Genomic DNA, 111,287 nt, shown 5'->3' on the forward strand with positions numbered 1-111,287 from the left:
GGCGCCGGCCGGCTCAGGCCGCGCCGCCGCCCAGCAGTCCGCCGACCGTCCGCTCCACCGTCGGTACGATGCCGACCGTCCCGGTCTCGACGAGCGGGCCGGTGTAGCCGGAGACGTCGCCGTCGTCCGCGGGGCCGGCCGCGATGCTGCCGACCGGGGTGTACTGGAGGGCCTGGAAGGGCACGGTGGCGTACTGCAGTCCGCTGGTCGCGCCCTGCACGGCGGCCTGCGGGGCGGTCGTACCGAAGGAGGCGGCGGGCCGCCAGGGCACGTCCGCGAGGCGAGCGGCGTCCGTGCCCGCGGACGCCGTCACCGCACCCGCACCCAGCGCCGCCGAGGCGGTCGCGAGGACGAACAGGGCCCGCTTCGCGGTGTGGTTGAGGGGGAACGCGTGTCGTGCCATCCAGGGGCCACCTTCGGTTGCGTGGTGTAGCAGGTTCGACACGAAGAGTAGTTGAGGTGGGAGTCACGCTCAAAAGCCGACCCGCGGGGTCGGCAGGCGGCTCCCCATGCGTCAAACTGGTGTTCCGTGAGCCTTCATCTCCCGTCCCCCGCCCGTGTCGTCCTGCTGTGCGGCCCCTCGGGCTCGGGCAAGTCCCTCGTCGCCGCCCGCTCCGGGCTTCCCGTCCTGCGCCTGGACGACTTCTACAAGGAGGGCGACGACCCGACCCTGCCCTTGGTGGAGGGGAGTTCGGACATCGACTGGGACCACCCCGAGTCGTGGGACGCGGACGTCGCCGTCGAGGCCATCACCCGGCTGTGCGCCACCGGGTCGACGCCGGTACCGGTGTACGACATCGCGCTGAGCGCCCGGACCGGCGAGGAGACCCTGCGCATCGGCCGTACCCCGCTGTTCATCGCGGAGGGCATCTTCGCCGCGGAGATCGTCGGGCGCTGCCGTGAGCTGGGGGTGCTGGCGGACGCGCTGTGTCTGACCCGCGGTCCCGTCACCACCTTCCGCCGCCGTTTCCTGCGCGACCTGAAGGAGGGGCGCAAGTCGGTGCCGTTCCTGCTGCGCCGGGGCTGGCGGCTGATGCGCGCGGAGCGGTCGATCGTCGCCCGCCAGGTGTCTCTGGGCGCGCACCCCTGCGACCGGGACGAGGCCCTCGGCCGGCTCGCGGCGGCGGCAGCGGGGCGGCAGGTGCGCCGGCAGACGGTGGCCTGACCGGCGCACGCAACGCGAAACGGGACTGGTCGGACCCCCCGGCCCACCAGTCCCGTTCCTCTTGCTCCCCCGTGCCCCCTCCCCCGGTGGTCCCCCGTGTTCCCCCCTCAGGTCACCCCCCAGTGACCCCTGACCTTCAGGCGACGAGTTCGCCGAAGGCGTCCTCCTGGTCACGGCCGAAGCTGAGGACCTCGTCCTCGCGCAGCCGGCGGAGCGACCGCCAGATGCTGGACTTCACCGTGCCCACACTGATGTCGAGGATCTCCGCGATCTCCGGGTCCGTGCGGCCCTCGTAGTAACGCAGGACCAGCATGGTGCGCTGGAGCTCGGGCAGCCGGGCCAGCGCCTGCCACAGAACCGCGCGCAGCTCGGTGCCGCGCATCGCGTCCGTGTCGGAGGCCGTCTCCGGCAGTTCCTCGGTCGGGTACTCGTTGAGCTTGCGGCGCCGCCAGGCGCTGATGTGCAGGTTGGTCATGGTGCGGCGGAGATAACCGCCGACCGCCGCCTTGTCGCTGATCCGGTCCCACGCCTTGTACGTCGAGAACAGCGCGCTCTGCAGCAGGTCCTCGGCCTCGAAGCGGTCGCCGGTCAGGTGGTAGGCGGTGGCGTACAGGGAGGCGCGGCGTTCCTGTACGTAGGCGGTGAACTCCGCCTCCGTCAGCGAGTGACGCTGCTCCCCCGAGTCCTCCCTGTACGCGGTTCCCCCGTGCGTTTCCCCCGTGTGCGCGTCAACCACCGACATGTATGCCGGGTGCTGACGCCCGGTGCCGCGAGCGCACCCCCGCCCGCTCACGGCACCGGACTTCTCAGAACCGGACCGGTGCACGTCGTGCAGTCGCGTGATTACGGCGCTGGTGCTGATGCTGTGCAGCGTGTTCATCTCGCGCTCCCCGTCGTGGACTTGCGGTGATTCGGCCTTGCCCGGGCCGGTTGGCTCCCCCGTCGGCCCGTGCCCAAAAGACTGCCGGGGTGACTTCATCGCCGTGTCCGCCGACTGTCACAGACCTGTCACAGGGGTCCGGCCCAGGTCCGTCACAGGAAGTGCACACTGCGTGGCGGTGGGAAGGGCCTGGTGCGCGCAGGTCGTACGACACCCGGTCCATGGGCCAGAATGAGCCCGTGCCTTCCCTGTTGCTGATCGAGGACGACGACGCCATCCGTACGGCCCTGGAGCTCTCCCTGACGCGCCAGGGACACCGGGTGGCCACCGCTGCCAGCGGTGAGGACGGTCTGAAGCTGCTGCGCGAGCAGCGGCCCGACCTGATCGTGCTGGACGTGATGCTGCCCGGCATCGACGGCTTCGAGGTGTGCCGGCGCATCCGGCGCACCGACCAGCTGCCGATCATCCTGCTGACCGCGCGCAGCGACGACATCGACGTCGTGGTCGGGCTGGAGTCCGGTGCCGACGACTATGTCGTCAAGCCGGTCCAGGGCCGGGTGCTGGACGCCCGGATCCGGGCCGTGCTGCGGCGCGGGGAGCGGGAGTCCAGCGATTCGGCGACCTTCGGCAGCCTGGTCATCGACCGCTCGGCGATGACCGTGACGAAGAACGGCGAGGACCTGCAGCTGACCCCGACCGAGCTCAGGCTGCTGCTGGAGCTGAGCCGGCGGCCCGGTCAGGCGCTGTCCCGGCAGCAGCTGCTGCGGCTGGTGTGGGAGCACGACTACCTCGGTGACTCGCGGCTCGTGGACGCCTGTGTGCAGCGGCTGCGCGCGAAGGTCGAGGACGTGCCGTCGTCCCCGACCCTGATCCGTACCGTCCGTGGTGTCGGCTACCGCCTGGACACGCCTCAGTGACCGATACGCAAGAGGGGCTGCGCGGCTGGTCCGCGCGGCGCAGGGGAAGTCTGTCGCGGCTCAGGTTCACCAGCCTCAGGCTGCGCCTGGTCGTGGTGTTCGCACTGGTCGCGCTCACCGCGGCGGTGTCCGCCTCCGGCATCGCCTACTGGCTGAACCGGGAGGCGGTGCTCACCCGTGCCCAGGACGCGGTGCTGCGCGACTTCCGGCAGGAGATGCAGAACCGCGCGGGCGCGCTGCCGGAGCACCCCACGCAGGACCAGCTCCAGCGCGCGGCGGGCCAGATGGCGGCGAGCAGCCAGCACTTCAGCGTGCTCCTGGTGGCCCAGGACGCCGGCGGCAAGACGGTGTACGGCAATTCGGGCGGCATCAACGGCTTCGCGCTGGAGGACGTACCGAAGTCGCTGCGCACGGCCGTGGCCAAGCGGCAGAAGGTGACCGACGCCAACAGGGAGCCGTACCACCTGTACTGGCAGCGGGTCGTGGACCACGGCACGCCCTATCTGGTGGCCGGCACCCGCGTCATAGGCGGCGGTCCGACCGGCTACATGGCGAAGTCCCTGGAGCCGGAGGCCAAGGACCTCGACTCGCTGGCCTGGTCGCTGGGCATCGCCACCGGGCTCGCGCTGATCGGTGCGGCACTGCTCGCGCAGGCCGCCGCCACGACCGTACTGAAGCCGGTGCACCGGCTCGGCGTTGCCGCCCGGCGGCTCGGCGAGGGCAAGCTGGACACGCGGCTGCGGGTGTCCGGCACGGACGAACTCGCGGACCTGTCCCGGACCTTCAACAACGCGGCCGAGGCCCTGGAGCAGCGGGTCGCGGAGATGGCCGCGCGGGACGAGGCCTCGCGGCGCTTCGTGGCCGACATGAGCCATGAGCTGCGGACGCCGCTGACCGCCATCACCGCCGTGACGGAGGTGCTGGAGGAGGAGCTGGAGTTCGAGTCCGGGAGCATCGACCCGATGATCGAGCCGGCGGTACGGCTCGTGGTCAGTGAGACCCGCCGGCTGAACGACCTGGTCGAGAACCTGATGGAGGTCACCCGCTTCGACGCGGGCACCGCCCGGCTGGTGCTGGACGACGTCGACGTCGCCGACCAGATCACCGCCTGCATCGACGCCCGGGCCTGGCTGGACGCGGTCGAGCTGGACGCCGAACGCGGCATCCACGCCCGCCTCGATCCGCGCCGGCTGGACGTCATCCTCGCCAACCTGGTCGGCAACGCGCTCAAGCACGGCGGATCGCCGGTGCGGGTGTCGGTGCGGGAGTCGGACGACTCGATGGTGATCCAGGTCCGCGACCACGGCCCCGGCATCCCCGAGGAGGTCCTGCCGCACGTCTTCGACCGCTTCTACAAGGCGAGCGCCTCCCGGCCCCGCTCCGAGGGCAGCGGTCTGGGCCTGTCCATCGCCATGGAGAACGCCCATATCCACGGCGGCGAGATCACGGCCGCCAACTCGCCCGAGGGCGGCGCGGTGTTCACCCTCACGCTGCCACGGGACGCCTCCCGGCTGACGGAGGAGGCGGACGGGGACCCGCAGAACGACAAGCAGGAAACGCACGACGGTTCAGGAAAGGAGGGGTCATGAGCGCGCGGACCGTGAGACGACGCCGGACCGTGAGACGACGCCTGCTGGCGCTGCCCCTCCTGGGCCTGCTGTTCACCGGGTGCGGCATCCGGCCCACCCAGGTGCCGACCGACTTCGGCGCGGCGCCCTCCCGGGTGCCGTGCTCGCTGGCCGGGCCGAACCCGGCCGCGCAGTCCTCGCAGGGGGTGCCCGTGCAGGTCTTCCTGCTGTGCGGGGCGTCCCTGGTGACCGTGGACCGGACGGTGCGCGTCCCCGAGGGCACTCCGGACGCGCGGCGCCGGGTGATCGTCGCGCAGGGACTGCTGGACCAGCTCGCCGCGGCGCCCACCGCCGCGGAGCGCTCCGCGGGCTATACGACGTACGTGCCGGGCGGGCTCGGCGTGAGCGGGCCCGGCCCGAGGGACCCCGAGGACACGCTCCGGCTGAGCACGGCACCGTCGCGTCTGACCTCCTACGCCCTGGCCCAGCTGGTGTGCACCCTGTCCGACTCGGCGGCGACGGAGGGCGACGGCTCGGTCATCCTGGGCGGCCCGCCCCACGACGCGCTGCGCCGCTACGAATGCACGGACGAGGTCCGCGACCGCCCGGGCAGCGTCCAGCCGCCGTCCAGTGAGATCGGGCGCAGATAGCGGAGTCCCGCGGTGGGGCTGCGGTCCGTCGCCGGGTGCGGGTCCGTCGCGGCCTCCCCGTCGGCGCGGGCAAGCGAACCGGCCCCCGGGCCGGCGGCGGCCAAGAGCGCACCCGCCCCCGCGGGCGCAGCCGAGGGCACCGGATGGTTGCGGCGCGGAACCGTTCGGCACCCGCGCTGCGTCTTGGGTGGCGTGCAGCGTCAAGGCTCCATCGGCGGCAGCGCCGCGATCCGCATCCGGGTGACAGGGGGTGTCCTCCTCGTCGCCCACCTCGCCCTCGTCGCCTGGCTGATGCTGCGGCCTCTGGACGTGCCCTGGGTGGCACCCCCCAACGTGCACCCGTTCGCCGGCATCCGGGCCGACCTGGCCCTGGGCTGGCCGCGGGCGGCGAGACCCCTCGGTGAGGGACTGGCGCTGCTCGCCCCCCTCGGCGTGCTGTTGCCGATGGCCCACGGCAGACTCGACGTCTCCCCGCTCGCCTCCCTGATCCGTACGGCCGCCGCGGCCGCGCTGATCTCCCTCGGCATCGCCCTGCTGCAGACCGGCGTCCCCGGCAGGGTGGTGGACGTCGACTCGCTGCTGCTCAACACCTCCGGTGCGATCCTGGCCCACCTGCTCGTCGTGCCCGCGGGACGCGCCCGGCTGCGCAGGCGGGAGTCGCACGAGCATCCCGGGACCGAGGCCGTCACCGTCCAGGAGGGGCTGTCTCAGGGGCGTACCCCGACGATTCCCAGGGTCGGAATAGCTCCGTAGAGTGACGCTTCGCCCGCTTCGTCTCCGTACCGTCGAAGACAGCTGAAGACATCCGACGACAGCGAACCGACGACACGGAGGAGTCGACATGAGCGCCCTTGTCCGTCCTACCCACGGCCGCATGCTCGGCGGAGTGTGCGCAGCGCTGGCCCGGCGCTTCGGCACCTCCCCGACGACGATGCGCGTGATCTTCCTGTTGTCCTGCCTGCTGCCCGGCCCGCAGTTCCTGCTCTACATAGCGCTGTGGATCCTGCTGCCGGCGGAGGACAGCACGCGTACCGCCTGGTGACCGCCGTACGGGAAGCGCCGTTGGGGCGCTCCCGGACCTGACCGGGGCGCCCCGACGGCGGCATACGGCAGTCGGCGTCAGCCGAGGGAAACCCCGTCGACCGGCAGGCCGCGCGTGGGCAGGCTGTGCGTGGGCAGGTCCTGCACCGGCAGTCCGCCGAGGCGGCTGTGCACCGGCGCGGTCGCTCCCTGCCTCAGCGCGCTCTCGACGGCCGGCTGCGCGGCGGCCACCCCGGCACCCAGGGCGTCCTGCCCCCGGGTGAGGGCGTCGGCGGTGCCCGGCTGCGCCGTGCCGACGTTCCCGGCCGGCAGCGTCCTGGTGACGCCGTCCAGCGCCGGGGCGGTGTCCGGTACCGCCGGGGCCGCGTGGGCCGCGCCCGCGCCGACGGCGGCGAAGGCGGCACCGAGGGCGGCGACACCGAGGGTCCTGACAGCGGAGTGCTTCATGGGAAATGCGTCCTTGCCATGAGGGGACGGAACAAAAACGATGAACGGTCCACGACCGTAAACACGCCCGATCGCCCGCCGCAAACACCGAAATGCGGACGGCTTGTGAACCCCCGTTCACAAGCCGCGCCCCCCGCGAGCCGTCCTTATCCCGCCGAACCGGAAGAACCCCTGGTGGAGACCGTCTGCTGAAACAGCCATTCGGATTTCAGTTCCGCATATCCCGGCTTGATGACGTCATTGATCATCGCAAGTCGTTCATCGAAAGGAATGAACGCCGATTTCATGGCATTGACCGAGAACCACTGAAGATCGTCGAGCGTGTAACCGAACACCTCGGCGAGACGCTCGAATTCCTGGCTCATGCTCGTGTGCGACATCAGCCGGTTGTCGGTGTTCACCGTGGCCCGGAAGTGGAGTCGGCGCAGCAGCCCGATCGGGTGCTCGGCGTAGGAGGACGCGGCCCCGGTCTGCAGATTGGAACTGGGGCACAGCTCCAGCGGAATCCGCTTGTCGCGGACGTACGACGCCAGCCGGCCGAGCCGCACCGAGCCGTCCTCACCGACCTCGATGTCGTCGATGATGCGTACGCCGTGCCCGAGCCGGTCGGCGCCGCACCACTGCAGCGCCTGCCAGATGGAGGGCAGCCCGAAGGCTTCGCCGGCGTGGATGGTGAAGTGGTTGTTCTCGCGCTTGAGATACTCGAACGCGTCGAGGTGCCGGGTGGGCGGATAGCCGGCCTCGGCGCCGGCGATGTCGAAGCCGACCACACCCAGGTCCCGGTAGCGGTTGGCGAGTTCGGCGATCTCCAGGGAGCGGGCCGCGTGCCGCATGGCGGTCAGCAGGGCACCGACCCGGATGCGCCGGCCGCTCTCCCGGGCGATCCGCTCGCCCTGCCGGAACCCCTCGTTGACGGCCTCGACCACCTCCTCCAGGGTCAGCCCGCCGTCCAGGTGCTGCTCGGGGGCGTACCGCACCTCGGCGTAGACGACCCCGTCCTCGGCGAGGTCCTCGGCGCACTCGCGGGCGACCCGGACGAGCGCCTCCCGGGTCTGCATCACGCCGACGGTGTGCTTGAAGGTCTCCAGATACCGTTCCAGCGAGCCGGAGTCGGCGGCCTCGCGGAACCAGATGCCCAGCTTGTCCGGGTCGGTCTCGGGAAGGTCCGAGTAGCCGGTCTGGTGGGCGAGTTCGACGACGGTTCCGGGGCGGAGTCCGCCGTCGAGATGATCGTGCAGCAGAACCTTGGGTGCCCGGCGGATCTGGTCCGGTGCCGGAACGGCCCCACTTGGTGCAGTCTGGCTCGTCATTTCCGCACTCTAACGCCTACGCGCGTAGAGGTACCGGTGAACGCGACGGCTCTTTCACAGCACTTTTCCGGCGCTTTCCCGTCGATACGCAACGGTGACCGCACGTACGGGTTTTGAACACCGCCCCTTCTGACACTGTTCTGTCATGGGACAGCAAGCGACACCGGTCCGAACGGCCGGGCTGGGGAAGGCGATCGGCCCCGTGCCGACGGGGGTGAGCGGAGCGGTGCTGCTGCTCCCCGGCGGGGAGGAGGTCTCCGCCCGCCGGCCGTCCCCCGTGCGGGCGACGATCGCGCTGCACTCGCTGGGCCGGCGTCTCGCGCGGGCGGGCCGGGCCGAGGGGCTGGCCGTGCACACCGTGCGATACCGCTACCGGGGCTGGAACGGGAGCGAGGCGCACCTGGCGGTGGACGCCGAGTGGGGCGCCGACGAGATCGTACGGCGGTACGGGGACGTGCCCGTCTGCCTGATCGGGGTGGACATGGGCGGCCGGGCGGCACTGCGGGCGGGCGGACACGAAGCCGTCAACTCCGTGGTGGCGCTGGCTCCCTGGCTGCCGGAGGAGGATGTGGCCGCCCCCGCAGAACCGGTGAAGCAGCTGGTGGGGCGGCGGGTGCTGATCGTGCACGGCACGAACGACGAACGGACCGATCCCGAGCTGTCGTTCCGGTTCGCCGCGCGGGCGAAGAAGGCGAACCGGGAGGTGTGCCGGTTCGAAGTGCACTCCGATGGACACGGGTTGCAGGGGCACCGGGACGAGGTTGCCTGTCTGGCCGTTGATTTCATGATGGGGGCGCTGTTCGGGCACGCGGTGTCCCGCCCCGTCGCGGACGCGCTCGCCGCTCCGCCGCCGATCGGGCTCCGGATGCCGTTGGCCGCGGGGTTCGGCAGGTCCTGGAAGCGGTAGAGCGCGCCTCGGTTCGTGGCCCTCACGTGGGCAGCAGGTTGCCCCTCCTGGAGAGGAGGAACTTCTTGAAGGCGGCCACCGGTGGGGTGTCGGGGCGGTCCGCCAGCCACGCCACGCCGATTTCACGGACCGCCCTGGGGGCCGTCACCGCCAGTTCGACCACCCCGGGCCTCGGCACGGTCGGCGGGGGCAGCAGGGCGACCCCGAGCCCAGCCGCCACCAGTCCCCTCAGGGTCTCCGCCTCCTCGCCCTCGAAGGCGACCTTCGGGCGGAAGCCGGCCTCGCGGCACAGGGCGTCGAAGATGCGGCGCAGGCCGTAGCCGGGCTCCAGGGTGACGAAGGTGTCCTCGGCGGCCTCGGCGAGGCGGATGCGGCGGCGGGTGGCCAGGCGGTGGTCGGCGGGTACGACCAGGCGGAGTTTCTGCTCGTCCAGGCGGCGGGCCACCAGGTCCGGGGCGTCGGGCACGGGTGAGGTGAGGCAGAGGTCCAGCTCACCGGCGCGCAACCGGTCCAGCATGGCCTCGCCGTAGTTCTGGACCAGGCTGAAGCGGACGCGCGGGTGGTCGGCGCGGAAGGCGTGCAGGAGGCCGGGGACGGTCTCGGCGCCCATGGTGTGCAGGAAGCCGAAGGCGACCTTGCCCGTGGCGGGGTCGGCGTCGGCGCGCACCTCCTCGGCGGCCCGCTCGATCTCGGCGAGGGCGCGTTCGACGGAGGTGAGGAAGGTGCGGCCGGCCGGGGTCAGGGAGACCGTACGGCCGTGGCGGGCGAACAGGTCGACGCCCAGGTCCTGTTCCAGGCGGGCCATCGCGCGCGAGAGGGTGGACTGCGGGACGTTCATGTCGAGGGCGGCCCGGGTGACGTGCTCGGTGCGGGCCACGCCGGCGAAGTACGCGAGGCGCGGCGCGAGCACCCGCGACATCTCAGACATGTCTTCTGTGTCACCGGATGGTGACAGGCGGCCCTGTGAGCTCTGCTGATGCGCCATGGGAACGATTATGGCGAATTCATGCATTGGACGGATCAGACAGGCCCTCCTACGGTCGAGGCATGTCTCCCGCCAGTACCGGGGCGCCCACCACCGTGGGCGCCGCAGCGCTCGTCCCCGCCGTCGACTCCCCTGCTTCCGACTCCCGTATGACCCCGGGCGGCCCCGGCTACCGCCGGATGAGTCTCGCCCTCTTCCTCGCCGGAGTCGCCACCTTCGCCCTCCTCTACTCCACGCAGGCCCTGCTGCCGCTGATCTCCGGCGAGTTCGGGGTCCCGGCGAGCGAGGCGAGCTGGACCGTGGCGGCCGCGACCGGCGGACTGGCCCTGTTCGTCCTGCCCATGAGCGCCCTGTCGGAGCGCTTCGGGCGCCGTACGGTGATGACGGCCTCGCTCGCGGTCGCGGTCACGGTCGGCCTGCTGGTGCCGTTCGCGCCGTCGATCGGCGCGCTGGTGGCGCTGCGGGCGGTGCAGGGCGCGGCGCTGGCCGGGCTGCCGGCCTCGGCGCAGGCCTATCTGGCCGAGGAGGTCCGGCCGAAGGCGCTGGTCACGGCGATCGGCCTGTTCGTCGCGGGCAACAGCGTCGGCGGCATGAGCGGCCGGGTGATCACCGGCTGGGTGGCCCAGGAGTGGGGCTGGCGGGTCTCGGTCGGCGTGATCGGCGCGGTCGCGGTGGTGTGCGCGGTGGCGTTCCGGCTGCTGCTGCCGGCCCCGAGGCACTTCAGGGCGGGCTCGCTGCGGCCCCGCGTGCTGCTCGGCACGGTCCGCGACCACCTCGCCAACCCGCTGCTGCGGCGCCTGTACGCGATCGGCGCGCTGTTCATGACGGTGTTCGGCGGTGTCTACACGGTGATCGGCTACCGGCTGACGGAGCAGCCGTTCGGGCTGCCGCAGGGCATCGTCGGCTCGATCTTCCTGGTCTACCTGGTCGGTACGGTGTCGGCGTCCACGGCGGGCCGTCTGGTGGGCCGGCTCGGCCGCCGGGGCGCGCTGTATCTGGCGGGCGGTACGACGGCGGCGGGCCTGCTGCTCTCGCTGGCGCCCTCGCTGCCGCTGGTCCTGCTGGGTCTGGTGCTGATCACGGCGGGCTTCTTCGCGGGCCACGCCGTGGCCTCCTCGGCGGTCAGCAAGACCGCCACCCGGGGCCGCGCGCAGGCCTCGGCCCTGTACCAGTCGATGTACTACGTCGGTTCCAGCGTCGGCAGCACGGTCGGCGCGACGGCGTTCCACGCGGAGGGCTGGGGCGGCACGGTGGGGGTCGGCCTGCTGGCGGTCGTCGGGGTCGTCGCCATCACGGTGCTGGGCACCCGGGCGGCACGGGTGGCGGCGCGGCGCTCGGTCGTGGCCAACGCCCACTGAGGCCCGCCCCGGAGGGCGCGGGGAACTGCGCGAACCACCACGACGATCCCGCGGCCGCCCGGAACCGGCACCATCCGAGCTCCTGGGCATCCCACCCCGGCCTGCGCCTTTTCTCCCCCGGGACGCCGTTGTCAGTCCCCTGCGGTAGCTTCCCAAGTGGCGCGAGAACACGCCACGGGAACGGCCACAGGGGTGGGTGGACGATGGGCAACGACACGGCGACGGCGGACCTCGACGTCGCACTGGAGAAGCACCGGACCGAGCTGACCGGGTACTGCTACCGGATGCTCGGCTCCTCCTTCGAGGCCGAGGACGCGGTGCAGGACACCCTGGTGCGGGCCTGGCGGAGCTACGACAGGTTCGAGGGCCGCTCCTCGCTCCGCTCGTGGCTGTACCGGATCGCGACGAACGTGTGCCTGGACATGCTGACGGCGGGCAACAAGCGGGCGCGCCCGATGGACCTCACCGAGTCGACCCCGCTCGCCCAGGCGGCCCTGTCCCCCCGGCCGGACCACACATGGCTGGAGCCGATGCCGGACGCGCGGGTGCTGCCGGCGGCCGGGGACCCGGCGGAGGCCGCCGTCGCCAAGGAGTCGGTCCGGCTGGCCTTCATGGCGGCCCTCCAGCAGCTGCCGCCCAAGCAGCGGGCGGTGCTGATCCTGCGCGAGGTGCTGGCCTGGAAGGCGAGCGAGGTCGCCGAGCTGCTGGACACCACGGTCGCCTCGGTCAACAGCGCGTTGCAGCGGGCGCGGGCCACGCTCGCCGAGCGCGCGGACGCGGGCCCGGAGGGCGCGGTGTCCGACCCGCTCGACGAGGAGCAGCAGAAGCTCCTGGAGCGCTATGTGAAGGCCTTCGAGGGGTACGACATGACGGCGCTGACGGCGCTGCTCCAGGAGGACGCCGTCATGACGATGCCGCCGTTCGACCTGTGGCTGCGCGGCCCGGCCGACATCACCGGCTTCATGACCACCCTCGGCGCCTCCTGCGCCGGCTCCCGTCTGCTGCCGGTCCAGGTGAACGGCCTGCCCGGGTTCGCGCACTACAAGCCGGACCCGGAGAACGGCGGGTTCAGCCCGTGGGCGGTGCAGGTGCTGGAGCTGTCAGAGGGCCGGATCGCCGGTTTCCACTGCTTCCTCGACACCAAGCGCTGGTTCCCGCTGTTCGACCTGCCCCTCCGTCTGGAAGCGGAGGCCGACGACGTCGAGCAGGGCGGGTAGCGCGGGACCGGGGTCCCGCAGCCGGATCCGCCCGCCGGCCCGGCGGGCGGCCAGCTCCAGCCGCGCCAGCAGATCGACGACGGCCAGCCCCGGCGGCCCGAGCCCGCCCACATCGCACACGACGACGCGGGCCCGGCTGCCCGCCAGCAGCTCCTGCACCCGCGCGCACAGCCCCGCCACCTCGTCACGGGTGACGGGGCCGGACAGCACGAGCACGCCGGGTTCCTTGGCCTCCACATGCGGTAGACCGGCGGGCCGGGCGTAACTCATCGGCACAGATCACATTGACCGGTCCCCGCCTCTCCCCGGAGGGTTGGCCGTGTGACGGGGGTGCTGAGCGGGTTCGCGGTGATCGCGGTCGTCATCGGGGTGGGCTATGTGCTGGGGCGTCGTGGCACGCTCGGCGCGCAGGGTGGTGAGGTGCTGACGCGGCTGGCCTTCACGGTGGCGGGCCCCGCGCTCCTCTTCACGACGCTCGCGCGCGCCGACCTCTCGGTCCTCTTCTCCGCCCGCCTGCTGGTGACGGCGCTCAGTACGGCCGCCGTGTCCGGGGTCTTCGTGGCGGCCGGCGTGCTACGACGCTGGGGTGTGGGCCGTACGACCATCGGCGCCCTGTGCTCCGGTTACGTCAACTCGGGCAATCTCGGCATCCCGATCGCGGCGTACGTCCTGGGCGACGCGTCGCTGGTGGCGCCGGTGCTGCTCTTCCAGGTCGTCCTGGTGGCCCCGGTCGCGCTCACCGTCCTGGACCTGTCCGGCATGGGCGAGAAGGGCGCGGTGTGGCGGCGCCTGCTGACACCGCTGCGGAATCCGATAGCGGTGGGCTCGTTGTCGGGGGTCGTGGTGTCGGCGGCGGGCTGGACGGTCCCCGGCCCGCTGATGAACCCCCTCACGCTGATCGGCAACATGTCCGTCCCGGCGGCGCTGCTCGCCTTCGGCATCTCGCTGCACGGCAGTTCGGCCCCGGGCCGGGGGCGGGACCGTCAACCGGTCCTGCTGTCCGTGGCGTTGAAGGCACTGGGTCAGCCGCTCGTGGCCTGGGCCCTGGCGCGCGGCGTCTTCGGCCTGCACGGCGCACCCCTGCTGGACGTGGTGGTGACCTCGGCACTCCCGGCCGCGCAGAACCTGTTCACGTACGCCTGCCGCTACCGCGTGGCCGAGGGCCTGGCCCGGGAGTCGATCCTGCTGTCGACGGTGGTGTCGGTGCCGGTTCTGGTGGGGGTGGCGGCGGTGCTGGGGTGACGTCCGGTCAGTCGACGGGGAACTCGCCGGTGTCGATCGTCAGGTCGAACGGCGCGGGGAGCTTGATAGGATCGCCGAACTTCACTGCACTGAGGACCCGGTAGACATCGCCCTTCGGCTCCCCGTAGAGAGTCGCGGTGGGGCCGCCGGGGGCCCAGCGGTCGATGAGGAGGTAGAGCGGGATGCCTGCCGTGGCGTAGGCGGCGGCCTTGCTGACGCGATCATGGCGGGCGTTGGACCTGGAGGTCACCTCGACGACCAGTTCGGCGAGGGCGGCGGGGATGTAGGAGTCCGTCTCCGGGGTCTCCTGCACCGGCGTCACCAACAGGTCCGGAATGAGCATGCCCAGCCGTGACGGTACGGCGATCGACTGAGTCTGGAAGATTTCCCAGTCCTCAGGGATCACGGAGTAGAGGCGACGCTGGATGCGGGCCGCGATCACATTGTGGCGGAACGCGGGAGAAGGTGACACGGTGATGATCCCCTCGATGATCTCCACCTTGCTGCCCTCGGGCCATTCCATCTCCTCCCAGTACCGGACGAGGTCGTCCCAGTTCTGGTCGGGGTCCTGGCTCACGGTGAGTGCGCTCATGGCGGTTCTCCTATCGGTGCGTCACCGATCCCAGCATGCCGAAGGGGACCGGCGGCGGTCCACCGGTCCCCTTCACCCGAAAGGGAAATCCCCTGGTCAGGCGATACGTTCCAGCACCACCGGCGACGGCGTGAAGTCCGTACCCGCCGCTGCGATGTCGTAGGAGCCCTCCACCGCCTGCAGGGCGTACTCGAAGCGCTCCGGGGTGTCGGTGTGCAGGGTCAGCAGCGGCTGGCCCTCGGTCACCGTGTCGCCCGGCTTGGCGTGCATCTCGACGCCCGCGCCCGCCTGCACCGGGTCCTCCTTGCGGGCGCGCCCGGCGCCCAGGCGCCAGGCGGCGACGCCGATGTCGTAGGCGTCCAGGCGGGTCAGGACGCCCGACGACGGAGCCTTGATCACGTGCTGTTCCCTCGACGTGGGCAGCTCGGCGTCCGGGTCGCCGCCCTGGGCCGCGATCATCCGGCGCCAGACGTCCATCGCCGAGCCGTCGGCCAGGGCCTTCGCCGGGTCGGCGTCCTTGATCCCGGCGGCGTCCAGCATCTCCCGGGCCAGGGCGACGGTCAGCTCGACCACGTCCGCCGGGCCGCCGCCGGCCAGGACCTCGACCGACTCGCGGACCTCCAGGGCGTTGCCCGCCGTGAGGCCGAGCGGGGTGGACATGTCGGTCAGGAGGGCCACCGTCTTCACGCCGTGGTCGGTACCGAGGCCCACCATCGTGGACGCCAGTTCCCTCGCGTCCTCGATCGTCTTCATGAAGGCGCCCGTGCCGACCTTGACGTCCAGCACCAGGGAGCCCGTGCCCTCGGCGATCTTCTTGGACATGATGGAGGACGCGATCAACGGGATCGCCTCCACCGTGCCGGTCACGTCACGCAGGGCGTAGAGCTTCTTGTCGGCGGGCGCCAGGCCGTCGCCCGCCGCGCAGATCACCGCGCCGGTGGTGTCCAGGACGTGCAGCATCTCCTCGTTGGACAGCAGGGCGCGCCAGCCGGGGATCGACTCCAGCTTGTCCAGGGTGCCGCCGGTGTGGCCGAGGCCGCGGCCGGAGAGCTGGGGGACGGCGGCGCCGCAGGCCGCCACGAGGGGCGCCAGGGGCAGGGTGATCTTGTCGCCGACACCGCCCGTGGAGTGCTTGTCGGCCGTCGGGCGGGACAGGGCCGAGAAGTCCATGCGCTCCCCGGAGGCGATCATGGCCGCTGTCCAGCGGGCGATCTCGCGGCGGTTCATGCCGTTGAGCAGGATCGCCATGGCGAGCGCGGACATCTGCTCGTCGGCGACCTCGCCGCGGGTGTACGCGTCGATGACCCAGTCGATCTGTTCGTCGGTCAGCTCGCCGCGGTCCCGCTTGGTACGGATGACGGAGATGGCGTCCATGGCCATGGCTGAGGGCTTCCTTCCGGGAGGTGCGAAGGGTACGGCCCCCTGCGCTGATGCGGGTCAGGGGGCCGTACGGCGTTACTTGGTGAGATTCTCCGGGCCGAAGGCCTGGGGCAGCATCTCGGACAGCGTCAGGACGCCCGCGGGGGTGTCCAGGAGGAGGTCCGGGCCGCCGAACTCGTACAGCAGCTGACGGCAGCGGCCGCACGGGACCAGCAGGGCGCCCTCACCGTCCACACAGGTGAAGTGGGTCAGGCGCCCGCCGCCGGTGCGCTGCAGGTCCGAGACCAGGCCGCACTCGGCGCACAGCCCGAGGCCGTAGGAGGCGTTCTCGACGTTGCAGCCGGTGACCGTGCGGCCGTCGTCGACCCGGGCCGCCACGCCGACCGGGAAGCCGGAGTAGGGGGCGTACGCGTGGGTCATCGCCTCCCGCGCCACCTCCCGCAGCGCCTCCCAGTCGAAACCGGCGGCTTGCCGCGTCACTTGCCCTGGCCCTTCCGGTAGCGCATGCCGTCCGCCTTCGGCATCCGCAGGCGCTGCGCCGACAGGGACAGCACGAGCAGGGTGACGACGTACGGGGTGGCGCCCACGAAGTCGCTCGGGACCTCGTCGGTGAGCAGGTACCAGACCAGCACCAGCGCGGCCATGACCAGGCTGAGCACGCCCTGCAGCATCGCCTTGCGGTACAGCTTCCAGCCTGCCAGAGCCACCAGCAGGACGACCAGCAGGAGCAGCAGCGCGTGCACGGTGGTACCGCCGTTGCGCAGCTGGAGCGCGTCGGAGTAGCCGAACAGGCCGGCGCCCATCGCCAGGCCGCCCGGGCGCCAGTTGCCGAAGATCATCGCCGCGAGGCCGATGTAGCCGCGGCCGCCGGTCTGGCCCTCCAGGTAGGTGTGCGAGGTGACCAGGGCGAGGAAGGCGCCGCCGAGGCCGGCGAGGCCGCCGGAGACGGCGACGGCCGCGTACTTGTAGGTGTAGACGTTGACGCCGAGCGACTCCGCGGCGGTCGGGTTCTCACCGCAGGAGCGCAGCCGCAGACCGAACGGGGTGCGCCACAGGATCCACCAGCTGGCGACGAAGAGCAGCGCGGCCAGGACCGTGATCACGGACAGGTGGGTGACCAGCCCGCCGAGGATGCCGGCGAGGTCGGAGACCAGGAACCAGTGGTGGTTCTCGATCGTGTGCAGGCCGTCGGAGAGGCCGGGCACGGTGACGTCGGGCAGCGAACCGACCGGCGGGGACTGCTTGGGGTTGCCGCCCGCGTTGGCCGCGGCACCGCCGGCGAAGAACAGCTTGGCGAGGTACTGGGTGGCACCGAGCGCGAGCAGGTTGATCGCGACACCGGAGACGATGTGGTCGACGCCGAAGGTCACGGTGGCGACGGCGTGCAGCAGGCCGCCGAGGACGCCGAAGCCGATGCCGGCCAGCAGGCCGAGCCAGGGGCTGGACTGCCAGCCGACCCAGCCCGCGCCGAAGGTGCCGAGGATCATCATGCCTTCGAGGCCGATGTTGACCACACCGGCGCGCTCGGACCACAGGCCGGCGAGACCGGCGAGGCCGATCGGCACGGCGAGCCCGAGGGCGGCGCTGACCTGCCCGGCCGAGTCGAGGTCCTGCGAGCCGGTGATCATGCGGACGGCGGCCAGGAGCAGCAGCGCCCCCGCGACGATGACGAGGATCTGGCCGAGGGAGCGGCCCGAGCGCTGCGGCGCGCCCGCCGCCCTGGGTGCCGCGGGCGGCGGCGTGTCGGTCATCGTGGCAGTCATCACGCCACCTCCTGCTTCTTCGACGTGGCGGCGGCCTGGGCGGCGAGTTCGGCGCCGACCTTCTGCTGCTGGCGCTTGAGGCCGTAGCGGCGTACGACCTCGTAGGCGATGACGACGCACAGCACGATGACGCCCTGGATGACGCCGAGGATTTCCTTGTCGTAGCCCTGGAATTCCAGGTGGTTGGTGGTGCGCTCCAGGAAGCCCCAGAGCAGGGCGCCGATCGCGATGCCGATCGGGTTGTTACGGCCGAGCAGCGCGATGGCGATGCCGGTGAAGCCGATGCCGGTCGGGAAGTCGCTGCTGAACTGGTAGCTGTCGTTGAGCAGGGTCGGCATGCCGATCAGGCCGGCCACCGCACCCGAGATGATCATGCTGGTGACGACCATCTTCTTCACCGACACACCGCTCGCGGTGGCCGCGCTCTCGGACTGGCCGACGGTGCGCAGGTCGTAGCCGAACCGGGTGCGGCCGAGCACGAACCAGTACGCGATGCCGACGAACACGGCGATGAAGATGAAGCCCCACAGCACGCCGGCCGGGCCGGTGTCGATGGTGAAGAAGTGCGAGGCCGACGGCAGCGGCTTGGTGGCGACGACGGTGCCGCCCTGCTGGAGCTGGGCCAGCTTTCCGGGCTGCAGCAGGTAGGCGATGATCGCGGTGGCGATCGAGTTCAGCATGATCGTCGAGATGACCTCGCTGACGCCGCGGGTCACCTTGAGCACGCCCGCGATGGCCGCCCACAGGGCGCCGGTCGCCATCGCGCAGATGAGGATCAGCAGGATGGAGAGCCAGCCGGGCAGGGCCAGCGCACCGCCGAGGACCGCGGCGAAGAACGCGGCGAGCCGGTACTGGCCGTCGACGCCGATGTTGAACAGGTTCATCCGGAAGCCGATGGCCACCGAGACGCCCGCGAGGTAGTACGTGGTCGCCTTGTTGAGGATGTAGACCTGGCTGTCGCTGGCGAAGCCGTAGGTCAGCATGTCGTTGAAGGCGGGACCGGGGTTCTTGCCGGTTCCGAGGATCACCAGGGCGGTGACGACGAGCGCGGCGACGACCGCCAGCACCGGCGCGGCGATGCCGAGGAACAGCCGCTCCTTGTCGATCCGTGAGGTCAGCTTGTTCATCGCTCGTCGTCCTCTGTGTGCTCCAGGTGGCCGGTGGCCGCACCCGTCATGGCGGAGCCCAGCTCTTCGGGGGTGATGGTGGCGGGGTCGGCGTCGGCGACCAGGCGGCCGCGGTACATCACCCGCAGGGTGTCGGAGAGGCCGATCAGCTCGTCCAGGTCGGCGGAGATCAGCAGTACGGCCAGGCCCTCGCGGCGGGCCTCGCGGATGTAGTCCCAGATGGCCGCCTGCGCGCCGACGTCCACACCGCGGGTGGGGTGGGCGGCGATGAGCAGCTTGGGGTTGTGGCTCATCTCGCGGCCGACGATCAGCTTCTGCTGGTTGCCGCCGGACAGCGAGGCGGCGGTCACGTCGATGCCGGGGGTGCGGACGTCGTACGCCTCGACGATCCGCTCGGTGTCGGCGCGGGCCGCCTTGATGTCGAGGAGCGCGCCGCGCGAGTTGGGCTTCTCGGTGACGTGGCCGAGGATGCGGTTCTCCCACAGCGGGGCTTCGAGGAGCAGGCCGTGGCGGTGGCGGTCCTCGGGGATGTAGCCGATGCCGGCCTCGCGGCGGTCGCGGGTGGCGGAGTGCGAGATGTCGGTGCCGTCGAGCGTGATCACGCCGGTGTCGGGGTGGCGCATGCCCATGATCGCCTCGACCAGTTCCGACTGGCCGTTGCCCTCCACGCCGGCGATGCCGAGGACCTCGCCCTTGTGGATGGTGAAGGAGATCTGGTCCAGGATGATCCGCTCGATGCCCTCCAGGTCGGTCTGCGCGAGGTGCAGGCCTTCGACCTTCAGCATCGGGACGTCCGTGACGGTGGACTCCGCGGTCTCCGGGGTGGGCAGTTCGCTGCCGACCATCATCTCGGCGAGCTGCTTGGGGGTGGTGTGGGACGGCTCGGCCGTGCCGACCGTCGTACCGCGCCGGATGACGGTGATCTCGTCGGCGACGGAGAGCACCTCGCCCAGCTTGTGGGAGATGAAGATGACGGTGAGGCCCTCGGCCTTCAGCTCGCGCAGGTTGTCGAAGAGGGCGTCGACCTCCTGCGGTACGAGCACGGCCGTCGGCTCGTCCAGGATGAGGGTCTTGGCGCCTCGGTAGAGGACCTTGAGGATCTCCACGCGCTGGCGGTCGGCGACGCCCAGCTCCTCCACGAGCACGTCCGGGCGGACGTTCAGGTGGTACGCGTCGGAGATCTCCTTGATCTTCGCGCGGGCCTTGCCGCCGATGCCGTACAGCTTCTCCGCGCCGAGGACGACGTTCTCCAGCACGGTGAGGTTGTCGGCGAGCATGAAGTGCTGGTGCACCATGCCGATGCCGCGGGCGATGGCGTCGCCGGGGTTGTGCAGGACGACCTGCTCCCCGTTGATCGTGATGGTGCCCTCGTCCGGCTGCTGCATGCCGTAGAGGATCTTCATCAGGGTGGACTTGCCGGCGCCGTTCTCACCGCACAGGGCGTGGACGGTGCCCGTGCGGACCGTGATGTCGATGTCGCGGTTGGCGACGACGCCGGGGAAACGCTTGGTGATGCCGCGCAGTTCGACGGCAGCGGGAGGGCTGGACGCGTTGATGGCGCACTCTCCTCGGGGAAAGGGGCTGCGTGGGGGAGGTGGCAGGCGTCGGCGACGCTAGCGCGGCAACTCCGCGCTACACGCGTAGAGTTGACACATTGTTATGGCTCGGCGAGGGCCGCTGGAACGGCTTTCCCTCGCCGAGCCGAGGTCCTACGAGCCGGTCGGAACCGTCGGTCGGAACCTACCGTCGGAACCGACCGGAACCGTCAGTGGCCCGGGGTGGTCTTGACCTTGATCTTGCCGTCGACGATGTCCTTCTTCGCGGCGTCCAGCTTGGGCTGGATGTCCTTGATGAAGCCGCCGCTGGTGGCCAGCGAGACACCGTCCTTGGCCAGCGAGTAGACGTTGTTGCCGGTCAGCGGCTTGCCGTCCTTGACGGACTTGATGAAGTCGTACACACCGACGTCGACGTTCTTGACCATCGAGGTCAGGATCGAGCTCTTGTACTGGGCGAGACCCGGGATGTTGTACTGGTCGGAGTCCACACCGATGGCCCAGGCACCCTTGGCGCCGTGGACGGCCTCGATCGCGCCGTTGCCCGAAGAGCCGGCGGCCGTGTAGATGACGTCGGCACCCTTGTCCAGCATGCCCTGCGCGGCCTGCTGGCCCTTGTCGGGGCTGGAGAAGCCGGAGAAGTCCTGGCCGTGGGACAGGTACTGGACGTCGACCTTCACCTTCGGGTTGGTGGCCTTCACGCCCTGCTCGTAACCCGCCTCGAACTTCAGGATCAGCGGGTTGTCGACACCGCCGATGAAGCCGACGTGGTCCTTCTTGGTCTTCAGCGCGGCGGCGACACCGGCCAGGTAGGAGCCCTGCTCCTCGGTGAAGGTGATGCTGTTGACGTTCGCACCCTTGACGACCGAGTCCACGATGCCGAAGTTGGTCTTCGGGTACTTCGCGGAGATCTTCTCCACGGCCGGGGCGTAGGAGAAACCGACGGCGACGATCGGGTTGTAGCCCGCGTCCGCCAGGTCCTGCAGGCGCTGCTCGCGGTCGGCCTCGGTGTCGGAGGTCTTCGCGGTCAGCTCCTTGATGGAACCGCTGAAGTCCTTGACGGCCTTGTCGGCACCGCGCGCGGCGGAGTCGTTGAAGGAACGGTCACCACGGCCGCCGACGTCGTAGGCGAGGCCGATCTTGACACCCTTGCCGCCGCCGGAGGACGACGGGCTGGTGTTGTCGGAGGACGTGCTGCCACACGCGGTGGCAGTCAGTGCGAGGGCTGCGGTGGCGGCACACGCAGCGGAAAGCTTGGCTACCCGGCGCACGGGAAGGCTCCTTCACCTGACCTGAGCGCCGTGTCGGCGCTTGATGTGAGCACCATGCCAGTGCTCGGGCCGGAACGCCCCATCGGCGTCGGCTTCGCGGCATCGTAACGCGCGTAGATGTCGCAAAAAACCCCCTCTCGAAGCCGTTATCGATTCGAGGCAAACAGCATCTGAACTCGGGCTCTCGGCCCTCTCATGCCGTTGTCGCACACCGTGTTCGAATGGCTTGCGAGCGTGTTGCGCCGGCCAGGGGAACGGCCCCCGCGGGGGCCGCGTGCTCAGCCCTGTACCCCGTTCGGCTCCAGGAAGGCCGCCGCCGTGAACATCTCCACGCCGACCTTGATCGCGTCCTCGTCGGCGTCGAAGTCGCCCTGGTGGAGATCGCGCACCGTGCGCTCGCCGGGCCGGCGCACCCCGAGCCGGGCCATGGCGCCGGGCACCTGCTCCAGATACCAGGAGAAGTCCTCGCCGCCGAGGCTCTGCTCGGTGCTCTCGACGGCGTCCCGGCCGCGCCGTGCGGCCATCGCCCGGCGCAGCAGCTCGGTGGACTCGCGGTCGTTGACGACCGGCGGCACGCCGCGCACATAGGTGATCTCGGACTTGGCCCGGTGCAGGGTGGCGACCTCGTCGATGGCGGCGTGCACCATGTCCGGGGCCTGCCGCCAGGCCTCCAGGTCCAGGCAGCGCACGGTCCCGGACAGCTCGGCGTGCTGCGGGATGACGTTCGGCGCGTGGCCGGACTCGATCCGTCCCCAGGTCAGCGCCAGTCCGGCCCGGGTGTCCACCCGCCGGGCGATCAGCGCGGGCACGTCGACGGCGACCCGGGCGGCCGCGGTGACCAGGTCGGTGGTCAGATGCGGCCGGGCGGTGTGCCCGCCGGGTCCGTCAAGGGCGATCTCCAGCCGGTCGCACGCACTGGTGATCGCCCCGTGCCGCAGCCCGATCTTCCCGGCGTCCACCCGGGGGTCGCAGTGCACGGCGAGGATCCGCTCGACCCCCTTCAGCACCCCGTCCTCGATGGCGTCCAGGGCACCGCCGGGCATGACCTCCTCGGCGGACTGGAAGAGCAGCCGCACCGGCCGGGGCAGCAGCCCCTTGGCGTGCAGGTCGGCGAGGACCAGGCCGGTGCCGAGCACCACGGTCGTATGCACGTCATGACCGCACGCGTGCGCCCGGTCGGGCACGGTCGACCGGTACGGGCAGTCCGTCTTGGTGTCCGGGATGGGCAGGGCGTCGATGTCCGCGCGCAGCGCGAGCAGCGGTATGGCCGACCGCTCACCCTCCGCGAGCCCGATGTCACACACGAGTCCGGTGCCCTTGGCGAGCACCCGGGGCCGTAGCCCCGCCTGCTCCAGCCGCTCCTTGATCGCGGCGGTCGTACGGAACTCCTGATTGCCCAGCTCAGGGTGCATGTGCAAGTCGCGACGGAAGGCGACGAGTTCGGCGTGCAGGGCATCGCTCAGCACACCGGGGAGCACATCCCCCGCGAGGCCGGCCTCGGACTCTAGGGACATCAATTGCTTCACCCTCTGAAGGGTAGGACGCCCGGCTGGTCAACTACCCCTCGATCAACAAAAGTTCAGCCCGTTAGGGGAAGAAAATCTGACCGGCGGACGCATGGCGGCGGACTCTGATGGGTAAAACCCTTCTTTCCTCCTTCCACGCATACCACGCCTCGGCACAGTCACGCTCGTCATGTCCACGAACCGGACCCCAGCGCGACCCGGGTACCCCTAGGCCCTGTCGTCACATTCCCGTCGTCCGCCCGCCGGGCAGGCGGGAATGTGACGACAGGGCCTAGGGTCCGCACACGTGACCGACGAGACCGAGACCTTCCTGCGGACGACCCGCATCTCCTACGACGCGATCGCCAGGGACTACGCCGCCCAGTTCCCGGCCGGTGACCGGCATCCGCTGGACCGCACCCTGATCACCGCCTTCGCCGAACTGGTCGGGCAGGCCGGCCCCGCCCCCGTGGCCGACCTGGGCAGCGGCCCCGGCCACGTCACCGCGCTCCTGGACGAGCTGGGCGTCCCGGCCTTCGGCGTCGACCTCTCCCCCGCGATGGTGGCCCTGGCCCGCGACACCTACCCCGAACTGCGCTTCCACATCGGCTCGATGACGTCCCTCGACCTGCCGGACGCCACCCTGGGCGGCATCCTCGCCCTGTACTCGACGATCCACGTGCCCGACACGCACCTGCCGGCGGCCTTCGCGGAATTCCACCGCACCCTGCTGCCCGGCGGCCACGCCCTGCTCGCCTTCCAGACGGCCTCCGAGCCCGGCCACCTCCATCTCCCGGAGCGCTTCGGCCACGAGATCGATCTCGACTACTACTGGCGCACCCCGGACCGGATCGCCGGCCTGCTGGTGGAGGCGGGGCTGGAGCTGGTGGCGACGGTCCGCCGGGAGCCGGCCGGGGAGGAGAAGCGCCCACGGGCGTTCGTGCTGGCCCGCAGGCCCGCCGGCGGATCATGAGCCCGGCCTACTCCTCCGCCGGTACGGCCTTGCCCCAGACGGTCACGTCCCGTGTCACCCGTGGAGCCGGAGGGACGCCCGCTCGCCGACGGCCGCACGTGTTCAGCGAGCCGTGCTCCCCCTGGTCGAGCAGGGCCATCCGGATGCCGTAGTCGTCCACCGAGCAGGTGCGTCCGCCGCAGGACACGCTGAGATCCTCGGTCGAGGAGCGGCGCGGCACCAGGGGCCGGTCGGCGACTGCGCGGGCCAGGCGGTCCGGGTGGGGGCCTGGTGCGCACCGGGCAGGTGGGCGTGCGGCACGGCGGCCTGTCCGGGGATAGGAGGGGCGGCCGTGGCCGTGGGCGGATACCCGAGGTGCTGAGGTACGGCCGCGACCGTCGGCGGACACGGGGGCGCGGCAGACGCGGCCGCCAGGGACGCCGGGGACTGCTGGGGCGCCGGGGCTGCTGGGGCGCCGACGGTGTGGGCGCCGGAGGCTGCGCGGCAGGGGCGGGCGCCGGGGACTGCGGGGGCGCGACAGGGGCGGGCCCCGGGGGCTGCGGGGGCGCGACAGGGCCGGGCCCCAAGGACGGCGAGGGCGCCGCCGGTGTAGGCGCCGGGGCTGCGCGGCAGGGGCGGCCCCCGAGGACGCCGGGGGCTGCTGGCGCGCCGACGGTGTGGGCGCCGGGGACTGCTGGGGCGCCGCGGGTATGGGCGCCGGGGCCTGTGTATGCGGGGTCGGTGGGGAGAGGGGAGCCTTGTAGCGCTCGGTGAGGGTCGCGGTCATCGCGCTCGGCAGCCAGTCCCCTCGTGCACGATCCGGTAGAGCACGGCGTGCGAGGGGCCGTCGCCGTGGGCGGGCCTGCCCAGCGCCGCGAAGACCGCGATCTGCCCGAGGGCGAACACGTCGGACGGCGGGCCCACGGTCCGGCCCGCCGCCTGCTCCGGCGACATGAACGCGGGCGTGCCGACCGTGACGCCGCTGCCGGTCAGCGCGGTGCTGTCGGCGGCGCGGGCGATGCCGAAGTCGATGACGCGCGGGCCGTCGGCGGCCAGCAGGACGTTGGCGGGCTTCAGGTCCCGGTGCACGATGCCCGCGCCGTGCACCGCCTGGAGCGCATCGGCCACCCCGGCGGTGAGCAGCAGGACGGCCGGGGCGGGCGGCGCTCCGTGCTCGGCGACCGCCGCGGCGAGGCTGGGACCGGAGACGTACGCCGTCGCGAGCCAGGGCTGCGGGCCTTCGGCGTCACTGTCGATCACCGGGGCCGTATACAGGTCCTGTACCCGTTCGGCCGCCGTTCGCCTGCTCCCCCCGAAGTCCGGCTCTGATCCGCGGCAAGGACCTTGGGCCCTAGAAGTGCTCGACCTCTTGGCCGTCGGGGACCTTGTAGCAGCCGGAGACAACGGTCAGGCTCAGCTTGGGCGGGTCGTTCTTCGCCATCTGGACGATGTTGACACCGACCTTCTTCGCGTCGTTGTCGGCGGTCAGGTTGATGTTCTTGTTCCTGCTGGTGTCCGGGCCGTAGTCGACGATCTTCCACCCGTGCTTCGGCAGCTCCCGCTTGAGTTGCCGCATCGCGTCGTCGAGTTCGCTCGCCGACGCGGGGTAGAAGCTCCAGGGGTGGAAGATCCGGAAGTAGGTGTCCCGGTCCTTGCCCGCACACTCCTCCACCCCCGCCCGGCTGTCGGACGCCTTGCCCTTGACGCTGATCAGGTCGTAGAGACCGCTGGAGATCTTCTCCACGGCGTCAGCGGCGTCCTTCGACGTACTCACGCCGGCGAACGGGACCTTGCCGGAGTCGTTGCCGTTGTCACTGTCAGTCATGCTGCATCCGGTGAGGGTAGTGAGCGCAAGGGGCACGGCGACCGCGAGGACGGCCATCTTGATCTTCACGTCAGGGGGTCTCTCCTACTTCACGTGCTTCCAGAAATCAGACCCGTAATCGGGCTGCGCCGGCTTCAACTGCACGTTGTCGCCCTTGCCGACCACGACCATCGCCTGATTGTTCAGGCTCGTGGAACCAACATCCCAGTAGCCGCTGTGGCCATGGGTGTCCGTCGTCATCTGATGGGCGCCGAAGTCCGGGTCACTCGGGATGACGAAGTAGTCTCCGCCGTGGCCATAGCGGCCGATGTCCGGAACCGGGTCTCCGTCGGCCTCCTCGTTCCACACGTGCCCCTTGGGCACGTCCAGTTCGTCGGCGCCGGACACCCTGACACCGGGACTGCCCGCGAAGACGATGTCATCGGCGTTGAGAGTGCCCTTCTCGGCCGCGGCACCGATCAGGGTTGTTCCGTACGAATGGCCGATGAGCGTCCGGTGCGCCGGTGCGTCGCCTGTGTGGGACACCCCAAGCCCGTCCAGGAATTTGTTGAACGCCGGGGCGCCGTCGTACGCATAGTGACTGAACGGTGCGTCCTTGACGACGTCGTCCGGAGCGTCGTAGCCAAGCCAGGTGATCGTGGAGACGGTCTTGCCGTCGGCCTGGTCGTGGGCCCTGCGCCAGACGTTGGTCATACGGTCGATGTTGCCCCCGATACCGTTCAGATCCGACGTCGTACCCGGCACATAGACCGCCTGGTGGTCGGCGGTGTCCGGGTTTCCGTTGGCGATGATCGCGCGGCCGTCGTCGTCGGCGCCGAACCCCAGTAAGTAGGCCTCGGGAAGCCCGCGTTCACCGGTCTTGTCGAAGCGCTCCTGGATGCTCTTCATGCCGTTGAGCGACTTGGTGAGGTGGTCGTACCGCTCGCCGTACTTCTTGTACCAGTCCATCCATTCATCGGTGTGCACCTTGGATGCGAAACCGCCGCCGCCGTTGATGTACGTCCACTCGTTGGCCGGTGGCTTCGGGATCGAGTCCAGGTCCAGCTGGTACCGGGCCCTGGTCTCGTCGAAGACGACGCGGTTGGCCTCGTCGCGGACGGACGAGGGCAGCCCGTCCAGCTTGCCGACGGAGTCGGGCTGGAGGGAGATCCACGCCGCCTGCTGCTCGGGGCTGAGCCCCTTCCACCAGGTCGCGTTGTCCTTCGGGCCGCCGTCCTTCGGCGGCTGCGGCAGGGAGTGGAGGTAGTCCTTGCCCGCGTCGCGGACACCGTCCGTGTCCGACTTCGCGTCCGCCCAGTCCCGGTCGGACACCACCAGGTCGTCGTCGGCCTTGAGCGCGCGCAGCTTCGGCGCCCACTTCGCGTCGGCGTCCGTGGCTTCCTTCAGGGCATCGCCGATGCGGTCGGCGAACTCCACAGCCTTCTTGAAGTGGGGGTTGGGGTGCATGTTGACGGCCTGGCGCTCCATGGCCGCCGCCCCTGGGTCCGTCGGGGTCGGGCTCGCGGAGACGGTGCCGCCCTCCGGTACCTTGCCGTCGACTTCCTTGCCGCCTGCCGGGAAGGTGACCGAGCCGTCCGCGCCGACGGTGCAGCCGGCCGCCTTGGCGTCCTCCAGGGCGGCCTCCAGCTTCCGCTTGGCCGCGGCCATGTCGAAGGCGAACCCGTTCAGTGCCGTACTGGCCAGCCCGCACTCGGTCTGGGCGTAGTGGAAGTCCTTCGATAACTCCGCCAGCTCGCGCAGGGCGGCCTTCGCCGCCTCGCCTTCGAGCTTGTTGCGGATGCCCGCCGAGATCTGGTTGTCGATCGTGTCCTTGGCCGATCCGGCCATCTCACTCGTGGCCCGGTACCCGTCGGCCGCTTCCTGGTACTCGGACGGCTTGAGGGCCTTCAGCGTCGCAAGATCCATGGCTGTCGATCACTTGCCCTTCGTCTGGCCGCCGAGCGCCTCGGTGTCCTGGTACTTGCCGTGGATCTTGTCGAGCTCGGCCTTCACGTCCGCGTCGGTCATCGCCAGGTCGAGCCCCGTACGTTGCAGCAGACCCGCCAGCTCGTCGCACCGGCCGCTCACGTCACCGACGTACTTCTTCCAGGAGGCCAGCAGCTCCTTCTGCGCCGCCGCCGACTCGCAGCCGTCCGTGCCACCCAGCCCTGACTGCCCGTCATCCAGCTTCCCCAGCGCCTTGCTGATGGCGCCCTTCAGGCCGGACAGGTCTTCACCGGCCTTCGCCCAGGCATTCTTGTTCGACTTCAGGCGGTCGTACCCCACACCCACGGGGTCCGAAGCGTGATTTAACTGCATACGAGTCGAGCCACGCGCTGCCGCGTGGGCCTTCAGTTGCTCCCACTCGTCCCAGGACATGTGTGTGACGCCCCCGTCTCCCGTTCAGCGAGAAGGTAAGGATCAGATCAATCTCTTACCTGGTCGAGGGCATCGTAACGCGGCTGTCCCACCAGCCTCCTGGGCAACAACGACAAGGGGTCCCCGCTCATACGCCGTGATCAGCGCCAACGCCCCGGTGCTGCCGAAGCGGGAGAGGGACGTACGGCTGCCGGCGCGGCGCTACTCCAGCCAGGTCCCGGCGCGCATGATGACCCTGCCGCGCAGTTCCGGCTCGCCGCGCCAGGCGCGTACGGTCTTCGGCGCCACGCGGATGTACACGAAGGGGCCCTCTTCCGCGCGCGGGTCCCACCCGAACTTGGCCGCGAACGCCTCCGCCGCGTCCGCGGGCACCTTCTGGTCCGGGAAGCACTCCGCCTCCCCGTGGACGAGCACCACGTCGGCGGTGTCCGGCAGTGCCAGGCGCACGCGCGGTTCTTCGCGGAGGTTCCGCACGGTTGCGGAGGCGGCGCTGGTGCACAGCCACACCGCTCGGCCATCCCACAGGAACCACAGCGGCACCTGGTGCGGTCCGTGATCGGGGTGAGCCGTCGACACCCATAGGTCCCGCTCGGTGGCGAGCCGTTCCAGGGTGTCGCGCCTGCGTTCCGCCGGCCGGCGATGAGTGATGCCCGTGGTCTGCATGAGCGCCGACCCTAGCCAGGAGGCTCACAGCGCGCATGAGGCGAGCGACCTACACCCGACGACCGAGGAATTTAAATGCGTTGGGCCCGCCGACTTGCCGCTGGTACCGTCTGGGCAGCCGTGAGAGAACGCGAGGAGGTGAGACCCATGAAGGCTGGATCGGTGTGGGTGCTCCCCCTTGTCGTCACGGTGGGCGGTTGACGTAGGTGTCGCCGGGAGCGCCTCGGACAAGGCACTCCTGAGAGGCAACACCTATGAACCATGAACATTCCACTTCGGGCGCGGACCACCATCCGGTGGTGGTCACGCGAGTCTCGGACACGCAGTGGCACGCCGTGGAGGACGACCGCACGGTCGGCCGCGGCGACGCTTCACGCCGACCCGACGGGCGGCTCTTCATCAGCATCGACGCGTGGCACGGCGCGGTCTTCGACCGCATCGCCGACGCGATGCTGGCGGACCTGCCCACACCGCTGTACACCGTGGTCGACGAGGCCGACCAGGACTCGGCATCCGCGTGGGAGCGGGCGGGTTTCACCGCCGCACGCCGCGAGTGGGGCTGTCTCGTGCCCACCGACCCGCAGATCACCGGACTCGGCTCGGTGCGGCCCCCCTCGGGCGTGACGATCGTGCCCGCCGGCGAGGCCGCGGCGGACCGGCTGCGCGCCCTGGACCGCATCGTCCGCGACGAGGTCGAGGCCGCCGTGGGATGGCGGACGATGCCGGCCGAGGTGCTGCCCCGCCCGGCGGGGACCACCGTGGTCGACCCGTCGAAGTACGCGGTGGCGCAGCACGTGGACGCGTACGTGGGACTGGTGCGGGTGACTCCGCCGAGCCGGCAGCCACGGATCGGGCTGATCGCCGTGCGAGCCGACTGGCACCGCCGCGGCATCGCCCGGGCGCTGCTGGCGCACACGCTGGGTTCGCTGCACCGCTCCGGGACCGCCGCGGCATGGGCCGAGGTGGACGAGTCCAACGCGGCGGCCACCGCCCTGTTCGAGAGCATCGGTGCCCGGCGCACGGCCGGCGCCCTGGAACTCATCCGTCACTGACGAACCGTCGAAGAGAGAAGTGAGAGAGCATGACGAAGACTTCAGGGGGCGTGGAAGTCGAAGGCACCGTCGTCGAGTGCCTGCGCAACGCCACCTTCAAGGTGGAGCTGGAGAACGGGCACACGGTGCTGGCCCACATCAGCGGCAAGATCCGGAAGAACTACATCAAGATCCTCCCGTACGACCGGGTGCTCGTGGAACTCAGCCCCTACGACCTCACCCGCGGCCGGATCCGCTACCGGTACCGGTCATAGCGGAAGGAGTCGGCCGGCCCGCTCGGCCTAGGCCGGGCTCGTGACCGCCGTCAGCCGGTGCACGTCCCGGGCCGTGCCCGTCACCCCGGACAGGAAGCCCTGCGCTCGCGGGGACGCGTTCTCCGTGAGCCAGGTCGGGTCGATGTCGCAGACGGCGACGCGCACCCCCGTGCCGGCCAGTGCCAGCGGCAGGGTGTGGACGACCGTCGACGGGAAGCTGAGGATCGTACGGCCGATCGGGCCCCGGCGGGCGATCAGCTCCAGGGGGAGATCCGGGCGGACGACCTGCAGGCCCGTCTCGGCGGCCAGACGGTGGAGTTTGTCCGCGCTCTCGCGGCGGTGTGCGAAGTAGCGGGTCGCGCCGTGGGCCTTGGCCAGGTTGCGGACGGCGTCCAGGTAGCGGTCGCCGTCCACGACCCCCGTCTCCACCAGGGACGTGCCGACCATGTCCGCGCCCTTGCTGATGCGCGGCGGCCCGAAGCGGGCGCGGGTCCAGGAGAAGTCGTTGGCCGTGACCGCCACCCCGTCCGGGGTTTCCGTCACCGGCATGGAGGAGAAGACCTCGACCCGGCGGTGGGCGCTCGGCCTCAGACGGCGGCGGGCCGAGGAGGACACCGGGGCGAAGAGCAGGTCGCGCGCCCCGCGGCGGCCGCCCTTGCGGTGCCAGCGGACGAGCCGTTCGCCCCGGGCCAGCTGGGTGACGAACTCCATCGTCGCCGTGCCGTCGTCGACCACCACGAGATCCTTGGCACGGGTGATCGTCAGCAGCAACTGCACATAGCGCGAGAACGGGTCTCCCATGACGATGCGGTCCGCCCGTCTCAGGGCCCCCGCGAGGCCGCCGATCGTCTGGAACGGGGCCGCCGGGCCGCCCCGCGCCTCCTCCCAGCGCACCCGGTACCCCTCGTCCCGGGCCAGGTCCGCCATGCGGCGCAGCTGGCCCCGGGTCATGGGGTCGGTTGGGGCCAGGACGACGACCGTGAGATCCGCGCCGGCCGGTGGCGTGTCACCGGCCACTGTCCGCCGCACCTGCGCCGGCACGGACGGCAGCGGGTCCGGATCCGCGCCGCGCAGGCCCCGCAGATGCGCCCACTCCAGCACGTTCAGCAGCTGGACGGGGCTCTCCACGAAAGCGAGCGTGCGGGGAGGGTGGCCGGTGTGACCGGCGCGGGGGCTCATCGGTGTACGACCGTCCCGTCGTAAGTGACCTGGATTCACACCGAGACCGGCTCGCCCGCCGCCGCCGCGATCTCCGCCTCGGCGACGACGCCGGCGACGCGGCGCAGCTTCTTCATCGGGCCCAGCTCGGAGTCGTAGACCTTCTTGACGCCGTCACCGAGGGAGGCCTCGATGGTGCGGATGTCGCGGACGAGGCGGGTGAGGCCCTGCGGCTCGACGGAGGCGGCCTGGTCGGAGCCCCACATGGCGCGGTCGAGGGTGATGTGGCGTTCGACGAACACCGCGCCCAGGGCGACCGCGGCCAGCGTGGTCTGCAGGCCCGTCTCGTGGCCGGAGTAGCCGATCGGGACGTTCGGGTACTCCTTCTCCAGCGTGTTGATCACGCGGAGGTTCAGCTCCTCGGCCTTCGCCGGGTACGTCGACGTCGCGTGGCACATCAGGATGTTGTCGGAGCCGAGCACCTCCACCGCGTGGCGGATCTGGCGGGGGGTGGACATGCCGGTGGAGAGGATGACCGAGCGGTTCGTGGCGCGCAGGGCGCGGAGCAGTTCGTCGTCCGTCAGGGAGGCACTCGCCACCTTGTGGGCGGGCACGTCGAACTTCTCCAGGAAGGCGACGGCCTCGGTGTCCCACGGGGAGGCGAACCAGTCGATCCCCTTCTCCTTGCAGTACTCGTCGATCTGGCGGTACTCGTCCTCACCGAACTCCACGCGGTGGCGGTAGTCGATGTAGGTCATCCGGCCCCAGGGGGTGTCGCGCTCGATGTCCCACTGGTCGCGCGGGGTGCAGATCTCCGGGGTGCGCTTCTGGAACTTGACCGCGTCGCAGCCGGCCTCGGCGGCCACGTCGATCAGCTTGAAGGCGTTCTCCAGCTCACCGTTGTGGTTGATGCCGATCTCGCCGCAGATGTAGACGGGACGGCCGGGGCCGACCTCGCGCGAACCGAACGTGCGGATGCGGGAGTTGCTGCTCATGGGGGAGATGTCCTTACTTGGGGAGGGAATCGAGAGAGGGGCCGAGGATCCAGCTGGCGATCTCTCGGATCGCGCCGTCACCGCCGGGGACGGTGGTGACCGCGCGTGCGGCGCCGCGTACGACGTCGTGGGCGCTCGCGACCGCCACGGGCCAGCCGACGAGGGCGAAGCACGGCAGGTCGTTGACGTCGTTGCCGACGTAGAGCACGCGCTCCGGCGCGATGCCCTGCTCCTCGCACCACTGCTTCAGGGCGAGGTCCTTGCGGTCGATGCCGTGCAGCACCGGGAGCTTCAGCTTCCGGGCGCGGGCGGCGACCACAGGGTTCTGTTCCGTGGACAGGATCAGCATCTTCAGGCCGCTGCGCCGCAGGGCCGCGATGCCCAGTCCGTCGCCGCGGTGCACGGAGACGAACTCCCGTCCGTCGGAGTCGATCAGCACCCGGTCGTCGGTCTGGGTGCCGTCGAAGTCGAGGACCACGGCGTCGATGTCGTCGTGGGCGGGCAGCGCACCCGGGCGGTCCGCGTCGAACAGCGGGGCGAGGGCCCGAGCGCGCGCCAGGTCGTGCGGGTCGTCGATCTCCAGGACCCGGGCGGGGTCGGTGCGGACGAGTTCCGTACGGCCGAAGAAGCGGTGCCGGTGCTTGCGGAAGCCGGGCGCGGCCATCGCGTAGGCGGCGCCGGTCTCCAGGAAGTCCTGGGGGCGGTCCTGGCGGCGCGGGCGGTAGGACTTGTCATGGTTGACGCCGTGGCCTCCGGCGGTCGGCGCGGGAGCGGCGTGGCCGCCGCCGGCCGCTGCGTCCGCCGAGCCGGTGCCGGGCCCGGCTGCCGGGCGTGCCGGGAGCGTGGGTTCCTCCGCTGCCGCCCGGCCTTCGGTCAGCGTGCCGGTGGGCGACGGCTCGCCGTGCGAGGCGAGTCCGTCGACCGCGTCCCGCCAGACGAACCCGTGGAACGGCGCGACCGTCAGCGCGGTGTCCGCACCGCCTTCGATCACCGCCGACGCGACGCCGTCGATGTCCTCGCGGACGAGGAACGGGCTGGTGCACTGCACCAGGAGGACCACGTCGACCGCCGCGCCGTGCAGCGCCTCGTGGGCGTCCATGGCGTGCAGGACCGCGGCCTCGGAGGTCGCCGTGTCCCCGGCGATGGCGGCCGGGCGCAGCACGACCTCGGCGCCGGCCTCGCGGGCGGCGGCGGCGATGGCCTGGTCGTCGGTGGAGACGACGACGTCGGTCACCAGCCGGGCGGCCCGGCACTCGCGCACCGCGCGCGCCACCAGCGGGACCCCGCCGACGGGCGCGAGGTTCTTCGCGGGCACGCCCTTGGAGCCGCCGCGCGCGGGGATCACCGCGAGCACCCGGCGCACCGTCGCGCCTCGGCCCGCTTCCGGGTTCGACATGGGGTCCACTCCTTGGAAAGAGGTCACAGCTCCCCCATCCGGCGGATCACCGGGGCGACCCGCTGCACGCCGTGGCGGTAGGCGCCCCGCGCGGCGCGGCGCACGATCTGGCGGACCGGCCCGGGCTCCTTGTCGGCGGCGGGCGCGCCGGGCAGCGGGACGCCGTCCGGGCCCAGGTGGTGCCGGGCGAGGATGCCGGGCAGATAGCCGGGCGCGGTCTCGGGGGTGTAGTAGGGGGTCAGGGGCGGCAGGCCGCCGGGGCGGTCCAGCAGCTTGGCGATGCGCTCGCGGGCCGTGTCGAAGGCCGTGCCGTACGTGCCGTCGGCCGCCACCCCCTGCCGGGCGACCCACTTCCCGTCGGCCACCGGCCGGTGTCCGGCGTCGAGCTGGTCCCAGGAGGCGAGGCAGCCGGAGCCGGTGAAGTGGTGGTTGCCGAGCACCTCGCGCACGCCCAGGTCGGTCAGGATCACCGTGGGGATACGGCGGTGCAGGGCCTCCAGGGCGGCGGTGGAGCTGACGGTGACGAGGAGGTCGGTGCGGTCCAGCACCTCGCCCATGTGGCCGTACACCAGCCGGAAGTTGGCGGGCAGGTCCTTGCCCTGGGCCAGCTTCTGGTACGGGGTCTCCTCGATGTGGGTGGTGTGTTCGCCCGGCTTGGAGCGCAGCTTGAGCAGCACCTCGCGCTCGGGGTGCCTGCGGGCGTGTCCGATGAGCCGGTTCAGCAGGTACGTACGGTCCTTGCGGCTGTCGGGGACGGACGGCTGGGCCGCGAACACCACGGTGTACGGGTCGTGTTCACCGGTGTACGGCGCCCCGCCGAGGAAGGGCAGCGCGACCTCGGTGACCGAGGAGGCGTCGGCCCCCACGCCCTCGTACACGGCCCGGAACCGGTCCGCGTCATGACGCGAGTTGGCGAGGACGAGGTCCGCGCCGTGCCGCAGCAGCAGTCCGTCGGCGAGCTTCTCGTAGACCACACCGACGTACCCGGTGACGACGACGGGACGGGCGCCGGTGCCCGCCCAGGTGGCGCGCAGCCCGTGCAGCATCGCCTGCACCCCGCCGCCGACCAGAGCCAGGACGAGGACGTCGTACGACGCGTCGCCCATGGCGCGCAGGAATTCGACTCCGGTGACCTCGCGGAGGGAGTCCGCCCGGACGCCGACCTCCTTCAGCTGACGGGCTGTCGGGGTGGCTCGTCCCCGCAGGAGGTAGCCGTCGAGGCGGATCCCGGCATCGGCGGGGGCGAGGCGCTGCGCGGTGAGCGCGCCCCACTTCCACCGGGTGTCGGAATCGGCGAGGACCGCGACCCGCAGGGACTTCGTAGCACTTGCTGGCACGCCGAAGACGCTAGGAAGGCATTCCGAGGTTCCGCCCAACCGGAATGCAACAAACGGTTAACAGCACATCGCCGAATGGCGAATCGGGCCGTGAAGGCGCCCGGAAAAAGCCTGGTTCACAGCTTCGCCATGTGTCGTTCACCCGGCATCAAGCGGACGGCCAAGACGAATGACGGGCTTCGCCCTAACGTCCCTGACGTGGTCAAGCTCTCCGTCATCGTGCCGTTCTACAACGTGCAGCAATACGCGCCCGACACGCTCAGGAGCCTGAAGGCGAACGCGCGTGAGGACTTCGAATTCATTCTCGTCGACGACTGTTCCCGTGACGGGACACCAGAGATCCTCGCGCGCGCGGAGCGCGAGCTGCCCGGGGCCGTGTACGTCCGGCACGAGCGGAACGGAGGGCTGGCGACTGCCCGCAACACCGGTATCGACCGGGCGCGCGGCGCCTACCTGACCTTCCTGGACGGCGACGACTGGCTCGCCCCCGGCTACTTCGCACAAGCGGTTTCCGCCATGGAGGAGTTGGGCTGCGACTTCATCCGCACCGACCATGTGCAGTGCACCGCTCGGTCGCGCCAGGTGTTCCGGGTGCCGGTCGGCCGGCGGAACGTGGTGCTGGACCCGCGGGCGGCGATCCTGCCCGCCGACCGGTCGACGTCCGTGGACTACGCGTACGCGTGGGCGGGTTTCTACCACCGGCGGCTGGTCGACAAGGGGGTGCTGCACTTCACCGACGGGCTGCGCACGGCCGAGGACCGGCCGTGGATCTGGAAGTTGCACCGGGAGGCGGAATCCTTCGCCGCGGTGAGTCTGCTCGGTGTGTTCTACCGGCGCGGAGTCGCCTCCTCGCTCACCCAGATCGGTGATGTCCGGCAGCTCGATTTCATTCGCGCGTTCGATCAGGTCATCACGGAAACCGCGCAGGACCGGGATGCCGGCCAACTGCTCCCGAAGGCCGTCCGCACCTATTGCGCCATCATTTCCCATCATCTGGGATCCATCGAAAGGTTCGAGCCCGCGGTGGCGAAGAAACTGAAATCCATGAGTGCCGCCGCCCTGCGGCGCATGCCGCAGGACGTGCTGGACGAGGCGCTGGACTCCATGGACCTCCAGCGTGCCACCAAGCTGCGCCGGCTGCGCCGCCGTCCCGCCCCCGCGGGGGCCGCCGCGTGACCACCCAGATCTTCCAGGCGTCGACGCTGTACGGCACGGCCACGCTCGCCGCCGCCCTGGACTCCGGCTGTTTCCGCCCGGCCGACCGGCGGATCCTGCTGGTCTGCAACAACGCGGCCACGCCCGAGACCACGCCCGCGCTGGACGAGGCACCCGGCTTCGGGAAGCTGCGCGACCGCTTCGACGACGTGATCCTGTACAACGACACGATCTTCCCGTTCCACCCGGGCGGCTGGGCGCCCCGGGTGGACGACATGCCGCTGTGGGAACGCTTCCTGCGGCACGAGTGGCAACTGGGCGCCGATGACGTGGAGTTGGCCGTCGAGTCGATCCAGGTCAACCCGTCGCTGGCGCTCGCGCAGATCTTCACCGGCGCCCCGGTGACGGTGTACGCCGACGGCCTGATGAGCTACGGCCCCACCCGCAACAAGATCGACCCGCTGGTCGGCACCCGGGTGGACCGGGTGCTGCACCTGGACCTGGTGCCGGGCCTGAAGCCGCTGCTGCTCACCGAGTTCGGCGTGCCGGGTGAGATCGTGCCGACGGCCGCCTTCCTCAAGGTGCTCGCCGAACTGGCGCCGTCCGGGGACGGGCTGCCGGAGGTCGAGGAGCCCGCGCTGCTGCTCGGCCAGTACCTCTCGGCGCTGGACATCCTCACCGCCGAGCAGGAGGAGAAGCTGCATGTACGCATGCTGCAGGGCGCGGTGGCGCTCGGCCACACCAGGGTGGTGTTCAAGCCGCACCCGTCGGCCCCGGCCCGCTTCACCCGCTCGCTGGAGCAGGAGGCGGAGAAACTGAAGGCCGAGCTGACCGTGGTCGACACGCCGGTCCTCGCCGAGGTGCTGTACCAGCGGATGCGTCCCGCGCTGGTCGTCGGCTGCTTCTCCACCGCCCTGCTCACGGCGCGGGCGCTGTACGGCCTGCCGGTCGCCCGGACCGGCACCGAGGTACTGCTGGAGCAGCTGACCCCGTACGAGAACAGCAACCGGGTCCCGGTCAGCATCGTGGACGCGCTGCTGCCCGACCTCGGTGACCGTGCCGCGGTCACCGGGCAGCGCACGGGCATGGCCGTCGAGGCGCTCGGCGCGCTGGTCCGCGCGGTGGGCTTCGCGATGCAGCCGAAGATCTACCCGCGGCTGCGCCCCGAGGCCGAGACCTGGCTCGCGCGGCACCTGGACCCGCACACCATGCGCTACTTCAAGCGCCGGCGGCTGTCCTCGCTGGCCCTGCCCGGCGGGGTGCCCGCCCAGCTGGCGTTCATCCCGCGCAACGCGACGGTCCGCCGGGTGGCCCGCAAGGCCCGCAGCCTGCGCCGGTCGTCGCGCCGTTGACCGCCGGGGGCGGGGCCGCACACGCGGCCGGGGAGCCATCGGCAGCTGGACCTTGCGACCGAACCAGGAGGGAACACCACACATGGCTGCTTCACGCCCCGGCCTCACCGCCGAACCCGGCCCTCTCATATCCCGGGTCACATCCCGGGCGGCCGCGGTGCCGCCGGGCTCCGGCGGGCGCCGGGGCCGCCTGCTCGCCCTGGACGGTCTGCGGCTCGTCGCCGCGCTGATGGTGTGCCTCTACCACTACGCCGGCCGCGGCGGCCCGGTCTCCGCGTCGTGGCACGGGAGCCCGGCCCAGCTCTTCCCGGTCCTGTCCCGGGCGGCCGTCTACGGCAACTTCGGCGTGCAGTTCTTCTTCGTGATCAGCGGTTTCGTGATCTGCATGAGCAGTTGGGGCCGCACCCTCGGCGACTTCTTCCGCTCCCGCGTCGCGCGTCTGTACCCGGCGTACTGGGTCGCGCTGGTCCTGATCACGGGGGCGTCCGTAGCGCTGCCCGTCGTGGTCCACCCGGTCCGGCTGGACGAGTTCCTCGTCAACCTCACCATGCTGCAGCAGCCGATGGGCGCGACCCGGGTCCTCGGCGTGTGCTGGACGCTCTGGGTGGAGGTGCGCTTCTACGCCCTCTTCGCCCTGCTCGTCGTGGTGCGCGGGGTCACCCACCGCCGGGTCGTGCTGTTCGCCTGCGTCTGGACCCTGGCGGCCGTCCTGTGCCACTCGTCCGGCAACGAGCTGCTGGACCAGGTGGTCATGCCCGAGTACGCCCCCTTCTTCATCGGCGGCCTGGCGCTGTACCTGATCCACCGCTTCGGCGGCGACCTGCTGGCGTGGGGCGTCGTCGCGATGTCCTGGCTGCTCGCCCAGAGCGAGGCCACCCGCGGCCTGTGGGGCCCGCATCCGCACCGTGACCCCTACGTCGTCATCCTGATCGTCACCGTCGCCTTCGCGGCCGTCGCCGCGGTGGCGGTGGGCTGGACACGGTGGGCCTCCTGGCGCTGGCTGGTCACGGCCGGCGCGCTGACGTACCCGTTCTACCTGGTCCATGAACACCTGGGCTGGTTCGTCATCCGGGTGCTGCACCGGGGCCTCGGCCTGCCCGCGTGGCCGACGCTGCTCGTGACCGTCCTGGGCATGCTGCTGCTGGCGTGGCTGATCCACCGGTTCGTGGAGAGGCCGGTCGGGCCGCGCCTGAAGCGGGCTCTGAAGACGCGGGGGCGACTCGGGGTCTAGGGGGTTTCGTTTGGATCAGCCCGGGTCCGCGACGCCCGGCGCCTGATCCGACCCGATCCGAACGAAACCCCCTGGACTCTCCGCTCAGCTGATCCCGTACCGCGCCCCGATGCCCGCGACCACCAGTGCCAGCCCCTCCTCGAACTGCTCGTCATAGCCGTCGAAGAGCAGCTGTCCGGCCTCCGCGGCGAGCGGGTACCCGGCCATCCGCCGGGCGCGTTGCTCGACGTCGTACCCCTCCCGGCGCTCGCCCGGCAGGGGTACGACGCCCTGTTCCTCGGTGACGAAGCCGATGGTGTACGCCGTCGCCGTACGCCCCGCGTGGACCGCCTGGACGAGGGTGAAGCCGGCGTCCGTGAACAGGCGCAGGTTCGCCTCCAGCTGGGCGGCGTGGTCCGTGCCCGTGAAGCGTGAGCCGCTGAACACCTTGGCCCCGTCGCGGTAGCCGAGCAGCGCGGCCCGCAGTCCGCGGTTCGTCCTCAGCAGTCGCTCCTGCCAGGTGTCGGCGGGGTCGAGCGCGACACCGGCGAGCATCCGCCGGTACATCTCCGTAGCCATCTCGTCCAGCAGCGCCTGCTTGTCCTTGAAGTGCCAGTACAGCGCGGGCGCCTTGACGTCCAGCTCCTTGGCGATGGCCCGCAGGGTGAGGCCGTCCAGGCCGACCTCGTTCAGCAGGCGCAGCGCGGTGCCGGCGACGCGTCGGCGATCCAGGGGGGCACGTTTCTCGGGGCTCACACTTGACAGCTTAACAGCGTTAAGGGCACGCTCATGGGCAACGGAACTTAACAACGTTAAGGAGAAATGTGATGGATGTTCTGATCGTGGGCGCGGGCCCGACCGGTCTGACCCTCGGCATCGACCTCGCGCGACGCGGGGCGGAGGCGCTGGTGGTGGAGCGGGCCGAGGGCCTCTTCCCCGGCTCGCGCGGCAAGGGGCTGCAGCCGCGCACCCTGGAGGTCTTCGACGACCTCGGGGTGGTGGACGAGGTCCGCGCGGCGGGCGGTCCGTACCCGGCCCGGATGATCTGGAGGAACGGCGAGCGGACCGGCGAGCAGCCGATGTTCGACGCGATCGAGGCGGATGAGGGCGCGCCGTACACCGAGCCGCTGATGGTCGCGCAGTGGCGCACGCAGGAGGTGCTGTACGGGCGGCTGGCCGAGCTGGGCGGGGCGGTCTCCTTCGGGCGCGAGGTGACCGGCGTCGGGCAGGACACGGACGGCGTGACCGTGCGGTTCGCCGACGGAACGACCGCCCGCGCCCGATACGCGGTCGCGGCCGACGGCGGCCGGTCCGTCGTCCGGCGCGCGCTGGGCGTCGGCATCACCGGGGAGACGGTCGACCCCGCGCCGTTCCTGGTGGCGGACATAGGGCTGACGGGCCTGGACCGCGACCACTGGCACACCTTCCCGGGCGCCGACGACACCGGCGTCGCCCTGTGCCCCCTCGCCGGCACGGACGACTTCCAGCTGCAGGCACGCCTCGCACCGGGCACGGAGCCCGACCTGTCCCTGGACGGCGTCCGCAAGCTGGTGGCGGCGTACACGCACCTGGACGCCGCGGACGTCACCCGACTGCGCTGGGCCTCGGACTTCCGGCCGCGCACCGGCCTCGCGGACCGCTTCCGGGTGGGCCGGGTGTTCCTCGCGGGCGACGCGGCCCACGTCCACTCCCCGGCCGGCGGGCAGGGCCTGAACACCAGCGTCCAGGACGCCTACAACCTGGGCTGGAAACTGGGCGCGGTGCTGCGGTCCGGGGCGCCGGACTCGCTGCTGGACACCTACGAGGAGGAGCGACGGGCGAACGCCGCGGCCATGCTGGACCTGTCGACGGGCGTGCACCGCGGCGAGGTACGGCGCGGAAAGGCGACCGGGCAACTCGGCCTGGGCTACCGGGAGTCGTCGCTGAGCGTGGAGACGCGGGGCGAACCGGCCGGCCTCCGGGCGGGCGACCGCGCCCCGGACGGCACGGTGTCCGGCGTCCGCCTCTTCGACGCGTTCCGGGGCCCGCACTGGACACTGCTCGGCGCGGAGGCCTCCGGCGTCACCGGCGTGCGGGCGCTGCCCGCGGTGCCGGAGTCATACGGCCCGGGTGTCTTCCTGGTCCGCCCGGACGGGTACGTGGGCTGGGCGGGCGACACGACAGCCGGGCTGGACGCGTATCTCACCCGGGTCGGCCACCGCTAGACGCTACGCGCTGGCCAGCGTCAGCTTCACGGCGAACCCCAGGAACAACGCCCCGGCCGCCGACGTGGCCGTCGCGGACAGCCGCTTCCGCCGCCGGAAGGCCGCGGCGAGCCGCGTCCCGCTGAATATCAGCGCGCTGAGATAGAGGAAGCTGGCCAGCTGGGCGAAGGCGCCGAGGACGACGAAGGACAGCGCCGGGTAGGCGTAGTGGGGGTCGACGAACTGCACGAAGAAGGCGACGAAGAACAGGATCGCCTTGGGGTTGAAGAGGCTCACGACGAACGCGCGCCGGAAGGGCCGCTCGTCGGTGACGGCGGTGGCCGCGGCCGAGTCCTCCAGGGTCTTCTCCCGCCGCGTCCGCCACATCTGCCAGGCGGCCCGCAGCATGCCGATCGCGAGCCAGGTCAGATATCCGGCACCGGCGTACTTCACGATCCCGAACAGCACGGCGTTGGCCTTCAGCAGCGAGGCGACCCCGGCGGCGGACAGCGTCATCAGCGCGGTGTCCCCGCACCAGACCCCGGCGGCGGCCGTGTAACCGGCCCGCACTCCGCGCCGGGCGGCGACGGACAGGACGTAGAGGGAGTTGGGGCCGGGCAGCAGGACGATCATGATCAGTCCCGCGAGGTAGGTGGGGAGGTCGATGACGCCGAACATGGGAAGGAGTGTCGCACGGGGGTACGACACTCCGGCTCAGAACACCTCCGACGGCTCGTACGCCCCCCAGACCCCGCGGAGCGCCCCGCACACCTCCCCCACCGTCGCCCGCCCCCGCAGCGCCTCCCTCATCGGGTACAGCACGTTGTCCTCACCCGCCGCCGCCTTCCGCAACGCGTCCAGCGCCGCGTCCACCGCCCCCTGGTCCCGCTCGGCCCGCAGCTTCGCCAGGCGCTCCGCCTGCCGGGCCTCGATGGCCGGGTCGACGCGCAGCGGCTCGTACGGCTCCTCCTCGTCCAGCTGGAAGCGGTTCACGCCCACGACCACCCGCTCCCCGGAGTCCGTCTCCTGGGCGATCCGGTAGGCGTTCCGCTCGATCTCGGCCTTCTGGAAGCCCCGCTCGATCGCCGCGACCGCCCCGCCCAGGTCCTCGACCCTCCGCATCAGGTCGACGGCCGCCTCCTCGACCTCGTCCGTCATCCGCTCGACCGCGTACGAACCCGCGAAGGGATCCACCGTCGCCGTCACGTCCGTCTCGTGCGCCAGCACCTGCTGGGTGCGCAGGGCCAGCCGCGCGCTCTTGTCCGTCGGCAGCGCGATCGCCTCGTCGAAGGAGTTGGTGTGCAGGGACTGGGTGCCGCCGAGGACCGCCGCCAGGGCCTGGACGGCGACCCGGACCAGGTTCACCTCCGGCTGCTGGGCCGTCAGCTGGACCCCGGCCGTCTGGGTGTGGAAGCGCAGCATCAGCGACTTGGGGTTCCGCGCCCCGAACTCCTCCCGCATCACCCGCGCCCAGATCCTGCGCGCGGCGCGGAACTTGGCGACCTCCTCCAGCAGCGTCGTACGGGCCACGAAGAAGAAGGACAGGCGGGGCGCGAAGTCGTCCACGGACATCCCCGCCGCCACCGCCGTACGGACGTACTCGATGCCGTCCGCCAGGGTGAACGCGATCTCCTGGACGGGTGACGCGCCCGCCTCGGCCATGTGGTAGCCGGAGATCGAGATCGTGTTCCACTTCGGGATCTCGGCGGTGCAGTACTTGAAGATGTCCGCGGTCAGGCGCAGGGAGGGCTTCGGCGGGAAGATATACGTCCCGCGCGCGATGTACTCCTTCAGCACGTCGTTCTGGATCGTGCCCGTCAGCCGGTCGGCCCGTACGCCCTGCTCCTCCGCCACCAGCTGGTACAGCAGGAGCAGCAGTGCCGCCGGCGCGTTGATCGTCATCGACGTCGAGACCTGGCCGAGCGGGATGCCGTCGAACAGCGCCCGCATGTCATCGATCGAGTCGACGGCCACGCCCACCTTGCCGACCTCGCCGTGTGCGAGGGGCGCGTCGGAGTCGTGGCCCATCTGGGTGGGCAGGTCGAAGGCGACCGAGAGGCCCGTGGTGCCGTGGGCGATCAGCTGCCGGTAGCGGGCGTTGGACTCGGCGGCCGTACCGAAACCGGCGTACTGGCGCATGGTCCAGGGGCGGCCGGTGTACATGGTCGGGTAGACCCCGCGGGTGAACGGGTACGCGCCCGGTTCGCCCAGTTTCCCGGCCGGGTCCCAGCCCTGGAGGGCCCCCGGTCCGTAGACCGGTTCGACCGGCAGTCCCGACTCCGACTCACGCGCCATGGATGCCTCCGCAGTACGTCCTGTCACCCCTCACCATGCCCCGTCGTTCGGCGGCGGTCACGCGGGGAAGCATCCCCGGCATGAGGATCTCGCGAAGACCGGCCGCCGTACTCACCTCGGCCGCCGCCCTTACCGCACTCACCGCCCTGTGCGGCTGCACCGCGCAGCCCCCGGACACCGACGGCAAGCCCAGGGCGCCGGTGCACGTCCTGCCCCCGGAACAGACCGCCACACCCACCTCCGGAGAGACGTCGGGACTCACCCCGGGACAGACGTCCGGGCAGGCGCCCGATCAGCCCTCTGTCCCGGTGAATCCCACCCGGACGGCCCAGCAGTCACCGGCCGTACCGGCCGCACCCCGGCCGCGGGTGCTGTGGTCGCGCGGCGACAGCGGGCCGGGGGTGCGGGAGCTGCAGGCGCGGCTGCGCCAGGCGGAGTGGCTGTTCGACGGGCCGACGGGGTCGTACGGCCCGCTGACCGAGCAGGCCGTCAGGGGCTTCCAGGGCAAGCGCGGGCTGCCGCAGACCGGGCAGACCGACTCCGTCACCTGGGAGCGGCTGGTGCGGATGACCCATGCGCCCGGCACCTGGGAGCTGTACCGGATGGGCGGCCAGCCGGCCGGTCCGCCCGACCCGCGCTGTATGACCGGGCGTGTCCTGTGCATCGACAAGACGACGCGGACGCTGCGCTGGATGGTCGACGGCCGGACGCTGTCGACGACGGCGGTGCGGTTCGGGGCGCAGTACACACCGACCCGGGAAGGTGTCTTCCACGTCTACTGGAAGGCACGGCACTGGGTGTCCACGCTCTACCACTCGCCGATGCCGTACGCGATGTTCTTCAGCGGCGGCCAGGCCGTGCACTACTCGTACGACTTCGCGGCGCGCGGGTACGCGGGCGGTTCGCACGGGTGCGTGAACGTCCGGGACGAGACGGCGATCGCCCGGTTGTTCGCGCAGGTGCGGGTGGGCGACAAGGTCGTCATCCACTGGTGAACCCGGTGGGAATCCGCTGGTGACGACGGGTGGGGAGGGGTTGCGGGGCGCGGGCGGGACCGGGGGAACGTGTCCCGCCCGCGCCAGGTGCACGAGCCGTGGGTACGGGGGGAACCCCGGCTCAGTGCTACGGCCGATGACCAGTCGGCTCACTCATTACTGCGTCCGGGGCTCCGAAAACGTCACACCTTGCGGGAAGAAATTTTCTTGAAGCACGAAACCGCAGGTCAGGGGCGGTGAGTCGGGGCCGGCTTCCGGGCTGGGACGGACCCGGCGCCCTCACCGAGCCGGGCCGTGGCACCGGCACCGCCCTTGCCGGGATGCCGGTGACCGCCGCCGCCATGGCCCGGATGACCGGGGCGGCCCCGGCCGGGGTTGCCCTCGTCGTCGCCCGCGCCCTTGTCCTTGCCGCCGCCCTTGCTCTTTCCGCCGCCGTCGCCCTTGGCCTTGCCGCTGTCGCCGCTCCCGTCGCCCTTGCCGCCGTTCTTCATGCCGTCGGCCAGGTCGGCGACGGACAGGACGAGCTTGCAGTACCGGCTCACGCGTGCGCTGCCGCCCGCCAGGTTCTCCAGCGCGCGCCGGCGGCCCGCCTCCAGTTCCCTGCCGTCCCGGAGGTCCCGGCAGGCCCCGGCCGCGTCCTTCCACCGGCCGCCGGGGGTGCCGGAGGGTTCACCCGCGCCCGGGGTGTGGCTGCTGCCGGTGCGGTCGTCCGGTCCGGTGGCCTCGCCGGAGGAACCGCCGCGGTGCGCGCCCGGCCCCTGCGTCGCGCCCCCGGGCGGGACCGAGGCGAACGGCGTGGAGGTCGCGTCGGCGGAGGGGGAGGCGGAGGCGGAGGGGCCGGGCTCCTCGGGCCCGAACGGCGTACGCAGCATCCCGCTCCCGGCGGCCATGGCGACGCCGCCGAGCGTGCCCGCGGTCACCACGGCGGCGAGCGCCAGGCGCACCGGGCGGCCCCAGCGGGGGCGGCGGGCGGTTCCGGTACGGCCCGGGGCGCCGATGCGGATCAGGCCCTCGCCGGCACCGGGCACGGCCCGGCGGGAGCTGCCGGGGGCGGGGACGGGGGCGGTCCGTTCGGCCCCGGCGGCATCACGGGCCTTGCGGAACGCGGCCAGGGCGGCCTGTTCACCGGGGAGTTCCCCGGTGGCCGGGGCGGCCTCCGCGGCGAGCGCGCCGAGCGCCCGGGAGAGGCGTTCGGCCTGGTCACGGGCGGGGGTGTCGACGGCTTCCAGCGACTCACCGCGCAGCAGGCGTTCCGCCGTCTCACGGTTCAGCCACTTGTCCTGCTCGTCGGCCATCACATGTCCTTCTGCGTCCGCGCACGCGTATGCGTCACAGTTGCGGACGACACCGCGCGGCCGCGCGGTTCTCGCTGGGGCGGGAGTGCGTCCAGCACGCCCGCGGATTCCGGATCCTCGCCGAGCAGCTCCGCGAGCCGCTTCAGACCGCGGTGCGCCGCGGTGCGCACGGCACCGGCGCGCTTGCCGAGGGTCTCGGCGGCGCTCTTGGCGTCGAGGCCGACGACGACCCGCAGGACGACCGCCTCGGCCTGGTCCTGCGGGAGCCGCGCGATGAGGGAGAGGGTGCTGTCGGTGGCCAGGGCCTCGATGGCCTCGCCGGCCGTGTCGGACTCGGCGGCCCGGCCGGTCAGCTCCGTCTCGTCGCCGCCTATGGCGGGACGGCGGCCGCGCATGCGTATGTGGTCCAGGGCGCGGTTGCGGGCGATCCGCGCGGCCCAGCCGCGGAACCGGTCGGCGTCTCCGCTGAACCGGTCGAGGTCGCGGGCGATCTGCAGCCAGGCCTCGGACGCGACGTCCTCGGCGTCCGGATCACCGACCAGCGTCCGCACGTATCCGAGCAGCCGTGGCTGCACGGAGCGGTACACCGTACGGAACGCGGTCTCGTCTCCGTCCTGTGCCGCACGCACCGCGGCGGTCAGCTCCGCGTCGTCCCCCAGCACCGCACTCCCTTTACGCCTGTTTGCCGGTCGGCGCGAAAGGCACGTTACGGCGTGAAACCGCTCGCCGTCCATGTCCGTAGAAGATGCAACTAACTCGTGACCGGGTACGGATGTGCGCAGGGTGAGGGCCGACGGGGCCGGGGTGTGACAGAAAACGCACTCATGGCGCTGTATCAAGTACGGGTCGCGCGCGGCCCGTCCGCGCGACGGCCGGGGCCTCTCCTGTGGGGGGTGGCGGCCCCGGCCGTTCGCTCAGCACGGGGTGCGCCGGGTGACGAGGATTACTTCCCACACCTGGTAAGACACCCGCTGGTACGACACCCGCTCCGGGAGCCCACGCGACGACCGTCACGCCGGCCCGGAACGCGGCGACCACGACTCCCCGCCGCCGCATCACCTGTTCCCGGCCCGGTGTCAGGCACGCCTGTTCCCGCCCTCGTCCGCCGCTCCCCCGGCGCCCAGGTGCCGGGCGAGGCGCTTCAGGCCGCGGTGCGCGGCCGTGCGGACGGCGCCGGGGCGCTTGCCGAGGACGCGTGCGGCGGCCGGGGCGTCGAGGCCGACGACCACCCGCAGCAGCACCGCCTCGGCCTGGTCGCGCGGCAGCCCGCGCACCAGCTCCAGCGCCCGCCGGGTGGACAGCGACTCCAGGGCCTCGTCGTGGGTGCTGTGCCGGCCGGGCAGCGCCAGCACGTCCTGCTCCAGCGGCGCGGCCCGGGGCCGTACCCGCCGGCGGCGCAGCTGGTCCAGGGCGCGGTGCCGGGCGATGGTCGCGGTCCAGCCGCGGAAGCCCGCGCCGTCGCCCTGGAACCTGCCGAGGTCGCGGGCGATCTGCAGCCAGGCGTCGGCGGCCACGTCCTCCGCGTCCTCGCCGACGAGGCCGCGGAGATAGCCCAGCAGGGCGGGCTGCACGATCCGGTAGGCCACCGCGAAGGCGGCCTCGTCGCCCTGCTGGGCGCGCGCGACGGCCTCGCCCAGCTCCCGGTCCCGCGGCTGCGGGCGCCGGGGTTCCCCTCCCTGGCCCAAGGCGTCCTCGTTCGTGCCGAGTTCATGGCCACCGCGTGGCTCGTTCCTCACGGTCCGACACGCTCCGGCCGTGTCCCCGCCTCCACGATGACCTGCGCCGCGCCGCACAGAAGTGTCACAGGGGGCCGACTCGGCCGGGCGGTCAGCGGGAGCCGGTGGCGTCCCGGCACAGCAGGCGCAGCGAGCCGTGGCCGCCGTAGACGCGCCGGGCCTCCTCGATGGGGTCCCAGAGCCTGCCGTCGGGGGTGCGCACCCAGTGGTCGCCGCCGGTCGCCCACCACTCGGCGCCGGTCTGGCGGACGATCACCTCACCGGCGTAGGCGCCGAAGCCGCGCAGCACGCTCTCGACGGCGGCGTACGGCGGCCCCTCGCGGCCTATCTCCTCGATCATCCGGTCGACCCGCCACAGGCTCTGCGCCGAGTAGTCGAGCCGTACCCGGGCGCCCTCGCGCATCGTCGCCACGGTGTCCGCGGCCCACCGCGCGGGCTTCGCCGCGGCGGGCGGCCTGGTGTCCTGCTGCGCTGTCGCGTACTGGGCTGTCACATACTCGGCTGTCACATACGGAAAAGCGATCCGCCGGGCTTCGGCGTCACCGGTTTCCGAGGCGTTTCACCAACCGTCGCGGAACCGGCCCAGGCCCACCGCAGGATGCTTACAGGACTCGCGCAGCCAGGGCGTTTCAGCCGCCGCACTCGCTGCGCGCCCGCCGTGACACCACCGCCCGCAGCACCCGCCGCCCCTCGATCGACAGGTCCAGCGCGCGGCGAAGGCCGTGCGGGCCGTGTTCGGCCAGGAGTTCCAGCACCGCCGTCTGCCGGCGCAGCTCCGCCGCGACCAGCGGAGGCAGGCCGGCCGTGTCCCCCGCGCGCCCGGCGTCCAGACCGTCCCCCACCGCCGCACCGTCCGCCGCGGGATCCAGCAGCCGGTGTACGCGCAGCGAGGCGACCGAGCAGGCGTCGGCCCAGGGCCGTACGGCGTCGGCGGTGCGCTCGGCCGGGGCCGCCTGCAGCATGCGGCGGACCAGCCGCGCGACCTCGTCGTCGGCGGGCCCCTCCGCGCCGTGCGCGCCGCGGGCCTTCTCCAGGCCCGGGCCCCAGCCCGAACCGTCGGCCAGGCTCGCCCACAGGGGCCGCAGCAGCTCGTCGTCGGCGCCGAGCAGGGGCAGGCACCGATCCAGACAAGCCAACCCGCTGGCGGCCAGTCCACGTTCGTCGGCCTGTGCGATCAGTTCCACCAGGCTCATGAAATGTCTCCCTCGCCAGGGCGCCGCCCCATACGGAGCCCGCACTTCCCCTTACTGCGTGCGACGGCGCGGGAGTGTCACAGCGGATGTTTTCAGCCAAGCCGGTTCGCGAGATCCCGGAAGCCGGTCCAGGACAGCGCGGGCCTGCCCGGGTCCCACAGCTTCTGCACGGTGGCCCGCAGCGGCATCCGGATCCCGGCCGCGACCTGCGCCTCCGTCTGGGCGTTCGGGAAGTCGGACCACACCGCGAACGAGCCGCCGAGGATCTGCCCGTCGTAGCTCGCCGGCACGGCGCTCGTGCCGCGCAGCACCCGCGGGTTCCACTGCTCGTAGATCCGCTGCCCGGTCGGGTACACGAAGGTCTGCGGCTGGCCGAGGACGTAGTAGAGGAACTCGTCGTTGTAGTTGAGCACCTTCCGCCCCGCGCTCAGGTACTCCACGGGCTGCCGGCCACCGAGCTCCTTGCCGGTCCAGTAGGCGACCTGGAGGTCCTTGGCCGCCTGCACGGAGGCGCCGCGGAAGAAGCCGTCGTTCCAGGCCCGCATGGTCCTGCCGTGGGCGCGGACGGTGCCGGCGCGGTCGTTCAGCCAGCCGGTGGCGAGGTCGGCGACGGTGCCGCCGGAGCCGTACTTCTGCCGGGCCGCTGCGGCGAGCTGCGGGAACGAGGTCTGCGGGTCCTTCACCGTCAGGGCCTGGTACTCGTCGCCGCCGAGGTGCCACTGGTTGCCGGTGAACAGCCCCGCGTACTCGTTCAGCAGATCGTCGACGATCTTCGCGGAGGCCGGCTTGGAGATGTCGATCGCCCCCCTGGTGGCGGCCCCGCTCGCGTCGCGCAGCTGGAGGTCGGGGTGGGCGGCGAGGACGGCGCCCAGGTGTCCGGGCGAGTCGATCTCGGGGACGACGGTGATGTGCCGGCTGTTCGCCAGGTCCACGATCCGCCGGACCTGCGCCTTGGTCAGATGGTCCGGGGAGACGATCTCGGGGTGGCTGCTGGACTCGATGCGGAAGGCCTGGTCGTCGGAGAAGTGCAGCCCCAGCTCGTTGAACTTCAGGTCCCCCAGTTCCCGTATGCGGTCCTCGATCCAGGACTCGGAGTACGGTTTGCGCGCGATGTCCAGCATGAACCCGCGCACCGGCTTGGCGGGCTCGTCCCGCACGACCCCCTCCGGCGCCGTACCGCCGCCGTGGACCTCCTGCTTCAGCGTGCGGGTGCCGTAGAAGACACCGGCCTCGCCGGGACCGCTGATGTCCACCCGCCCGTCCCGGACGGTCATCGTGTACGACTCCTGGTTCCCGCCCCCGCCGCCGAGCGCCAGCCGGACGTCCCCCGCCCGCACGTCGTCCTTCTGGCCGGCGTAGCCGATCCCCAGCTCCCCGGCTATCAGCCGGCCCTCGTCGGCCAGCTCCCCGTCGCTGATCACCACCCGGTCCGCCTTCTGCGGCTTCCAGCCGGGCCCGCGCGCCGGAGTGTGCGAGCGCACCGCGGGTATCGTGCGCGGCGCCTGCGACAGCGGATAGGACCGGCTGGGCCGCGGACTCGCCGAGGGCGTGGCCGCACCGTCGGGGGACGTGCCGGCCACCCGGCCCGACGACGAGGACTGCTGCCGCGCACCCCCTTCCGGCTGCCCGCCGCCCCCGCCCGCCGAGGCCCATACGCCGACGCCCGTGCCGAGCGCGACGGTCCCGACGAACGCGGCGGCCACCACCGCCCGCTTCCGTATCACCTGCTGCGCCGGAGCACGGCGCTTGTGCTGGGTCACCCTGCCAACGTACGACCGATCGGGTTCTCCTTCGTCATGGAGCCGCCCTGAAACTCTTCCGTCCGAGTGAATTTCAGGCATCACAGCGACACACAGTGACCACTCTCGATAACCTGACGACACACCTTTCACAGCATCCCCTGCCACGCCACATGTGACGCGAGGACCCACGCTGCCCGCCCACCGTCTCCCCTCTCTCCCCAGGCCCCTCGACGCCTTCAACGACGCGCCCGGCGACGAGGCCCGCGCCCTCCTGCTGCACTGCCTGGGCAGCCTGCGCTGGTCCCACCGCATCGCGGACCACCGCCCCTACCCCGACCTGTCCTCCCTCCTGGCCGCGGCGGACGAGGCGGCGTACGACCTGTCACCGGCGGACCTGGCGGAGGCGCTGGCCGGAGAGTCCCTCCCCGAGCTCCCCGAGGGCACGTACTCGGCGGCCCACATGGCCCTGAGCGCGGCACAGGCGGCCTACGAGGCCAGGTTCGGACACGCGTTCGTCATCTATCTGGGTGACGTCCCGCCGGCCGAGGCCCTCGACCGCACCCTGGAAGCGATCCGGTCACGATTGACAAACGATCCCGAGGAAGAACGGGTCGTCACAGCGGAGGAACTCCGGCGCCTTGCGCGCGGGCGGCTCCTGGTCCGACTCGGGGGCGCGGGGCTGTGTCCATCAGCGGCTCCGCCGCGGGGCGCGACCAGCCCAAACGCACCCGCAGTCGGCAAATAGCAGGACATACCACCCCCGCAGCCGCACGGCCCCTAACCCATCCGGTGCCAGTTTGATCACACCGGTAGGCCCCCCGTAAGGCACAGCGCGGCGTCTCGCTACGATGCTGGGGGCCGGTGGACCGTACCCGGCCGGGCCCGACCGACACCGAAGCCGGCGCGGCCCTAGTCCCCGCTCCCGGAGGGTTCTTCCGTGCCGGCTGGAACGCTGTACCGCGGCCGGGAAGGAATGTGGTCCTGGGTGGCTCACCGAGTCACCGGCGTCCTCATTTTCTTCTTCCTGTTCGTTCACGTGCTGGACACCGCTCTCGTGCGTGTCTCCCCCGAGGACTACGACAAGGTCGTAGCCACGTACAAGACGCCGATCGTCGCGCTGCTGGAGTACGGCCTCGTCGCCGCCATCCTCTTCCACGCGCTCAACGGCCTGCGCGTCATCGCCGTCGACTTCTGGTCGAAGGGCCCGCGCTACCAGAAGCAGATGTTCTGGACCGTGATGGGTGTCTGGATCGTGCTGATGCTCGGGGCGATCTACCCGGTCCTCGGTCACGCTTACCGTGTTCTCTTTGGGAGCTGACGCCGATGTCCACGACTGAAACCCCCGCGTCCGGCGTCGGCCCCGTCGAGGGCGCCGCCTACGACGTCGACCACCCGGCCCCGCTGATCGAGGCGCCGCGCAAGCGCACCAAGAAGACCCCGAAGTCGACCCGGGGCAACTTCGAGCTGGCGGCCTGGCTGTTCATGCGCCTGTCCGGCATCGTGCTGGTCGTCCTGGTCCTCGGCCACCTGCTGATCCAGCTCGTGCTGGACGGCGGTGTCTCCAAGATCGGCTTCGCCTTCGTGGCCGGCCGCTGGGCCTCCCCCTGGTGGCAGGTCTGGGACCTGCTGATGCTGTGGCTCGCGATGCTGCACGGCGCGAACGGCCTGCGCACGGTCATCAACGACTACGCGGAGCGCGCGAGCTCCCGCATGTGGCTGAAGGCCCTGCTGTACACCGCCACGGTGTGGACCATCCTGCTGGGCACGCTGGTGATCTTCACCTTCGACCCGAACATCCGCTAGGCACGGGGCTGCGAGAATCATGAAGATCCACAAGTACGACACCGTCATCGTCGGCGCCGGTGGCGCGGGCATGCGCGCCGCCATCGAGGCGACGAAGCGCAGCCGCACCGCCGTGCTGACCAAGCTCTACCCCACCCGCTCCCACACGGGCGCCGCGCAGGGCGGTATGGCCGCCGCGCTCGCCAACGTGGAGGAGGACAACTGGGAGTGGCACACCTTCGACACGGTCAAGGGCGGTGACTACCTGGTCGACCAGGACGCCGCCGAGATCCTGGCGAAGGAGGCCATCGACGCCGTCCTCGACCTGGAGAAGATGGGCCTGCCGTTCAACCGCACCAAGGACGGCACCATCGACCAGCGCCGCTTCGGCGGGCACAGCCGCAACCACGGCGAGGCCCCGGTCCGCCGGTCCTGCTACGCCGCGGACCGCACCGGCCACATGATCCTCCAGACGCTGTACCAGAACTGCGTCAAGGAGGGCGTGGAGTTCTTCAACGAGTTCTACGTCCTGGACCAGCTGATCACCGAGGTCGACGGCGTCAAGCACTCGGCCGGTGTCGTCGCCTACGAGCTGGCGACCGGCGAGATCCACATCTTCCAGGCGAAGGCCGTCATCTACGCCTCCGGCGGCTGCGGCAAGTTCTTCAAGGTGACCTCCAACGCGCACACCCTCACCGGTGACGGCCAGGCCGCCGTCTACCGCCGGGGTCTGCCGCTGGAGGACATGGAGTTCTTCCAGTTCCACCCGACCGGCATCTGGCGCATGGGCATCCTGCTCACCGAGGGCGCCCGCGGTGAGGGCGGCATCCTGCGCAACAAGGACGGCGAGCGCTTCATGGAGAAGTACGCTCCCGTCATGAAGGACCTGGCGTCCCGTGACGTCGTGTCCCGCTCCATCTACACGGAGATCCGTGAGGGCCGCGGCTGCGGGCCCGAGGGCGACCACGTCTACCTCGACCTCACCCACCTGCCGCCGGAGCAGCTGGACGCCAAGCTCCCGGACATCACCGAGTTCGCGCGCACCTACCTCGGCATCGAGCCGTACACGGACCCGATCCCGATCCAGCCGACCGCGCACTACGCGATGGGCGGCATCCCGACCAATGTCGAGGGTGAGGTCCTGGCGGACAACACCACCGTCGTCCCGGGTCTGTACGCGGCCGGCGAGGTCGCCTGTGTCTCCGTGCACGGCGCCAACCGCCTCGGCACCAACTCGCTGCTGGACATCAACGTCTTCGGCCGCCGCGCGGGCATCGCCGCCGCCGAGTACTCGGCGAAGGCGGACCACGTCGAGCTGCCGGAGAGCCCGGAGTCGTTCGTCGTCGAGCAGATCGAGCGGCTGCGCAGCTCCACCGGCAACGAGCGGGTGGCGACCCTGCGCCGCGAGCTGCAGGAGACCATGGACGCCAACGTCATGGTGTTCCGCACCGAGCAGACGATCAAGACGGCCGTCGAGAAGATCGCCGAGCTGCGCGAGCGCTACAAGAACGTGGCGATCCAGGACAAGGGCAAGCGGTTCAACACCGACCTGCTGGAGGCCATCGAGCTGGGCAACCTGCTGGACCTGGCCGAGGTCATGGCCGTCTCGGCGCTGGCCCGCAAGGAGTCCCGCGGCGGTCACTACCGCGAGGACTACCCGAACCGCGACGACGTCAACTTCATGCGCCACACCATGGCGTACCGCGAGGTCGGCGCCGACGGCTCGGAAACCGTCCGTCTCGACTACAAGCCGGTCGTCCAGACCCGCTACCAGCCGATGGAGCGTAAGTACTGATGGCTACCCCTGTTCTGGACAAGGAAGAGGCGGCCGGCAAGCCCGAGCCCGGCTTCGCCGACTCCCCCTACATCACGGTCACCTTCCGGATCCGCCGGTTCAACCCGGAGGTCTCGGCGGAGGCGGCCTGGGAAGACTTCCAGCTGGAGATCGACCCGAAGGAGCGTGTCCTCGACGGCCTCCACAAGATCAAGTGGGACCTCGACGGCACCCTCACCTTCCGCCGCTCGTGCGCGCACGGCATCTGCGGCTCGGACGCGATGCGGATCAACGGCAAGAACCGCCTTGCCTGCAAGACGCTGATCAAGGACATCAACCCCGAGAAGCCGATCACGGTCGAGCCCATCAAGGGCCTGACGGTCCTGAAGGACCTGGTCGTGGACATGGAGCCGTTCTTCCAGGCGTACCGGGACGTCATGCCGTTCCTGGTCACCAAGGACACGAACGAGCCGACCCGTGAGCGGCTGCAGTCGGCCGAGGACCGCGAGCGCTTCGACGACACGACGAAGTGCATCCTCTGCGCGGCCTGCACGTCCTCCTGCCCGGTGTTCTGGAACGACGGCCAGTACTTCGGTCCGGCCGCGATCGTGAACGCCCACCGGTTCATCTTCGACAGCCGTGACGAGGCGGGCGAGCAGCGCCTGGAGATCCTCAACGACCGTGACGGCGTGTGGCGTTGCCGTACGACCTTCAACTGCACGGACGCCTGCCCGCGCGGTATCGAGGTCACCAAGGCGATCCAGGAAGTGAAGCGCGCGCTGATCACGCGCCGCTACTGATCTTCCGCACGGCTACGGCCACTCGGGCCCCGTCTCCGGTCACGCACCGGGGGCGGGGCCCTCTTCGTGCAGCCGTCCGATCTCCCTGTGGGGGCGACGGCAAGCCCGACCTGCCTAGGGTCTGTCGTCACATTCCCGTCGTTGCCCGAGCCGGTCGCCGAGTGCGCTTCTCCGGTACAGCACATGCCGTCCGTCACGTGTCCGTGTGACCAGTCCTGTGGAGTGCAGGACACGCAGATGCTGGGAGACAGCGCTCGGGGTGACCCTGAGGCGGCGGGCGAGTTCTACGGTGGGTAGCGGCTCTTCCAGGAGGCCGAGCAGTCTTGCCCGGGGTGAACCGAGCAGAGACACCAGGGCGGCTGAGTCGACGGTCGGCATCTCCGAGCCCCACAGCGTGGCCACTCCCCGGCTGGGATAGACGAGGCTCGGCGGCTCGTCCGGACTCACGGGGGGCGCGGGCTTGTGTGCGAACACGGACGGCAGGAGCAGCAGCCCCCGGCCGGATGCCGCCACCCGATGCCTGCTGATCATCTTGTGGATGTGCAGCTCTCCGCCTTGCCAGCGCAGGTTCGGGTGCATGTCGGCGAACAGCAGTCGGGCGCCCCCCAGGGCGAGCTGGCGGGCGCGGTAGGTCATGTCGGCTTCCAGCACCATTCGCATCTGCGGCCACATCGGCTCGATGGCCACCGCCCAGTACTGCCGCAGGAGATCGCAGATGGCGTCGCGGAGTCTGGCGACAGGTGCGTCTTCGGCGGCGGTGGCGTCGCGGAGGGCTTCGGGAACAGGGTCGGGTGCGTGCGCGAGCAGCAGGTCGTGGCGGACCCGGGCGCAGGATGCCTGGCGGACGACGGAGAGTTCTTCTTCGAAGGCCGGTGCGAAGCTCGCGGGATTCGGGGTCAGGAAGTCGGGGATGGTGCGCCGCTGGGCGACCAGGGACATCAGCAGACCGGTGTCGAGCGTGCCGAGTCTGCCGAGTACGGACCTGCGCCACGGCAGGTGCAGCGCGGACAGGCCGGGATCCTGGAGCACCCGCAGGCTGAACAGGGTTTCGTGCAGGGGTGAGAGGGCGAAGCGGGTGTCCGCGAGGTCCTCGACGCCGAGCACAAAGCTGATCATTAAGCCATACGCTACATCGATTGGCGACGCAGCGTCGATGCCGTGGACTTCCTCCCATGACACCCACAACTCATGTGCGGCGGACGGCGGTTGTCACCGGCGGCGCCCGCGGTATCGGCGCCGCTGTCGCCAGGCGCCTGGCGGGCGACGGCTCGGCGGTCGGCGTGACCGATCTGGACGAGGCGGACGGCGCCGAAGCCGTGGAGGCCATCACCGAGGAGTTCCGGCGCAGGGCGGAGCAGTCCATCCCGGTCGGCCACGTAGCGGGCGGGCCGGTGGGCTGAAGGATGAGCCGTCGGATGGTCTTGATCCTGGCTGTCACGTGCGCCGTGGCGGTGGGCAACCTCTACTTTCCGCAGGCCATCGGTCCACTGATCGCCGCCGGGCTGCACGTGTCGCCCGATTCGGCCGCTGCCGTGGTGACCGCCACACAGACCGGCTACACGGCCGGGATGGTCTTGCTGGTGCCGCTTGGCGACCGGCTCCGGCACCGCTCGTTCCTCGTCGTCCTCCTCGCCCTGACCGGCCTGGCACTGCTCGCAGCGGGCTGCGCACCGGCTCTGCCGGCCCTCATCGCCGCCAGCACCCTGGTCGGCCTGACCACCGTGGGCGCGCAGATCGTCGGCCCCCTGGCGGCTGGTCTCGTGGCCGCCGACCGCCAGGGAGCGGTGATCGGCACCCTGCTGAGCGGATCGACCGGCGGCATGCTGCTGGCCCGGACGTTCAGCGGCACGCTCGGTGAGTGGCTGGGCTGGCGGGCCCCCTACCTGATCGCCGCGGTCCTGGCCCTGATCCTCGCCACCGTCCTGGCGTTCGCGGTGCCGACCACGACCCCGTCCTCCCGCCGGCCGTACACAGCGCTCCTGGCCGAGCCGCTGCGCCTGCTGCGCACCGAGCCGGACCTGCGCCGCTCGTGCTTCTACCAGGCAACCGTCTTCGCCGGGTTCTCCGCGGTCTGGACCTGCCTGGCGCTGCTGCTCGCCGGTCCGGCCTACGGGCTGGGTGCCCAGGCGGTGGGAATGATCGCCCTGGTCGGCGCGGCGACCATGGTCTGCACCCCGCTCGCCGGCCGCCTGGTGGACCGCTACGGCCCCGATCCGGTGAACCTCGTCTGCATGCTCGGCGTACTCGTCTCGGCCGCGGTCCTCGCCCTTGGCGCCCAGGGCGGAACGCAGGGTCTGACCTTCCTGACACTCGGCACGCTGCTCCTCGACACCGCGATGCAGTCCGGCATGGTCGCCAATCAGGTCCGCGTCTACGCCCTGCGCGCCGACGCCCGCAGCCGGCTCAACACCGCCTACATGACCTGCGCCTACCTGGGCGGCAGCGCAGGTTCCTGGCTCGGGACACGCGTCTGGAGCCAGGCCGGCTGGTGGGGCGTGTGCGTGCTCGTCGCGCTGCTCGCTGCACTCGCCCTCGCCCGCCACCTACTGGCGCTGTACACGTTCACGGAAGGCCCGGCCGGGTACCGTGCGGCGCGTGCGGACGGCCTCTGCCACCACCCTGGTGCCGGTGGAAGTGATCAGGCATAGCCGTTCGTCCGCCACCCCGACGAGCCCCACCGGAGTCCGCTCCGGTGGGGCTCCTCGCTTCCCGGGACCACTGCTCTTAATCTGACGACATGTCAGACGAAGAGTCGTACGAACTGCTCGGCTTCGACAACGTGCTGCTCCCCGTCGGCGACCTCGGCGAGGCGCTCGCCTTCTACGAGCGGGCCGGGTTCACCGTGGGATTCCGGTTCGACGAGGCCGGGATCGCGCTGCTGAGGGTCGGCGCGGAAACCCCCGGGATCCTGCTGCGCGCCGAGGAGGCGATGGGGCAGCGGACGCCGCCCTGGCCCTCGCCGCGCATCTGGCTGGAGGTGCCGGACGCACGGACGGCGGCACGGGAGCTGGCCGCGGCCGGCATCACCCCGCTGGACGAGGTGTTCCGCGTGGCCACCGGCTGGACCGTGGAGATCGCCGACCCCTGGGGCAACATCCTCGGCTTCACGGACTACACCAAGCGCCCGGAACTGGGCCGCCGTTACTGACCCACGAGGCCACACCCTTGAGTTGAACACGTTCAAAAACAGGTCTACAGTCATCCCTGTGGCAGCGTTTTGAACGCGTTCAAGAAGGGGTGGGGCATGGACCGCACCGTCATCGCCTACGTCATCTACCTGGTCGTCAGCATCGCGCTGACCATCTGGGTGGCCCGCACGCTCAGCCGCAACGGCCGGGTCTTCCTCGCCGACGTGCTGCACGGGAACGAGAAGCTCGCGGACGCCGTCAACCACCTCCTGGTCGTCGGCTTCTACCTGGTCAACCTCGGCTTCGTGGCGCTGTACCTCAGCGGGGACGACACGATCGAGGACACCCGCGGCATCTTCGAGGCGCTGTCGACCAAGCTGGGCGTGGTCCTGCTGGTGCTCGGCGTGATGCACCTGGGCAACGTGTACGTGCTCAACCGGATCCGGCGGCGCGGGCTCATGGAGCGCGAGCAGCGGCCCCCGGTCACCCCGCAGGAGTGGATCACCCCGGCGGCCGGGGCGTGACCACCGTGACCGGCATGACCGCCGCGGAGGACCGGGGCGCCACGGGGGGCGTCCCGGCCCTCCGCGGGCTGACCGTGCTGTACGACGCCGAGTGCGGCCTGTGCACGCATCTGCGGGACTGGCTCGCACGCCAGCCGCAGCTGGTCCCGCTGGAGCTGCTGCCGGCGGGCTCCGACCGGGCCCGGGCCCGCTTCCCCGGGCTCGACCACCGGGCCACCCTCGACGAGGTCACCGTCGTCGGCGACTCCGGCCAGGTCTACCGGGGCGCCCGCGCCTGGATCGTCGTCCTGTGGGCCCTGCGCGAGCACCGACCCCTCGCCCACCGCCTGAGCACCCCGGCCGGCGCCCGGCTCGCCCGCGGGGCGGTGCTGGCGGCGGCGAAATGGCGCGGCGCGCAGTGGGGCGGGCACCAGACCTACCGGCGGTCCGACGGGTGGACGTACCACCCGAGCACGGGGTGGAGCTACAGCCCGCCACCCTGCTCCGACGGCTCCTGCGCCGCCGGTTAGGGCCCTCCGCCGCACTCGTTAGGCTCTTCCCGTGCCCGCGAAGAACGACGGTCCCGAGACGGCCGGCTCCCCCAGCAGCAAGTCCGAGCAGACCCGCGCGCTGATCCTGGAGACCGCGATGCGGTTGTTCCAGGAGCGCGGGTACGACAAGACCACCATGCGGGCCATCGCCAAGGAGGCCGGGGTCTCCGTCGGCAACGCCTACTACTACTTCGAGGGCAAGGAACACCTGATCCAGGGCTTCTACGACCGGATCGCCGCCGAGCACCAGGCGGCGGTCCGCGAGATCCTGGACCGGGAGACCGACCTGGAGGCGCGGCTCGCCGGTGTGCTGACCCGCTGGCTCGACATCGCCCGGCCGTACCACGAGTTCGCGGTGCAGTTCTTCAAGAACGCCGCCGACCCCGACAGCCCGCTCAGCCCCTTCTCACCGGAGAGCGAGCACGCCCGCGAGCAGGCGATCAGCGTCCACCGCGAGGTGCTGGCCGGCTCGAAGTCCAAAGTCGCCCCCGAACTGCGCGACGTCCTCCCGGAGTTGATGTGGCTCTCCCAGATGGGGCTGGTGCTGTACTGGGTCTTCGACCGCACGGAGGACCGCGAGCGCAGCTACCGGCTGGCGCGGCGCGGGGCGCGGCTGACCGCCCGCGGGGTCGCGCTGGCCCGCTTCCGGGTGCTGCGGCCCTTGGTCCTGGAGGTCCACGAGCTGTTCACGGACTTCCTGCCGGGGATGACGAGGGCGCTGCCGGATCCGGGGCGCAAACCGGCCGAGTGATCACTTTCGGGTGAACGCGTGGGGAAAGGACACCGGGGGTTCCGTCTGCTTACGATGATGCTCTCGACACCAGCCCCCAGGAGGCACGCGATGTCCGCCGCATCCGTCGAGCAGCCCTTCGACGCCGACGAGCCGTTCTCCCTGACGGCCCTCGCCGACGAGATCATGGAGCGCCATCCGGGCTACCGCGTCGAGATCATCGGAGGCCATCTCCTCGTGACCCCTTCACGGGACGCCCCCCACGCCCGCGCGCTGACCGGCTTGATGATCCCCTTCATCGCCGCCGGACTCCACGGCGAGGAGACCGAGGTCCTCCAGAGCGTCGCGATCAAGCTGCCCACCGGCGCCGAGGACTACTGCATTCCCGACCTGGCGGTGGTCGACGCCGACATCGACGACCACTTCATCGAGAACAACGCGTACGACCCGATCTGCTTCCGCCTCGTCCTGGAGGTCACCTCCAGCAACTGGCGGGACGACCTGAAGACCAAGGTCGGCGCCTACGCCGAGGCCAAGGTCCCCGTCTACCTGGTGGTCGACCGCAAGCACCAGCGCCTCCACGTGCTGACCGACCCCGACGGGAGCGAGTACACGAACCACCGCGTCCACGCGCCCGGCGAGACGGTCACGCTGCCCGACTCGGTCGGCGCCAAGGTCACCCTCGACGTCGAGCAGATCATCAGGGCCGGGCAGAAGAAGGCCGACTGATCAGATCCAGTTCAGCCGCCACAGGCGGAACACGCCCGTGCCGTCGTCCAGGTACTGGCCGCCGCCCACGTCCTCGGTGCTGACCACGTACTCCTTGCGCTGCCACAGCGGGATCAGCGGGACGTCCTGGGCGACGTCCGCCTGGATGTCCTTGAAGTCGCTCGCGGCCCGGCTGCGGTCGGGGTACTGCTGGCTGTCCAGGATGAGGTGGTCGACCAGCTTGTTGCTGTACCCGGTGCTCATCGTGGAGCCGGTGCCGACGAGCGCGGCGCCGAAGGTGTCCGGGTCGGGGTAGTCGGCCACCCAGCCGACCGCCCACGCGTCCATCTTCCCGGCGGCCCAGCGCTTCTGGAAGTCGGTCCACTCGTACCCCTGGACGTCCACCCTGAACAGGCCGCCCGCCTCCAGCTGCTTCTTCAGCGCCGCGGCCTCCTGCTCACCGGCGCCCCGCTTCCTGCCGTAGCCGAGGGTGAAGCGCACCGGCAGGGTCACCCCGGCCTGGGTGAGCAGCTCACGCGCCTTCTGCGCGCTCTGCTTCGGGTAGTCGTCGAAGAACGAGGTGGTGTGGCCGGTGAGGCCGGCCGGGATCAGCGAGTACAGCGGGTCGACCGTGCCCTCGTACACCGTCGCGGAAAGCTCCTCGCGGTCGACCAGCCAGGCCATCGCCCGGCGCACCCGTACGTCGTGCAGCGGGGAGCTCGCGCGGGTGTTGAGGTACAGGTTGCGGGTCTCGGCGCTGTCGGACTCGGTGATGCGCTGCTTGGGGTCGCTCGGGTTGAGCTGGGAGAGCACATGCGGCGGCAGGTCCCGGGTGGCGACGTCCACCTGGCCCGCCTTCCAGGCGCTGTCGAGTTTCGCCGAGTCGGTGTAGTAGCGCAGTTCGATCGGACGGCCGGTGCCGCTGAGGTAGCCCTTGTACCGCCCGTTCGGCCTCAGGTCGGCCTGCCGGCCCCTGGTGTACGAGGCCAGGGTGTACGGGCCCGTGCCGTCGACCGCGGTACCGGTGCGCAGGGAGCCGGCCGGGTAGCTGTCCTTGTCCACGATCGACCCGGCGCCGGTGGCGACCTTCAGCGGGAAGGTGGCGTCGGGGGACGACAGGTGGAAGGTGACGGTCGTCGCGCTGTCGGCGGTCACCGAGGCGAGCGTGGAGAACAGCGACGCCGGGCCGACATCGGAGTTGATCTTCTTGACGCGGTCGAAGGAGTACTTCACGTCCTCGGCCGTCATCGCCCGCCCGCTCGGGAAGGTGATCCCGGACCGCAGGGTGCACTGGTACGTCCGCAGGCCGGCGCCCTGGAAGGCGCAGCTGCTCGCCGCGTCCGGGACCGGCTCGACACCGCCCGGCTCGAACGTCAGCAGCGACTGGAAGACGTTGCTGAACAGGGCCCAGGAGCCGGCGTCGTAGGCACCGGCCGGATCGAGGTTCGTGACGGCGTCCGTCGTCCCGACCGTGATCGTCTTGTTCTGGTCCTGCTGCGACGGCAGCAGCTGCCAGCCGCCGATTCCCACGACCGCGAGCGCGAGCAGTGTCACGAGAACGCGCATGCGAACAGATCGCATGGTGGTGCCCTCCCCAGGCCCTACCCCTGACCACTCCCCTAGTGGCGCGGCTCACCTAATCACACCTGTTTCAGCGGGGGGAAGGGCTTTCTGACCAGAGGTGCGAGAACGGTGCGCCGCGTCCCGCGCTATGACGTCCGGCGCAGTGCGCGCAGGCCGCGCAACCCGATGACTCCGATGACCGTCCCCCATACGAAGGAAACGACCGCCAGCAGCAGGTGCACCCAGAAGTACGCGGTGGGGTGGCCGTGGTCGAAGGCGAGTCCGCTGCTGTCCTTGACCAGGTTCTTGACGAAAGTGACCCAGATGACCCAGGACCACACCCCGAAAACGAGCAGGAACCAGGAGACCGGGCGGCTGAGCTTCATGGCACCAGTATCACCGCCGGCTGTCCGGTTCCCTGTCGGGGGTGACCTGGGTCATGGGCCTACACGGCCGACAAAAGGTACGTTCTCGACCGTGCCCGCACCGAAGAAGACCGTCCGGCGCTCCCTGCTGGTCGCCGCCACCGCCCTGCTGTCCCTGTCCGTCACCGCGCCCGCCGCCCTGGCCGTCCCGACCCCGCCGGCGAGTCCGTCGGCGACGCCTCCGGCCCGCATGTCCACCGTGGGCGGGGAGCGGCTCGGGCTCCCCGGCACGCAGGTGAACCTCGCCCCGGGTGTCCCGGTGCTGCCGAAGGACCTCACCGCCCGCTCCTGGATCGTCTCCGACGCGGAGTCGGGGGAGGTGCTCGCCGCGCACAACGCGCACTGGCGGCTGCCCCCGGCCAGCACGCTGAAGATGCTGTTCGCGGACACCCTGCTGCCCAGGTTTCCCCGGACCATGGAGCACAAGGTGGCCTCGGCCGACCTCGCGGGCGTGGGCGTCGGCTCCAGCGTGGTCGGGATAAAGGAGGGCCACTCCTACACCGTCCACGACCTGTGGCTCGGTGTCTTCCTGCGCTCGGGCAACGACGCCGTGCACGTGCTGTCCGCGATGAACGGCGGTGTCGCGCAGACCGTCGGGGACATGCAGAAGCACGCCGACGAGCTGCAGGCCCTGGACACCCACGTCGTCTCCCCGGACGGCTACGACGAGCCGGGACAGGTGTCGTCGGCGTACGACCTGACGCTGTTCGCCCGGTCCGGGCTGCAGAAGAAGGACTTCCGCGACTACTGCTCGACCGTCAGCGCGAAGTTCGAGTCCGGTGAGATCCGCAACACCAACCGACTGCTGAGCGGCGACACCGACGTGCCGGTCTACCAGGGCATCGCCGGGGTGAAGAACGGCAACACCACCAACGCGGGCGCCACGTTCACCGGCGTCGCCGAGCGGAACGGCAAGGTTCTGCTGGTCACGGTGATGAATCCGCAGAAGCACGAGCACAACGAGGTCTACAAGGAGAGCGCGAAGCTGTTCGACTGGGGCTTCCAGGCGGCCGGCAAGGTCAACGCGGTGGGCGAGCTGGTGCCGCCGAAGAGCGCCGCGCCGAGCCCCGCGCAGTCCGGGGCCGGCGCCTCCGCCGGACCGTCCGCGGGCAGCGGCGGCTCCGGCTCCCGGCCGGTGGCCGGTGCCGCCACCGGCGCGGGCTCCCGCGGCGTCGGCGTCGCCGCGGCCGTGACGGGCGGGGCGCTGGTGCTGCTGGCGGGCGCGGTGTACCTGATCAACCGCCGGTGGCCGCTGCCGGACCTGGTGCGCCGTCGGACGCGTCCGTGACTCCGGCGGGGCCGTCCTCCGTGCTCGGCGTCGCCGTCCAGGAGGCGCAGAACAGGACGAGTTTCGTGGTGAGGTTGATCCACAGCAGCAGCGCCACGGGCACGCCGAACGCGCCGTACATGCTCTTCGCGGCCACCCCCTGGATATAGCCGCTGAGCAGGAGCTTCAGCAGTTCGAAGCCGACCGCGCCGAGCAGCGCGGCCACCAGCAGGCGGCGGCGCGGCGGCTCCACCCCGGGCAGCAGGGTCAGCACGTAGAGCAGGACCAGGAAGTCGGCGAGCACGGCGACGGCGAACGCCGCGATCCGCAGCAGCACGCTGCCCCAGCCCCGCTCGGCGAGGCCAAGCTCGCGCGAGACCAGGCCGACGGCGGCCGAGGCGAGCGTGGACGCGGCGAGGGTGACGAGCAGCGCGCCGCCGAGTCCGAGCAGGACGCCGGCGTCCTTGGCCTTGGCCACCAGCGGGTTCTGCTGCTGGTCCGGCAGCTCCCACACCGCCCGCAGACAGTCCCGCACCTGCCCGACCCAGCCGATGCCGGTGAACAGCAGCACGGCGCCCGCGATGACACCGACGGTGCCGGCGTTGTGGACGAGCGAGGTGAGGTCAAGGCGGTCGGAGACGACGCCCGGGAACTGCTCGGCGATCTTGGTCTGGACGGTCTTCTGCCGTTCCGGGCTGAGCGTGGCGGCACTGATCGCGGCGCCCACGGTCAGCAGCGGGAACAGCGCCACGAAGCTGACGAACGTCATGGCGGCGGCCAGCCGCGTCCACTTCACCCGGTCCAGCCGTTCGTAGCAGCGCCACGCGTGCGTGGCCATCAGGCGGGTGACGATCGGCCCGATGCCGGGGAGTCTCTTCAGCCAGTCCATGATCCGTCCCTGCCCCTGCCGGCGCGCTCGTATGACATCCCACTAATCCCCCATTGTGTGGAGCGGGCGAATGTTCCGTAACTAACCACCCATACCGGGGCGATACGGTCACCGACATGCCTGGAGACACGGTTTCCGTCATCCGCCCGCGGACGTACGAGGAGGCCGCGGCAGCCGTCCGCGCCCGCGGGGCGGGCGGTGTCGTCGCCCGGGGCGGCCCGGCACGGGCGTACGGGGACGCCGCCCGGAACACCGGCGGCACCGTCCTCGACACGACCGGCCTCGACCGCGTGCACGTCGTCGACGCCGACGAGGGCATCGTCCTGTGCGGCGCCGGCGTCCCGCTGCACCGGCTGACCGAACTCCTGCTCCCGCTCGGCTGGTTCGTGCCGGTCGCCCCCGCCACCGGCCCCGTGACCGTGGGCGGGGCCATCGGCACCGACCTCCACGGCGGCAGCCACCATGTCTCCGGGGCCTTCTCCCGCCATGTGCTGTCCCTGGAGCTGCTCGCCGCCGACGGCGAGGTCCACGCGGTCAAGCCGGGCACCGAGCTGTTCGAGGCGACCGCCGGGGGCATGGGCCTGACCGGGGTGGTCCTCACGGCCACGATCCGGCTGCTGCCGGTGCAGACGGCGTATCTGACCGTCGGCACCGAACGCGCCACCGACCTAGACGACCTGATGGCCCGGCTGACCGGCGGCGGTCACCGCGCGCGCTACTGCGCCGCCCGGATCGACCTCACGGCCCGGGGCGCGGCCACCGGACGCGCCGTCCTCACCCGCGCCGACCACACCCCGCTCGACGGCCTCCGCAGGGGCACGCGCGCGTGGCGGCACCCTCTGCCCCCTGGCCCCCGCCGTCTTGCGACCGCCCCCGCCCTCATCCACTCCCTCATGCCCGGCCTCATGCCCGGTCTCGTCCCCGCCCTCGTCACCGGCGGTCTGCTCGGCCGCACCGCCGCCGGCCTGCTGGGCGGGATCCGGCACCGTACGGCGGTGCCACGCGGGCGTATCGGCCAACTCCGGTCGCTGGCCGCCCTCTTCGGCCCCGCGGAGCCCCTGCCGTACGTACCGCCCGGGAATCGCCCGCACGGCCGCGCCGGCCGGGTGCGCCACGAGTTCGCCGTCGGCCACGGCCAGGAGGAAACCCTGCACCGGATCCTGCGGCGCCTCGCCGCACACCGCTGCCCGTCCCTGCACGCCGTCCTGCGGCCCCTCGGGGACACGGACGCCGGCTGGCTCTCCTTCCCCCTGCCCGGCTGGAGCCTCGCCCTGGACGTCCCGGCCGCGCTGCCCGGGCTCGCCGCCTTCCTCGACGGCCTCGACGAGGAGATCGCCGCGGCCGGCGGCCGCATCCGCCTCGCCGGGGACGCACGGCTCCGCCCCGGCCTGCTCACCACCATGTACCCGCGCGTGACCGACTTCCGCGCCCTGCGCGCCCGGCTGGACCCGCGCGGAGTGTTCGTCTCCGACCTCGCCCGCCGGCTCGGCCTCTAAGTGTGCTGACCGGAAAGGCTGGTGACGCGGCCGGCTAGGCCCTAGGACACCGCGCTGCCGCGGAGCGCGCCGGCCTGGGGCGGAACCACCGACCCGCCGAACGTGAACTCCCGCAGCTTCCGCCAAACGCCGTCCGCGCCCTGCTCGTACAGGGCGAAACCCGTACACGGCCACTGCGCGTCGAAGCCGGCCAGCTCCTCGAAGGCCCGGTCCATCGCGGCCTCGTCGATCCCGTGCGCGACGGTGACGTGCGGGTGGTACGGGAACTGCAGCTCGCGCGCGACCGGCCCGGACGCGTCCCGCACCCGCTGCTGCAGCAGGGTGCAGTCCTCGGCGCCCTGGACGACCCGGACGTAGACCACCGGGGACAGCGGACGGAACGTGCCGGTGCCGGACAGCCGCATCGGGAACGGACGGCCCACCGCGGCCACTTCGGTGAGGTGCGACTCGACGGCCGGCAGCTCCGCCTCGTCGACCTCCGTCGGCGGCAGCAGCGTGACGTGTGTGGGGATGCCGTGAGCCGCGGCGTCGCCGAAGCCCGCGCGCCGCTCCTGGAGCAGGCTGCCGTAGGGCTCCGGGACCGCGATCGACACGCCGATCGTTACGGTCCCCACGTCGTCTCCTGTCGTCGCGCCTGTTGTGTTCTCAGTCGTCCGGCTATCGACTGTACGGCCACGGCTGTCCTGTGGGCAGGCGCAGCGGAAGTGATGTGCAGCGCTCTGTCCACGGACGTGTGTGCGGTCGTACGCCTCAGTGCTTGGCCGGCAGGAAACCCACGCGGTCATAGGCCCGGGCGAGGGTCTCCGCGGCGACCGCGCGCGCCTTCTCCGCGCCCTTGGCCAGGATCGAGTCGAGGGTCTCGGAGTCGTCCAGGTACTGCTGGGTGCGCTCGCGGAACGGCGTCACGAACTCGACCATGATCTCGGCGAGGTCGGTCTTCAGGGCGCCGTACATCTTGCCCTCGTAGTCGCGCTCCAGCTCGGCGATCGACGTGCCGGTGAGGGTCGAGTAGATGGTGAGCAGGTTGCTGACGCCCGGCTTGTTCTCCGCGTCGTAGCGGATCACCGTGTCGGTGTCGGTGACGGCGCTCTTGACCTTCTTGGCCGTGGCCTTCGGCTCGTCGAGCAGGTTGATCAGGCCCTTCGGCGTGGACGCCGACTTGCTCATCTTGATCGACGGGTCCTGCAGGTCGTAGATCTTCGCCGTCTCCTTGAGGATGTACGGCGACGGGATCACGAAGGTGTCGCCGAAGCGGCCGTTGAAGCGCTCGGCCAGGTCACGGGTCAGCTCGATGTGCTGGCGCTGGTCCTCGCCGACCGGCACCTCGTTCGCCTGGTACAGCAGGATGTCGGCGACCTGCAGGACCGGGTACGTGAACAGGCCGACGGAGGCGCGGTCGGCGCCCTGCTTGGCGGACTTGTCCTTGAACTGGGTCATGCGGCTGGCCTCGCCGAAGCCGGTGAGGCAGTTCATGATCCAGGCGAGCTGGGCGTGCTCGGGGACGTGGCTCTGGACGAAGAGCGTGCAGCGGTCGGGGTCCAGGCCGGCCGCGAGGAGCTGGGCGGCGGCCAGGCGGGTGTTGGCGCGCAGTTCCTTCGGGTCCTGCGGGACCGTGATCGCGTGCAGGTCGACGACCATGTAGAACGCGTCGTGGGACTCCTGCAGGGCCACCCACTGGCGGACGGCTCCGAGGTAGTTGCCGAGGTGGAACGAGCCTGCCGTGGGCTGGATACCGGAGAGCACGCGAGGTCGGTCTGAAGCCATACCCCTCATTGTCGCAGAGAGCCCGGAGGGTTCTGTGCGAGGGGAACCGCGCACCGTGGTGGGCCGGCCGCGCCCACGCGGCGGAGCCGCATATCGAATACGGCCCCGCCCCCGGGTGTCTCTAGCCGAGGTCGATCTCGGGGTAGAGCGGGAAGGCCGCCACCAGGTCCGTCGCGCGCTGGGCGATCTCCTGCGACACCTTCTCGTCCAGGACGTGGGCGGCCTTCGACGGGGCGCCGGACTTGGTGGTGCCCGGCTCCGTCGTCGTCAGGACCCGGTCGATCAGGCCCGCCACCTCGTCCATCTCCGCCGTGCCCAGGCCGCGGGTCGTGAGCGCGGGGGTGCCGATGCGGATGCCGGAGGTGTACCACGCGCCGTTGGGGTCGGCCGGGATGGCGTTGCGGTTGGTGACGATGCCGGAGTCCAGCAGCGCCGCTTCGGCCTGCCGGCCGGTGAGGCCGTAGGAGGTGGTGACGTCGATCAGGTTGAGGTGGTTGTCCGTGCCGCCGGTGACCAGGGTCGCGCCCCGGCGCATCAGGCCCTCGGCCAGGGCGCGGGAGTTGTCGACGATGCGCTGGGCGTAGTCCTGGAAGGCGGGCTGCCGCGCCTCGGCGAGGGCGACGGCCTTGGCGGCCATGACGTGCGGCAGCGGGCCGCCGAGGACCATCGGGCAGCCGCGGTCGACCTGGTCCTTGAGGGAGTCGTCGCACAGCACCATGCCGCCGCGCGGGCCGCGCAGCGACTTGTGCGTGGTGGTGGTGACGATCTGGGCGTGCGGGACCGGGTCGAAGTCGCCGGTGAGGACCTTGCCGGCGACGAGGCCCGCGAAGTGCGCCATGTCGACCATCAGGGTGGCGCCGACCTCGTCGGCGATCTCGCGCATGATCCGGAAGTTCACCAGACGGGGGTACGCGGAGTAGCCGGCGACGATGATCAGCGGCTTGAACTCGCGGGCCTGGGCGCGCAGGGCCTCGTAGTCGATGAGGCCGGTGGCCGGGTCGGTGCCGTAGGAGCGCTGGTCGAACATCTTTCCTGAGATGTTCGGGCGGAAGCCGTGGGTGAGGTGGCCGCCCGCGTCCAGGGACATGCCGAGCATGCGCTGGTTGCCGAAGGCCTGGCGCAGCTCGGCCCAGTCGGCCTCGGTCAGGTCGTTGACCTGGCGGGCGCCGGCCTTCTCCAGGAAGGGGACCTCGACCCGGTCGGCGAGGACGGCCCAGAAGGCGACGAGGTTGGCGTCGATGCCGGAGTGCGGCTGGACGTAGGCGTGCCGGGCGCCGAAGAGCTCGCGGGCGTGCTCGGCGGCGAGGGCCTCGACGGTGTCGACGTTGCGGCAGCCGGCGTAGAAGCGGCGGCCGACGGTGCCCTCGGCGTACTTGTCGCTGAACCAGTTGCCCATCGCGAGGAGGGTGGCCGGGGAGGCGTAGTTCTCGGAGGCGATCAGCTTGAGCATCTCGCGCTGGTCGTGCACCTCCTGGCCGATGGCGTCGGCTACGCGCGGTTCGACGGCACGGATGACGTCGAGGGCGGCGCGGAAGGCGGTGGACTCGGTGGAGAGGGGCTGCTGCTCTGGCATGAGGACCTCCGGACGGCGTGCGTACAGCGTTCACGTTCGGCCCAGGCGCACGGCACACATCGGACTCGGGCCGCTCCCCGATGGTCCGTCCCATCCCAGCGCGCCAGTCACGGCCCGCTGATCAGCCTACCGGGCGGGACACCCGGCCAGGTTCCGACGTCCACCATGCGAGCGAGGGTAGGAAGGAGATCCCCTCGTCGCCGGGAGCCGCCGTGACCGCTGCTGAAGACCTCATCGCCGCCGCCGAAGCGCACTGTGCGCCCACGTACCGTCCGCTGCCGGTCGTCGTGGCCGCGGCGGACGGCGCCTGGATGACGGATGTGGAGGGGCGGCGGTACCTGGACTGGCTGGCCGGTTACTCGGCGCTGAACTTCGGGCACCGCAACCGGCGGCTGATCGAGGCGGCGAAGGCGCAGCTGGAGCGGGTGACGCTGACGTCCCGCGCCTTCCTGCACGACCGGTTCGCGGCGTTCTGCACGGAGCTGGCCGAGCTGTGCGGGATGGAGATGGTGCTGCCCGTGAACACCGGCGCGGAGGCGGTGGAGAGCGCGGTGAAGACGGCCCGGAAGTGGGGGTACCGGGTGAAGGGGGTGCCCGCGGAGATGGCGAAGATCGTCGTCGCGGGCGGCAACTTCCACGGGCGTACGACGACGATCATCAGCTTCTCCACGGACCCGCAGGCGCGGGCGGACTTCGGGCCGTACACGCCGGGGTTCGAGATCGTGCCGTACGGCGATCTGACGGCGATGCGCAAGGCGCTGACGGAGAACACCGTGGCGGTGCTGCTGGAGCCGGTCCAGGGCGAGAACGGCGTGATCGTGCCGCCGGCCGGCTATCTCCCCGCGGTCCGGGAGCTGACCCGCGAGCGGAACGTGCTCTTCGTCGCCGACGAGGTCCAGTCGGGCCTCGGCCGCACCGGGCGGACCTTCGCGTGCGAGCACGAGGGGGTGGTCCCGGACATGTATGTGCTGGGCAAGGCGCTGGGCGGCGGGATCCTGCCGGTGTCGGCGGTGGTGTCGAGCGCGGAGGTGCTCGGGGTGTTCCGGCCGGGCGAGCACGGGTCGACGTTCGGCGGCAATCCGCTGGCCTGCGCGGTGGCGCTGGAGGTGATCGCGATGCTGCGCACGGGCGAGTTCCAGGCGCGGGCGGCCGAGCTGGGGGCGCGGCTGCACGGTGAGCTGACGGCGCTGCTCGGCACGGGCGCGGTGACGGCGGTGCGGGGACGCGGGCTGTGGGCCGGGGTGGACATCGCCCGGGCGGCCGGCACCGGGCGGGAGGTGTCGGAGCGGCTGATGGACCGGGGCGTGCTGGTGAAGGACACCCACGGCGCCACCATCCGGATCGCACCGCCGCTGGTCATCTCCGAGGAGGACCTGGACTGGGGCCTCGCCCAGCTGCGGGCGGTGCTGGGGGTGCGGGGCCCCTTCTGACGGGCCCTAGAGGATCACGTGCGGCAGGAAACGCGCGTACTCGTCGGTGATCAGGCCGGAGGACTCGCGGATGCCGAGGCCGGCCGGTTCGTCCTGGACGACCCAGGCGCCGAGGACGACGTGGTTGCGGTCGAAGGCGGGCAGCGGGGCGAGCTGCTGGTAGCAGCAGGGCTCGTCGCGGAGTGCGGCCGGGGCGCCCGGCTGGTGCACGGTGACGCCCGCGCCCTCGCGGCCGAGCAGGGGCTTGGCGACGTAGCCCTTCCCGGCGGCGAGCTCACGGGGGCCGTCCAGGTAGGCGGGGAGGAGGTTGGGGTGGCCGGGGTACAGCTCCCAGAGGACGGCCAGCAGGGCCTTGTTGCTGAGCAGCATCTTCCAGGCGGGTTCGATCCACAGGGTGCTGCCGGTGCCGCCGCCGTTGTCGAGGGTGGCGAGGACGTGCCCGGCGAAGGCGTCGGTGGTGAGCCACTCCCACGGGTAGAGCTTGAAGATGCCGCGGATGAACCGGAGCTGGTTGTCGACGAAGCGGCCGGAGAGGGTGTCCCAGCCGATCTCCTCCATGGACAGCCAGTCGGTGTCGAGGCCGGCCTGTTCGGCGGTCTCCTTCAGATAGGCGACCGTCATCAGGTCCTCGCCGAGTTCGTCGGCGGAGGAGTGCGCGAAGTGCAGCGGACTGCCGGGCGGAAGCAGCGCGGCCTGCGTCCGCCAGGCCTCGACGAGGCGTTCGTGCAGGGAGTTCCACTGGTCGGCGCCGGGGAAGCGGTCCTCCATCCAGAACCACTGCGGCGAGGCGGCCTCCACCAGCGAGGTCGGGGTGTCGGCGTTGTACTCCAGCAGCTTGGCCGGGCCGGTGCCGTCGTAGCGGAGGTCGAACCGGCCGTAGACGGAGGGGAGTTCGGCGCGGCGGCGCCAGGCCTCGGTGACGGCGGCGGCCACGCCGGGGTCGGTGATGCCGAGGTCGGCGAGCCGGTCCTTCGCCACGATGTGCTCGGCGGCCGTGAGGCACATGCGGTGCAGTTCCCCGACCGTCTCCTCCAGCGCCTCGACCTCTTCCAGGGAGAAGACGTAGTAGGCGCTCTCGTCCCAGTAGGGGCGCAGGGAGCCGTCGGGGTGGCGGGTGAGGGGGTAGACGAGCCCCTGCTCCTCAACGGTCTGCTGCCAGCCGGGGCGTGGGGTGGTGGTACGGCGTTCCATACGGCGGTCTCCGGTCGCTGTCCGATCCGTTGCCCGGTCAGCCGCCGGAGCTGTGGTAGCCGCCGCCGAAGCCGCCGCGGTGGACTCCGGTGCCGCCGCTGGAGGAGCTGCCGGAGCCGGAGCCCCTGCGGGGCATGGTGAAGGAGCCGCCGTCCACCCAGGAACCCCGCTTGTCGCCGCCGTAGTACCAGGCGCCGTTCACGGACGCCTTGGTCGACTTGCAGTTCCGGTCTGAGACGATCTTGTACCCCTTGGCGAGGTTGTAGCTGCCGCGGTCGACACAGCGCTTGTCCGGTTCGGACGAGCAGGCGGTCAGGGCGGCGGCCAGCAGGCCCATGCCGCCGAGGACGACCGTGCCGGAGCGCAGCCGGCGGCGTGTGTTCTCCATCGTGGTGTCTCCCCCGTGGGCTCGTCGGACGATCGGTTCAGACTAGAGAACGGTAAGAGCGCGGACCCCGTTGGGTGTCCCGGTCGGCCCTCTCCTAGAGTCCCTTTGTGCTCTTTGGAATGGTGTGCGCCCTTGGCGCGGCGGTCTGCTTCGGTACCGCGACGGTGTTGCAGGCGGTGGCGGCGCGAGAAGCCGGTACGGGCGGGGGCGGCGAGGCGGCACTGCTCCTGCGGGCGCTGCGGCAGTGGCGGTACATCGCCGGGCTGGCACTGGACGGGCTCGGCTTCCTGTTCCAGATCGCCGCGCTGCGGTCCCTCCCGATCTACGCGGTCGGCGCGGCCCTGGCGGCGAGTCTGGCGGTGACCGCGGTGGTGGCGGCGCGCCTGCTGCGGGTGCGGCTGAGCGGCACCGAGTGGACCGCGGTGGCCGTGGTCTGCGCCGGGCTCGCGATGCTGGGGCTGGCGTCCGGGCCGGAGGGCGAGGAGGGCGGCTCGGACGCGTTGCGGTACGTGATGCTCGCCGTGGCGGTCGGGATGCTGCTGCTCTCCCTCGCGGCCGGGCGGCTGTCGGGGGCGAGCCGGGCCCTGGTGCTGGGGCTCGGGGCCGGGTTCGGGTTCGGGGTGGTGGAGGTGTCGGTCCGGCTGATCGACAGTCTGGCGCCGGCGGGTCTGCTGACCAACCCGGCGGCCTACGCGCTGGTGATCGGCGGAGGCGCCGCGTTCGTGCTGCTGACCTCCGCGCTGCAACGCGGATCGGTGACCGCGGCCACGGCCGGCCTGGTCATCGGCGAGACCATCGGCCCGGCGGCGGTGGGCGTGGTCTGGCTGGGGGACCGCACCCGGGACGGGCTGGCCTGGCTGGCGGTCCTGGGATTCCTGGTGGCCGTGGCGGGCGCGCTGGCGCTGGCGCGGTTCGGGGAGGCGCCGGTGGCGGCCGAGGAGGGCTGAGGCCGCCTCCCTGGTCTTCCGCTGCCCGCCGTGGCGCACGATCCCGTCAACCCGCCCCGCGCACAGGCGCGTTGCCACGCGCCGCACCCGCCGGTCGTAGGGTCACGGGCATGCGCCCCGTCGACGACCCCTCCTACCGGAACAACCCGCAGCTGAACGCCTGGCTGGACACCGCCCGCGCCGACTTCGCGGCCCTCGCCGAACGGACCGGTGGCCCGTGGGACTTCTCCGCCGCCTCACTCGCCCGCCTCGAACGCCTCGTCCTGGAGCGCCACGCCACCTGGGAAGAGCAGTACGACGACCGGCGGGGCCCGTTCCTGCGGGCGGTCGCCTGGTACCTGGGCGAGGTCCTCGTACGGCACCACGACGCGGTCTGGGTGTGGCCGCCCGGTACTCCCTGCCCCAGCCGGGAGCGGTCGTGCCCCGCCCTGACCTACCCGTACGACCGGCTCACCGAGCGGGAGGCCGAAGCCGTCGCCGCGTCGGAGGAGGAAGGCGAGTCTCTTCTTCCTGTCGTCGACCCGCACCAGATCGTCGGCGCCCTCCATCGGGCGGAGGGCTCCCGGCTGAGCGTCGCCCTGGAGCACTTCGAGGGATGGCGTGACGAGCTCGCGCCCTGGCTGCCGTCAGGCACCTGAACTCCTACGGCAGCACCCTGCACAACGCGTCCAGGGCCCCCGCCCACGTGCTGTCCGGCGGTGTCGCGTAGCCCACGACCAGTGCGTCCAGCGGCTCGGCGAGGGCCTGTGGGTGGCGGTGCGGGGACAGGCCGCGGAGGGCGAGGCCCTGCCAGGCCGCGGCCTGGATCACCGACTGTTCCATGCCGGCGGGCAGCCCCAGCACCGCGTGGAGGCCGGCGGCGATGCCGGTGACCGCCACCTCGGGCGCGCGGGCGGTCACGGACGCGGCGAGGGCGTCGCGGCGGCGCCGGTGGCGCAGCCGGGAGGAGCGGACGTGACGGTCGTACGCGCCGGAGGTGAGGAACTCGGCGAGGGTGAGCTGTTCGAGCGCGCCCACGGTGTCGACGCGGCCCTTGGCCGCGGCCGCCTCCTCCACGAGGGCCGGGGGCAGCACCGTCCAGCCCAGCCGCAGTCCGGGGGCCAGGGACTTGCTGGCGGTGCCGAAGTAGACCACACGGTCGGGGTCGAGGCCCTGGAGGGCGCCGACGGGCTGGCGGTCGTAGCGGAACTCGCCGTCGTAGTCGTCCTCCAGGATCACGGCGTCGGTGCGCCGCGCCCAGTCGATCACGGCGGCCCGCCGTTCGGGGTGCAGGGCCGTACCCATGGGGAACTGGTGGGCGGGGGTCAGCAGCACCGCGCCGGCGTCGTCCAGGACCCGGGTGTCCGTGCCGAGTTCGTCGTACGGGAGGGCGGGTGTGCTGAGGCCGGACTGCTGGAGCAGGCCCCAGTAGGCGTCGAGGCCGTACGACTCGACGGCCACCGTGCGCACCCCGCGGGCCGCGAGGACCGTGCCGATGATGCGCAGGGCGTGCGCGAAGCCGGAGGTGATCAGCACGGTCTCCGGGTCGGCGCGGACGCCGCGCACGCGCGCGAGGTACCCGGCGAGGGCGGTGCGCAGTTCGGGCCGGCCACGCGGGTCGCCGTAGCCGAGGGCGTGGTACGGGGCGGTGGCGAGGGCACGGCGGGCGGCCTTGAGCCACTCGGTGCGCGGGAAGGCGGCGAGGTCGGGGGCGCCGGGGAGCAGGCTGTACGCCGGACGGCCGGGTTCGGGGGGCCGGGGTCCCGCGCCCCTGCCGGCGGGCGGGGCCGCGGCCAGCTCCGCGACCCGGGTTCCGGAGCCCTGCCGGGCGGTGAGCCAGCCCTCCGCCACCAGGTCCGCGTAGGCCTCGGCGACGGTGTTGCGGGCGATGCCGAGGTCGGCGGCGAGGGACCGGGAGGAGGGCAGCCGGGTGCCGGCGGCGAGGCGGCCGGTGCGGACGGCGTCGCGCAGGGCGTCGGTCAGGCCCCGGCGCAGACCGCCCCCGCCGGTCGGTTCGAGATGCAGGTCGACGCCGAAAGTGGCCCAGGATTCCACCATGGAAATGGACCATACTCCTGGGCTGCCTCGCTCCTAGGGTCGAGGGCATGAGCACAGACACCAGCACCGGCGACACCGTCGAGTACGCGCCCGAACACACCCCCCGCATGCGCTGGGCCCAGCACGCCCCCGAGGTCTACAAGGCGATGATCCGGCTCGACGCGGCGGCCAGGCAGGGCCTGGACCCCAAGCTGTACGAACTGGTGAAGATCCGCGCCTCGCAGATCAACCACTGTGCGCTCTGCCTGGACATGCACACCAAGGACGCGCTGGCGGCCGGCGAGAGCGTCCAGCGGATCGTGCAGCTCAGCGCCTGGGAGGAGTCGAAGCACTTCTACACCGAGAAGGAACTGGCGGCGATCGAGCTGACCGAGGCGGTCACCGTGCTCACGGACGGTTTCGTGCCGGACGAGGTGTACGAGAACGCCGCCAAGCACTTCGAGGAGGCCGAGCTGGCGCAGCTGATCGCCGGGATCGCGGTGATCAACGCCTGGAACCGGTTCGGTGTGACCACCCGCGCGGTGCCCGGCCACTACCAGGCGGGGCAGCACCGGTGAGCCGTACCCAGCTGCTGGACCGCGAGGTCGGCCAGGCGATGTCCGCGCTCAGCGCGGCCGCGAAGAAGGGGCTCGGCGACCCGGTGCTCGCCGAGCTGGTCATGATCCGCGCCTCGCAGATCAACCACTGCGCCTTCTGCCTCGACATGCACGTGCGGATGGCCCGGAAGAACGGGGAGTCGGAGGACCGTGTCCAGCTCCTCAACGCCTGGGAGGAGACCGAGGGCCTCTACAGCGAGCGGGAGCGAGCCGCGCTGGCGCTGACCGAGGCGGTCACCGTGCTGACGGAGGGCTTTGTGCCGGACGAGGTGTACGAGCAGGCGGCCAGGCACTTCGACGAGGCCGGACTCGCCCATCTCATCGGCCTGATCAGCGTCATCAACGGCTGGAACCGGCTGATGGTCAGCCGCCGCACCGCACCGGGGGGTTACCGGCCATGAGCAAGGTGGACGTGTTCCGCGCGCTGCATCTGCGGCGCGCCCAGGGCGACCCGCTGGTCCTGCCCGGGCCCTGGGACGCGGCGAGCGCGCGCGTCTTCGCCGAGGCCGGGTTCCCGGCGCTGGCCACGCCGAGCGCGGGGGTCGCCGCCTCGCTCGGGTACGCGGACGGGGCGACTCCGGCCGACGAGATGTTCGCCGCGGTCGCCCGGATCACGCGGGCGGTGGACGTGCCGGTGTCCGCGGACGTCGAGGGCGGGTACGGGCTCGCGCCCAAGGAGCTGGTGGAGCGGCTGCTGGAGGCGGGCGCCGTCGGCTGCAACCTGGAGGACTCCGTGGACGGTGTCCTGAAGGATCCGCGCGAGCAGGCCGAGTTCCTCGCCGAGGTGCGTTCGGCCGCCGGGGACCGGCTGTTCCTCAACGCCCGCGTCGACACCTTCGTCCACGGGGACGGGGACCCCGAACGGGTCATCGAGCGGGCCGCGCTGTACGTGGCGGCGGGTGCCGACTGCGTCTACCCGATCCTCGCCCCGGCGGACACGCTGCCGCTGCTGCGGGCCGGGATCCAGGGCCCGCTGAACGCGCTCGCCCGCCTGGACGCGGACGGCCCCTCGCCCGCCGCGCTCGGCGGACTCGGGGCCACCCGGATCACGTTCGGACCGGGACTGCAGCGCAGGGCGGCCGCCGCGCTCACGGAGATCGCCGACGCCCTTGCCGAGTAAGGACGTCAGGGCAGCCACCGCTTCCACACGTCGGGGTGGCTGTCCACCCACTTCCCGGCGGCGTCCTGGGGCGACAGCTTCTGGTCGGCGATCATCAGGGAGACCTCGTTCTGGTACTCGGTCGTCCAGCTGAACTTCCTCAGGAAGGCCGCCGCCTTGCCGCCGGACTTCGCGAAGTCCGCGTTGAGGTACTTCTGCAGCGGGGTGTGCGGGTAGGCACAGGCGACCTTCGCCGCGTCCGCGTCGCAGCCGTCCTTGTACGGCGGGAGCTTCACCTCCGTCATGGGGACCTTCTTGAACAGCCACTGGGGTGCGTACCAGTAGGTCAGGAAGGGCTTCTTCTCCTTGGCGAACTGCTTCATCTGGGTGATCTGCGCCGCCTCGGAGCCGGCGAAGACGACCTGGTAGTCCAGCTTCAGGTTCTTGACCAGGGCCTTGTCGTTGGTGACGTACGACGGGGAGCCGTCCATCAGCTGGCCCTTGCCGCCGCTCTCCGCCGTACGGAAGAGGGAGGCGTACTTGTTGAGGTTCTTCCAGTCCGTGATGTCCGGGTGCTGCTTGGCGAGGTACGTCGGCACGAACCAGCCGATGTGACCGGTCACGCCGAGGTCTCCGCCCCGCGCGATGGTCTTCTTGTCCTCGACGTACCGCTTCTCCTGGTCCGGGTGGCCCCAGTCCTCCAGGATGGCGTCGACCCGGCCCTGGCTGAGCGCGTCCCAGGCGGGCACCTCGTCGACCTGCACGGTGTCGACGCGGTAGCCCAGCTTGTGCTCCAGGATGTACTGGGCGACGGCCACGTTGGACTGGGCCCCCACCCAGGACTGCACGGAGAGCGTGACCGTCTTCGATCCCCGGGCGTTGGCGAACGGGCTGGCCTGCTTGGTCATGTCGGCGGCGCCGCAGCCGGTGAGCAGCGACACGGTGGCCGCTCCGGCGGCGATCAGCGCCGTCCTGCGTTTCAGCTTCCTCATGTCACGCTCCCTTCCGCGCGCCGCGTTCCGCCGGCTGGGTCACCCGGTCGAGCATCAGCCCCAGGCAGACGATGGCGGCACCGGCCACCAGACCCGTCGCCAGGTCGCCCTGGGCCAGCCCGAACACCACGTTGTAGCCGAGCGCACCGCCGCCGACGAGGCCGCCGACGACGACCACGGCGAGGACGAGCACCACGCACTGGTTGACGGCGAGCAGCACGGCGCGCCGGGCCAGCGGCAACTGGACCTGCCGCAGCTGCTGGGCCCCGGTGGCCCCCAGCGAGCGTGCCGACTCCAGGGCGCCCGGGTCGACCTGGCGCAGCCCCTGGCTGATGATGCGCACGACGGCGGGCAGTGCGTAGATCACGGCGGCGGCGGCAGCGGGCGCACGGCCCACCCCGAACAGCGCCACGACCGGGATGAGGTAGACGAACTGCGGCATGGTCTGGCAGACGTCCAGCACCGGGCGCAGCAGCCGCTCGAACCGGGTGCTGCGGGCGGCGGCGACAGCCGTGGCGAAGCCGATGACCAGGGTGACGGCCACCGCGGCCAGCACCTGAGAGAGGGTGTCCAGGGACGGCGTCCACACCCCGAGCACGCCGATCGCCGCCATCGCCAGCACCGCGGTGAGGGCCGTGCGCCAGGTGCCGATCAGCCAGGCCGCCACGGCGACGATCAGGAGCAGCCCCCACCAGGGCAGCCCCTGCAGCCCGGCCCGGACGGGGTCCAGCACCCAGGTGGTGAAGCGGGCGGCCCAGTCGGCGGTGCCGCCGACGACGGGGACACCGCTGTAGAGGTGGTCGACCATCCAGTCCTTGACGGTGTTCACCGGCCCGGCGATGTCGGCGACCCAGGTGTCCGGCCATGCGAGCCGGTCCGAGAGGCGGCCGGCGAGCACCACGGCGGCCGTCACCGCGGCCGCCGTGGACCAGCCCGCCACGGGGCGCGCCGCGGTGCTCGTGGAGCCGGAGCCCAGCCGTTCGCCCACGGCCGCGGTCACCCGGTCGAGCGCGATGGCGAGCAGCACGATGGGGATGCCGGCCGCCAGCGCGGCGCCGACGTCGACGGAGGCCAGCGCCTGGTAGACACGGTCGCCCAGACCTCCGGCACCGATCATGGAGGCGATCACGACCATGGACAGCGCCATCATGATCGTCTGGTTGACGCCCAGCATGATCTCCTTGCGGGCGAGGGGCAGCCGGGCGGTCAGCAGCCGCTGCCGGAAGGTGGCACCGAACGACTCCACCGCCTCCATCACGCCGGCGTCCGCGGCCCGCACCCCGAGCGCCGTCAGCCGCGCCATGGGCGGGGCGGCGTAGATGACGGTGGCGAGCGCCGCGGCGGGTACGCCGATGCCGAAGACCAGGACGACGGGGAGCAGGTAGGCGAACGCGGGCAGCACCTGCATGGTGTCCAGGACCGGGCGCAGGGCGCGGTCGAGGCGGCCGGAGAGGCCGGCGGCGAGACCGAGGACGGCTCCTACGGCCACGGAGGCGAGGACGGCCACCACCATCAGCGCGAGGGTCTGCATGGTCGGGACCCACATACCGAGGGCGCCGCAGGCCAGCAGCGCGGCTACGGTGCCGGCGGCCAGGCGGACGCCGGCGACGCGCCAGGCGAGCAGGCCGGCGAAGGCGGTGACACCGGCCCAGCCCGCGGCGAGCAGGGTGAGGTAGACGGCGCGGACGGAGAGGACGACCGCGTTGCTGAGGTAGCCGAAGAAGTAGAGGAACAGCGGGTGGCTGTCGCGGTTGTCGATGATCCAGTTGCTGGCGTCGGCGAGCGGCTTGGAGAGGTCGACGGTCAGCTCGTGGGGCCAGGCCGCGCCGGGCCAGCGGGTGGCGGCCCAGGGGACGAGGACCGCGGCGAAGAGGGCGAGCAGGAGGAGTTTGCCCGCGGCTCGGCTCTTGAGGACGCGGGGTTTGCCGGTACGGGAGGTCGGGAAGCTGAGCGTCGCCATCAGACGGCCTCCGGGCTGGTGCGATCGCCCTCGGGACTGGTGCCGGTGCTCTCCGGGCTGGTGCGGGGGGCGGGTGGGGTCGCTTGCCCGCGCTCGCGGGGTGCCGTCGCGGCCACTGCGGCGGCGTCGGTGGCGGCCTCGGGTGGGGTGGTGACGCCGGCTACGACGTCCAGCAGCTGTTCGTGGTCCACGACGCCCAGGCACCTGCCCTCGTCCATCACCCGGGCGGGCTGCCCCGCCCGCGCCACCGCCTCGATGGCCTCGGCCACCGTGGCCTCGGGGCGGACCGCCGGGCCGGTGCCCGTCTCCGCCGCGGACGCGGGGCGCATGGCCGTACGGCAGGTCATCACCTGCTCGCGCGGCACGTCCCGGACGAACTCGCGGACGTAGTCGTCGGCCGGGGAGCCGACGATCTCCTCCGGGGTGCCGAGCTGGACCACTCGGCCGTCGCGCATCAGGGCGATGCGGTCGCCGAGTTTCAGGGCCTCGCTGAGGTCGTGGGTGATGAAGACCATCGTGCGGCCCTCCTCGCGGTGCAGGCGGGCCACCTCGTCCTGCATGTCGCGCCGGATGAGCGGGTCCAGTGCGCTGAACGGCTCGTCGAAGAGGAGGACCTCCGGGTCGACGGCCAGGGCGCGGGCCAGGCCCACGCGCTGGGCCTGGCCGCCCGACAGCTGGCCGGGGCGGCGGTGCTCCATGCCCTCCAGGCCGACCTTGGCGACGACCTCGGCGGCCCGCTCGCGCCGCTCGGCCTTGCCGACGCCCTGGATCTCCAGGCCGTAGGCCACGTTGTCGAGGACCGTGCGGTGCGGGAGCAGGCCGAAGTGCTGGAAGACCATGGCGGCCCGGTGCCGGCGCAGTTCGCGCAGGCGGCCCTTGTCCATCGCGCGGACGTCCTCGCCGTCGATGGCGATGGTGCCGGCGGTGGGTTCGATGAGGCGGGTCAGACAGCGGACCAGGGTGGACTTGCCGGAGCCGGACAGGCCCATGACCACGAAGACCTCGCCCTTGCGGACGTCGAAGGAGACGTCGCGCACCGCCGCCGTGCAGCCCGTGCGGGCGCGCAGGTCGGCGGGGTTCAGCGTGCTGAGCTCCGGGTCGGCGGGTATCCGCTCCGGCTTGGGGCCGAAGACCTTCCACAGGCCGGACACCGAGAAGACGGGCGCGGTCGTGGTGGGCGGCTTGCGGGTGGGAACCGTGAGCGCCATCAGGCGTCACCTCCGATCAGTTCGACGGCCTTCTCCCCGACCATGAGCACCCCGATCATCGGGTTCACGGCGGGCATGGTCGGGAACACGGACGCGTCGGCGATACGGATGCCGTCGAGACCGCGGATCCTCAACTCGGGGTCGACCACGGCGAGTTCGTCGTCCGGGGCACCCATCTTGCAGGTGCCGGCCGGGTGGTAGACGGTGTGCGCGACCTTGCGGGCGTACTCGCTCAGCTCCGCGTCGCCGAGGACCTCGGGGCCGGGGCAGACCTCGCGCTTGAGCCAGCCGGCGAGCGGCTCGGTCCGCGCGATCTCGCGGGCGATGCGGATGCCGTCGACGAGGGTCTGCCCGTCGTAGTCGTCCTCGTCGGTGAAGTACCGGAAGTCCAGGGCGGGCTTCACGGACGGGTCGGCGCTGGTCAGGTACAGCCGGCCGCGGCTCTTCGGCTTGGGGATGTTCGGGGTCATGGACACCCCGAACTCCGGCCGCTCGTAGCCCAGTCGCTCGGGGTTGTCCGTGAACGGGATCTGGTAGAAGTGGAACATCAGGTCCGGCCCCGGGCTTTCGGGGTCGCGGCGCACGAACAGGCCGGCGTCGGAGTCCATCGCGGAGTTCTCCGGGATCGGGCCGTGGGTCTCCCAGACGATGACCGACTCCGGGTGGTCGAGGAGGTTCTCGCCGACGCCCGGCAGGTCGTGGACGACCGGGATGCCGAGGGCTTCGAGGTCCTGGCGGGGGCCGATGCCCGAGTGCAGCAGCAGGCGCGGGGAGTCGACGGCGCCCGCGCACAGCACGACCTCGTTGCGGGCGCGGACCAGCAGTTCCTCGCCGTCCTTGGTGCGCACGTGGACGCCCTCGGCGCGGGTGCCGTTCAGCTCCAGCCGGTACGCCCAGGTCTCCAGCAGGACGGTCAGGTTGGGCCGCTCGTCCATCACCGGGTGCAGGTACGCCACCGACGCCGAGGACCGCTTGTTGTTCTCGGGGTGGTAGGCGAGGTCGAAGAAGCCGACGCCCTCGGTGAACGGCTTGCGGTTGAAGCCCTCGACGCGGGGTACCCCGAGTGCGGACTGGGCGGCGTCGACGAAGTCCCGGGCGATGGCGTTCCGGTCCTTCTCGTCCACGGAGACGATGTTGTTCTTCAGGCGGGCGAAGTAGGCCTCCATGGGGACGGCGCCCCAGCCCTTGGCGCCGGCCTCCTCCCACTCGTCCCAGTCGGAGGGCAGCGGCTTGAAGGAGATGAGGGTGTTGTGCGAGGAGCAGCCGCCGAGGACGCGGGCACGGCTGTGCCGGATGTGGGAGTTGCCGCGGGGCTGCTCGACCGTCGGGTAGTCGTAGTCGAGTTCACCGCCGAGCAGGCCCATCCAGCGGCGCAGCGTGAGGACGTCGTCGCGGCCCACGTCGCTCGGGCCGCCCTCGATGACGGCGACGGTGACGTCGGGGTTCTCGGTGAGGCGGGAGGCGATGACGGAACCGGCGGTGCCGCCGCCGATGACGACGTAGTCGTAGACGTGGGGGGTGTGGGACATGGGGGTACTACTCCAGGAGGTGTTTCCGGGGGAAGAGCCAGGGGGGTTCCCGGGGGAGGAGGCGGGGCTCAGCCGGCGAACCAGCGCACCGGCTTCGGTGCGAGGTTCTGGTAGACGTGCTTGGTCTCGCGGTACTCGGCGAGTCCCGCGGGCCCCAGCTCGCGGCCGGTGCCGCTCTTGCCGAAGCCGCCCCACTCCGCCTGCGGCAGATAGGGGTGGAAGTCGTTGATCCAGACGGTGCCGTGGCGCAGCCGGCCGGCGACGCGCCGGGCCCTGCCGGGGTCGCTGGTCCACACGGCACCGGCGAGGCCGTACTCGGTGTCGTTGGCGAGGAACACCGCCTCCTCCTCCGTGCGGAAGGTCTCGACGGTGAGGACCGGGCCGAACACCTCCTCGCGTACGACGGTCATCTCGCGGTGGCAGGCGTCGAGGACGGTCGGCTCGTAGAAGTAGCCGGTCTCGGGGCGATCCGGTGACGGCTCGGGCCGCTTGCCGCCGCAGCGCAGTACGGCGCCCTCCTCCAGCGCGCCGGCGACGTACGCCTCGACCTTCGCGCGGTGCTGCTCGGAGACGAGCGGGCCGCACTCGACGCCGGCCTCGGTGCCCCGGCCGAGCCTGATCCGCTGGGCCCGGCGGGCGAGTTCGGCGACGAAGCGCTCGCGGACCGACTCCTCGACGATGAGCCGGGCGCCGGCCGAGCAGACCTGGCCGCTGTGGATGAAGGCGGCGTTGAGGGCCTGGTCGACGGCGGTGTCGAAGCCCTCCTCGGTGGCGCAGGCGTCGGCGAAGACGACGTTGGGGTTCTTGCCGCCGAGTTCGAGGGCGACCTTCTTCACGGTCGGGGCCGCGGCCTGGGCCACCTTGGTGCCGCTGACCAGGCCGCCGGTGAAGGAGACCAGGTCGACGCCGGGGTGTTCGGCGAGCCGGGCGCCGACGGTGTGGCCGGGGCCGGTGACGATGTTGGCCACGCCGGCGGGCAGCCCCGCCTCGGCGAGCAGCTCGATCAGCGCGATGGTGGTCATCGGGGTGATCTCGCTGGGCTTGACCACGAAGGTGTTGCCGGCGGCGAGCGCCGGGGCGATCTTCCAACTGGCCTGGAGGAGCGGGTAGTTCCAGGGGGTGATCAGCGCGCAGACGCCGACCGGCTCATGGACGACGACGCTGTGGACGTCGGGCGAGCCGGCGTCGACCACCCGGCCCGGGGCCTCGGCGGCGACCAGGTCGGCGAAGTAGCGGAAGGCGTCGGCGACACAGTCGATGTCGACCCGGCCCTCCTCGACGGTCTTGCCCGCGTCCCGGCTCTCCAGCAGGCCCAGCTCCTCGCGGTCGCGCACGAGGAGGCCGGCGACGCGGCGCAGCAGCGCGGCGCGCTCGGCGACGGGGGTGCCGGGCCAGGGGCCGTGGTCGAAGGCCTGCCGCGCGGCGGCCACCGCACGCTCGGCATCCCTCTCGTCACCCTCGGCGACCACGGCGAACGGCCGGGCGTCCGCGGGGTCGAGGATCTCGCGCGTCGCGCCGGAGACCGCTTCCAGCCACTCGCCCCCCGCATGGATGGTCGCCTCGGCCTGTCGTTCGTTTCTGTCCGCCATGATCGGTATTGCCTTCCGTTCCTGTTCCGTACCCCTGTGTCACAGACGTGTCACGGTCGGGGACCGTCACCGCCTGCCCGGGGCTTCGGAAGGCATGCGCAATCGGTGGCCGAAAGTGCGCCGCATCACTGAAAGAGCTACCGAAAAGCGGACAAATAGCCCGGCGAGGGCGTGTCCCACCCGTCGCCACTGATCACGGACGCGGCGGCGGACCGGTCCCCGCCCCCTGGAGCATCAGGTCCCGCACGCAGCCGCGCAGCCACGCGTGGGCGGGGTCGGCGTCGTGGCGGGGGTGCCACGCGAAGCCGACGCCGACCGCGGGGAGCGGCAGCGGGATCTCGAAGGTGACCAGGCCGAGGGTGTGGGCCAGCGAGCGGCCCCAGTGGCTGATCAGCCCGATCAGATCGGTCTCGCGCACCACGAACAGCGAGGCGGGATAGGTGCCGACGCTGCCCACCACACGCCGCTCCAGGCCGAGTTCGCCCAGCGCGTCGTCGATCGGCCCACGCTGCCTGCCGCGCCGGGACACGATCAGATGACCGGCCGCCCCGGCGAACCGCTCGGGCGTCAGCTCCCCCGTGAGCAGCGGGTGACCGGCCCGTACGACACCCAGCATGCGTTCCTCGTACACCGTCTCCACATGCACTTCGGGCGCGGTCGAGTCGATCACCCCGACCTCCAGGTCGGCGGTGCCCTGGCGCAGGACCGGGACGTCCACATGGCTCTCGGAGAGAAAGCGCAGCCGGATGCCGGGGGCCTCGCGGGCGGCGCGGGCGAAGAGGGTGGCGCCGTGGGCGGCGGCGATCGAGTCATGGCCGAGGATCGTGAACGTGCGGCTCACCGTGCGCAGATCGGTGTCCCGGCCCGGCGCGAACAGGGCCCGGGCCCGCTCCACCACCGCGCTCACCTCGGCCCGTACGGCCAGCGCGTGCGGGGTGGGCACCATCCGGCGTCCGGCGCGCACCAGGACCGGATCGCCGAGCGCCTTGCGGATCCGGCCGAGCGTGCGGCTCATGGCGGGCTCCGACAGATGCAGCCGGTGGGCCGCGCCCTGCACGCTCTGCTCCTCCAGCAGCACGTCCAGGGCGACCAGCAGATTCAGGTCCAGTCCGGTGGATTGCGTCATGTGCAGGTATTCCTTGCAGAGGTTGCACTGGAAAGCAGGTCACTGCGGAGCCTACGGTGAGGACGCATCCCACACCACCCACCGAAGCTCCCGGGAGGAGCCGTGCCCGCGCACGCCCTGAAACGCCCCACCCTGCTCGCGCTGTGCGCCTGCGTCCTGGTCGCCCAGAGCATGGTCGCCGCCATCAACCTCCTGATCCCGCAGCTGGGTTCCTCGTCCCTGCACCCGTCGCACACCGAGATCCTGTGGACGGTCGACGCCTACGTCATCGTCTTCGCGGGCCTGCTCATCCCGGCCGGTGCCCTCGGCGACCGGTACGGCCGCAAGGGGGCCCTGCTCACCGGGCTCGCCCTGTTCGCGGCGGGCGCCGCCACCAGCGCGCTCGCCACCGGTCCGGCCGTGCTGATAGCGGGCCGGGGCCTGTCCGGCGCCGGAGCGGCCCTCATCACCCCCGCCACCCTCTCGATCCTGATGCACCTGTCCGCCCCCGAGCACCGGGCCCGCTCCATGGGCGCCTGGACGCTGTCGATCGGCCTGGGCGGCGCGGCGGGCAACCTGGGCGGCGGCCTGGTCGGCCAGTTCCTCACCTGGCGCGCCCTGTTCGCGGTCATGGTCCCGCTCGCCGCCGTCCTCGCCGCGGCCGTCTCGGCCGCCGTCCCGCACACCGAGCGCTCCGCCCGCGGCAACCCCGACCCGCTCGGCACAATGCTCCTGACGGCGGGCCTGGTCGCGGTCCTGTTCGGCATCATCGAGGGACCGGCCTACGGCTGGACCTCCACCCGCATCCTCGGTGCCTTCGCGGCGGGCGCGCTGCTGATCGCCGCCTTCACCCGGCACGCCCTGCGCTCCCCCGCCCCCCTGTTCGACCCGCGCGTCTTCGGCTCGCCCCGCCTGCGCGCGGCCTCCCTCGGCACGGCCACCGGCTTCTTCGGCCTGTTCTCGCTGTTCTTCGTCAACGCGCAGTACCTGCAGGATGTGAAGGGCTTCGGAGCCGCCGTCACCGGGGTGGCGATCCTGCCGCTGGTGTTCGGGATGGCCGCCACCCAGAAACTGGCGACCCGCTGGGCCGGCCGCCCCCGCGCGGTCATCGGCACCGGTCTCGCCCTGATCGGCCTCGGCCTGCTCGGCGCGTCCACGGCCGACGCGGGCACGCCGTACGCGGTGTTCGTCTGCTGGCTCCTGACCATCTCGGCCGGCGCCGGACTGTCCATGCCGGCCCTGACCCTCGGCGTGGTCACCTCGCTCCCGGCCCACCAGACGGGCCTCGGCTCCGGCCTCGGCACGACGGCCCGGGAGACCGGCGCGGCACTGGGCGTGGCCGTCACCGGCACCGTCCTGTCCTCGCACACCGACCTGCTGCACGGCATGGGACCGGCCCTGCGGACGGTGGGGGTGGTGGTGCTGGCGGCCACGACGCTGGTGGTGGCCGGGTACAGGAAGCGCCCTGAAGGCGCGCGGGGAACCGCGCGAGCAGCGGCAAAGGACCCGCACCCGGCAACGGCCCCGCAGACCCACGGCGGGTAGCCGGTACGCACACGGCGACGCTCGGCACCCCTGCGGCGGGATGCCGAGCGTCGGCCGCGCTTACCGGAACTCTCAGATGAGGCCCAGGGAGCGAACCGCCTCGCGCTCCTCCTCCAGCTCCTTCACCGACGCATCGATGCGGGCACGGGAGAACTCGTTGATGTCCAGGCCCTGGACGATCTCGTACTTGCCGTCCTTGGTGGTGACCGGGAACGAGGAGATCAGGCCCTCCGGGACACCGTAGGAACCGTCCGACGGGATACCCATGGAGGTCCAGTCGCCCTCGGCGGTGCCGTTGACCCAGGTGTGGACGTGGTCGATCGCGGCGTTGGCGGCGGAGGCGGCCGACGAGGCACCGCGGGCCTCGATGATCGCGGCACCGCGCTTGGCGACGGTCGGGATGAAGTCCTCGGCCAGCCACTTCTCGTCGTTCACGACCTCGGCGGCGTTCTTGCCGGCGACGGTGGCGTGGAAGATGTCCGGGTACTGGGTGGCGGAGTGGTTGCCCCAGATGGTCAGGCGCTTGATGTCGGCGACCGTCGAACCCGTCTTCTTCGCGAGCTGCGTGAGCGCGCGGTTGTGGTCCAGGCGGGTCATCGCGGTGAAGCGCTCGGCCGGGACGTCCGGCGCGGCGGCCTGGGCGATGAGCGCGTTGGTGTTGGCCGGGTTGCCGACGACGAGGACCTTGATGTCGTCCGCGGCGTGGTCGTTGATGGCCTTGCCCTGCGGCTTGAAGATGCCGCCGTTGGCCTCCAGCAGGTCGCCGCGCTCCATGCCCTTGGTGCGCGGGCGGGCGCCCACCAGGAGGGCTACGTTGGCGCCGTCGAAGGCGACGTTCGGGTCGTCGGTGATCTCGATGCCCTGGAGCAGCGGGAAGGCGCAGTCGTCCAGCTCCATGGCCGTGCCCTCGGCGGCCTTGAGCGCCGGGGTGATCTCCAGGAGGCGCAGCTTGACCGGCACGTCCGCGCCGAGCAGCTGGCCGGAGGCGATGCGGAAGAGCAGGGCGTAACCGATCTGGCCGGCCGCGCCGGTGACGGTGACGTTCACGGGAGTGCGGGTCATGGCGTTCTCCGTATGACAGCTGGCGGTGGGGCGTCCCTGCCCCGGGCGGATGATCGATCTCTTGGCGTCAAGAGAGATCCAGCGGTCAGGCTATCGCGCATCCGGCATGCGAGACGTCCGGGGCCGTGTGGATCAGCCCACAAGCCGGACACGTACCGGACGACGTGGCGGCCGCCCGTCCGGGAGAGGGAGAGAGGACGGGCGGCCGCCAGGTGGGGGTACCGGTTGCCGGACTCCCGTGGGGGTACTCCTCGCGTGCCCCGGATCCGCCCCGCCATGCGCCCGCCCCCGGAATTTCACCCGCCTCCTTCACGCGCGCCGCTGCTCCGTGCCGCACGCACGCCGTTACTTCGTGCACCCCGTCCGCCCGGAGGCGAGGTTCGCGCAGGCCTTGGCCTCTGCCGCGTTCCGCACGGCGACCATCGGGGTGTAGGCGATGGTGTCGCCGACGGTGGTCGTCTCGCCGGTCTGCCGGACCTTGCCGGCGGTGATCTGGACCTTGTCGCCCTGGGCGGCGCCGGTGATCCGGCCCCAGGCGGTGCCGCAGGCCTTGCTGTAGCGAACCTCCAGGGTGGTGGTGCCGACGGTGACGGTCCGGGCGGTGGTGACCAGGTCCCCGCTGCAGCCCATCGCCTCGGCGTCCTTGCCGGTGCAGGCGGAGCCGGCGCACTTGACCCCGGGCGGGGTGCTCACGTCCGGGGTGGCGCTCGGGGACGGCGGCTTGGCGGTGTTCTCGTGCTTGGCGCCGTGCCGCTGGGTGAAGAAGAAGACGGCGGCTATGACGACGAGCACACCGACGAGCCCGGTGACGAACATGATCACCCGCTGCCGCCCCGCGTTCCCCGGGGCCGGGGCGCCGCCGCCGGGCCGGGGGGCCGGTGCCTGCGGCTGCTGCCCGCCGTAGAGGTCCGGCGCGTCCGGGACCCGGCCGGCACCGCCGGGCAGGGCGCCGGGCCGGAAACCGTTCGCGGCGGCGGCGCCGGCACCCGCGCGGTCCCCCGTTCCGGGCCGGGCCCGCACCGGGGACGGCCCCTGATACCCGGCCAGATTCCATGAGTTGCCACCGGAGCTCCCGCCCGCTCCGGCCCCGTCACGGTCAGCCGGTCCACGCCCCGCACCCTCACGGTCGCTCGAACCCCGGCCCGCACCCTCACGGTCAGCCGGGTCGGGACCGGCACCCTCACGGCCGCTCGAACCCAGGCCCGCACCGTCACGGTCAGCCGGACCACGGCGCGCACCGCCCCGCCCCGCGCCGTCCCGCGCGTCGGCGTCGGGGGCCGCCGGCTGTGGGGGAATCGTCGGGGAGACGCCCGCCGGACCGGCGATGCCGATGGCCGGACCGAGGCCCTCCCCCTTGCGGCCGGACGGGCCGCCGGCCGCCTCCGCCGCGCCGAAGTCCCCGAGTGCGGCGCGCGCCTGGGAGATGCGGATCGCCTCCATGGTGCGGTCGTGCCGCATCTCCGCCCGGCTCCAGGCGCGTTCGGCCAGCTCCCACATCGTGGTCAGGTGCACGGGGCTGGTGCCGGTGACCTCGGCGAGCGCGACGACCGCGCCCTTCGGCGCGAGGAGCCGGCCGCCCAGGTAACGCTCCCAGGACGTCTTGCTGTAGCCCGTGCGGTCGGCGAGTGCCGCGACGCTCATGCCGCTGCGGTCCACGAGCCGTCGCACCTGGCTGGTGAACTCCTTGATCTGCGGGTCCAGATCGTCGGGCAGGTCTTTCCAGCGAGGCATCGATTCCCCCCTTGCTCTCCCCCGGGCTTCCCCGTCCTGGCTACCCACAAGGATGCCCTGCCTGTGGATCCCAGTTCCCGGGGTGGGGGCGCGCGGGAGCACGAACGGCGCGCGGACACCGTAGCGGAACGGTCACTTCCGTGCCACAGCGCATGGACAGGCGTTGAACAGGCCGTTCATGGGCGGAAGGCTGAAAGACGGCGGCGGCTCGTCCCTCCTCGGGGGAGGGGACGAGCCGCCGTCCTGCACACACCTCTACTGGCTGATGGTGAAGTGCAGGGTGTCCTTCAGGAACGGGATCTGCAGCCACGGCTTGGGCTGGACCATCATCGCCAGCAGGACGATCACCAGGCCGAGGACGCCGTACGTGACGATGTCCGTGAAGCGCGAGCGTACGGCGAGCATGCCGACGCCCGGCAATATCCAGCGCATGACCGCCCCGGCCAGCAGGGCGGCGCCGATCAGCAGGGTGCCGAAGCGGAACACGTCGAGCGCGGTCAGCAGCAGGCCGAGCGCGACCCCGCCGAGCACCACGAGCAGGGGCCACTGCCGCGCCGGGGCCGGGGCGTCGCCGGGCGCGGCCCGGCCGCCGCCCTCGGGCCGGGCGGTGTCCCGGGTGATCCGCGGGAAGCGGCGCGTGGTCCGCCGCGGCTGCCCCTGCGCGTCCGGGGCGCTGATCGCGTCGCGCACGGTCGGCTCGCCGCCGTGCGCCTGCTCAGCCGGCACTGCGCTCCGCCGCCTCGACCACGTTGACCAGCAGCTGCGCCCGGGTCATCGGGCCCACACCGCCGGGGTTCGGAGAGATCCAGCCGGCCACCTCGACGACGTCCGGGTGGACGTCACCGACGATCTTGCCCTCGGCGTTGCGGGAGACACCGACGTCCAGGACGGCGGCGCCCGGCTTGACGTCCTCGGCGCGGATCAGATGCGGGGAGCCGGCGGCCGCGACGATGATGTCGGCCCGCTTCAGGTGGGCGGACAGATCGCGGGTGCCGGTGTGGCACTGGGTCACGGTGGCGTTCTCGCTGCGCCGGGTGAGCAGCAGCGGCATCGGACGCCCGATGGTCACGCCCCGCCCGACCACCACGACCTCGGCGCCCTTGATCTCCACGCCGTGGGCGCGGAGCAGGGAGAGGATGCCGTTGGGGGTGCAGGGCAGCGGCGCGGGCTCGTTGAGCACCAGCCGGCCGAGGTTCATGGGGTGCAGCCCGTCGGCGTCCTTGGCCGGGTCCATCAGCTCCAGGATGCGGTTCTCGTCGATGCCCTTGGGCAGCGGCAGCTGCACGATGTAGCCGGTGCAGGACGGGTCCTCGTTCAGTTCGCGGACGACCGCCTCGATCTCCTCCTGGGTCGCCGTGGCGGGCAGCTCGCGCTGGATGGAGGCGATGCCGACCTGTGCGCAGTCGCGGTGCTTGCCGGCGACGTACTTCTGGCTGCCGGGGTCGTCCCCGACCAGGATCGTGCCGAGGCCGGGCGTGACGCCCCTCTCCTTCAGCGCCGCCACGCGGGCGGTCAGATCGGACTTGATCGCGGCTGCGGTGGCCTTGCCATCGAGAATCTGGGCGGTCATGCACCCATCCTCGCGGATGACCCGGCCCCGGTTCCAATCCGGGGTGGCGGGGCGCCGTACCGCCTTGTCGGCAGATGATCGACGATGTTGCACTTGCACAACACCTGTGGCTTCCGGCTGGACAAGTCAGTAACCGGTCAAGAACGATGAGCAGCACAGTGCAGCGGGCAGCTCGACGGGGGGACGGACCGCATCTGTAGAAAATCTCCTCCGTGCAGTGCCGCGCCTCGTCCCCAGCACTCGATCCAACGGAGGAAACACCGCCATGAGCTTCGGCGACCAGAACAATCCCTACGGCGCCCCGCAGGGCCAGCAGCCCGGCTACGGCTACCCGCAGCAGCAGCCCCAGGGCGCCGGTTACGGCTACCCGGCCGCGCCGCCGGTCCAGCAGCAGTACGGCGCCGGCGCCCCGATGACCGCCATGCCGGGCAACGTCAGCGCGGCGCGCGTGATGCTCTGGGTGATCGTGGGCCTGCAGGTGATCGGCGCGGGGCTGTTCGCGTTCTACGCGGTGGCCGTGAACCACGCGAAGCACGACAGCGCCCTGCAGGACGACTCCTCCTTCCAGAAGGTCGCCGACTACGGGACCGGCCTCCTGCTGACCCTGACGGTGTTCGCGCTCGCCTGGGGCGTGTTCGCGGCCGTGCTCGCGGCGAAGTTCAACACCGGCGGCAACGGCGTCCGCATCACCACCCTGGTGTTCGGCATCATCACCGCGGTCCTCGGCCTGTACCCGTTCGTCATCGTGGGCCTCGTCCACACGGTGCTGGCCATCCTGATCGCCTGCTTCGTCGGCGGAGCCAACGGCAAGGCCTGGTTCAACCGCGCCCGTTACTGAACCCGCCCGCGCGACGGCACAGTTCGCGCCATTTCAACACCGAGGGCCGTGTCTCACCCGTCCAGGGGGAGGCACGGCCCTGGTGTCTCCCCCTAGTCTGACTCGGGTAGCCGTACCCGGCCGGGGTGGCCGCAAGGCACGGGGAGCCGCACCTTGTACAGCATCATCGTCGTACCTCCGCCGACCACGGAGGACCGGCAGGACCGCACCCACCGCACCCAGATCCGGCTCGCCCCCGGTGAGCGCCTCAGCTTCGGGCGGGCGCCGGGCAACGACCTGAGGATCCCGCACGACGGGGTCTCCCGGCGGGCCGGCGAACTCGGCGCCCAGGGCGCGTTCTGGATACTGAGCAACCTGTCCGCGCGGCACACGTACGTCGTGGAGAACCCGGAGGGCGCCGGCGAGCACATCAAGGTCGGCCCGGGCCGGCTCGACGCGCCCGTGCCGTTCGAGTTCTCGCGGATCGTGCTGCCCGCCGCCGGGGAGCTGCTGACGATCGAGGTGTGGGCGCCGCGCCACGACTATCTGCGCGACGGCGCGGGACCGGACGGCGACACCACCGCCCCGGCCTTCTCCGTGGACCGCACCAAGCGCTACTTCGCCGTCCTGGCCGCCCTGTGCGAGCCGCGGCTGCGCGGCGACCCGCACGCCCCGCTGCCCACCGTCGACCAGGTCGTCGACCGGCTGCGCCCCGCCTGGCCGGCCGCCTCGCGCACCTCGGTGCAGTGGAACATCGACTATCTGGCGGTCAAGCTGCGGCTGAAGCCGGGCCCGGAGACCGCGGACACCGGTCCCCGCCTCAACGGCAAGAAGGAGTCCCTGGTCTCCCTGGCACTCCGCTTCGACCTCGTACGCGAGGACGACCTGGTCGTCCTGTCCGGATCCGGGTCCGGGTCCGTGAGCCGGGCGGCCCGGTGACCGAGCCGTACGCCGTGCCGGTGCCCAGGGGCTACCGGGTCGGCGTCTGGGAGGTGCGCGAGCCGATCGCGACGGGGGCCTTCGGCAGCGTGTACGCGGGCCGCCGCACCGGGGACGGCACTCCTGAACTGCCGCGCACCGCCGCCCTGAAGTTCCTGCCCACCGGCACCGGCACCCCCCGCCAGCTGGCCCATCTGCGCGAACTCATCGAGCGCGAGGTCGAGCTGCACCGCCGGCTCAGCCGGCCGCGGCTGATCCGGATGTACGAGACCGTCGTCGTCGACGACCCGTCCCGCCCCGCCCTCGACGGCGCCACCGTCCTCGTCCTGGAGCGCGCCGAGGGCTCCCTGTCCGCCCTGCTCACCGCCTCCCCCCGCCCGGACGCCGGACCCGCCCTGCTCGCCCAGATCTGCGAGGGGCTGGCCCAGCTGCACCGGGCCGGCTGGGTGCACGGGGATCTGAAACCGGCCAATGTGCTGCTGATGGCGGACGGTTCGGCACGGCTCGCCGACTTCAACATGGCCGCCGAGCTGGAGGGCACCCACGCCTACACCCCCGCCTTCTCCACGCCCGACTACACCCCGCCCGAACTGCTCTGGTCGGAGATCGGCGAACGGGGCCGCCGTATCCGCCCCTCCGCCGACGTCTGGGCCTTCGGTGTACTCGCCCACCTCGTCCTCACCGACTCCTTCCCGCTGTCCGGCGCCACCCCGACGGCCCGCCGCGACGCGGCCGCCGCCTACGCCCGCGGCACCGACGAACTGCGTCTGTCGCCCGAACTCCCGGAATCCTGGCGGGAGATCGTGCGGGACTGCCTGGCCCGGACGCACGAGGCACGCATCGGCACCGAGGCGCTGCTGCGCCGCGTCGAGGGGGCCGCCGGCACCGGCCGCTCGCCGCGCCCGCCCCGGCTGTTCCCGCGCCGCGGACGCCGGCGGGCGGTCGTCGCGGGTGCCGCGGCCGCCGCCGTCGCGGCCCTGGGGTACGGCATCAGCACCTGGGCGGCTGCCGGCGGCACCGGCGAGAAGGGCGTGGCCGCCTACGGCGCCTCCGAACTCCGCACGGACCAGGGCGTCCCGGTGCAGTACCGGAAGCTCATCGTCGACTCCGCCCACGCCTGCCCCGAGCCCGAGGTCACCCCCGCGCTCGTCGCGGCGATGCTGAAGGCCGAGAGCAACTTCGACCCGAACCTCTCCGACCCGGCCCAGCACGAGTTCGGCATCGCCCGCTGGACCCCCGCCGTCCTGCGCTGGTACATGCGCGACGACGGCGTACCCGCGTCGGCCACGCCCACCCCGCCCCTGACGCCCTCCGTCTCCATCCCGGCCATGGGCCGCTACCTCTGCTTCATGGCGCCCCACCTGAAGTCCGGCCTGCCCGGCGACAAGCGCGTGCTGCTCGCCGCCGCCTACCGGACGTCGTACTCGAAAGTGAACGACACGGGCGGAGTTCCCCCGAAGTACCGCGACTACTGCGCCCGTGTCGCCCACTACCTCAAGGAGTACACGCCTCCGGAAAAGAAGTGACCCTGAGACTTCCGAGGTACCGGCGGACGGGCGCGGCCGGGATGGTGGAACCACCGAACCACTCGTTCACATGGGGGAACAGTGAACATCGCCAAGCCCGCCGCACTGCTCGTCGCGGCCACCGCCCTGCTCGCCGGCTCCACGGTCGCGGCGACCGCCGCCACCACGCCGGACGGCACCCGGGTCACCAGCGTCCAGCAGGTCGCCGACCAGGTCCTCGCCGGCCACCCGAAGCCGCTTTCGGCCTCCGCCGACCAGGTCCGGTACAACGGCCTGACCCTCACCAAGGCGCCGCAGGGGGCGGCCGCCAAGAAGGACCTGGACTGCGCCTACGGCCACCTGTGCATGATCGTCCGTGGCACCAAGTTCGACTTCTACAAGTGCCAGACGTGGACCGTCTCCAACTGGACCGGCGACGGCCCGTTCACCAACAACCAGACGCCGGGCACGGTCGCCAGGTTCTACAACCAGGACGGCAGCGTCCGCTGGACCTCCACGGCGTACGAGGCCGGCACGGCGACCTGGGACCCGATCTGGTCCCTGCGCCCCTGCTGAGCCGGCCCCGCCCGGCTGGCACGACCGACGGTCTCCGGCTCCCTCGGGGGAGGGCCGGAGACCGTCGGTCATGCGGCTGGTGCCCTGCGGCGGGGTCAGTGGAAGAAGTGGCGCGTACCGGTGAAGTACATGGTCACGCCCGCCTTCTTGGCGGCCTCGACGACCTGCTCGTCGCGGATCGAGCCGCCCGGCTGGACGATCGCCCGGACACCGGCGTCGATGAGGATCTCGGGGCCGTCGGGGAAGGGGAAGAAGGCGTCGGAGGCCGCGTAGGAGCCGCGGGCCCGCTCCTCGCCGGCCCGCTCGACGGCCAGCTTGCAGGAGTCGACGCGGTTGACCTGGCCCATGCCGACGCCGACCGAGGCACCGTCCTTGGCGAGCAGGATGGCGTTGGACTTGACGGCGCGGCACGCCTTCCAGGCGAACGCCAGCTCCTTCAGCTCCTCGTCGCCGAGCGCCTCGCCCGACGCCAGGGTCCAGTGGGCCGGGTCGTCGCCGTCGGCCTGGAGCCGGTCGGTGACCTGGAGCAGCACACCGCCGTCGACCTGCTTGGCCTCCACCCGGTTGCAGGGGGCGCTCGGGGCCTTCAGCACGCGGATGTTCTTCTTCTTGGTGAGGGCCTCCAGGGCCCCCTCCTCGTAGTCCGGAGCGACGATGACCTCGGTGAAGATCTCCGCGACCTGCTCGGCCATCTCCTTGCTGACCGGACGGTTCACGGCGATCACGCCGCCGTACGCGGAGACCGGGTCGCAGGCGTGCGCCTTGCGGTGCGCCTCGGCGACGTCCGAACCGACCGCGATGCCGCACGGGTTGGCGTGCTTGATGATCGCGACACAGGGCTCGTCGTGGTCGTACGCGGCACGGCGGGCGGCGTCCGTGTCCGTGTAGTTGTTGTACGACATCTCCTTGCCGTGCAGCTGCTCGGCCTCGGCCAGGCCGCCCGTGCCGTCGACGTACAGGGCGGCGTCCTGGTGCGGGTTCTCGCCGTAGCGCAGGGTGTTCTTGCGCTCGTAGGTGGCGCCGAGGAAGTCGGGGAACCGGGACTCGTCGACCGGCGCGTAGGAGGAGGCGAACCAGGAGGCGACGGCCACGTCGTAGGCGGCGGTGTGCCGGAAGGCCTCGGCGGCCAGCCGCTTGCGGGCGGCGAGGTCGAACCCGCCGTCCTTGACGGCCGCGAGGACGTCGGCGTAGCGCTCGGGGCTGGTGACCACGGCCACGGAGGGGTGGTTCTTGGCGGCGGCGCGGACCATCGAAGGCCCGCCGATGTCGATCTGCTCCACGCACTCGTCCTCGCTCGCGCCCGAGGCGACGGTCTCGCGGAACGGGTAGAGGTTGACGACGACGAGGTCGAACGGCTCCACGCCCAGCTCGGCCAGCTGCTCACGGTGGCTGTCCAGCCGCAGGTCGGCGAGGATGCCCGCGTGCACCCTCGGGTGCAGGGTCTTGACCCGGCCGTCCAGGCACTCGGGGAAGCCGGTCAGCTCCTCGACCTTGGTGACGGGGACGCCGGCGGCGGCGATGCGGGAGGCCGTGGACCCGGTGGAGACGAGCGCGACACCGGCCTCGTGCAGCCCGCGCGCGAGCTCTTCCAGCCCGGTCTTGTCGTAGACGCTGACGAGCGCGCGACGGATGCCCCGCTTGCCGCTCTCGATGCTCTCGGCGGTCACTGGATAACTACCTTTCGTCCCTCAATGCGATAGCCGTTGCGGGCGAGCCGCCCCACGACCTCGACGAGCAGCCTTCGCTCGACTTCCTTGATGCGCTCGTGCAGCGCGCTCTCGTCGTCCTCGTCCCGGACCTCGACCACGCCCTGGGCGATGATCGGGCCGGTGTCGACGCCGTCGTCGACGAAGTGGACGGTGCAGCCGGTGACCTTGGCGCCGTACGCGAGCGCGTCTCGGACACCGTGGGCCCCGGGAAAACTGGGCAGCAGGGCCGGGTGGGTGTTGACGAACCGCCCGCCGAAGCGCGCGAGGAACTCCTTCCCCACGATCTTCATGAACCCGGCGGAGACCACGAGGTCCGGCTCGTACGCGGCCACCGCCTCGGCGAGGGCGGCGTCCCACTCCTCGCGGCTCGCGTGGTCCTTGACCTTGCACACGAAGGTCGGCAGTCCGGCCCGCTCGGCGCGGGCGAGCCCCTCGATGCCGGCGCGGTCGGCACCTACGGCGACGATCCGCGCGCCGTACCGCTCGGCTCCGGTGCGCTCGATCTCGTCCAGCAGCGCCTGCAGATTGGTGCCGGAGCCGGAGACCAGCACGACGAGGCGCTTGACCGCGGGGCCAGCGGGGGTGGCGGCCACGATGGGGCCCTTTCTCGGGGTGGCGATGTGTCCGGTCGGTGATCGCCCGCGCGGTTGTACGTTCGCACGAACGCTTCGTACCCCCGGATACGGGGAAGTCTACGAAGCGGCCGACCGTCAGCAACGATACCGGCACTCGGGAAGGCCCCCACGGGACGGGGGAGTGGCCGGAAGGTAGCGTTCGCAAGGAATCACGAAGGGGAAGCCCCGGGAACGCGGTCGTCGTGCGGTGCGTTGTCGGGGTGGAAGCTCATGTGGGACAGCCGTAGTCACCCAGGGGAAGACGCTCTTTTGATGCCCGATCGCAGCCCGCGACTCCTCACGTTCCCTCCGCGCCCGGCCCAGGGAGGGGAGCGTGGCGCCATGCTGTTGCGGGAGCGGCCGGTCTCGCCTCCGGAGGCTCCGCAGGGCGGTCAGGACGGCCGGGACGACGACGGGCGGGGCGGGCACCAGGACGACAACCCGTTCGCGCCGCCGCCCGAGGGCACCCCGGACCGGCCCTGGCAGCCCCGCCACCCCCAGGGCCACCAGGGCGCCGGTCCCGGCGCCGGGGGCGGCTCCCCGTGGGGCAGTCAGTGGAGCGACCGCCAGCCCGGACGCTCCCACGGCGGCTTCGGCGAGCGGCCCGGCGGCGGCCCCCAGGGGCCCGGCGGACCGGCCGGCTCCGGCATGCGCTGGGACCCGACCGACCCCACCCAGCGCCGCGCGCGCTATGCCCTGCTCTCCGGCATGTGGGCCGTCTTCTTCGCCCTGTTCAGCTGGCCGTACGTGGCCCTGTTGCTGGGCGCGCTGGCCCTCTACTGGGGCGTCAGCGCACTGCGCGCCAAGCCGGGCAGGCCGAACCCGGACTCCCCGACGCCACCGCCGGCCCCCGGCCGCCCCCGGACGACAGCGGCCATCGGCGGCCTGATCACGGCCTCCCTGGCTCTGGTCCTGGTCGCCTCGACCTTCACGGTGCAGCTGGTCTACCGCGACTACTACACCTGCGTCGGCGACGCCCTCACCCACGAGGCCAAGCAGTCCTGCGACAGCCTGCTGCCGCGGGAGCTGCGGGGCGTCCTGGGGGGCGCCAACGACTGAGCCCGCGGCGCCGCGGGGGTGTCCACGGGGCGGTGAAGCCGGCGTCTCCACACGGGCGACCCGGCCGGGCGCAGCGAGGGCGCGCGCGACTGACGGGCTCGGTGACTGTTCGTGGACAGCGTGACGAGGCTCGGTACTCGGGTGCGGGGCGAGGTTGTGGTGGGCGGGTCGGGGGCCGTGGGGTCAGTGGGCTTCCGTCCGGGGCCCCGTGGTGTCCCCGGCCGGCTCGACGGAGTCCACGGCGCATTCGGCGGGGGCCGGGTCGGGGCCCGTGGGGTCAGCGGGCTTCCGGCCCGGGGTTCGTGGGGTCCGCGGCCGGCTCGGCGAAGTCCAGGGCGCGTTCGGCAAGGGCCGGGTCGGGGGCCGTAGGGTCAGTGGGTTTCCGGTCGGGGTTCCGTGGTGTCCGCCGCCGGCTCGACGGAGTCCAGGGCGCGTTCGGCGGGGGCCGGGCGGGGGCGTTCCGGGGGGAGCGGCCAGGCGGGCGCGGTCGGTGACGAGCTCGGCTGGGGGGCGTCCGACGCGCCGCGCGATGCCGCCGGCTCGCTCACGGCCGTCCAGCGTGCGGCGCCCGTGAGGTCGTCGGGCCAGTCCGGGGCGAACGGGTCGTCGGCCGGGAGGATCTCGTACGGGTCCTCCTCCGCGGCGCCGGTCGCGGAGGGCCTGCTCTCCGGCCGGGCAGGGTCCCTGCCGGTGCCCGGTTGCCAGCCCCTGTCCCTGTCCTTGCCTCCGCCCTTGCCCTTGCCCTTGCCCTTGTCGTTGCCCTTGTCCTTGTCGTTGCCCTTGTCCATGGATTTCGTGGCCCCCCTGCCCTGGCCTTGTCCCTCCTCCTCCGGGCTGCTGCCCGCCTCCGTGCCCCGGGGCTCTTCTTCGGCCTTGGCCGTGTCCTCGGCCTTCGCCGGCTCCTTCGGCCTCCCCTGCTCGTTTCCGGCTCCGTCGGTCCCCGTCCCGGAGTTCGCCGCGGAAGCCCTGCCGTCCTGCCCCGCCCCTGTCCCCTGCGCCGGGATCTGCCCGCCCCGCGTGCGCCCGCGCCACACTCGCCAGCCCCGTACGACCAGTGCCACCGGCATCCCGAACACCGCCGTCCAGGCCCCCACCGCTGCCCCGGTCTGCCACCACACCGGCCCGAAGCGGGCCAGCGCGGCCACGCCCAGCGGGCCGCCCGCCAGCTCGGCGAGCAGGGCGAAGACCGCCGCGCACACCGCCGCGGTCAGCAGCGTCACCCCGGCGGTACGGGCCGCCGACCACCGTGCGGCCACGGCCGCTTCCCCCGGCTGCGACCGCTCCACGGCCCCGCGCGCCACGAACCACCCCGCCGTCACCCCGGCCGCCACCGGCACCAGCCCCGCCAGCCAGTTCGGCAGCGACCCGGCACCCGCGTCCGGCACCGCCGCCAGCAGCGGGAAGGGCGGCAGCAGCGGCGCCGGATCGGAGGCCAAGGGGTTCACCCCGTGTCCGGCACCGAGGAGGAAACCCGGACCGAGGGCGTAGGACGCGGCCCACACCGCCGCGTTGGGAATCAGCGCGATGCCGAGCACCAGCACCGCGCACCGTCCCGTCCAGCCCTCGGTCAGCTGCAGGAAGGACGCCTGCGCCGCCTCGCCGTGCCACACCAGCGACACCCCGAGCACCAGCGCACCACCGCCGAAGAGCACCGCCGTAGCAGCGCCGGTGGCCCGTACGGCCGTACCCACCCGGGTGCGCGCGTCCGACCCGAACACCACCCGCCGCACCGGCCCCGGCAGCACCGTCAGCATGTTCAGCACCGGCTCGCGGGGACGGCCGTACGCCGACCACACGCCGGCCGCCGCCGCACCCGCCGCGACCAGCGGCAGACACGCCGTCACCCAGGGCCACGCGGGCCGCAGTTCGCCGCCCGAGCAGTACAGCGCGATCGCGCCGCCGACACCCAGATAGCCGATGACGACCCCGGTCCACACCGTGCGCGCCGGTACGGGCGGCGGGCCGTCGGCGTCCTCGGGCGCGTCCACCGCGTCCCGGGCCGCCCGGTACACCCGCCACACGGGCAGCGCCAGCAGCAGCAACGGGGTCACACCCACCGGCATGGGCACACCCGAGAGCGTCTCGGTGCGGACCAGTTCGACGCCGTGCGCCAGCAGCCACAGCGCCGCGGCGACGTGCAGCGCACCGCCCGGACCGCTGTCGGGATACGGCGAGCTGACCCACAGCAGCATCAGCAGCGCGGCGAACGAGGCGAATCCGAGCCCGGCCGCCACCGCGCCGGCCAGGAGGCTCGCGGCCAGCCCGGGCTCGCGGTCCCGCATCCGGGCCAGCAGGGGCGACAGCGACGGTCGGCGAGCGGTCAGCAGAGTCACCCCGCCATGCTGCCAATGCCACCCGCTTTCCCCACGCAACAGGCGAACTTCCGATGTGTCGCCCAATATATGTTTATGTTCTTTTTCGCACGGAAGGGCGCATGGTGACGACGACTCAGACCACCGACGACCCGCTGCCGCCGCCGGCCGAACGCCGACGGCTGCGCGAGTCCCGGTCACTGACGAAGGCTCAGGTCGCCGCGCGGGTCGGCGTCAGCCGCTCGACGATCCGCGCGTGGGAGTCCGGCCGCCGCGTTCCGCACGGACGCGAGGGCGAGGCCTACGCCAGGCTGCTGCGGGCGCTCGCCGCACCGGCGGCGCCCGGGGAGACGACAACGGCCGGGACGGCCCCGGAGACACCCGCTGCGGCCACCGCGGCCCCTCCCCCTCTCCCTGCCCCTTCCGCTGCCGCTGCCGCTGCCGGGGGTACGACACCGGTCGCCGCGGATCCCCTGACGCCGGCTCAGGCCTTCGACGCGCTGTACGCGTTCTGCGCGCCCGCCCTCGTACGCCAGGCGTACCTGCTCACCGGGCGCCGGGAACTGGCCCGCGAATCCGTGGAGCGGGCCTTCCAGCTGGCCTGGCAGCGCTGGCCCGAGCTGGCCCGGGACCGGGATCCGGGCGGCTGGGTGCGGGCGGTGGCGTACGACTGCGCGCTCTCGCCCTGGCACCGCTTCCGGCCCCGCTACCGGCACCCGGAGCCGCCGCCCGCCGATCCGGCCGACCGTGCGCTGCTGAACACCCTGCTGACGCTTCCGCCGTCGTACCGGCGCACGCTCGTCCTCTACGACGGTGTGGGCCTCGACCTTCCGGAGACGGCGGCGGAGACGGAGGCCAGCACGCCGGCTGCCGCGAACCGGCTGACCCACGCACGGGAGGCGGTGGCCGCGCGGCTGCCGGAACTGGCCGACCCCGCGCAGCTGCACCGCCGACTGCTCGAACTGGCCTCGAAGGAGCGGTTGGGCACGGGCAGGCCCACGGTGATCCGCACCGGCTGCGAGCGGCGGAACGTGTTCTGGACCCGGGCGGCGATCGCGTTCACCGTGACGATCGTCGGCGCGACGACGCTCACGCTGCGGACGGCTCCCACCCACTACGAGGCCCCCGTCGCTCCGGCGCAGGCGGTCCAGGGGGTGCCGGCGGCGGGGGTCATGGGCCCGCTGTCGCGGGAGGAACAGGCACTGCGCGCGAAGCTGCGGGCTGCCGCGAGGGGGCCGGAACGATTGGCACCGGAACCCGGGTGAGCCTTGAGCACCACTCGGCGTGACCGGCGCGAACGTCGGCAGGCCCCGCCCCGGCGAACGGGGCGGGGCCTGCCGACGCTCAGCTGACGTGTCTCAGCCGGCCAGGATCTCGCGGGCCAGCTTCGCCGTCTCGGTCGGGGTCTTGCCGACCTTGACACCGGCGGCCTCCAGGGCCTCCTTCTTCGCCTGGGCCGTACCCGACGAACCGGAGACGATGGCGCCGGCGTGACCCATGGTCTTGCCCTCGGGGGCGGTGAAGCCCGCGACGTAACCGACGACCGGCTTGGTCACGTTCTCCTTGATGAACGCCGCGGCACGCTCCTCGGCGTCGCCACCGATCTCACCGATCATCACGATGAGCTCGGTCTCCGGGTCGTCCTGGAACGCGGCCAGGGCATCAATGTGGGTGGAGCCGATGATCGGGTCGCCACCGATGCCGACGGCCGTCGAGAAGCCGATGTCACGCAGCTCGTACATCATCTGGTACGTCAGCGTGCCGGACTTCGACACCAGGCCGATGCGGCCCGGCTTGGTGATGTCGCCCGGGATGATGCCGACGTTCGACTGGCCCGGGGTGATGATGCCGGGGCAGTTCGGGCCGATGATGCGGGTCTTGTTGCCCTTCTTGCCGGCGTACGCCCAGAAGGACGCCGAGTCGTGCACGGCGATGCCCTCGGTGATCACGACGGCCAGCGGGATCTCGGCGTCGATGGCCTCGACGACCGCGTCCTTGGTGAACTTCTCCGGCACGAAGATGACGGAGACGTTGGCGCCGGTCTTCTCGATGGCCTCCTTGACGGTGCCGAAGACCGGTACCTCGGTGCCGTCGAAGTCCACGGTGGTGCCCGCCTTGCGCGGGTTCACGCCGCCCACGACGTTCGTGCCGTCACCGAGCATGAGCTTGGTGTGCTTCATGCCGGTGGCGCCGGTCATGCCCTGGACGATGACCTTGCTGTCCTTGTTGAGCCAGATAGCCATGGTGTGTTGGTGTCCTCGTCCTGAGTGCTTACTTGGCGGCGGCCAGCTCGGCGGCCTTGTCGGCCGCGCCGTCCATGGTGTCGACGCGCTGCACCAGCGGGTGGTTGGCGTCGGTGAGGATCTTCCGGCCCAGCTCGGCGTTGTTGCCGTCGAGGCGGACGACGAGCGGCTTCTCGACCTTCTCGCCGCGGTCCTCCAGGAGCTTCAGGGCCTGCACGATGCCGTTGGCGACCTCGTCGCAGGCGGTGATGCCACCGAAGACGTTGACGAAGACGGACTTGACGTCCGGGTCGCCCAGGATGATCTCCAGGCCGTTCGCCATCACCTGGGCGGAGGCGCCACCGCCGATGTCCAGGAAGTTGGCGGGCTTGACGCCACCGTGCCGCTCACCGGCGTACGCGACGACGTCCAGGGTGCTCATGACGAGACCGGCGCCGTTGCCGATGATGCCGACCTCGCCGTCGAGCTTGACGTAGTTGAGGTTCTTCTCCTTGGCGGCGGCCTCGAGCGGGTTGGCCGCGGCCTTGTCGTGGAGCTCCTCGAAGTCGGGGTGACGGAACTCGGCGTTGTCGTCGAGCGACACCTTGCCGTCGAGGGCGATGACGTCACCGGAGGCGACCTTGGCCAGCGGGTTGACCTCGACGAGGAGGGCGTCCTCCTTGATGAAGGTGTCCCACAGCTTCACCAGGACGTCGGCGACCTTGTCCGCGACCTCGGCCGGGAACTTGGCGGCGGCGACGATCTCCTGGGCCTTGGCCTTGTCCACACCGTCGATGGCGTCGATCGCGATCTTGGCGACGGCCTCGGGGCGGGTGGCGGCCACCTCCTCGATCTCCATGCCGCCCTCGACGGAGGCGATGGAGAGGAAGGTGCGGTTGGCACGGTCGAGGAGGAAGGAGACGTAGTACTCCTCGACGATCTCCGGAGCGGTCTCGGCGATCATGACCTTGTGGACCGTGTGGCCCTTGATGTCCATGCCGAGGATGTCCGTCGCGCGGGCGACGGCCTCGTCCGGGGAGGCGGCCAGCTTCACGCCACCGGCCTTGCCGCGACCACCGACCTTCACCTGCGCCTTGACGACGGACTTGCCGCCCAGACGCTCGGTGATCTCGCGCGCCGCCTCAGGCGTGTCGATGACTTCACCGGCCAGCACCGGTACATCGTGCTTGGCGAAGAGGTCCCTCGCCTGGTACTCGAACAGGTCCACGCGCTTCCGTCCCTATCAGTGATCTCGCGGTTCGTTGGATGCGTGGGCGTGCCGCGAAGGGCAACGTGACGTCCGCTTGTCACAAGGGAGGCGCACACGGTGTCCGAGCGCGCGGCATGTCCGTCTCGCAGGTTATCGCCGCTTGCGGGGGCTCCCTAAATCGAGGGTCACACACGAGCGGTGATACCTGTCACATGATGCCGGGTTCCCTGGCACGCCGTGCCGACGCGCGCGGGGCCGATCGGGGGCTTCGGAGGATGTGCCAGGCCTCACCGGGCCGGGACCGCCCCGGTGAGGCCCCCGGGCGGCCCGGGTGGCGCCCGGTGGTCAGGGGTGACGGTGTGCGCGTCACCGTGACGGGACACGGCGCGTCGGCGCTACCGACGGGTGGCCATGTCCGGTGTCACGCCGTGTCCGGTATCGGCAGCGGCCGTTTCTCCAGCGCTGCGGCCATGACCTCGGGGAACAGGTCGGGCGTGCAGGCGAAGGCCGGTGCGCCGAGCGTGGCGAGCGCCGCCGCGTGTTCCCGGTCGTACGCGGGCGCCCCCTCGTCCGACAGCGCGAGCAGCGCCACGAACTGCACCCCGGACGCCTTCATCGCCGCCACCCGCTTGAGCATCTCGTCGCGGATGCCGCCCTCATAGAGGTCGCTGATCAGCACGACCACGGTCTCGGCGGGCCGGCTGATCTGTGCCTGGCAGTAGGCCAGCGCCCGGTTGATGTCCGTGCCACCGCCGAGCTGGGTGCCGAACAGGACGTCGACCGGGTCGTCCAGCTGGTCGGTGAGGTCGACCACCGCCGTGTCGAAGACGACCAGCCGGGTGCTGATCGACCGCATGGAGGCGAGGACCGCGCCGAACACCGACGCGTAGACCACGGACGCGGCCATCGACCCGGACTGGTCGATGCAGAGCACGACCTCCTTCCGCACCGACCGGGCGGCGCGTCCGTATCCGACGAGCCGTTCCGGCACCACCGTGCGGTACTCGGGCAGGTAGTGCTTGAGGTTGGCCGCGATGGTGCGGTTCCAGTCGATGTCGTGGTGGCGTGGGCGGCTGATCCGCGCACTGCGGTCGAGGGCGCCGGTCAGGGTGGCCCGGGTACGGTTCGCGAGCCGCTTCTCCAGGTCCTCGACGACCTTGCGCACGACCGCGCGGGCCGTCTCCTTCGTCGTCTCCGGCATCGCCTTGTTCAGCGACAGCAGCGTGCCGACCAGGTGCACGTCCGCCTCCACCGCCTCCAGCATCTCCGGCTCCAGCAGCAGCGAGGCGAGCCCGAGCCGGTCGATGGCGTCGCGCTGCATGACCTGGACGACGGACGACGGGAAGTACGTGCGGATGTCCCCGAGCCAGCGCGCCACGGACGGGGCCGAGGCACCGAGCCCCGCCGAACGTTCCCGCCCCGCCTGCGGCCTGTCCCCCTTGCCGTACAGCGCGGCGAGCGTGCCGTCCATCGCCGCGTCCCGTCCGGACAGCGCGCATCCGGTGCCGTCGGCCTGGTCGCCGCCCAGCACCAGCCGCCACCGCCGCAGCCTCTCCCCCGCCGGATCGTCGAAGTCCGCCGGCCTCAAGTCGCTCGTCACGCACCCACCTCCGCACACCGGTTGTCCTCGCTGGAGCCACCCGCCGCATCCCGCACAGCCGTCTCGTCCAGGCCGAGCAGCAGCCGCAGTACCGGCAGCACGGCGTCGGCGCGCTCGGTGTCCGGATCGGCGGCGAAGCCGGGCGTCACGGTTCCGTAGGCCGTCGCCCGGCCGCCCGGCGGGTCTCCGGGCCCGCGCCGGAGCAGTTCCCCGAGCGTTCTGCGCACGCCCGGCTCATACGCGGCGAAGGTGCGCCGCAGCAGCGGCAGTACGACCGTGAACGCCTCCGCCGGCACCCCGGCCAGCCAGCTGTCCACCAGCCCGAGCAGCCGCTCGTCGTGCACCAGCAGCAGCCCGCCCCCGCCGCCGACGAAGCCCTCGATCCAGGCGGCCGCGTCCGCGGGCGGCGTCCCCGGCGACAACGCGAGCCCCATCAGCCGCGCCGCCTCCTTCGGCCGCAATGCCCCGTCGTCCAGCAACAAGCGCACAGCCCGCCCCCGCAGCACACCGGGCACGCTGTCCCGCGACGACATCGTCCGCAGCACGGCCCGCCACCGGTCCCGCAGACCGCCGGGCCAGGCTCCGGACACCGCACGGGCGGGCGATGGCGGTCCGTCCGCGCGGGCGAAGCCGAGCGCGGGGGAAGCGCCGCCCTTGTTCCCGGCGCGTCGGCCCGCGCCTGCCTCAGCGCCCACACCGGTCCCGGCGACGCCCGTCTCCCCGGCACCGGCGGCAGCACCGGTCAGCGTCTCCGACAGCAGCCCCACCGCCGCATGCACGGCGTCCACATGGCCGCGCATCTCCTCCGCGGCGTCGCCGTCAAGGGCGGCACACGCCGGGGGCAGGCCGACGAAGACGCGTTCGGCGAGGCCCGCGGCCACGCCGGCCAGCGCACCGGTGTCGGTGCCGCGCACGTCGCCGTAGCGCAGGGAGCGGACCAGGGCGGGCAGGGCCTGGGCGAGATGGCCGACGTCCGTGTCGAGCGCCGCCCGGTCGGCGAGCACCCGCATGACCACGGGCAGGGCGTCCGGCAGACCGGCGAGCAGGCACTGCTCGGCCAGCGCGGTGACGTCGGCCAGGGTGTGCGCGGCCGTCGCGTCCGCCTCGGCCTTGGCCTGCGCCGCCGCCCGTACGGTCGTCCCCCACACGCCCGCCTCGGCGACCCGCACGGACAGCTCCGGCTCCCAGCGCAGCCGCCATGTCTCCCGGAAGGTCCCCGTGCTCCCCCGTGAGCGCGCGGGCTCGCCCCAGCCGACGCCGAGCAGCCGCAGCCGGTGCAGCAGCCTGCTGCGGCCGGCGTCGGTGTCCCCGCGCAGGTCCAGCTCCAGTTCGCGCTCCAGCGCCTCTGGTTTGAGCCGCAGCGAACGCTGCTGCCGGGCCAGGTCGCGCTGCAGTGGCACCGCCGGCGCGGACTCCGGGACCTCGCCGAGGACGTCACCGACCACCAGCCGGTCGTGCACCAGCGCCAGCGGCACGTCCGAGCCGTCGCCCATCACCGCGCGCACGGCGTCGGTGGTCTCGGTCAGCCCGGGCAGCGGGCGGCCGCGCAGCACCGCCAGGGTCTCGGCGAGCCGGACCGCCTCGATGACATGGGCGGAGGAGACCATCCGGTCCTCCTCCCGCAGCAGCCGCGCCACCTTGGTCAGCCAGCGCTCGACCGGCCGGTCGGGGGCGTGGAACAGATGGCCGTACCAGCCCGGCGAGTCGACACCCGCGCCGTACCCGCTGGACCGGGCGAGTCTGCGGTGCGTCCATGGCACCCAGGTCAGGTCCGCCTTCACCTTGGGCAGCCCCTTCAGCAGGGCCCGGTCGGCGGCGACGGTGGTCTTCACACGCAGCGCGGGCACGTGCCAGGCCCCGCAGACGACGGCCAGCCCGTCCCCGAACTCCTTGCGCGCCGCACGCAGCCGGAGCCGCATGTGCGCCTCGCGGACCAGGTCCCGGGAGTGCCCGCCGGCGCCGTACCGCTCCCGGAGTGCGCCCATGGCATCCTCCAGCGCGGCGAACGGGGCGAAGGGGTCGCGCTCGCCCGGGCCCCGGTGCTCGACGGCGTCCTCCCACCAGCGTTCGGGGTCGTCGTATCCGGCGGCTTCGGCGAGGGCGGCGAGCGGGTCGACACGGACCTGCTCGCCGCCGTCCCGCCCGCCGTCGCCGTCCCTGCCCCCTTCGGTGTTCTCCGGGCCCTCGGCGCCCTTCTCCTCCCACGCGAGCGTGTGCGCGGCCGGCAGGTCGATGAAGTGGGCCGGGACGTCCTGTTCGAGGGCCCAGCGGATCGCCACCCATTCCGGGCTGAACTCGGCGAACGGCCAGAACGCCGAGCGGCCTGGCTCGTCCGTGGCATGGGCGAGCAGGGCGACGGGAGGCCGCAGGTCCGGGTCGGCGGCCAGCGGGATCAGCGCGTCGGCCTCGGGCGGCCCCTCGATCAGGACGGCCGCGGGCCGGGCGGCGTCCAGGGCGGCGCGCACCGCGCGGGCGGAGCCGGGGCCGTGGTGCCGCACGCCCAGCAGGAGCGGCCCGGAACCGCGGGGCTGGGGCCGGAGGGTACCGGTCACACGCTCACCTCCCGGCATGCGCGGTAGAAGTCCGTCCAGCCCGCGCGCTCCCGGACGACGGTCTCCAGGTACTCCTGCCAGATGACCCGGTCGGCCGCGGGGTCGCGGACCACGGCGCCGAGGATGCCGGCGGCGACGTCGGCCGGGCGCAGCACACCGTCGCCGAAGTGCGCGGACAGGGCGAGGCCGCCGGTGACCACGGAGATCGCCTCGGCCGTGGACAGGGTGCCACTGGGAGACTTGAGCCTGGTGCGGCCGTCGGCGGTGATGCCGTCGCGCAGCTCCCGGAAGACGGTCACCACCCGGCGGATCTCCTCGATGCCGTCGGGCCCGGCCGGCAGGTCGAGGGAGCGGCCGATCTGCTCGACGCGGCGGGTCACGATGTCGACCTCGGCGTCGGCGCTCTCCGGCAGCGGCAGCACCACGGTGTTGAAGCGGCGGCGCAGCGCGCTGGAGAGGTCGTTGACGCCTCTGTCCCGGTCGTTGGCGGTGGCGATGAGGTTGAAGCCGCGGACCGCCTGGACCTCCTGGCCCAGCTCCGGGACGGGCAGCGTCTTCTCGGACAGGATCGTGATCAGGGTGTCCTGCACATCGGCCGGGATACGGGTCAGCTCCTCGACGCGGGCCGTCATGCCCTCGGCCATGGCCCGCATGACGGGGCTGGGTACGAGGGCGTCTCGGCTGGGGCCGTGCGCGAGCAGCTGCGCGTAGTTCCAGCCGTAGCGGATCGCCTCCTCCGGGGTGCCGGCCGTGCCCTGCACGAGCAGGGTGGAGTCGCCGCTGACCGCGGCGGCCAGATGCTCGGAGACCCAGGTCTTGGCGGTGCCTGGCACACCGAGCAGGAGCAGGGCGCGGTCGGTGGCGAGCGTGGTCACGGCGACCTCGATGATCCGGCGCGGGCCCACGTACTTGGGTGTGATCACCGTGCCGTCCGGCAGGGTGCCGCCCAGCAGGTACGTCGCCACCGCCCACGGCGACAGCTTCCAGCGGGCCGGGCGCGGGCGGTCGTCCTGTGCGGCGAGCGCGGCGAGTTCGGCGGCGAAGGCGTGCTCGGCGTGCGGGCGCAAGGCGTTCTTGCTCGGTTCGACGGATGCGGCGTCCACGGACACAGACATGGCTGAGGCCCCCTCCAGCTCGGCCGGTTCGGATCTGGCATCCACCGTGCACCACGCCACTGACAATCGCTCTGACCTGCACAAACGCCCGCTCCGGGCCGATTGTCAGTGGCGGGACCTACCGTCGGATGCATGACTGAGCAGGGGGTGCGCTGGACGGCGGAGCAGGTGTGGGCACTGGCGCCTGACGCCGCGTCACGCAAGGCGGGCGGCAAGCTCGGCACGGCCGGTCCGTGGTCCGAGGCGGGGAGCGGAGAGGGGGCGGTGTGGGGGCTGTGCAAGGGCAGCGGCAGCAGGCCGTATCAGACGGTGGTCGATCTCGCCGGCGCGGCGGGCCCGGCGTACAAATGCAGTTGCCCGAGCCGTAAGTTCCCGTGCAAGCACGCGCTCGGGCTGCTCCTGCTGTGGGCGGGCGGCGACGGCTCGGTGCCGGCGTCCGGCGGGCCGCCGGACTGGGCCGAGCAGTGGCTCGCCGGCAGACGCCGGCACGCCGACAGCAAGCACGCCCGGAGTGAGGGGAGTTCGCCGGGCGGGTCCGCTGATCCCGAGGCGGCACGGCGGCGGGCCGAGCGCCGGGCCGAGCGGGTCACCGCGGGCGCGACGGAGCTGGAGCAGCGCCTCGCGGACCTGCTGCGCGGCGGTCTGGCCGCGGCCGAACAGGCGGGGTACGGCCTGTGGGACGAGACGGCGGCCCGCATGGTCGACGCGCAGGCGCCCGGACTCGCCGCGCGCGTACGGGAGTTGGGGGCGATACCAGGGTCGGGTGCGGGCTGGCCGGCCCGGCTGCTGGAGGAGTGCGCGCTGCTGCACCTGCTCGTCCAGGGCTGGCTGCACCGCGACCGGCTGCCGGACCCCCTCGCGGCCACGGTCCGCTCCCGGCTGGGCCTGCCCGCAACGGCGGAGGGCGCACCGGTCCGCGACCACTGGCTGGTCCTCGCCCAGTACGACACGGTGGACCCCAAACTGACGACCCGCCGGATATGGCTGCACGGCGCCGCTTCGGGCGGTACCCGGCTGCTGCTGTCCTACGGCGCGGCCGGCCGGGCCCCGGAGCTGTCGTTGCCGGTCGGCCTGGCCCTGGACGCGGAGCTGTCCGCCTATCCGGGCGCCGGTCGGCCCCGGTCCGCGCTGGGCGAGCGGTACGGCGCGCCCGTACCGGCCGTGTTCCGTCCACCGGGCACGACCACGGCCGAGGCGGCGGCACGGTACGGCGAGGCGCTGCGGGACGACCCCTGGCTGGAGTCGGTCCCGGTGACGCTGGACCGGGTGATACCGGTCCCGGACGGCGACCTGTGGCAGCTGGCCGACGCCGACACGGACTCCGCCCTGCCGCTGACCCGGGCCGCCCGCTCCCGCCCCGGCCTGTGGCGGCTGGTCGCCCTGTCCGGTGGCGGCCCGGTCACGGTCTTCGGCGAGTGCGGCCACCGCGGTTTCACACCGCTCACGGCCTGGCCGCAGGGCACGGGCGAGGCGGTGCCGCTGTGCTGACCGGCGTGCCGGGGAGGCACCGGCGCCCCTCGGCCCCGCACAAGGCCCCTCGGACACACAAGGCCCCTCGGACACACACAGGGAAGGGAAGGCGATGAACGGGACCACCTCGGCCGACGACGTCACCACGACTGCCGCAAGCTGGGAAGACCTGGTCACCACCGCTCTCCTCGGCACCGACCGGCGTCCACCGGCGCGTGCCGGGTCCGGCCGGGAAGCACCCCTGGCACTGCTCGACGAGGCCGCCGTGGCGACCGTACGGCGGCGGGCCGGGTTGCGCCCCGCCCGGGCGGCACGCGGGCCGGATCCGGCGCCCGAGGATCCCCGCCCGGCCCTGCCCGCCGCGGCGGCCCGCAGACTCGCCACGCTGCTGGCCGACCGCTCCGGCGGCGGGACCGGCGGCAGGCGGGGCAGCTCCCCCGACCTCATGGAGCTGCTCCCCCAGTGGCTCGCGGCGGCCAACGCCCACGGGTACGCGGCGCCCGCGCAGGCGCTGCCCGCCCTGCTGGACGCGGCCCGGGGTCGTACGGACCTTCGCCCGGCGGCGCTGGCGTTCGCGGGCCCGCGGGCGCTGTGGCTGGCCCGGTTGAACGCGGACTGGCGCTTCGCCCTG

At 72.0% G+C, this 111,287-nt stretch carries 108 protein-coding genes and 1 riboswitch (1 of these 109 cut by a window edge); of the genes, 47 read left to right on the plus strand and 61 right to left on the minus strand.

Features of this window, described 5'->3' with window-relative positions; genetic code table 11:
* Window positions 1-13: 13 nt before the first annotated feature.
* Window positions 14-403: a hypothetical protein gene (locus ABT171_RS02055; RefSeq protein WP_351238739.1), complete on the minus strand. Its 390-nt coding sequence runs from the start codon at window positions 401-403 to the stop codon at window positions 14-16.
* A 126-nt stretch (window positions 404-529) separates the two neighbouring features.
* Here ABT171_RS02055 and ABT171_RS02060 point away from each other — a divergent pair, with 126 nt between their 5' ends.
* Complete coding sequence (locus ABT171_RS02060) at window positions 530-1,165, plus strand: uridine kinase family protein (protein WP_351238740.1); 636 nt, start codon at window positions 530-532, stop codon at window positions 1,163-1,165.
* Window positions 1,166-1,301: 136 nt separating this feature from the next.
* Here ABT171_RS02060 and ABT171_RS02065 read toward each other — a convergent pair whose 3' ends face one another.
* Complete coding sequence (locus tag ABT171_RS02065; protein WP_351238742.1) at window positions 1,302-2,045, minus strand: SigE family RNA polymerase sigma factor; 744 nt, start codon at window positions 2,043-2,045, stop codon at window positions 1,302-1,304.
* Window positions 2,046-2,284: 239 nt separating this feature from the next.
* Here ABT171_RS02065 and afsQ1 point away from each other — a divergent pair, with 239 nt between their 5' ends.
* The 5 genes from afsQ1 to ABT171_RS02090 all read left to right on the plus strand — a co-directional run bounded on the left by afsQ1 (window position 2,285) and on the right by ABT171_RS02090 (window position 6,222).
* Entirely contained in the window at window positions 2,285-2,962 is a 678-nt protein-coding gene (gene afsQ1, locus ABT171_RS02070) for a two-component system response regulator AfsQ1 (RefSeq protein ID WP_190012869.1), read from the plus strand.
* Window positions 2,959-4,551, plus strand: coding sequence for an ATP-binding protein (locus ABT171_RS02075; protein ID WP_351238744.1), 1,593 nt, complete (start codon window positions 2,959-2,961; stop codon window positions 4,549-4,551). The genes afsQ1 and ABT171_RS02075 overlap by 4 nt, the downstream gene beginning before the upstream one ends.
* Window positions 4,548-5,180, plus strand: a complete 633-nt coding sequence (locus ABT171_RS02080; protein ID WP_351238746.1) for a hypothetical protein — start codon at window positions 4,548-4,550, stop codon at window positions 5,178-5,180. The genes ABT171_RS02075 and ABT171_RS02080 overlap by 4 nt, the downstream gene beginning before the upstream one ends.
* Window positions 5,181-5,372: 192 nt before the next feature.
* Window positions 5,373-5,933: a VanZ family protein gene (locus ABT171_RS02085; protein ID WP_351238748.1), complete on the plus strand. Its 561-nt coding sequence runs from the start codon at window positions 5,373-5,375 to the stop codon at window positions 5,931-5,933.
* Between the two features lie 88 nt (window positions 5,934-6,021).
* Window positions 6,022-6,222, plus strand: coding sequence for a PspC domain-containing protein (locus ABT171_RS02090; protein WP_351238750.1), 201 nt, complete (start codon window positions 6,022-6,024; stop codon window positions 6,220-6,222).
* A gap of 77 nt (window positions 6,223-6,299) precedes the next feature.
* On the opposite strand, the gene ABT171_RS02095 is transcribed toward ABT171_RS02090, so the two are convergent.
* Window positions 6,300-6,668 (minus strand): ATP-binding protein, encoded by a 369-nt coding sequence (locus ABT171_RS02095; protein WP_351238752.1) that lies wholly within the window; start codon window positions 6,666-6,668, stop codon window positions 6,300-6,302.
* A gap of 146 nt (window positions 6,669-6,814) precedes the next feature.
* The gene (locus tag ABT171_RS02100) at window positions 6,815-7,978 is read right to left on the minus strand and encodes an adenosine deaminase (RefSeq protein ID WP_351238754.1); all 1,164 of its coding nucleotides are present in this window, start codon (window positions 7,976-7,978) and stop codon (window positions 6,815-6,817) included.
* Window positions 7,979-8,123: 145 nt separating this feature from the next.
* On the opposite strand from ABT171_RS02100, the gene ABT171_RS02105 reads away from it, so the two are divergent.
* Window positions 8,124-8,885: an alpha/beta hydrolase family protein gene (locus ABT171_RS02105; RefSeq protein ID WP_351238756.1), complete on the plus strand. Its 762-nt coding sequence runs from the start codon at window positions 8,124-8,126 to the stop codon at window positions 8,883-8,885.
* 22 nt (window positions 8,886-8,907) lie between these two features.
* Here the strand turns inward: ABT171_RS02105 and ABT171_RS02110 are convergent, their stop codons facing one another.
* Window positions 8,908-9,870: a LysR family transcriptional regulator gene (locus ABT171_RS02110; protein WP_351238758.1), complete on the minus strand. Its 963-nt coding sequence runs from the start codon at window positions 9,868-9,870 to the stop codon at window positions 8,908-8,910.
* 62 nt (window positions 9,871-9,932) lie between these two features.
* On the opposite strand from ABT171_RS02110, the gene ABT171_RS02115 reads away from it, so the two are divergent.
* A complete protein-coding gene (locus ABT171_RS02115; protein ID WP_351238760.1) occupies window positions 9,933-11,228 on the plus strand; it encodes an MFS transporter in 1,296 nt (431 codons plus the stop codon).
* A gap of 203 nt (window positions 11,229-11,431) precedes the next feature.
* Window positions 11,432-12,445: a sigma-70 family RNA polymerase sigma factor gene (locus ABT171_RS02120; protein ID WP_351238762.1), complete on the plus strand. Its 1,014-nt coding sequence runs from the start codon at window positions 11,432-11,434 to the stop codon at window positions 12,443-12,445.
* On the opposite strand, the gene ABT171_RS02125 is transcribed toward ABT171_RS02120, so the two are convergent.
* Window positions 12,329-12,715 carry an STAS domain-containing protein gene (locus ABT171_RS02125; protein WP_351238764.1) on the minus strand — a complete coding sequence of 129 codons (387 nt, stop codon included), beginning with the start codon at window positions 12,713-12,715 and terminating at the stop codon, window positions 12,329-12,331. The two genes, ABT171_RS02120 and ABT171_RS02125, sit on opposite strands and share 117 nt — an antisense overlap.
* 51 nt (window positions 12,716-12,766) lie before the next feature.
* On the opposite strand from ABT171_RS02125, the gene ABT171_RS02130 reads away from it, so the two are divergent.
* On the plus strand, window positions 12,767-13,687 hold the full coding sequence (locus ABT171_RS02130) for an AEC family transporter (protein ID WP_351238766.1): 921 nt from the start codon (window positions 12,767-12,769) through the stop codon (window positions 13,685-13,687).
* Window positions 13,688-13,694: 7 nt separating this feature from the next.
* On the opposite strand, the gene ABT171_RS02135 is transcribed toward ABT171_RS02130, so the two are convergent.
* The 8 genes from ABT171_RS02135 to ABT171_RS02170 all read right to left on the minus strand — a co-directional run bounded on the left by ABT171_RS02135 (window position 13,695) and on the right by ABT171_RS02170 (window position 22,887).
* Window positions 13,695-14,279 carry a Uma2 family endonuclease gene (locus ABT171_RS02135; RefSeq protein WP_351238768.1) on the minus strand — a complete coding sequence of 195 codons (585 nt, stop codon included), beginning with the start codon at window positions 14,277-14,279 and terminating at the stop codon, window positions 13,695-13,697.
* A gap of 96 nt (window positions 14,280-14,375) precedes the next feature.
* Window positions 14,376-15,653, minus strand: a complete 1,278-nt coding sequence (locus ABT171_RS02140) for a thymidine phosphorylase (RefSeq protein WP_351239115.1) — start codon at window positions 15,651-15,653, stop codon at window positions 14,376-14,378.
* Between the two features lie 81 nt (window positions 15,654-15,734).
* Window positions 15,735-16,139, minus strand: a complete 405-nt coding sequence (locus ABT171_RS02145; RefSeq protein ID WP_351238770.1) for a cytidine deaminase — start codon at window positions 16,137-16,139, stop codon at window positions 15,735-15,737.
* Window positions 16,136-17,422 (minus strand): ABC transporter permease, encoded by a 1,287-nt coding sequence (locus ABT171_RS02150; RefSeq protein ID WP_351238772.1) that lies wholly within the window; start codon window positions 17,420-17,422, stop codon window positions 16,136-16,138. The genes ABT171_RS02145 and ABT171_RS02150 overlap by 4 nt, the downstream gene beginning before the upstream one ends.
* Window positions 17,422-18,549, minus strand: coding sequence for an ABC transporter permease (locus ABT171_RS02155; RefSeq protein WP_351238774.1), 1,128 nt, complete (start codon window positions 18,547-18,549; stop codon window positions 17,422-17,424). The genes ABT171_RS02150 and ABT171_RS02155 overlap by 1 nt, the downstream gene beginning before the upstream one ends.
* Window positions 18,546-20,072 carry an ABC transporter ATP-binding protein gene (locus ABT171_RS02160; protein ID WP_351239117.1) on the minus strand — a complete coding sequence of 509 codons (1,527 nt, stop codon included), beginning with the start codon at window positions 20,070-20,072 and terminating at the stop codon, window positions 18,546-18,548. Before ABT171_RS02160 ends, ABT171_RS02155 begins: the two co-directional genes overlap by 4 nt.
* A 242-nt stretch (window positions 20,073-20,314) precedes the next feature.
* The gene (locus ABT171_RS02165) at window positions 20,315-21,373 is read right to left on the minus strand and encodes a BMP family lipoprotein (protein WP_351238776.1); all 1,059 of its coding nucleotides are present in this window, start codon (window positions 21,371-21,373) and stop codon (window positions 20,315-20,317) included.
* A 278-nt stretch (window positions 21,374-21,651) separates the two neighbouring features.
* Window positions 21,652-22,887: an amidohydrolase gene (locus tag ABT171_RS02170; protein WP_351238778.1), complete on the minus strand. Its 1,236-nt coding sequence runs from the start codon at window positions 22,885-22,887 to the stop codon at window positions 21,652-21,654.
* A gap of 298 nt (window positions 22,888-23,185) precedes the next feature.
* On the opposite strand from ABT171_RS02170, the gene ABT171_RS02175 reads away from it, so the two are divergent.
* Complete coding sequence (locus ABT171_RS02175) at window positions 23,186-23,851, plus strand: class I SAM-dependent DNA methyltransferase (RefSeq protein WP_351238780.1); 666 nt, start codon at window positions 23,186-23,188, stop codon at window positions 23,849-23,851.
* A 7-nt stretch (window positions 23,852-23,858) separates the two neighbouring features.
* On the opposite strand, the gene ABT171_RS02180 is transcribed toward ABT171_RS02175, so the two are convergent.
* The 6 genes from ABT171_RS02180 to ABT171_RS02205 form a co-directional block, all read right to left on the minus strand.
* Window positions 23,859-24,038: a hypothetical protein gene (locus ABT171_RS02180; protein WP_351238782.1), complete on the minus strand. Its 180-nt coding sequence runs from the start codon at window positions 24,036-24,038 to the stop codon at window positions 23,859-23,861.
* Window positions 24,039-24,613: 575 nt separating this feature from the next.
* Entirely contained in the window at window positions 24,614-25,090 is a 477-nt protein-coding gene (locus ABT171_RS02185; protein WP_351238784.1) for a serine/threonine-protein kinase, read from the minus strand.
* A 91-nt stretch (window positions 25,091-25,181) separates the two neighbouring features.
* Window positions 25,182-25,655: a hypothetical protein gene (locus ABT171_RS02190; protein WP_351238786.1), complete on the minus strand. Its 474-nt coding sequence runs from the start codon at window positions 25,653-25,655 to the stop codon at window positions 25,182-25,184.
* 84 nt (window positions 25,656-25,739) lie between these two features.
* Window positions 25,740-27,560 carry an alpha/beta hydrolase gene (locus ABT171_RS02195; protein WP_351238788.1) on the minus strand — a complete coding sequence of 607 codons (1,821 nt, stop codon included), beginning with the start codon at window positions 27,558-27,560 and terminating at the stop codon, window positions 25,740-25,742.
* A gap of 9 nt (window positions 27,561-27,569) precedes the next feature.
* Complete coding sequence (locus ABT171_RS02200; protein ID WP_351238790.1) at window positions 27,570-28,013, minus strand: hypothetical protein; 444 nt, start codon at window positions 28,011-28,013, stop codon at window positions 27,570-27,572.
* A gap of 201 nt (window positions 28,014-28,214) precedes the next feature.
* A complete protein-coding gene (locus ABT171_RS02205) occupies window positions 28,215-28,676 on the minus strand; it encodes a pyridoxamine 5'-phosphate oxidase family protein (protein ID WP_351238792.1) in 462 nt (153 codons plus the stop codon).
* A gap of 254 nt (window positions 28,677-28,930) precedes the next feature.
* Here ABT171_RS02205 and ABT171_RS02210 point away from each other — a divergent pair, with 254 nt between their 5' ends.
* Together ABT171_RS02210 and infA are read left to right on the plus strand one after the other, a co-directional pair.
* The gene (locus tag ABT171_RS02210) at window positions 28,931-29,728 is read left to right on the plus strand and encodes a GNAT family N-acetyltransferase (protein WP_351238794.1); all 798 of its coding nucleotides are present in this window, start codon (window positions 28,931-28,933) and stop codon (window positions 29,726-29,728) included.
* 29 nt (window positions 29,729-29,757) lie between these two features.
* Window positions 29,758-29,982, plus strand: a complete 225-nt coding sequence (gene infA / locus ABT171_RS02215) for a translation initiation factor IF-1 (protein WP_351238796.1) — start codon at window positions 29,758-29,760, stop codon at window positions 29,980-29,982.
* 27 nt (window positions 29,983-30,009) lie between these two features.
* On the opposite strand, the gene ABT171_RS02220 is transcribed toward infA, so the two are convergent.
* The 4 genes from ABT171_RS02220 to ABT171_RS02235 are packed head-to-tail and all read right to left on the minus strand — an operon-like array spanning window position 30,010 to window position 34,868.
* Complete coding sequence (locus ABT171_RS02220; RefSeq protein WP_351238798.1) at window positions 30,010-31,161, minus strand: hypothetical protein; 1,152 nt, start codon at window positions 31,159-31,161, stop codon at window positions 30,010-30,012.
* A gap of 35 nt (window positions 31,162-31,196) precedes the next feature.
* Window positions 31,197-32,135, minus strand: a complete 939-nt coding sequence (locus ABT171_RS02225) for an N-acetylneuraminate synthase family protein (RefSeq protein ID WP_351238800.1) — start codon at window positions 32,133-32,135, stop codon at window positions 31,197-31,199.
* 13 nt (window positions 32,136-32,148) lie between these two features.
* Window positions 32,149-33,531, minus strand: a complete 1,383-nt coding sequence (locus ABT171_RS02230) for a cytidylyltransferase domain-containing protein (protein ID WP_351238802.1) — start codon at window positions 33,529-33,531, stop codon at window positions 32,149-32,151.
* 23 nt (window positions 33,532-33,554) lie between these two features.
* Window positions 33,555-34,868, minus strand: coding sequence for a DUF6716 putative glycosyltransferase (locus ABT171_RS02235; protein ID WP_351238804.1), 1,314 nt, complete (start codon window positions 34,866-34,868; stop codon window positions 33,555-33,557).
* Between the two features lie 198 nt (window positions 34,869-35,066).
* On the opposite strand from ABT171_RS02235, the gene ABT171_RS02240 reads away from it, so the two are divergent.
* The 3 genes from ABT171_RS02240 (at window position 35,067) to ABT171_RS02250 (ending at window position 38,606) form a co-directional block, all read left to right on the plus strand.
* Window positions 35,067-36,044, plus strand: coding sequence for a glycosyltransferase family 2 protein (locus tag ABT171_RS02240; protein ID WP_351238806.1), 978 nt, complete (start codon window positions 35,067-35,069; stop codon window positions 36,042-36,044).
* Window positions 36,041-37,375 (plus strand): alpha-2,8-polysialyltransferase family protein, encoded by a 1,335-nt coding sequence (locus ABT171_RS02245; protein WP_351238808.1) that lies wholly within the window; start codon window positions 36,041-36,043, stop codon window positions 37,373-37,375. Before ABT171_RS02240 ends, ABT171_RS02245 begins: the two co-directional genes overlap by 4 nt.
* 82 nt (window positions 37,376-37,457) lie before the next feature.
* Window positions 37,458-38,606: an acyltransferase family protein gene (locus ABT171_RS02250; protein ID WP_351238810.1), complete on the plus strand. Its 1,149-nt coding sequence runs from the start codon at window positions 37,458-37,460 to the stop codon at window positions 38,604-38,606.
* An 84-nt stretch (window positions 38,607-38,690) separates the two neighbouring features.
* Here ABT171_RS02250 and ABT171_RS02255 read toward each other — a convergent pair whose 3' ends face one another.
* Window positions 38,691-39,341 (minus strand): TetR/AcrR family transcriptional regulator C-terminal domain-containing protein, encoded by a 651-nt coding sequence (locus ABT171_RS02255; RefSeq protein ID WP_351238812.1) that lies wholly within the window; start codon window positions 39,339-39,341, stop codon window positions 38,691-38,693.
* Window positions 39,342-39,412: 71 nt separating this feature from the next.
* Here ABT171_RS02255 and ABT171_RS02260 point away from each other — a divergent pair, with 71 nt between their 5' ends.
* On the plus strand, window positions 39,413-40,789 hold the full coding sequence (locus ABT171_RS02260) for an FAD-dependent monooxygenase (protein WP_351238814.1): 1,377 nt from the start codon (window positions 39,413-39,415) through the stop codon (window positions 40,787-40,789).
* A 3-nt stretch (window positions 40,790-40,792) separates the two neighbouring features.
* On the opposite strand, the gene leuE is transcribed toward ABT171_RS02260, so the two are convergent.
* The gene (leuE, locus tag ABT171_RS02265; protein ID WP_351238816.1) at window positions 40,793-41,446 is read right to left on the minus strand and encodes a leucine efflux protein LeuE; all 654 of its coding nucleotides are present in this window, start codon (window positions 41,444-41,446) and stop codon (window positions 40,793-40,795) included.
* Window positions 41,447-41,482: 36 nt separating this feature from the next.
* Complete coding sequence (locus ABT171_RS02270) at window positions 41,483-43,063, minus strand: acyl-CoA mutase large subunit family protein (RefSeq protein ID WP_351238818.1); 1,581 nt, start codon at window positions 43,061-43,063, stop codon at window positions 41,483-41,485.
* 80 nt (window positions 43,064-43,143) lie between these two features.
* Here ABT171_RS02270 and ABT171_RS02275 point away from each other — a divergent pair, with 80 nt between their 5' ends.
* Complete coding sequence (locus ABT171_RS02275; RefSeq protein ID WP_351238820.1) at window positions 43,144-44,058, plus strand: L,D-transpeptidase family protein; 915 nt, start codon at window positions 43,144-43,146, stop codon at window positions 44,056-44,058.
* Window positions 44,059-44,285: 227 nt separating this feature from the next.
* Here the strand turns inward: ABT171_RS02275 and ABT171_RS02280 are convergent, their stop codons facing one another.
* The 6 genes from ABT171_RS02280 to ABT171_RS02305 form a co-directional block, all read right to left on the minus strand.
* Window positions 44,286-45,353 (minus strand): hypothetical protein, encoded by a 1,068-nt coding sequence (locus ABT171_RS02280; RefSeq protein ID WP_351238822.1) that lies wholly within the window; start codon window positions 45,351-45,353, stop codon window positions 44,286-44,288.
* Window positions 45,353-46,015: an RNA polymerase sigma factor gene (locus ABT171_RS02285; RefSeq protein ID WP_351238824.1), complete on the minus strand. Its 663-nt coding sequence runs from the start codon at window positions 46,013-46,015 to the stop codon at window positions 45,353-45,355. The genes ABT171_RS02280 and ABT171_RS02285 overlap by 1 nt, the downstream gene beginning before the upstream one ends.
* Before the next feature lie 414 nt (window positions 46,016-46,429).
* Window positions 46,430-47,038, minus strand: coding sequence for an RNA polymerase sigma factor (locus tag ABT171_RS02290; protein ID WP_351239119.1), 609 nt, complete (start codon window positions 47,036-47,038; stop codon window positions 46,430-46,432).
* Window positions 47,039-47,180: 142 nt separating this feature from the next.
* Window positions 47,181-47,582 (minus strand): hypothetical protein, encoded by a 402-nt coding sequence (locus ABT171_RS02295; protein WP_351238826.1) that lies wholly within the window; start codon window positions 47,580-47,582, stop codon window positions 47,181-47,183.
* Window positions 47,583-47,718: 136 nt separating this feature from the next.
* A complete protein-coding gene (locus ABT171_RS02300; protein ID WP_351238827.1) occupies window positions 47,719-48,282 on the minus strand; it encodes a hypothetical protein in 564 nt (187 codons plus the stop codon).
* Window positions 48,283-48,374: 92 nt separating this feature from the next.
* Entirely contained in the window at window positions 48,375-50,042 is a 1,668-nt protein-coding gene (locus ABT171_RS02305; protein WP_351238828.1) for a beta-N-acetylhexosaminidase, read from the minus strand.
* Window positions 50,043-50,196: 154 nt separating this feature from the next.
* Here ABT171_RS02305 and ABT171_RS02310 point away from each other — a divergent pair, with 154 nt between their 5' ends.
* The 5 genes from ABT171_RS02310 to ABT171_RS02330 all read left to right on the plus strand — a co-directional run bounded on the left by ABT171_RS02310 (window position 50,197) and on the right by ABT171_RS02330 (window position 54,380).
* Window positions 50,197-50,769 carry a 2-oxo-4-hydroxy-4-carboxy-5-ureidoimidazoline decarboxylase gene (locus tag ABT171_RS02310; RefSeq protein WP_351238829.1) on the plus strand — a complete coding sequence of 191 codons (573 nt, stop codon included), beginning with the start codon at window positions 50,197-50,199 and terminating at the stop codon, window positions 50,767-50,769.
* Between the two features lie 192 nt (window positions 50,770-50,961).
* Window positions 50,962-51,342, plus strand: coding sequence for a succinate dehydrogenase, cytochrome b556 subunit (gene sdhC, locus ABT171_RS02315; protein ID WP_043195476.1), 381 nt, complete (start codon window positions 50,962-50,964; stop codon window positions 51,340-51,342).
* Window positions 51,343-51,347: 5 nt separating this feature from the next.
* Window positions 51,348-51,827 (plus strand): succinate dehydrogenase hydrophobic membrane anchor subunit, encoded by a 480-nt coding sequence (locus ABT171_RS02320; protein WP_351238831.1) that lies wholly within the window; start codon window positions 51,348-51,350, stop codon window positions 51,825-51,827.
* Window positions 51,828-51,846: 19 nt separating this feature from the next.
* Window positions 51,847-53,601 (plus strand): succinate dehydrogenase flavoprotein subunit, encoded by a 1,755-nt coding sequence (sdhA, locus tag ABT171_RS02325; RefSeq protein WP_351238833.1) that lies wholly within the window; start codon window positions 51,847-51,849, stop codon window positions 53,599-53,601.
* Entirely contained in the window at window positions 53,601-54,380 is a 780-nt protein-coding gene (locus tag ABT171_RS02330) for a succinate dehydrogenase iron-sulfur subunit (RefSeq protein ID WP_351238835.1), read from the plus strand. Before sdhA ends, ABT171_RS02330 begins: the two co-directional genes overlap by 1 nt.
* 114 nt (window positions 54,381-54,494) lie before the next feature.
* On the opposite strand, the gene ABT171_RS02335 is transcribed toward ABT171_RS02330, so the two are convergent.
* Window positions 54,495-55,496, minus strand: a complete 1,002-nt coding sequence (locus ABT171_RS02335; protein ID WP_351238837.1) for an ArsR/SmtB family transcription factor — start codon at window positions 55,494-55,496, stop codon at window positions 54,495-54,497.
* A 56-nt stretch (window positions 55,497-55,552) separates the two neighbouring features.
* Here ABT171_RS02335 and ABT171_RS02340 point away from each other — a divergent pair, with 56 nt between their 5' ends.
* The 7 genes from ABT171_RS02340 (at window position 55,553) to ABT171_RS02370 (ending at window position 60,021) form a co-directional block, all read left to right on the plus strand.
* The gene (locus ABT171_RS02340; protein WP_351238839.1) at window positions 55,553-55,780 is read left to right on the plus strand and encodes an SDR family NAD(P)-dependent oxidoreductase; all 228 of its coding nucleotides are present in this window, start codon (window positions 55,553-55,555) and stop codon (window positions 55,778-55,780) included.
* A 15-nt stretch (window positions 55,781-55,795) separates the two neighbouring features.
* Window positions 55,796-57,028 carry an MFS transporter gene (locus ABT171_RS02345; RefSeq protein ID WP_351238841.1) on the plus strand — a complete coding sequence of 411 codons (1,233 nt, stop codon included), beginning with the start codon at window positions 55,796-55,798 and terminating at the stop codon, window positions 57,026-57,028.
* An 89-nt stretch (window positions 57,029-57,117) separates the two neighbouring features.
* The gene (locus ABT171_RS02350; protein WP_351238843.1) at window positions 57,118-57,528 is read left to right on the plus strand and encodes a VOC family protein; all 411 of its coding nucleotides are present in this window, start codon (window positions 57,118-57,120) and stop codon (window positions 57,526-57,528) included.
* Window positions 57,529-57,624: 96 nt separating this feature from the next.
* Entirely contained in the window at window positions 57,625-58,032 is a 408-nt protein-coding gene (locus ABT171_RS02355) for a hypothetical protein (protein ID WP_351238845.1), read from the plus strand.
* A gap of 14 nt (window positions 58,033-58,046) precedes the next feature.
* On the plus strand, window positions 58,047-58,541 hold the full coding sequence (locus tag ABT171_RS02360) for a thiol-disulfide oxidoreductase DCC family protein (protein ID WP_351238847.1): 495 nt from the start codon (window positions 58,047-58,049) through the stop codon (window positions 58,539-58,541).
* Between the two features lie 31 nt (window positions 58,542-58,572).
* Entirely contained in the window at window positions 58,573-59,313 is a 741-nt protein-coding gene (locus tag ABT171_RS02365; RefSeq protein ID WP_351238849.1) for a TetR/AcrR family transcriptional regulator, read from the plus strand.
* 90 nt (window positions 59,314-59,403) lie between these two features.
* The gene (locus ABT171_RS02370; protein WP_351238851.1) at window positions 59,404-60,021 is read left to right on the plus strand and encodes a Uma2 family endonuclease; all 618 of its coding nucleotides are present in this window, start codon (window positions 59,404-59,406) and stop codon (window positions 60,019-60,021) included.
* Here ABT171_RS02370 and ABT171_RS02375 read toward each other — a convergent pair whose 3' ends face one another.
* Both ABT171_RS02375 and ABT171_RS02380 read right to left on the minus strand, forming a co-directional pair.
* A complete protein-coding gene (locus ABT171_RS02375; protein ID WP_351238853.1) occupies window positions 60,022-61,566 on the minus strand; it encodes an ABC transporter substrate-binding protein in 1,545 nt (514 codons plus the stop codon). It lies immediately after the preceding gene.
* Between the two features lie 143 nt (window positions 61,567-61,709).
* On the minus strand, window positions 61,710-61,949 hold the full coding sequence (locus ABT171_RS02380; protein ID WP_351238855.1) for an SCO4848 family membrane protein: 240 nt from the start codon (window positions 61,947-61,949) through the stop codon (window positions 61,710-61,712).
* 91 nt (window positions 61,950-62,040) lie between these two features.
* On the opposite strand from ABT171_RS02380, the gene ABT171_RS02385 reads away from it, so the two are divergent.
* The gene (locus tag ABT171_RS02385) at window positions 62,041-63,276 is read left to right on the plus strand and encodes a D-alanyl-D-alanine carboxypeptidase family protein (protein WP_351238857.1); all 1,236 of its coding nucleotides are present in this window, start codon (window positions 62,041-62,043) and stop codon (window positions 63,274-63,276) included.
* On the opposite strand, the gene ABT171_RS02390 is transcribed toward ABT171_RS02385, so the two are convergent.
* Window positions 63,224-64,144 (minus strand): YihY/virulence factor BrkB family protein, encoded by a 921-nt coding sequence (locus ABT171_RS02390; protein ID WP_351238859.1) that lies wholly within the window; start codon window positions 64,142-64,144, stop codon window positions 63,224-63,226. The two genes, ABT171_RS02385 and ABT171_RS02390, sit on opposite strands and share 53 nt — an antisense overlap.
* Before the next feature lie 116 nt (window positions 64,145-64,260).
* Between ABT171_RS02390 and ABT171_RS02395 the strand changes: the two genes are divergently transcribed.
* Window positions 64,261-65,640 (plus strand): FAD-binding protein, encoded by a 1,380-nt coding sequence (locus tag ABT171_RS02395; RefSeq protein WP_351238861.1) that lies wholly within the window; start codon window positions 64,261-64,263, stop codon window positions 65,638-65,640.
* A 41-nt stretch (window positions 65,641-65,681) separates the two neighbouring features.
* Here ABT171_RS02395 and ABT171_RS02400 read toward each other — a convergent pair whose 3' ends face one another.
* The 3 genes from ABT171_RS02400 to ABT171_RS02410 all read right to left on the minus strand — a co-directional run bounded on the left by ABT171_RS02400 (window position 65,682) and on the right by ABT171_RS02410 (window position 68,977).
* Window positions 65,682-66,254: a 2'-5' RNA ligase family protein gene (locus ABT171_RS02400; RefSeq protein WP_351238863.1), complete on the minus strand. Its 573-nt coding sequence runs from the start codon at window positions 66,252-66,254 to the stop codon at window positions 65,682-65,684.
* A 136-nt stretch (window positions 66,255-66,390) separates the two neighbouring features.
* Window positions 66,391-67,404: a tryptophan--tRNA ligase gene (gene trpS, locus ABT171_RS02405; RefSeq protein ID WP_351238865.1), complete on the minus strand. Its 1,014-nt coding sequence runs from the start codon at window positions 67,402-67,404 to the stop codon at window positions 66,391-66,393.
* A 121-nt stretch (window positions 67,405-67,525) separates the two neighbouring features.
* Window positions 67,526-68,977: a glycine hydroxymethyltransferase gene (locus tag ABT171_RS02410; RefSeq protein WP_351238867.1), complete on the minus strand. Its 1,452-nt coding sequence runs from the start codon at window positions 68,975-68,977 to the stop codon at window positions 67,526-67,528.
* Window positions 68,978-69,009: 32 nt separating this feature from the next.
* A riboswitch (ZMP/ZTP riboswitch) is annotated at window positions 69,010-69,098 on the minus strand.
* Between the two features lie 91 nt (window positions 69,099-69,189).
* Between ABT171_RS02410 and rocD the strand changes: the two genes are divergently transcribed.
* Window positions 69,190-70,407: an ornithine--oxo-acid transaminase gene (rocD, locus tag ABT171_RS02415; RefSeq protein ID WP_351238869.1), complete on the plus strand. Its 1,218-nt coding sequence runs from the start codon at window positions 69,190-69,192 to the stop codon at window positions 70,405-70,407.
* Between the two features lie 6 nt (window positions 70,408-70,413).
* Here the strand turns inward: rocD and ABT171_RS02420 are convergent, their stop codons facing one another.
* Window positions 70,414-71,598 (minus strand): glutathionylspermidine synthase family protein, encoded by a 1,185-nt coding sequence (locus ABT171_RS02420; protein WP_351238871.1) that lies wholly within the window; start codon window positions 71,596-71,598, stop codon window positions 70,414-70,416.
* Window positions 71,599-71,635: 37 nt separating this feature from the next.
* Window positions 71,636-71,986 (minus strand): hypothetical protein, encoded by a 351-nt coding sequence (locus ABT171_RS02425; protein WP_351238873.1) that lies wholly within the window; start codon window positions 71,984-71,986, stop codon window positions 71,636-71,638.
* A gap of 119 nt (window positions 71,987-72,105) precedes the next feature.
* Between ABT171_RS02425 and ABT171_RS02430 the strand changes: the two genes are divergently transcribed.
* Together ABT171_RS02430 and ABT171_RS02435 are read left to right on the plus strand one after the other, a co-directional pair.
* A complete protein-coding gene (locus ABT171_RS02430) occupies window positions 72,106-72,933 on the plus strand; it encodes a DMT family transporter (protein WP_351239121.1) in 828 nt (275 codons plus the stop codon).
* Between the two features lie 110 nt (window positions 72,934-73,043).
* Window positions 73,044-73,571: a hypothetical protein gene (locus ABT171_RS02435; RefSeq protein ID WP_351238875.1), complete on the plus strand. Its 528-nt coding sequence runs from the start codon at window positions 73,044-73,046 to the stop codon at window positions 73,569-73,571.
* A 4-nt stretch (window positions 73,572-73,575) separates the two neighbouring features.
* Here the strand turns inward: ABT171_RS02435 and pdxR are convergent, their stop codons facing one another.
* Complete coding sequence (gene pdxR / locus ABT171_RS02440; RefSeq protein WP_351238877.1) at window positions 73,576-74,970, minus strand: MocR-like pyridoxine biosynthesis transcription factor PdxR; 1,395 nt, start codon at window positions 74,968-74,970, stop codon at window positions 73,576-73,578.
* Window positions 74,971-75,017: 47 nt separating this feature from the next.
* Between pdxR and ABT171_RS02445 the strand changes: the two genes are divergently transcribed.
* From ABT171_RS02445 to ABT171_RS02455, 3 genes are read left to right on the plus strand one after another with little or no spacing between them, the layout of a single operon-like run.
* A complete protein-coding gene (locus ABT171_RS02445) occupies window positions 75,018-75,527 on the plus strand; it encodes a carboxymuconolactone decarboxylase family protein (protein ID WP_351238879.1) in 510 nt (169 codons plus the stop codon).
* Window positions 75,524-75,967: a carboxymuconolactone decarboxylase family protein gene (locus ABT171_RS02450; protein WP_351238881.1), complete on the plus strand. Its 444-nt coding sequence runs from the start codon at window positions 75,524-75,526 to the stop codon at window positions 75,965-75,967. Before ABT171_RS02445 ends, ABT171_RS02450 begins: the two co-directional genes overlap by 4 nt.
* Window positions 75,964-76,686 (plus strand): isocitrate lyase/PEP mutase family protein, encoded by a 723-nt coding sequence (locus ABT171_RS02455; RefSeq protein WP_351238883.1) that lies wholly within the window; start codon window positions 75,964-75,966, stop codon window positions 76,684-76,686. Before ABT171_RS02450 ends, ABT171_RS02455 begins: the two co-directional genes overlap by 4 nt.
* 5 nt (window positions 76,687-76,691) lie before the next feature.
* Here the strand turns inward: ABT171_RS02455 and ABT171_RS02460 are convergent, their stop codons facing one another.
* The 6 genes from ABT171_RS02460 to ABT171_RS02485 all read right to left on the minus strand — a co-directional run bounded on the left by ABT171_RS02460 (window position 76,692) and on the right by ABT171_RS02485 (window position 85,069).
* Window positions 76,692-77,657: an ABC transporter substrate-binding protein gene (locus ABT171_RS02460; protein WP_351238885.1), complete on the minus strand. Its 966-nt coding sequence runs from the start codon at window positions 77,655-77,657 to the stop codon at window positions 76,692-76,694.
* Between the two features lies 1 nt (window position 77,658).
* On the minus strand, window positions 77,659-79,617 hold the full coding sequence (locus ABT171_RS02465; RefSeq protein WP_351238887.1) for an ABC transporter permease: 1,959 nt from the start codon (window positions 79,615-79,617) through the stop codon (window positions 77,659-77,661).
* Entirely contained in the window at window positions 79,617-80,825 is a 1,209-nt protein-coding gene (locus ABT171_RS02470) for a quaternary amine ABC transporter ATP-binding protein (RefSeq protein ID WP_351238889.1), read from the minus strand. Before ABT171_RS02470 ends, ABT171_RS02465 begins: the two co-directional genes overlap by 1 nt.
* Window positions 80,825-82,354 carry a GMC family oxidoreductase gene (locus ABT171_RS02475; RefSeq protein WP_351238891.1) on the minus strand — a complete coding sequence of 510 codons (1,530 nt, stop codon included), beginning with the start codon at window positions 82,352-82,354 and terminating at the stop codon, window positions 80,825-80,827. The genes ABT171_RS02470 and ABT171_RS02475 overlap by 1 nt, the downstream gene beginning before the upstream one ends.
* 68 nt (window positions 82,355-82,422) lie before the next feature.
* On the minus strand, window positions 82,423-83,943 hold the full coding sequence (locus ABT171_RS02480; RefSeq protein WP_351238893.1) for an aldehyde dehydrogenase family protein: 1,521 nt from the start codon (window positions 83,941-83,943) through the stop codon (window positions 82,423-82,425).
* Window positions 83,944-84,136: 193 nt separating this feature from the next.
* On the minus strand, window positions 84,137-85,069 hold the full coding sequence (locus tag ABT171_RS02485; protein WP_351238895.1) for a LysR family transcriptional regulator: 933 nt from the start codon (window positions 85,067-85,069) through the stop codon (window positions 84,137-84,139).
* Between the two features lie 102 nt (window positions 85,070-85,171).
* Between ABT171_RS02485 and ABT171_RS02490 the strand changes: the two genes are divergently transcribed.
* On the plus strand, window positions 85,172-86,593 hold the full coding sequence (locus ABT171_RS02490; RefSeq protein WP_351238897.1) for an MFS transporter: 1,422 nt from the start codon (window positions 85,172-85,174) through the stop codon (window positions 86,591-86,593).
* A 72-nt stretch (window positions 86,594-86,665) separates the two neighbouring features.
* On the opposite strand, the gene ABT171_RS02495 is transcribed toward ABT171_RS02490, so the two are convergent.
* The 4 genes from ABT171_RS02495 to ABT171_RS02510 form a co-directional block, all read right to left on the minus strand.
* On the minus strand, window positions 86,666-87,655 hold the full coding sequence (locus ABT171_RS02495; protein ID WP_351238899.1) for a malate dehydrogenase: 990 nt from the start codon (window positions 87,653-87,655) through the stop codon (window positions 86,666-86,668).
* A 345-nt stretch (window positions 87,656-88,000) separates the two neighbouring features.
* Window positions 88,001-89,386 carry an XRE family transcriptional regulator gene (locus ABT171_RS02500; RefSeq protein WP_351238901.1) on the minus strand — a complete coding sequence of 462 codons (1,386 nt, stop codon included), beginning with the start codon at window positions 89,384-89,386 and terminating at the stop codon, window positions 88,001-88,003.
* 255 nt (window positions 89,387-89,641) lie between these two features.
* The gene (locus ABT171_RS02505; protein WP_351238903.1) at window positions 89,642-90,112 is read right to left on the minus strand and encodes a DUF3017 domain-containing protein; all 471 of its coding nucleotides are present in this window, start codon (window positions 90,110-90,112) and stop codon (window positions 89,642-89,644) included.
* On the minus strand, window positions 90,102-90,956 hold the full coding sequence (locus tag ABT171_RS02510) for a bifunctional methylenetetrahydrofolate dehydrogenase/methenyltetrahydrofolate cyclohydrolase (RefSeq protein ID WP_351238905.1): 855 nt from the start codon (window positions 90,954-90,956) through the stop codon (window positions 90,102-90,104). Before ABT171_RS02510 ends, ABT171_RS02505 begins: the two co-directional genes overlap by 11 nt.
* A gap of 265 nt (window positions 90,957-91,221) precedes the next feature.
* Between ABT171_RS02510 and ABT171_RS02515 the strand changes: the two genes are divergently transcribed.
* The 4 genes from ABT171_RS02515 to ABT171_RS02530 all read left to right on the plus strand — a co-directional run bounded on the left by ABT171_RS02515 (window position 91,222) and on the right by ABT171_RS02530 (window position 94,793).
* Window positions 91,222-91,794: a single stranded DNA-binding domain-containing protein gene (locus tag ABT171_RS02515; protein WP_351238907.1), complete on the plus strand. Its 573-nt coding sequence runs from the start codon at window positions 91,222-91,224 to the stop codon at window positions 91,792-91,794.
* A 153-nt stretch (window positions 91,795-91,947) separates the two neighbouring features.
* Window positions 91,948-92,712 carry an FHA domain-containing protein gene (locus ABT171_RS02520; protein ID WP_351238909.1) on the plus strand — a complete coding sequence of 255 codons (765 nt, stop codon included), beginning with the start codon at window positions 91,948-91,950 and terminating at the stop codon, window positions 92,710-92,712.
* Window positions 92,709-94,238, plus strand: coding sequence for a protein kinase domain-containing protein (locus ABT171_RS02525; protein WP_351238911.1), 1,530 nt, complete (start codon window positions 92,709-92,711; stop codon window positions 94,236-94,238). Before ABT171_RS02520 ends, ABT171_RS02525 begins: the two co-directional genes overlap by 4 nt.
* A gap of 81 nt (window positions 94,239-94,319) precedes the next feature.
* Window positions 94,320-94,793, plus strand: a complete 474-nt coding sequence (locus ABT171_RS02530) for a hypothetical protein (protein ID WP_351238913.1) — start codon at window positions 94,320-94,322, stop codon at window positions 94,791-94,793.
* 95 nt (window positions 94,794-94,888) lie between these two features.
* Here ABT171_RS02530 and purH read toward each other — a convergent pair whose 3' ends face one another.
* Together purH and purN are read right to left on the minus strand one after the other, a co-directional pair.
* Window positions 94,889-96,460, minus strand: coding sequence for a bifunctional phosphoribosylaminoimidazolecarboxamide formyltransferase/IMP cyclohydrolase (gene purH, locus ABT171_RS02535; RefSeq protein ID WP_351238915.1), 1,572 nt, complete (start codon window positions 96,458-96,460; stop codon window positions 94,889-94,891).
* Complete coding sequence (gene purN, locus ABT171_RS02540; protein WP_351238917.1) at window positions 96,457-97,095, minus strand: phosphoribosylglycinamide formyltransferase; 639 nt, start codon at window positions 97,093-97,095, stop codon at window positions 96,457-96,459. Before purN ends, purH begins: the two co-directional genes overlap by 4 nt.
* 294 nt (window positions 97,096-97,389) lie before the next feature.
* On the opposite strand from purN, the gene ABT171_RS02545 reads away from it, so the two are divergent.
* A complete protein-coding gene (locus tag ABT171_RS02545) occupies window positions 97,390-98,175 on the plus strand; it encodes a hypothetical protein (protein ID WP_351238919.1) in 786 nt (261 codons plus the stop codon).
* Between the two features lie 371 nt (window positions 98,176-98,546).
* Here the strand turns inward: ABT171_RS02545 and ABT171_RS02550 are convergent, their stop codons facing one another.
* On the minus strand, window positions 98,547-100,508 hold the full coding sequence (locus ABT171_RS02550; RefSeq protein WP_351238921.1) for a cell division protein PerM: 1,962 nt from the start codon (window positions 100,506-100,508) through the stop codon (window positions 98,547-98,549).
* 101 nt (window positions 100,509-100,609) lie between these two features.
* Here ABT171_RS02550 and ABT171_RS02555 point away from each other — a divergent pair, with 101 nt between their 5' ends.
* The gene (locus tag ABT171_RS02555) at window positions 100,610-101,752 is read left to right on the plus strand and encodes a helix-turn-helix domain-containing protein (protein ID WP_351238923.1); all 1,143 of its coding nucleotides are present in this window, start codon (window positions 100,610-100,612) and stop codon (window positions 101,750-101,752) included.
* 93 nt (window positions 101,753-101,845) lie between these two features.
* Here ABT171_RS02555 and sucD read toward each other — a convergent pair whose 3' ends face one another.
* The 5 genes from sucD to ABT171_RS02580 form a co-directional block, all read right to left on the minus strand.
* Window positions 101,846-102,730, minus strand: coding sequence for a succinate--CoA ligase subunit alpha (gene sucD / locus ABT171_RS02560; RefSeq protein WP_351238925.1), 885 nt, complete (start codon window positions 102,728-102,730; stop codon window positions 101,846-101,848).
* A 28-nt stretch (window positions 102,731-102,758) separates the two neighbouring features.
* Window positions 102,759-103,937: an ADP-forming succinate--CoA ligase subunit beta gene (gene sucC / locus ABT171_RS02565; RefSeq protein WP_351238927.1), complete on the minus strand. Its 1,179-nt coding sequence runs from the start codon at window positions 103,935-103,937 to the stop codon at window positions 102,759-102,761.
* Window positions 103,938-104,340: 403 nt separating this feature from the next.
* Window positions 104,341-105,519 carry a vWA domain-containing protein gene (locus ABT171_RS02570; protein ID WP_351238929.1) on the minus strand — a complete coding sequence of 393 codons (1,179 nt, stop codon included), beginning with the start codon at window positions 105,517-105,519 and terminating at the stop codon, window positions 104,341-104,343.
* Window positions 105,516-108,089 (minus strand): DUF5682 family protein, encoded by a 2,574-nt coding sequence (locus ABT171_RS02575; protein ID WP_351238931.1) that lies wholly within the window; start codon window positions 108,087-108,089, stop codon window positions 105,516-105,518. Before ABT171_RS02575 ends, ABT171_RS02570 begins: the two co-directional genes overlap by 4 nt.
* Window positions 108,068-109,186 carry an ATP-binding protein gene (locus ABT171_RS02580; protein ID WP_351238933.1) on the minus strand — a complete coding sequence of 373 codons (1,119 nt, stop codon included), beginning with the start codon at window positions 109,184-109,186 and terminating at the stop codon, window positions 108,068-108,070. Before ABT171_RS02580 ends, ABT171_RS02575 begins: the two co-directional genes overlap by 22 nt.
* A gap of 132 nt (window positions 109,187-109,318) precedes the next feature.
* On the opposite strand from ABT171_RS02580, the gene ABT171_RS02585 reads away from it, so the two are divergent.
* Window positions 109,319-110,674: an SWIM zinc finger family protein gene (locus ABT171_RS02585; RefSeq protein ID WP_351238935.1), complete on the plus strand. Its 1,356-nt coding sequence runs from the start codon at window positions 109,319-109,321 to the stop codon at window positions 110,672-110,674.
* A 94-nt stretch (window positions 110,675-110,768) separates the two neighbouring features.
* A protein-coding gene (locus ABT171_RS02590; protein WP_351238937.1) for a DUF5691 domain-containing protein crosses the window boundary here: on the plus strand, window positions 110,769-111,287 show its 5' end (the start). The gene runs 1,161 nt beyond the window's last position; only the first 519 of its 1,680 coding nucleotides appear in the window; its start codon is at window positions 110,769-110,771; the stop codon falls past the right edge of the window.

The organism is Streptomyces sp. NPDC001851 (genome assembly GCF_040297165.1).
Lineage (GTDB): Bacteria > Actinomycetota > Actinomycetes > Streptomycetales > Streptomycetaceae > Streptomyces.

What these genes read in the sequence shown, in the direction of transcription:
- ABT171_RS02055 (WP_351238739.1), bottom strand. Translation starts at nt 403, where the DNA reads ATGGCACGACACGCGTTCCCCCTCAACCACACCGCGAAGCGGGCCCTG.
- ABT171_RS02065 (WP_351238742.1), bottom strand. Translation starts at nt 2,045, where the DNA reads ATGAACACGCTGCACAGCATCAGCACCAGCGCCGTAATCACGCGACTG.
- ABT171_RS02080 (WP_351238746.1), top strand. Translation starts at nt 4,548, where the DNA reads ATGAGCGCGCGGACCGTGAGACGACGCCGGACCGTGAGACGACGCCTG.
- ABT171_RS02090 (WP_351238750.1), top strand. Translation starts at nt 6,022, where the DNA reads ATGAGCGCCCTTGTCCGTCCTACCCACGGCCGCATGCTCGGCGGAGTG.
- ABT171_RS02095 (WP_351238752.1), bottom strand. Translation starts at nt 6,668, where the DNA reads ATGAAGCACTCCGCTGTCAGGACCCTCGGTGTCGCCGCCCTCGGTGCC.
- ABT171_RS02100 (WP_351238754.1), bottom strand. Translation starts at nt 7,978, where the DNA reads ATGACGAGCCAGACTGCACCAAGTGGGGCCGTTCCGGCACCGGACCAG.
- ABT171_RS02105 (WP_351238756.1), top strand. Translation starts at nt 8,124, where the DNA reads ATGGGACAGCAAGCGACACCGGTCCGAACGGCCGGGCTGGGGAAGGCG.
- ABT171_RS02110 (WP_351238758.1), bottom strand. Translation starts at nt 9,870, where the DNA reads ATGGCGCATCAGCAGAGCTCACAGGGCCGCCTGTCACCATCCGGTGAC.
- ABT171_RS02115 (WP_351238760.1), top strand. Translation starts at nt 9,933, where the DNA reads ATGTCTCCCGCCAGTACCGGGGCGCCCACCACCGTGGGCGCCGCAGCG.
- ABT171_RS02120 (WP_351238762.1), top strand. Translation starts at nt 11,432, where the DNA reads ATGGGCAACGACACGGCGACGGCGGACCTCGACGTCGCACTGGAGAAG.
- ABT171_RS02125 (WP_351238764.1), bottom strand. Translation starts at nt 12,715, where the DNA reads ATGAGTTACGCCCGGCCCGCCGGTCTACCGCATGTGGAGGCCAAGGAA.
- ABT171_RS02135 (WP_351238768.1), bottom strand. Translation starts at nt 14,279, where the DNA reads ATGAGCGCACTCACCGTGAGCCAGGACCCCGACCAGAACTGGGACGAC.
- ABT171_RS02140 (WP_351239115.1), bottom strand. Translation starts at nt 15,653, where the DNA reads ATGGACGCCATCTCCGTCATCCGTACCAAGCGGGACCGCGGCGAGCTG.
- ABT171_RS02150 (WP_351238772.1), bottom strand. Translation starts at nt 17,422, where the DNA reads ATGACTGCCACGATGACCGACACGCCGCCGCCCGCGGCACCCAGGGCG.
- ABT171_RS02155 (WP_351238774.1), bottom strand. Translation starts at nt 18,549, where the DNA reads ATGAACAAGCTGACCTCACGGATCGACAAGGAGCGGCTGTTCCTCGGC.
- ABT171_RS02170 (WP_351238778.1), bottom strand. Translation starts at nt 22,887, where the DNA reads ATGTCCCTAGAGTCCGAGGCCGGCCTCGCGGGGGATGTGCTCCCCGGT.
- ABT171_RS02190 (WP_351238786.1), bottom strand. Translation starts at nt 25,655, where the DNA reads ATGACTGACAGTGACAACGGCAACGACTCCGGCAAGGTCCCGTTCGCC.
- ABT171_RS02195 (WP_351238788.1), bottom strand. Translation starts at nt 27,560, where the DNA reads ATGGATCTTGCGACGCTGAAGGCCCTCAAGCCGTCCGAGTACCAGGAA.
- ABT171_RS02200 (WP_351238790.1), bottom strand. Translation starts at nt 28,013, where the DNA reads ATGTCCTGGGACGAGTGGGAGCAACTGAAGGCCCACGCGGCAGCGCGT.
- ABT171_RS02205 (WP_351238792.1), bottom strand. Translation starts at nt 28,676, where the DNA reads ATGCAGACCACGGGCATCACTCATCGCCGGCCGGCGGAACGCAGGCGC.
- ABT171_RS02210 (WP_351238794.1), top strand. Translation starts at nt 28,931, where the DNA reads ATGAACCATGAACATTCCACTTCGGGCGCGGACCACCATCCGGTGGTG.
- infA (WP_351238796.1), top strand. Translation starts at nt 29,758, where the DNA reads ATGACGAAGACTTCAGGGGGCGTGGAAGTCGAAGGCACCGTCGTCGAG.
- ABT171_RS02220 (WP_351238798.1), bottom strand. Translation starts at nt 31,161, where the DNA reads ATGAGCCCCCGCGCCGGTCACACCGGCCACCCTCCCCGCACGCTCGCT.
- ABT171_RS02225 (WP_351238800.1), bottom strand. Translation starts at nt 32,135, where the DNA reads ATGAGCAGCAACTCCCGCATCCGCACGTTCGGTTCGCGCGAGGTCGGC.
- ABT171_RS02230 (WP_351238802.1), bottom strand. Translation starts at nt 33,531, where the DNA reads ATGTCGAACCCGGAAGCGGGCCGAGGCGCGACGGTGCGCCGGGTGCTC.
- ABT171_RS02250 (WP_351238810.1), top strand. Translation starts at nt 37,458, where the DNA reads ATGGCTGCTTCACGCCCCGGCCTCACCGCCGAACCCGGCCCTCTCATA.
- ABT171_RS02260 (WP_351238814.1), top strand. Translation starts at nt 39,413, where the DNA reads ATGGATGTTCTGATCGTGGGCGCGGGCCCGACCGGTCTGACCCTCGGC.
- leuE (WP_351238816.1), bottom strand. Translation starts at nt 41,446, where the DNA reads ATGTTCGGCGTCATCGACCTCCCCACCTACCTCGCGGGACTGATCATG.
- ABT171_RS02270 (WP_351238818.1), bottom strand. Translation starts at nt 43,063, where the DNA reads ATGGCGCGTGAGTCGGAGTCGGGACTGCCGGTCGAACCGGTCTACGGA.
- ABT171_RS02275 (WP_351238820.1), top strand. Translation starts at nt 43,144, where the DNA reads ATGAGGATCTCGCGAAGACCGGCCGCCGTACTCACCTCGGCCGCCGCC.
- ABT171_RS02280 (WP_351238822.1), bottom strand. Translation starts at nt 45,353, where the DNA reads ATGGCCGACGAGCAGGACAAGTGGCTGAACCGTGAGACGGCGGAACGC.
- ABT171_RS02300 (WP_351238827.1), bottom strand. Translation starts at nt 48,282, where the DNA reads ATGAGCCTGGTGGAACTGATCGCACAGGCCGACGAACGTGGACTGGCC.
- ABT171_RS02320 (WP_351238831.1), top strand. Translation starts at nt 51,348, where the DNA reads ATGTCCACGACTGAAACCCCCGCGTCCGGCGTCGGCCCCGTCGAGGGC.
- sdhA (WP_351238833.1), top strand. Translation starts at nt 51,847, where the DNA reads ATGAAGATCCACAAGTACGACACCGTCATCGTCGGCGCCGGTGGCGCG.
- ABT171_RS02330 (WP_351238835.1), top strand. Translation starts at nt 53,601, where the DNA reads ATGGCTACCCCTGTTCTGGACAAGGAAGAGGCGGCCGGCAAGCCCGAG.
- ABT171_RS02335 (WP_351238837.1), bottom strand. Translation starts at nt 55,496, where the DNA reads ATGATCAGCTTTGTGCTCGGCGTCGAGGACCTCGCGGACACCCGCTTC.
- ABT171_RS02340 (WP_351238839.1), top strand. Translation starts at nt 55,553, where the DNA reads ATGACACCCACAACTCATGTGCGGCGGACGGCGGTTGTCACCGGCGGC.
- ABT171_RS02345 (WP_351238841.1), top strand. Translation starts at nt 55,796, where the DNA reads ATGGTCTTGATCCTGGCTGTCACGTGCGCCGTGGCGGTGGGCAACCTC.
- ABT171_RS02350 (WP_351238843.1), top strand. Translation starts at nt 57,118, where the DNA reads ATGTCAGACGAAGAGTCGTACGAACTGCTCGGCTTCGACAACGTGCTG.
- ABT171_RS02355 (WP_351238845.1), top strand. Translation starts at nt 57,625, where the DNA reads ATGGACCGCACCGTCATCGCCTACGTCATCTACCTGGTCGTCAGCATC.
- ABT171_RS02360 (WP_351238847.1), top strand. Translation starts at nt 58,047, where the DNA reads ATGACCGCCGCGGAGGACCGGGGCGCCACGGGGGGCGTCCCGGCCCTC.
- ABT171_RS02370 (WP_351238851.1), top strand. Translation starts at nt 59,404, where the DNA reads ATGTCCGCCGCATCCGTCGAGCAGCCCTTCGACGCCGACGAGCCGTTC.
- ABT171_RS02375 (WP_351238853.1), bottom strand. Translation starts at nt 61,566, where the DNA reads ATGCGCGTTCTCGTGACACTGCTCGCGCTCGCGGTCGTGGGAATCGGC.
- ABT171_RS02380 (WP_351238855.1), bottom strand. Translation starts at nt 61,949, where the DNA reads ATGAAGCTCAGCCGCCCGGTCTCCTGGTTCCTGCTCGTTTTCGGGGTG.
- ABT171_RS02390 (WP_351238859.1), bottom strand. Translation starts at nt 64,144, where the DNA reads ATGGACTGGCTGAAGAGACTCCCCGGCATCGGGCCGATCGTCACCCGC.
- ABT171_RS02395 (WP_351238861.1), top strand. Translation starts at nt 64,261, where the DNA reads ATGCCTGGAGACACGGTTTCCGTCATCCGCCCGCGGACGTACGAGGAG.
- trpS (WP_351238865.1), bottom strand. Translation starts at nt 67,404, where the DNA reads ATGGCTTCAGACCGACCTCGCGTGCTCTCCGGTATCCAGCCCACGGCA.
- ABT171_RS02410 (WP_351238867.1), bottom strand. Translation starts at nt 68,977, where the DNA reads ATGCCAGAGCAGCAGCCCCTCTCCACCGAGTCCACCGCCTTCCGCGCC.
- ABT171_RS02420 (WP_351238871.1), bottom strand. Translation starts at nt 71,598, where the DNA reads ATGGAACGCCGTACCACCACCCCACGCCCCGGCTGGCAGCAGACCGTT.
- ABT171_RS02425 (WP_351238873.1), bottom strand. Translation starts at nt 71,986, where the DNA reads ATGGAGAACACACGCCGCCGGCTGCGCTCCGGCACGGTCGTCCTCGGC.
- ABT171_RS02430 (WP_351239121.1), top strand. Translation starts at nt 72,106, where the DNA reads ATGGTGTGCGCCCTTGGCGCGGCGGTCTGCTTCGGTACCGCGACGGTG.
- ABT171_RS02435 (WP_351238875.1), top strand. Translation starts at nt 73,044, where the DNA reads ATGCGCCCCGTCGACGACCCCTCCTACCGGAACAACCCGCAGCTGAAC.
- pdxR (WP_351238877.1), bottom strand. Translation starts at nt 74,970, where the DNA reads ATGGTGGAATCCTGGGCCACTTTCGGCGTCGACCTGCATCTCGAACCG.
- ABT171_RS02445 (WP_351238879.1), top strand. Translation starts at nt 75,018, where the DNA reads ATGAGCACAGACACCAGCACCGGCGACACCGTCGAGTACGCGCCCGAA.
- ABT171_RS02455 (WP_351238883.1), top strand. Translation starts at nt 75,964, where the DNA reads ATGAGCAAGGTGGACGTGTTCCGCGCGCTGCATCTGCGGCGCGCCCAG.
- ABT171_RS02460 (WP_351238885.1), bottom strand. Translation starts at nt 77,657, where the DNA reads ATGAGGAAGCTGAAACGCAGGACGGCGCTGATCGCCGCCGGAGCGGCC.
- ABT171_RS02465 (WP_351238887.1), bottom strand. Translation starts at nt 79,617, where the DNA reads ATGGCGACGCTCAGCTTCCCGACCTCCCGTACCGGCAAACCCCGCGTC.
- ABT171_RS02470 (WP_351238889.1), bottom strand. Translation starts at nt 80,825, where the DNA reads ATGGCGCTCACGGTTCCCACCCGCAAGCCGCCCACCACGACCGCGCCC.
- ABT171_RS02475 (WP_351238891.1), bottom strand. Translation starts at nt 82,354, where the DNA reads ATGTCCCACACCCCCCACGTCTACGACTACGTCGTCATCGGCGGCGGC.
- ABT171_RS02480 (WP_351238893.1), bottom strand. Translation starts at nt 83,943, where the DNA reads ATGGCGGACAGAAACGAACGACAGGCCGAGGCGACCATCCATGCGGGG.
- ABT171_RS02485 (WP_351238895.1), bottom strand. Translation starts at nt 85,069, where the DNA reads ATGACGCAATCCACCGGACTGGACCTGAATCTGCTGGTCGCCCTGGAC.
- ABT171_RS02495 (WP_351238899.1), bottom strand. Translation starts at nt 87,655, where the DNA reads ATGACCCGCACTCCCGTGAACGTCACCGTCACCGGCGCGGCCGGCCAG.
- ABT171_RS02500 (WP_351238901.1), bottom strand. Translation starts at nt 89,386, where the DNA reads ATGCCTCGCTGGAAAGACCTGCCCGACGATCTGGACCCGCAGATCAAG.
- ABT171_RS02510 (WP_351238905.1), bottom strand. Translation starts at nt 90,956, where the DNA reads ATGACCGCCCAGATTCTCGATGGCAAGGCCACCGCAGCCGCGATCAAG.
- ABT171_RS02515 (WP_351238907.1), top strand. Translation starts at nt 91,222, where the DNA reads ATGAGCTTCGGCGACCAGAACAATCCCTACGGCGCCCCGCAGGGCCAG.
- ABT171_RS02545 (WP_351238919.1), top strand. Translation starts at nt 97,390, where the DNA reads ATGCCCGATCGCAGCCCGCGACTCCTCACGTTCCCTCCGCGCCCGGCC.
- ABT171_RS02555 (WP_351238923.1), top strand. Translation starts at nt 100,610, where the DNA reads ATGGTGACGACGACTCAGACCACCGACGACCCGCTGCCGCCGCCGGCC.
- sucD (WP_351238925.1), bottom strand. Translation starts at nt 102,730, where the DNA reads ATGGCTATCTGGCTCAACAAGGACAGCAAGGTCATCGTCCAGGGCATG.
- ABT171_RS02575 (WP_351238931.1), bottom strand. Translation starts at nt 108,089, where the DNA reads ATGCCGGGAGGTGAGCGTGTGACCGGTACCCTCCGGCCCCAGCCCCGC.
- ABT171_RS02580 (WP_351238933.1), bottom strand. Translation starts at nt 109,186, where the DNA reads ATGTCTGTGTCCGTGGACGCCGCATCCGTCGAACCGAGCAAGAACGCC.
- ABT171_RS02585 (WP_351238935.1), top strand. Translation starts at nt 109,319, where the DNA reads ATGACTGAGCAGGGGGTGCGCTGGACGGCGGAGCAGGTGTGGGCACTG.